The 115,343-nt window shown below is 70.0% G+C and carries 96 protein-coding genes, 3 rRNA genes, 2 pseudogenes and 1 riboswitch (1 of these 102 cut by a window edge); of the genes and pseudogenes, 61 read left to right on the top strand and 40 right to left on the bottom strand.

All coding sequences use genetic code 11. The annotated features are described in order from the left end of the window. On the top strand, positions 1 to 941 hold the 3' portion of the coding sequence (locus OHB49_RS34405) for a hemolysin family protein (protein ID WP_030968855.1). Its footprint begins 172 nt before the window's first position; the window shows 941 of its 1,113 coding nt (coding positions 173-1,113); the start codon falls outside the window, past its left edge; it ends in the stop codon at positions 939 to 941. 194 nt (positions 942 to 1,135) lie between these two features. On the opposite strand, the gene OHB49_RS34410 is transcribed toward OHB49_RS34405, so the two are convergent. Continuing rightward, positions 1,136 to 3,058, bottom strand: coding sequence for an AAA family ATPase (locus OHB49_RS34410; RefSeq protein ID WP_329166720.1), 1,923 nt, complete (start codon positions 3,056 to 3,058; stop codon positions 1,136 to 1,138). Positions 3,059 to 3,417: 359 nt separating this feature from the next. Further along, positions 3,418 to 4,047 (bottom strand): uridine kinase family protein, encoded by a 630-nt coding sequence (locus OHB49_RS34415; protein ID WP_329164816.1) that lies wholly within the window; start codon positions 4,045 to 4,047, stop codon positions 3,418 to 3,420. Positions 4,048 to 4,222: 175 nt separating this feature from the next. Here OHB49_RS34415 and OHB49_RS34420 point away from each other — a divergent pair, with 175 nt between their 5' ends. Beyond that, on the top strand, positions 4,223 to 5,593 hold the full coding sequence (locus OHB49_RS34420; protein WP_030968861.1) for a peptidase C39 family protein: 1,371 nt from the start codon (positions 4,223 to 4,225) through the stop codon (positions 5,591 to 5,593). A 116-nt stretch (positions 5,594 to 5,709) separates the two neighbouring features. Continuing rightward, positions 5,710 to 5,859 (top strand): SCO1431 family membrane protein, encoded by a 150-nt coding sequence (locus OHB49_RS34425; protein WP_107055265.1) that lies wholly within the window; start codon positions 5,710 to 5,712, stop codon positions 5,857 to 5,859. Positions 5,860 to 5,926: 67 nt separating this feature from the next. Here the strand turns inward: OHB49_RS34425 and OHB49_RS34430 are convergent, their stop codons facing one another. After that, positions 5,927 to 7,192, bottom strand: a complete 1,266-nt coding sequence (locus OHB49_RS34430; protein ID WP_329164818.1) for a glycoside hydrolase family 18 protein — start codon at positions 7,190 to 7,192, stop codon at positions 5,927 to 5,929. A gap of 385 nt (positions 7,193 to 7,577) precedes the next feature. Here OHB49_RS34430 and OHB49_RS34435 point away from each other — a divergent pair, with 385 nt between their 5' ends. Then, positions 7,578 to 8,750, top strand: a complete 1,173-nt coding sequence (locus OHB49_RS34435) for an acyl-CoA dehydrogenase family protein (protein ID WP_329164820.1) — start codon at positions 7,578 to 7,580, stop codon at positions 8,748 to 8,750. Between the two features lie 479 nt (positions 8,751 to 9,229). Here the strand turns inward: OHB49_RS34435 and OHB49_RS34440 are convergent, their stop codons facing one another. Beyond that, positions 9,230 to 9,628, bottom strand: coding sequence for a hypothetical protein (locus OHB49_RS34440; protein WP_030968868.1), 399 nt, complete (start codon positions 9,626 to 9,628; stop codon positions 9,230 to 9,232). A gap of 203 nt (positions 9,629 to 9,831) precedes the next feature. Between OHB49_RS34440 and OHB49_RS34445 the strand changes: the two genes are divergently transcribed. The 4 genes from OHB49_RS34445 to fxsA all read left to right on the top strand — a co-directional run bounded on the left by OHB49_RS34445 (position 9,832) and on the right by fxsA (position 13,918). Continuing rightward, entirely contained in the window at positions 9,832 to 10,272 is a 441-nt protein-coding gene (locus OHB49_RS34445; RefSeq protein WP_024493538.1) for an Lrp/AsnC family transcriptional regulator, read from the top strand. Positions 10,273 to 10,340: 68 nt separating this feature from the next. Then, a complete protein-coding gene (locus OHB49_RS34450) occupies positions 10,341 to 11,987 on the top strand; it encodes an amidohydrolase (RefSeq protein ID WP_329164823.1) in 1,647 nt (548 codons plus the stop codon). A gap of 528 nt (positions 11,988 to 12,515) precedes the next feature. Next, entirely contained in the window at positions 12,516 to 13,283 is a 768-nt protein-coding gene (locus OHB49_RS34455; protein ID WP_329164824.1) for a polyprenol monophosphomannose synthase, read from the top strand. Between the two features lie 56 nt (positions 13,284 to 13,339). Continuing rightward, positions 13,340 to 13,918, top strand: coding sequence for an FxsA family membrane protein (fxsA, locus tag OHB49_RS34460; protein WP_329164826.1), 579 nt, complete (start codon positions 13,340 to 13,342; stop codon positions 13,916 to 13,918). Positions 13,919 to 14,059: 141 nt separating this feature from the next. On the opposite strand, the gene OHB49_RS34465 is transcribed toward fxsA, so the two are convergent. The 4 genes from OHB49_RS34465 to yczE form a co-directional block, all read right to left on the bottom strand. Then, positions 14,060 to 14,434 carry an RNA polymerase-binding protein RbpA gene (locus OHB49_RS34465; RefSeq protein ID WP_007262928.1) on the bottom strand — a complete coding sequence of 125 codons (375 nt, stop codon included), beginning with the start codon at positions 14,432 to 14,434 and terminating at the stop codon, positions 14,060 to 14,062. Between the two features lie 265 nt (positions 14,435 to 14,699). After that, entirely contained in the window at positions 14,700 to 16,076 is a 1,377-nt protein-coding gene (locus tag OHB49_RS34470; RefSeq protein WP_030968877.1) for an MFS transporter, read from the bottom strand. Positions 16,077 to 16,122: 46 nt separating this feature from the next. Next, positions 16,123 to 16,887: a glycerophosphodiester phosphodiesterase family protein gene (locus OHB49_RS34475; RefSeq protein WP_329164827.1), complete on the bottom strand. Its 765-nt coding sequence runs from the start codon at positions 16,885 to 16,887 to the stop codon at positions 16,123 to 16,125. Beyond that, complete coding sequence (yczE, locus tag OHB49_RS34480; protein ID WP_329164828.1) at positions 16,884 to 17,585, bottom strand: membrane protein YczE; 702 nt, start codon at positions 17,583 to 17,585, stop codon at positions 16,884 to 16,886. Before yczE ends, OHB49_RS34475 begins: the two co-directional genes overlap by 4 nt. Before the next feature lie 102 nt (positions 17,586 to 17,687). Here yczE and OHB49_RS34485 point away from each other — a divergent pair, with 102 nt between their 5' ends. Continuing rightward, positions 17,688 to 19,187 (top strand): SCO1417 family MocR-like transcription factor, encoded by a 1,500-nt coding sequence (locus OHB49_RS34485; protein WP_030968883.1) that lies wholly within the window; start codon positions 17,688 to 17,690, stop codon positions 19,185 to 19,187. Between the two features lie 101 nt (positions 19,188 to 19,288). On the opposite strand, the gene OHB49_RS34490 is transcribed toward OHB49_RS34485, so the two are convergent. Together OHB49_RS34490 and OHB49_RS34495 are read right to left on the bottom strand one after the other, a co-directional pair. Continuing rightward, the gene (locus OHB49_RS34490) at positions 19,289 to 20,905 is read right to left on the bottom strand and encodes an ATP-binding protein (protein WP_329164829.1); all 1,617 of its coding nucleotides are present in this window, start codon (positions 20,903 to 20,905) and stop codon (positions 19,289 to 19,291) included. A gap of 37 nt (positions 20,906 to 20,942) precedes the next feature. Further along, the gene (locus OHB49_RS34495) at positions 20,943 to 21,137 is read right to left on the bottom strand and encodes a hypothetical protein (protein WP_030968886.1); all 195 of its coding nucleotides are present in this window, start codon (positions 21,135 to 21,137) and stop codon (positions 20,943 to 20,945) included. Between the two features lie 308 nt (positions 21,138 to 21,445). Here OHB49_RS34495 and OHB49_RS34500 point away from each other — a divergent pair, with 308 nt between their 5' ends. From OHB49_RS34500 to OHB49_RS34540, 9 genes are all read left to right on the top strand, one after another. Next, positions 21,446 to 21,838, top strand: coding sequence for an ankyrin repeat domain-containing protein (locus tag OHB49_RS34500; RefSeq protein WP_030968888.1), 393 nt, complete (start codon positions 21,446 to 21,448; stop codon positions 21,836 to 21,838). Between the two features lie 218 nt (positions 21,839 to 22,056). Beyond that, the gene (locus tag OHB49_RS34505) at positions 22,057 to 23,475 is read left to right on the top strand and encodes a HEAT repeat domain-containing protein (RefSeq protein WP_329164830.1); all 1,419 of its coding nucleotides are present in this window, start codon (positions 22,057 to 22,059) and stop codon (positions 23,473 to 23,475) included. A gap of 141 nt (positions 23,476 to 23,616) precedes the next feature. Next, positions 23,617 to 24,927, top strand: coding sequence for a glycosyltransferase family 4 protein (locus OHB49_RS34510; RefSeq protein WP_329164832.1), 1,311 nt, complete (start codon positions 23,617 to 23,619; stop codon positions 24,925 to 24,927). Then, positions 24,924 to 26,087, top strand: a complete 1,164-nt coding sequence (locus tag OHB49_RS34515) for a glycosyltransferase (protein ID WP_037851598.1) — start codon at positions 24,924 to 24,926, stop codon at positions 26,085 to 26,087. Before OHB49_RS34510 ends, OHB49_RS34515 begins: the two co-directional genes overlap by 4 nt. 239 nt (positions 26,088 to 26,326) lie before the next feature. After that, positions 26,327 to 27,274, top strand: coding sequence for an SGNH/GDSL hydrolase family protein (locus tag OHB49_RS34520; RefSeq protein WP_329164833.1), 948 nt, complete (start codon positions 26,327 to 26,329; stop codon positions 27,272 to 27,274). After that, positions 27,271 to 30,945, top strand: a complete 3,675-nt coding sequence (locus OHB49_RS34525; protein WP_329164834.1) for a hydantoinase B/oxoprolinase family protein — start codon at positions 27,271 to 27,273, stop codon at positions 30,943 to 30,945. Before OHB49_RS34520 ends, OHB49_RS34525 begins: the two co-directional genes overlap by 4 nt. A 95-nt stretch (positions 30,946 to 31,040) precedes the next feature. Beyond that, positions 31,041 to 32,567, top strand: coding sequence for a hypothetical protein (locus tag OHB49_RS34530; RefSeq protein WP_313936273.1), 1,527 nt, complete (start codon positions 31,041 to 31,043; stop codon positions 32,565 to 32,567). 229 nt (positions 32,568 to 32,796) lie between these two features. Next, positions 32,797 to 33,732, top strand: coding sequence for a hypothetical protein (locus tag OHB49_RS34535; protein ID WP_030968902.1), 936 nt, complete (start codon positions 32,797 to 32,799; stop codon positions 33,730 to 33,732). A 53-nt stretch (positions 33,733 to 33,785) separates the two neighbouring features. Beyond that, positions 33,786 to 38,636, top strand: coding sequence for a hypothetical protein (locus tag OHB49_RS34540; RefSeq protein WP_329164835.1), 4,851 nt, complete (start codon positions 33,786 to 33,788; stop codon positions 38,634 to 38,636). 2 nt (positions 38,637 to 38,638) lie between these two features. Here the strand turns inward: OHB49_RS34540 and OHB49_RS34545 are convergent, their stop codons facing one another. Next, entirely contained in the window at positions 38,639 to 39,103 is a 465-nt protein-coding gene (locus tag OHB49_RS34545) for a hypothetical protein (protein ID WP_329164836.1), read from the bottom strand. A gap of 403 nt (positions 39,104 to 39,506) precedes the next feature. Between OHB49_RS34545 and OHB49_RS34550 the strand changes: the two genes are divergently transcribed. Genes OHB49_RS34550 through OHB49_RS34565 form a run of 4 tightly spaced genes read left to right on the top strand, consistent with a single transcriptional unit; the run spans position 39,507 to position 43,931 of the window. Next, positions 39,507 to 42,458, top strand: coding sequence for a sensor histidine kinase (locus tag OHB49_RS34550; RefSeq protein ID WP_329164837.1), 2,952 nt, complete (start codon positions 39,507 to 39,509; stop codon positions 42,456 to 42,458). After that, complete coding sequence (locus OHB49_RS34555; RefSeq protein WP_329164838.1) at positions 42,455 to 42,898, top strand: roadblock/LC7 domain-containing protein; 444 nt, start codon at positions 42,455 to 42,457, stop codon at positions 42,896 to 42,898. The genes OHB49_RS34550 and OHB49_RS34555 overlap by 4 nt, the downstream gene beginning before the upstream one ends. Positions 42,899 to 42,907: 9 nt before the next feature. Next, positions 42,908 to 43,345 carry a DUF742 domain-containing protein gene (locus tag OHB49_RS34560; protein WP_030968912.1) on the top strand — a complete coding sequence of 146 codons (438 nt, stop codon included), beginning with the start codon at positions 42,908 to 42,910 and terminating at the stop codon, positions 43,343 to 43,345. Beyond that, positions 43,326 to 43,931: a GTP-binding protein gene (locus tag OHB49_RS34565; protein WP_030968914.1), complete on the top strand. Its 606-nt coding sequence runs from the start codon at positions 43,326 to 43,328 to the stop codon at positions 43,929 to 43,931. The genes OHB49_RS34560 and OHB49_RS34565 overlap by 20 nt, the downstream gene beginning before the upstream one ends. Before the next feature lie 94 nt (positions 43,932 to 44,025). Here OHB49_RS34565 and glpK read toward each other — a convergent pair whose 3' ends face one another. The 6 genes from glpK to OHB49_RS34595 all read right to left on the bottom strand — a co-directional run bounded on the left by glpK (position 44,026) and on the right by OHB49_RS34595 (position 49,618). Then, the gene (glpK, locus tag OHB49_RS34570) at positions 44,026 to 45,543 is read right to left on the bottom strand and encodes a glycerol kinase GlpK (protein WP_030968915.1); all 1,518 of its coding nucleotides are present in this window, start codon (positions 45,541 to 45,543) and stop codon (positions 44,026 to 44,028) included. An 81-nt stretch (positions 45,544 to 45,624) separates the two neighbouring features. Beyond that, on the bottom strand, positions 45,625 to 46,386 hold the full coding sequence (locus OHB49_RS34575; RefSeq protein ID WP_030968917.1) for an MIP/aquaporin family protein: 762 nt from the start codon (positions 46,384 to 46,386) through the stop codon (positions 45,625 to 45,627). Between the two features lie 221 nt (positions 46,387 to 46,607). Further along, a complete protein-coding gene (locus OHB49_RS34580; RefSeq protein WP_329164841.1) occupies positions 46,608 to 47,798 on the bottom strand; it encodes a lipid-transfer protein in 1,191 nt (396 codons plus the stop codon). Next, positions 47,795 to 48,283, bottom strand: coding sequence for a Zn-ribbon domain-containing OB-fold protein (locus tag OHB49_RS34585; RefSeq protein WP_329164842.1), 489 nt, complete (start codon positions 48,281 to 48,283; stop codon positions 47,795 to 47,797). The genes OHB49_RS34580 and OHB49_RS34585 overlap by 4 nt, the downstream gene beginning before the upstream one ends. A 49-nt stretch (positions 48,284 to 48,332) precedes the next feature. Further along, the gene (locus OHB49_RS34590) at positions 48,333 to 48,680 is read right to left on the bottom strand and encodes a DUF962 domain-containing protein (RefSeq protein ID WP_030968923.1); all 348 of its coding nucleotides are present in this window, start codon (positions 48,678 to 48,680) and stop codon (positions 48,333 to 48,335) included. A 131-nt stretch (positions 48,681 to 48,811) separates the two neighbouring features. Next, positions 48,812 to 49,618: a M15 family metallopeptidase gene (locus OHB49_RS34595; protein WP_329164843.1), complete on the bottom strand. Its 807-nt coding sequence runs from the start codon at positions 49,616 to 49,618 to the stop codon at positions 48,812 to 48,814. Positions 49,619 to 49,750: 132 nt separating this feature from the next. Here OHB49_RS34595 and OHB49_RS34600 point away from each other — a divergent pair, with 132 nt between their 5' ends. Then, positions 49,751 to 50,272 (top strand): NUDIX domain-containing protein, encoded by a 522-nt coding sequence (locus OHB49_RS34600; RefSeq protein WP_329166722.1) that lies wholly within the window; start codon positions 49,751 to 49,753, stop codon positions 50,270 to 50,272. Positions 50,273 to 50,278: 6 nt separating this feature from the next. Here the strand turns inward: OHB49_RS34600 and OHB49_RS34605 are convergent, their stop codons facing one another. Continuing rightward, positions 50,279 to 52,624, bottom strand: a complete 2,346-nt coding sequence (locus OHB49_RS34605) for a glycoside hydrolase family 31 protein (protein WP_329164844.1) — start codon at positions 52,622 to 52,624, stop codon at positions 50,279 to 50,281. Between the two features lie 223 nt (positions 52,625 to 52,847). On the opposite strand from OHB49_RS34605, the gene OHB49_RS34610 reads away from it, so the two are divergent. Continuing rightward, complete coding sequence (locus OHB49_RS34610; protein ID WP_329164845.1) at positions 52,848 to 54,824, top strand: acetoacetate--CoA ligase; 1,977 nt, start codon at positions 52,848 to 52,850, stop codon at positions 54,822 to 54,824. 112 nt (positions 54,825 to 54,936) lie between these two features. Beyond that, positions 54,937 to 55,800 (top strand): hypothetical protein, encoded by an 864-nt coding sequence (locus OHB49_RS34615; protein ID WP_329166724.1) that lies wholly within the window; start codon positions 54,937 to 54,939, stop codon positions 55,798 to 55,800. A gap of 61 nt (positions 55,801 to 55,861) precedes the next feature. On the opposite strand, the gene ptsP is transcribed toward OHB49_RS34615, so the two are convergent. Both ptsP and OHB49_RS34625 read right to left on the bottom strand, forming a co-directional pair. After that, entirely contained in the window at positions 55,862 to 57,532 is a 1,671-nt protein-coding gene (ptsP, locus tag OHB49_RS34620) for a phosphoenolpyruvate--protein phosphotransferase (protein WP_030919153.1), read from the bottom strand. Positions 57,533 to 57,608: 76 nt separating this feature from the next. After that, positions 57,609 to 58,058: a PTS sugar transporter subunit IIA gene (locus tag OHB49_RS34625; protein WP_030968934.1), complete on the bottom strand. Its 450-nt coding sequence runs from the start codon at positions 58,056 to 58,058 to the stop codon at positions 57,609 to 57,611. A gap of 676 nt (positions 58,059 to 58,734) precedes the next feature. On the opposite strand from OHB49_RS34625, the gene OHB49_RS34630 reads away from it, so the two are divergent. From OHB49_RS34630 to OHB49_RS34690, 13 genes are all read left to right on the top strand, one after another. Continuing rightward, positions 58,735 to 60,260, top strand: a 16S ribosomal RNA gene (locus OHB49_RS34630). Between the two features lie 298 nt (positions 60,261 to 60,558). Continuing rightward, positions 60,559 to 63,682, top strand: a 23S ribosomal RNA gene (locus tag OHB49_RS34635). 79 nt (positions 63,683 to 63,761) lie between these two features. Then, a 5S ribosomal RNA gene (rrf, locus tag OHB49_RS34640) occupies positions 63,762 to 63,878 on the top strand. Together the 16S, 23S and 5S rRNA genes form the textbook arrangement of a ribosomal RNA operon. A 144-nt stretch (positions 63,879 to 64,022) precedes the next feature. Continuing rightward, positions 64,023 to 64,631: a CDP-alcohol phosphatidyltransferase family protein gene (locus OHB49_RS34645; protein WP_030979521.1), complete on the top strand. Its 609-nt coding sequence runs from the start codon at positions 64,023 to 64,025 to the stop codon at positions 64,629 to 64,631. A 113-nt stretch (positions 64,632 to 64,744) separates the two neighbouring features. Further along, positions 64,745 to 67,240, top strand: a complete 2,496-nt coding sequence (locus OHB49_RS34650; protein ID WP_329164846.1) for a mannose-1-phosphate guanyltransferase — start codon at positions 64,745 to 64,747, stop codon at positions 67,238 to 67,240. A gap of 98 nt (positions 67,241 to 67,338) precedes the next feature. Continuing rightward, the gene (locus OHB49_RS34655; RefSeq protein ID WP_329164847.1) at positions 67,339 to 68,259 is read left to right on the top strand and encodes a DUF881 domain-containing protein; all 921 of its coding nucleotides are present in this window, start codon (positions 67,339 to 67,341) and stop codon (positions 68,257 to 68,259) included. Continuing rightward, positions 68,256 to 68,588, top strand: coding sequence for a small basic family protein (locus OHB49_RS34660; protein ID WP_003970459.1), 333 nt, complete (start codon positions 68,256 to 68,258; stop codon positions 68,586 to 68,588). The genes OHB49_RS34655 and OHB49_RS34660 overlap by 4 nt, the downstream gene beginning before the upstream one ends. A 5-nt stretch (positions 68,589 to 68,593) precedes the next feature. After that, the gene (locus OHB49_RS34665; RefSeq protein ID WP_329164848.1) at positions 68,594 to 69,382 is read left to right on the top strand and encodes a DUF881 domain-containing protein; all 789 of its coding nucleotides are present in this window, start codon (positions 68,594 to 68,596) and stop codon (positions 69,380 to 69,382) included. A 190-nt stretch (positions 69,383 to 69,572) separates the two neighbouring features. Next, positions 69,573 to 70,346: an FHA domain-containing protein gene (locus OHB49_RS34670; RefSeq protein WP_078853054.1), complete on the top strand. Its 774-nt coding sequence runs from the start codon at positions 69,573 to 69,575 to the stop codon at positions 70,344 to 70,346. A 17-nt stretch (positions 70,347 to 70,363) separates the two neighbouring features. Continuing rightward, positions 70,364 to 71,107 (top strand): transcriptional regulator FtsR, encoded by a 744-nt coding sequence (gene ftsR / locus OHB49_RS34675; protein WP_329164849.1) that lies wholly within the window; start codon positions 70,364 to 70,366, stop codon positions 71,105 to 71,107. A gap of 53 nt (positions 71,108 to 71,160) precedes the next feature. Continuing rightward, on the top strand, positions 71,161 to 71,634 hold the full coding sequence (locus OHB49_RS34680; RefSeq protein WP_030921587.1) for a bifunctional nuclease family protein: 474 nt from the start codon (positions 71,161 to 71,163) through the stop codon (positions 71,632 to 71,634). Positions 71,635 to 71,802: 168 nt separating this feature from the next. Next, positions 71,803 to 72,420, top strand: coding sequence for a MerR family transcriptional regulator (locus OHB49_RS34685; protein ID WP_329164850.1), 618 nt, complete (start codon positions 71,803 to 71,805; stop codon positions 72,418 to 72,420). A 57-nt stretch (positions 72,421 to 72,477) separates the two neighbouring features. Continuing rightward, entirely contained in the window at positions 72,478 to 73,932 is a 1,455-nt protein-coding gene (locus tag OHB49_RS34690; protein ID WP_329164851.1) for a DNA polymerase IV, read from the top strand. Here OHB49_RS34690 and OHB49_RS34695 read toward each other — a convergent pair. Next, on the bottom strand, positions 73,857 to 74,237 hold the full coding sequence (locus tag OHB49_RS34695) for a PRC-barrel domain-containing protein (RefSeq protein ID WP_030979528.1): 381 nt from the start codon (positions 74,235 to 74,237) through the stop codon (positions 73,857 to 73,859). The genes OHB49_RS34690 and OHB49_RS34695 overlap by 76 nt on opposite strands. Before the next feature lie 101 nt (positions 74,238 to 74,338). Continuing rightward, positions 74,339 to 74,436: riboswitch (glycine riboswitch) on the top strand. Between the two features lie 194 nt (positions 74,437 to 74,630). Here OHB49_RS34695 and gcvP point away from each other — a divergent pair. Continuing rightward, complete coding sequence (gene gcvP, locus OHB49_RS34700; protein ID WP_329164852.1) at positions 74,631 to 77,516, top strand: aminomethyl-transferring glycine dehydrogenase; 2,886 nt, start codon at positions 74,631 to 74,633, stop codon at positions 77,514 to 77,516. A gap of 85 nt (positions 77,517 to 77,601) precedes the next feature. Here the strand turns inward: gcvP and OHB49_RS34705 are convergent, their stop codons facing one another. Together OHB49_RS34705 and OHB49_RS34710 are read right to left on the bottom strand one after the other, a co-directional pair. Beyond that, complete coding sequence (locus tag OHB49_RS34705) at positions 77,602 to 77,808, bottom strand: DUF5999 family protein (RefSeq protein WP_030921602.1); 207 nt, start codon at positions 77,806 to 77,808, stop codon at positions 77,602 to 77,604. 320 nt (positions 77,809 to 78,128) lie between these two features. Further along, complete coding sequence (locus OHB49_RS34710; protein ID WP_329164853.1) at positions 78,129 to 78,722, bottom strand: hypothetical protein; 594 nt, start codon at positions 78,720 to 78,722, stop codon at positions 78,129 to 78,131. A 481-nt stretch (positions 78,723 to 79,203) separates the two neighbouring features. On the opposite strand from OHB49_RS34710, the gene OHB49_RS34715 reads away from it, so the two are divergent. Next, on the top strand, positions 79,204 to 80,712 hold the full coding sequence (locus tag OHB49_RS34715; protein ID WP_329164854.1) for a glutamate-cysteine ligase family protein: 1,509 nt from the start codon (positions 79,204 to 79,206) through the stop codon (positions 80,710 to 80,712). Positions 80,713 to 80,722: 10 nt separating this feature from the next. Here the strand turns inward: OHB49_RS34715 and OHB49_RS34720 are convergent. Further along, a pseudogene (locus tag OHB49_RS34720) lies at positions 80,723 to 81,277 on the bottom strand (hypothetical protein); the annotation flags it as partial. A 347-nt stretch (positions 81,278 to 81,624) separates the two neighbouring features. Here OHB49_RS34720 and OHB49_RS34725 point away from each other — a divergent pair. Beyond that, positions 81,625 to 82,404, top strand: a complete 780-nt coding sequence (locus tag OHB49_RS34725; protein WP_030979534.1) for a CPBP family intramembrane glutamic endopeptidase — start codon at positions 81,625 to 81,627, stop codon at positions 82,402 to 82,404. Between the two features lie 60 nt (positions 82,405 to 82,464). Here the strand turns inward: OHB49_RS34725 and OHB49_RS34730 are convergent, their stop codons facing one another. Next, positions 82,465 to 83,286 carry a PhzF family phenazine biosynthesis protein gene (locus OHB49_RS34730; protein ID WP_329164856.1) on the bottom strand — a complete coding sequence of 274 codons (822 nt, stop codon included), beginning with the start codon at positions 83,284 to 83,286 and terminating at the stop codon, positions 82,465 to 82,467. 85 nt (positions 83,287 to 83,371) lie between these two features. After that, complete coding sequence (locus OHB49_RS34735; RefSeq protein WP_030979536.1) at positions 83,372 to 84,175, bottom strand: class I SAM-dependent methyltransferase; 804 nt, start codon at positions 84,173 to 84,175, stop codon at positions 83,372 to 83,374. 130 nt (positions 84,176 to 84,305) lie between these two features. Here OHB49_RS34735 and OHB49_RS34740 point away from each other — a divergent pair, with 130 nt between their 5' ends. Then, positions 84,306 to 84,917 (top strand): PadR family transcriptional regulator, encoded by a 612-nt coding sequence (locus OHB49_RS34740; protein ID WP_313936242.1) that lies wholly within the window; start codon positions 84,306 to 84,308, stop codon positions 84,915 to 84,917. Positions 84,918 to 84,984: 67 nt separating this feature from the next. Here OHB49_RS34740 and OHB49_RS34745 read toward each other — a convergent pair whose 3' ends face one another. Together OHB49_RS34745 and OHB49_RS34750 are read right to left on the bottom strand one after the other, a co-directional pair. Beyond that, positions 84,985 to 85,416: a type II toxin-antitoxin system Rv0910 family toxin gene (locus OHB49_RS34745; RefSeq protein WP_030979538.1), complete on the bottom strand. Its 432-nt coding sequence runs from the start codon at positions 85,414 to 85,416 to the stop codon at positions 84,985 to 84,987. A gap of 78 nt (positions 85,417 to 85,494) precedes the next feature. Next, positions 85,495 to 85,689, bottom strand: a complete 195-nt coding sequence (locus OHB49_RS34750; protein WP_329164860.1) for a hypothetical protein — start codon at positions 85,687 to 85,689, stop codon at positions 85,495 to 85,497. 245 nt (positions 85,690 to 85,934) lie between these two features. Here OHB49_RS34750 and OHB49_RS34755 point away from each other — a divergent pair, with 245 nt between their 5' ends. The 3 genes from OHB49_RS34755 (at position 85,935) to OHB49_RS34765 (ending at position 88,715) form a co-directional block, all read left to right on the top strand. Next, on the top strand, positions 85,935 to 86,465 hold the full coding sequence (locus tag OHB49_RS34755) for a Clp protease N-terminal domain-containing protein (protein WP_329164861.1): 531 nt from the start codon (positions 85,935 to 85,937) through the stop codon (positions 86,463 to 86,465). 81 nt (positions 86,466 to 86,546) lie between these two features. Beyond that, positions 86,547 to 87,599, top strand: coding sequence for an EamA family transporter (locus tag OHB49_RS34760; protein ID WP_329164862.1), 1,053 nt, complete (start codon positions 86,547 to 86,549; stop codon positions 87,597 to 87,599). A 159-nt stretch (positions 87,600 to 87,758) separates the two neighbouring features. Continuing rightward, positions 87,759 to 88,715, top strand: a complete 957-nt coding sequence (locus OHB49_RS34765) for a DMT family transporter (protein ID WP_329164863.1) — start codon at positions 87,759 to 87,761, stop codon at positions 88,713 to 88,715. 103 nt (positions 88,716 to 88,818) lie between these two features. Here OHB49_RS34765 and OHB49_RS34770 read toward each other — a convergent pair whose 3' ends face one another. Next, positions 88,819 to 89,514, bottom strand: coding sequence for a pyridoxamine 5'-phosphate oxidase family protein (locus OHB49_RS34770; RefSeq protein ID WP_329164864.1), 696 nt, complete (start codon positions 89,512 to 89,514; stop codon positions 88,819 to 88,821). 340 nt (positions 89,515 to 89,854) lie between these two features. On the opposite strand from OHB49_RS34770, the pseudogene OHB49_RS45910 reads away from it, so the two are divergent. Further along, positions 89,855 to 90,136: pseudogene (locus OHB49_RS45910) on the top strand (aminotransferase class I/II-fold pyridoxal phosphate-dependent enzyme); the annotation flags it as partial. 188 nt (positions 90,137 to 90,324) lie between these two features. On the opposite strand, the gene OHB49_RS34780 reads toward OHB49_RS45910, so the two are convergent. Next, on the bottom strand, positions 90,325 to 91,338 hold the full coding sequence (locus OHB49_RS34780; protein ID WP_443079590.1) for a DMT family transporter: 1,014 nt from the start codon (positions 91,336 to 91,338) through the stop codon (positions 90,325 to 90,327). 74 nt (positions 91,339 to 91,412) lie between these two features. Here OHB49_RS34780 and OHB49_RS34785 point away from each other — a divergent pair, with 74 nt between their 5' ends. Beyond that, the gene (locus tag OHB49_RS34785) at positions 91,413 to 92,342 is read left to right on the top strand and encodes a LysR family transcriptional regulator (RefSeq protein ID WP_030979553.1); all 930 of its coding nucleotides are present in this window, start codon (positions 91,413 to 91,415) and stop codon (positions 92,340 to 92,342) included. A gap of 60 nt (positions 92,343 to 92,402) precedes the next feature. Here the strand turns inward: OHB49_RS34785 and OHB49_RS34790 are convergent, their stop codons facing one another. Next, positions 92,403 to 92,873, bottom strand: a complete 471-nt coding sequence (locus OHB49_RS34790; RefSeq protein WP_030921651.1) for a pyridoxamine 5'-phosphate oxidase family protein — start codon at positions 92,871 to 92,873, stop codon at positions 92,403 to 92,405. Positions 92,874 to 93,009: 136 nt separating this feature from the next. Between OHB49_RS34790 and OHB49_RS34795 the strand changes: the two genes are divergently transcribed. Then, on the top strand, positions 93,010 to 93,663 hold the full coding sequence (locus tag OHB49_RS34795) for a cysteine hydrolase (protein ID WP_329164867.1): 654 nt from the start codon (positions 93,010 to 93,012) through the stop codon (positions 93,661 to 93,663). Here the strand turns inward: OHB49_RS34795 and OHB49_RS34800 are convergent. Together OHB49_RS34800 and OHB49_RS34805 are read right to left on the bottom strand one after the other, a co-directional pair. Beyond that, positions 93,647 to 94,117, bottom strand: a complete 471-nt coding sequence (locus tag OHB49_RS34800) for a Rieske (2Fe-2S) protein (RefSeq protein WP_030979560.1) — start codon at positions 94,115 to 94,117, stop codon at positions 93,647 to 93,649. The two genes, OHB49_RS34795 and OHB49_RS34800, sit on opposite strands and share 17 nt — an antisense overlap. 65 nt (positions 94,118 to 94,182) lie before the next feature. Then, positions 94,183 to 96,336 carry a prolyl oligopeptidase family serine peptidase gene (locus OHB49_RS34805; protein WP_329164869.1) on the bottom strand — a complete coding sequence of 718 codons (2,154 nt, stop codon included), beginning with the start codon at positions 96,334 to 96,336 and terminating at the stop codon, positions 94,183 to 94,185. 365 nt (positions 96,337 to 96,701) lie between these two features. Between OHB49_RS34805 and OHB49_RS34810 the strand changes: the two genes are divergently transcribed. The 7 genes from OHB49_RS34810 (at position 96,702) to OHB49_RS34840 (ending at position 102,902) form a co-directional block, all read left to right on the top strand. Further along, complete coding sequence (locus OHB49_RS34810) at positions 96,702 to 97,616, top strand: HipA family kinase (RefSeq protein WP_329164870.1); 915 nt, start codon at positions 96,702 to 96,704, stop codon at positions 97,614 to 97,616. Beyond that, on the top strand, positions 97,613 to 97,996 hold the full coding sequence (locus OHB49_RS34815) for a DUF3037 domain-containing protein (protein ID WP_329164871.1): 384 nt from the start codon (positions 97,613 to 97,615) through the stop codon (positions 97,994 to 97,996). The genes OHB49_RS34810 and OHB49_RS34815 overlap by 4 nt, the downstream gene beginning before the upstream one ends. Positions 97,997 to 98,198: 202 nt before the next feature. Next, positions 98,199 to 98,960: a 3-oxoacyl-ACP reductase FabG gene (gene fabG, locus OHB49_RS34820; protein WP_030979565.1), complete on the top strand. Its 762-nt coding sequence runs from the start codon at positions 98,199 to 98,201 to the stop codon at positions 98,958 to 98,960. Between the two features lie 20 nt (positions 98,961 to 98,980). Then, positions 98,981 to 99,736 carry an SDR family oxidoreductase gene (locus OHB49_RS34825; RefSeq protein WP_030979566.1) on the top strand — a complete coding sequence of 252 codons (756 nt, stop codon included), beginning with the start codon at positions 98,981 to 98,983 and terminating at the stop codon, positions 99,734 to 99,736. A 118-nt stretch (positions 99,737 to 99,854) separates the two neighbouring features. Beyond that, positions 99,855 to 101,435, top strand: a complete 1,581-nt coding sequence (locus OHB49_RS34830) for an ABC transporter substrate-binding protein (protein WP_030979567.1) — start codon at positions 99,855 to 99,857, stop codon at positions 101,433 to 101,435. A gap of 77 nt (positions 101,436 to 101,512) precedes the next feature. Beyond that, positions 101,513 to 102,196, top strand: coding sequence for a uracil-DNA glycosylase (locus OHB49_RS34835; RefSeq protein WP_030979568.1), 684 nt, complete (start codon positions 101,513 to 101,515; stop codon positions 102,194 to 102,196). A gap of 250 nt (positions 102,197 to 102,446) precedes the next feature. After that, complete coding sequence (locus OHB49_RS34840) at positions 102,447 to 102,902, top strand: hypothetical protein (RefSeq protein ID WP_052190127.1); 456 nt, start codon at positions 102,447 to 102,449, stop codon at positions 102,900 to 102,902. On the opposite strand, the gene OHB49_RS34845 is transcribed toward OHB49_RS34840, so the two are convergent. The 3 genes from OHB49_RS34845 to OHB49_RS34855 all read right to left on the bottom strand — a co-directional run bounded on the left by OHB49_RS34845 (position 102,890) and on the right by OHB49_RS34855 (position 104,720). Further along, positions 102,890 to 103,345 carry a hypothetical protein gene (locus OHB49_RS34845; protein ID WP_329164872.1) on the bottom strand — a complete coding sequence of 152 codons (456 nt, stop codon included), beginning with the start codon at positions 103,343 to 103,345 and terminating at the stop codon, positions 102,890 to 102,892. The two genes, OHB49_RS34840 and OHB49_RS34845, sit on opposite strands and share 13 nt — an antisense overlap. A gap of 177 nt (positions 103,346 to 103,522) precedes the next feature. After that, complete coding sequence (locus OHB49_RS34850) at positions 103,523 to 104,035, bottom strand: DinB family protein (protein ID WP_329164873.1); 513 nt, start codon at positions 104,033 to 104,035, stop codon at positions 103,523 to 103,525. A gap of 40 nt (positions 104,036 to 104,075) precedes the next feature. Beyond that, entirely contained in the window at positions 104,076 to 104,720 is a 645-nt protein-coding gene (locus OHB49_RS34855; protein ID WP_329164874.1) for a TetR/AcrR family transcriptional regulator, read from the bottom strand. 76 nt (positions 104,721 to 104,796) lie between these two features. Between OHB49_RS34855 and OHB49_RS34860 the strand changes: the two genes are divergently transcribed. The 3 genes from OHB49_RS34860 to OHB49_RS34870 all read left to right on the top strand — a co-directional run bounded on the left by OHB49_RS34860 (position 104,797) and on the right by OHB49_RS34870 (position 107,436). After that, complete coding sequence (locus OHB49_RS34860) at positions 104,797 to 106,005, top strand: FAD-dependent monooxygenase (RefSeq protein ID WP_329164875.1); 1,209 nt, start codon at positions 104,797 to 104,799, stop codon at positions 106,003 to 106,005. Between the two features lie 34 nt (positions 106,006 to 106,039). Further along, positions 106,040 to 106,939, top strand: coding sequence for a Gfo/Idh/MocA family protein (locus OHB49_RS34865; RefSeq protein ID WP_329164876.1), 900 nt, complete (start codon positions 106,040 to 106,042; stop codon positions 106,937 to 106,939). Positions 106,940 to 107,088: 149 nt separating this feature from the next. Continuing rightward, on the top strand, positions 107,089 to 107,436 hold the full coding sequence (locus OHB49_RS34870; RefSeq protein WP_030979575.1) for a hypothetical protein: 348 nt from the start codon (positions 107,089 to 107,091) through the stop codon (positions 107,434 to 107,436). 13 nt (positions 107,437 to 107,449) lie between these two features. Here OHB49_RS34870 and lnt read toward each other — a convergent pair whose 3' ends face one another. The 4 genes from lnt to OHB49_RS34890 form a co-directional block, all read right to left on the bottom strand. Continuing rightward, positions 107,450 to 109,096, bottom strand: a complete 1,647-nt coding sequence (lnt, locus tag OHB49_RS34875; RefSeq protein WP_443079591.1) for an apolipoprotein N-acyltransferase — start codon at positions 109,094 to 109,096, stop codon at positions 107,450 to 107,452. Positions 109,097 to 109,200: 104 nt separating this feature from the next. Further along, a complete protein-coding gene (locus OHB49_RS34880) occupies positions 109,201 to 109,695 on the bottom strand; it encodes a nuclear transport factor 2 family protein (protein WP_030979579.1) in 495 nt (164 codons plus the stop codon). A gap of 149 nt (positions 109,696 to 109,844) precedes the next feature. Continuing rightward, positions 109,845 to 110,708: a universal stress protein gene (locus OHB49_RS34885; protein WP_329166728.1), complete on the bottom strand. Its 864-nt coding sequence runs from the start codon at positions 110,706 to 110,708 to the stop codon at positions 109,845 to 109,847. 318 nt (positions 110,709 to 111,026) lie between these two features. Then, a complete protein-coding gene (locus OHB49_RS34890; RefSeq protein ID WP_329164877.1) occupies positions 111,027 to 112,832 on the bottom strand; it encodes a pectate lyase in 1,806 nt (601 codons plus the stop codon). 434 nt (positions 112,833 to 113,266) lie between these two features. On the opposite strand from OHB49_RS34890, the gene OHB49_RS34895 reads away from it, so the two are divergent. From OHB49_RS34895 to OHB49_RS34905, 3 genes are all read left to right on the top strand, one after another. Continuing rightward, positions 113,267 to 114,091, top strand: a complete 825-nt coding sequence (locus tag OHB49_RS34895) for a hypothetical protein (RefSeq protein ID WP_329164878.1) — start codon at positions 113,267 to 113,269, stop codon at positions 114,089 to 114,091. A 179-nt stretch (positions 114,092 to 114,270) separates the two neighbouring features. Beyond that, on the top strand, positions 114,271 to 114,843 hold the full coding sequence (locus OHB49_RS34900) for an RNA ligase 1 family protein (RefSeq protein ID WP_329164880.1): 573 nt from the start codon (positions 114,271 to 114,273) through the stop codon (positions 114,841 to 114,843). 286 nt (positions 114,844 to 115,129) lie between these two features. Beyond that, on the top strand, positions 115,130 to 115,276 hold the full coding sequence (locus OHB49_RS34905; protein ID WP_158711298.1) for a hypothetical protein: 147 nt from the start codon (positions 115,130 to 115,132) through the stop codon (positions 115,274 to 115,276). Positions 115,277 to 115,343 lie beyond the last annotated feature (67 nt).

Genomic DNA, 115,343 nt, shown 5'->3' on the forward strand with positions numbered 1-115,343 from the left:
TGATGGCCGCCGCACAGTTCGGCATCACCGTCTGCTCACTGACCCTCGGCGCCGTCGCCGAACCGACCGTCGCCCATCTGCTGGAGCCGGTCTTCCACGTGGTGCACCTGCCGGAGGGCCTCGTTCACCCGCTCGGCTACGTGCTGGCGCTCGTCTTCGTGGTCTTCCTCCACCTCGTCATCGGCGAGATGGTTCCGAAGAACCTGGCCATGGCGGCCCCGGAGAAGACCTCCATGTGGCTCAGCCCCGGCCTGGTCGGCTTCGCCCGGCTCTGCCGCCCGGTCACCTCGGCACTGGGCGCCTGCGCCCGGCTGGTGCTCCGGCTGTTCCGCGTCGAACCCAAGGACGAGGTCGAGGCCGTCTTCACCAGTGAGCAGCTCAACCGGCTCGTCGAGGACTCCGGACAGGCCGGACTGCTCGAACCTGAGGCGCAGGAGCGGCTGGAGGACGCGCTGGAGCTGGGCAGCAGGCCGGTCACCGATGTACTGCTCGACCGGGCCTCCCTGGTGACCGTGGACCCCTCGGTGACCCCGCACCGGATCGAGGAACTGACCGTACGGACCGGCTACTCGCGCTTCCCGGTCTGTGCGGAGGGCGGCGGCCCGTTCATGGGCTACCTGCACGTCAAGGACGTCCTCGATCTGGAGGACGGCGAACGGGCCGTTCCGCAGCACGTCTGGCGCCCGATGGCGACGCTCCGGGCGGAGCTCCCCCTGGACGACGCGCTGACGGTGATGCGCCGCGCGGCCACCCACCTGGCCCAGGTGGCCGACGCGTCGGGCCGGGTGCTGGGGCTGGTCGCGATGGAGGACGTCCTGGAAATGCTGGTGGGCGAGGTACGCGACCCGGCGCACCGGGTCTCGGTACCCCGCCGGACGGTGGAGGTCGCACCAGCGGGCCCCGGCGTGGACGAACTCCAGCCACTGGCGGCACGAACCTGACAACGAGGCCCGGTCTCATCGCCGGACGGGAGCACATCCGAGCCCGTCCGGCGTTCGAGACGGCGACATCGAGCCCGTCCGGTGTTCGAGGACACATCCGCACGGGGGCGGCTGCGAGAACATGCCCGGCCGGCGTGCGCGGACACACCGGCCGCCGGGCGGGCCCGGTGTCTGCAACCCGCCCCACCGCGCCGTCACAGTCCCGGAGGCTCCTGCGGCCCCCGGTCCACCGGCCCCCGGCCGGACAGGACCTCGCCGTACGCCTGCATCAGATCCGGCAGCCGTAAGGTCGCCAGATCGTTGCGCGTAGGCACCGCCGCGTACCCGGACAGCCGCAGATCCCGGTACGCGCAGCTCTTCTCGTACAGCGTGCGCAGAAACCGCCCGTTGCCCAGCTCGTCGATCCAGCCCTGGTCGACGACATGGCCGCTGATCGAGCGCAGCTCCTCCAGGGACTCCTCGTCCCACACGTCGTCGTTGTCGGCGGCCAGCACCTCGCCGATCGAGGTGAGTTCCAGCGGCCGGTAGCTGGGGAAGTCCACCCGGGTGGTGAAGCGGGAGGAGAGCCCGGGGTTGGTGGCCAGCAGCCGGTCCATGCCCTCGGGATAGCCCGCGAGGATGACGACGAGGTGGTCCCGGTTGTCCTCGGCCCGCTTGAGGAGCACCTGCAGAGCCTCGTCCCCGTACGCGTCGCCCTTGCTGTAGCCGGAGTTGGAGAGGCTGTACGCCTCGTCGACGAACAGCACTCCGCCGAGCGCCGAGTCGATCAGCTCATTGGCCTTGACCGCGGTCTGGCCGAGGAACTCGCCGACCAGATCGGAACGCTGGGCCTCGACGAGGTGGTCCCCGCCCAGCAGCCCCAGCGCGTAGAAGACCCTGCCCAGGATCCGGGCCACCGTGGTCTTCCCGGTCCCGGACGGCCCCGAGAAGATGAAGTGACGCTTGGGAGGCTGGACCAGAAGCCCCTCGCCGGCCCGCAGCCGCGCCATGTTCAGCTGCGCGGACAACGCCTTGACCTGGCGCTTGACGGGTTCGAGGCCGACCATTCGCTCCAGTTCCGCCAGCGCCTCGGCGAGCAGCACCGGATCGCTGGGCCCCGCCGGGAACGGCTGCGGCGACGACTGACCGGGCACCGCCGTCTTCTCCCGTGCCCCCGCCCGGTCGGCGGGAGGCAGCCCGCCGACACCCGGCAGGTTCTGCGGTTCGCCACCGGTCCGCAGCTCCCGGCCGTCCACCAGATCGGTGCCGAGCAGCGAGTCACCGTCCTGCTGCGCCTCCGCGACCGTACCGTCCATGCCGAGCCCGGTCAGTGACACGGAGGCGAGACCTGACGCCTCGTCGGTGCCTTCGAGCCCGTCGTAGTCCGCGATGGCGGCGAGCCGCGCCGAGGTGTCCATGAACGCCGGGTCGATCCGGTGCACCGCCCGGTAGAGCGGCAGCGCGGCCGCGCTGCGGCCGGTGCCTTCGTGCGCGCGGGCCAGCCAGTAGCGCAACTCCTTGCGCTGCGGCTGTTCGCTGCGGCAGCGCATCAGTGCGGTGGAGAGCAGCGGCTCGGCCTGCCCGTACATCTCCAGCCGCACCCGCGCCATCCCGCCGAAGAGCCCTGCCTCGATGCCGAGCAGCGGATCGTCGACCAACTGCTCGGTGTTGCGTACGAGCTGTTCCCAGTCCTTCACCAGATAGGACCGGCAGGCGTGCAGGAACCGCACCTGCGGATCCGTGTCCACCGGCGGCAGTCCGGCCAACGCCCGGTCCAGCTCGGCGACATGACGCCCGTCCAGCCAGTGCGACGCGTGCGCGAGCAGCAGGTCGCGTGGGCTCTCCAGCACCGGTTGCACCCACCAGCCCAGCCAGTACCAGGAGTTGAGCGTGCGCCGATGGTGGGTGCGCTGTTCGCCGAACCGGTCGCGATGCCGGTACATCCGCAGCAGCGCGGTCGTTGTGTCGATGCGCAGGGCATGGAGTCCGAGCCAGGCGTCCGCCATGCCGGGATCCAGGCGCACCGCTGTTCTGAACTCCTCCTCGGCCTGCGGGTAGGCGCCCATCGTGTAGGCGTCCACGCCGCGCAGCCAGGCGAGGTCGGCCGGGGCCTGTGCGCCCTGCGTGCCGATGTCCATCACGTCCCCCACAAGCCGTGCCCCCAGGATGTCCCGCCGCACGACCGCCCGTCGAGGCGCGCTGAACCACTGTGCCACGGACGGGAATTGACCGCACCGAAAGGCATCGTACCTGCGCAGGGAGTGCACGACTAAGAGCGCCGCAGGCAGAACGGGGACCGTGACCGAGGGTAAGCGGAAGGTTGTGCACAGCGGCGCGAAAAGGGGTGCGAGGACAGAACGAAGCCCCCGATCACGGGGGAACAACCGGGGGCTTCGTGTCCGTGGGGGCTTCGAAAAGCCGCACATTGAGAACGTAAGACCTGTACCGCCCCCGGGTCAAGCACAGTTGGGGCAGTTCCGGGTCGATTCCCGACTGCTCAGTATGCCGCTGCAGGAGGATCACGGTGGGTGACGGAATGATTCGCTCCTGCTGTCGCGCGAGGCCCCTCCAGCCACTCGTACCCCACAGGCAACTGGCGTACCAGAGCATCCGCGTACGGACGCGAGGGATCGGCGGCGAAATGTTCTTCCTCGGCCGCGGTCCACCCGTCCCAGAACGTCGAAAGCGCGGACCCGTCCCGACGCCGGCCCCGCTCCCACGACGCCGCGGGGCCGAGCTCCATCCACCACAGTCGTGCGAGATGCGGGCGCAGCGCACGGCGACCCGCACCCACCCCCTCGATCAGCACCACCGGCGCGGGTTCCAGGGTGCGTGCGGGGCCGAAGTGCCGAGCGGTCCAGTCGTACGGCGCATAGCGCGCGTTCTCGCCGCGCGACAGCGGCCCGATCACCTGGTCGCGCAGCCGGTCCACCCAGGCGAACAGCTCCTCGTGCGTGGCCAGATCGTCCAGCCGCAGGACGGGCGCCTCGCCGAGCGCGGTCGAGAGGCGGGACGCGAGGGTGCTCTTGCCCGATCCCGCGTGGCCGTCGATGCCGATGAGTCGGACCGGCCCGCAGGACGGCGCCAGGGTGCGCAGCCGGGAAGCGTGGCGCGAGAGGTCGTTCATGTGGCCCAGCCTACGAGCCGGTCCGGAGCAACCGCAGGTCACGCCAGTGGACCAGACCAATATTGGTTCGTCGGCACACTGCGATTCGCTGGCCCAATCCGGCTGCGAACCGCAATAGTTGGCGCACTGTCGTGCACCCGCAGCCCCACTCCGCTTACGACCGGGGGTTTCGCCCATGAACCGACCGACCTCACGCAGAACTGTGCTGACCGCCGCGCTCGCGGCGGCGGCCGCCGCCGGTACGGCGTCGTCCGCCGGCTCCGCAGCCGCCGCGATCCCGGCTGCCGCCCCGCCCCACGCGGCCGCGGCGGCCGCCTCCCTCGTGGACAACCACTCCTGGAGTACGTACACCGACTGGCGCAGCGGCTGCGGCGACGGGACGCGCGCCGTCGCGGGACGCAGGCCCGGTCTGGTGATCGGCGCCCCCCGGGGGCGTACCGACTACACCGACCCGCACACCGGGAACACCGCCACCTGGGAGTACGCGACCTGGACCTCGCCCCGGCACCGGTCCGCGGTCCCGGCGACCGAGGTCATCGCGTCCTGGAACGCGGACGCGCCGGCAGGCACCTGGATCCAGATCGAGCTGAGCGGCCGCTACTCGGACGGCACCGACACCCCCTGGTACGTGATGGGCCGCTGGGCGGCGGGTGACGGCGACATCCGCCGCACCTCCGTCGACGACCAGACCGACGGCAGAAGCTCCATCTGGACCGACACCTTCTCGGTGGACGACGCGGCGAGCGGGCTGCGGCTGGTCTCGTACAAGCTGCGACTCACCCTGTACCGCACCCCGGGCAGCAACCTCACCCCGACCGTGTGGCGGCTCGGCGCGATGGCCTCGGACATCCCCGACCGCTTCACCGTGGAGCCCAGTGCCCCCGGCCTCGCCCGGGAGCTGCCGGTGCCGCGCTACTCGCAGAGCGTGCACTCGGGCCAGTACCCGGAGTACGACAACGGCGGTGAGGCGTGGTGCAGCCCCACCTCCTCGCAGATGATCATCGAGTACTGGGGGCGCAGGCCCACCGCCGAGGACCTGGCCTGGGTGGAGCCAGGCCTCGCCGACCCACAGGTCTGCCATGCGGCCCGCTTCACGTACGACTACCAGTACGAGGGCTGCGGCAACTGGCCGTTCAACGCCGCCTATGCCGCCACGTACGACGACATGAGCGCGGTCGTCACGCGGCTGCGTTCGCTGACCGACCTGGAGACGCTGATCCGGGCCGGTATCCCGGCCATAACGTCGCAGTCCTTCCTCAAGGAGGAGCTGACCGGGGCCGGGTACGGGACCTCCGGCCATCTCATGACCGTGATCGGGTTCACGGCTGACGGCGATGTGATCGCCAACGATCCGGCCTCGCCGAGCGACGAGGCCGTCCGCCGGATCTACAAGCGGCACGAGTGGGAGACGATCTGGCTCCGCACCAAGCGCTACAACGCGAGCGGCAAAGTGGTGTCCGGCACAGGAGGCGTCTGCTACCTCTACTTCCCGGCGCACCCGACGCCCGCCCAGCAGCGGGCTCTGGCGGCCGTCGGCATCCGCTGACGCGGCCCGGCGCTCCCGGGGCAGTGACCGATGTCATCTACCCCGGGGGCCCGACCGGCTGGCACTCTGGAAGGGTCACGGGGGGACTTCACTGCCGGACGACCGAGCGAGATGCCATGAGCGCGACCACCGCAACCACCGTCACTGCCCGCCGCCGCGCGCGGACCGGAGGCCCCGAGGACCGGTCCAAGCTGCTGGAGAACGTCCTGGGCTGGACGCTCGTCGTCCTCGTCGCCATGTTCGTCACCCAGGCCGGCCTCATGTGAGAAGCCGGCCGTCGGCGGAACAGGGCGGGAAGTCTCTCGGGCTCCCCGCCCCTCGGGATCGCGCGGCCTAGTTGATCGCCTTGATCAGCTCGCCGTTGGCGGTGTCACCGCTCAACTCCCAGAAGAACGTGCCACCCAGGCCCTGCTGGTTCTTGTAGTCCATCTTCGTGGCGATGGTGGCCGGGGTGTCGTAGCTCCACCAGTTGGTCCCGCAGTGCGCGTACGCCGTGCCGGCCACTGTGCCGGTCGCGGGGCAGCTGCCCTTGAGGACCTTGTAGTCCTCGATGCCCGCCTCGTACGTACCCGTGGCCGCGCCGGTCGCCGTACCGCCCGGCGCGTCCTGCGTCACGCCCGTCCAGCCGCGGCCGTAGAAGCCGATCCCGAGCAGCAGCTTCGAGGCGGGGACGCCGAGTGCCTTGAGCTTGGTGACGGCGGCGTCGCTGGTGTAGCCCTCCTTCGGAATCCCGGTGTACGAGGTCAGCGGGGAGTGCGGGGCCGTCGGGCCCTGCGCGTCCCAGGCGCCGAAGAAGTCGTACGTCATCGGGTTGTACCAGTCGACGTACTGCGCGGCGCCGCCGTAGTCGACGGCGTCGAGCTTGCCGCCGTCCGAGCCGTCGGCGGTGATGGCCGAGGTGACCAGGTTGCCCGTGCCGAACTTGGCGCGCAGCGCCGCCAGCACGTTGCCGTAGGCGTCACGGCCGCTGGTGTCGCAGGTCAGACCACAGGCGTTGGGGTACTCCCAGTCGATGTCGATGCCGTCGAAGACATCGGCCCAGCGAGGGTCCTCCACCAGGTCGTAGCAGGACTGGGCGAACGCGGCCGGGTTCTTGGCCGCCTCACCGAAGCCGCCGGACCAGGTCCAGCCGCCGAACGACCAGATGACCTTCAGATTCGGGTGCAGCTTCTTCAGCTTGCGCAGCTGGTTGAAACTGCCGCGCAGCGGCTGGTCCCAGGTGTCGGCGACGCCGTCGACCGACTGGTCGGCGGTGTACGCCTTCTCGTAGTCGGCGTAGCTGTCGCCGACCGCGCACTTGCCGCCGGTGACATTGCCGAAGGCGTAGTTGATGTGCGTCAGCTTGTCGGCCGAGCCCGAGGTCTCGATGTTCTTGACGTGGTAATTGCGCTGGTAGACGCCCCAGTCGGTGAAGTATCCGACCACCTTGCTGCCGGCCGCTGCGGTGGTGGCTTCGGTGGCCGAGGCGCGCTCGGTGGCGGTGGCCGCGCCGGCAGATGCCGGGCCTGCGGCACCGAGGAGGGTGGCGCCGAGGGCGGCGGTACAGACGGCGGCGGCGAGCGCCCGGAACCGGGCGCGGGGACGGTGAAGTCCGATCATCGTGGCTCCTCGTGGGGGAGGGGGCTTGCGAGTGGGGGGACGTACGGCCGACCCCGCGCAGAATTGGCATGAACGCGATAAGGCCGACTGGGTTGGAACCGTAGATGGACTAGACCAGTTGGGTCAATGGTTCGGACCATTCCGATGGCGATCCGGGCCCGCACGGACCACCCGGCCGCCCGCTCCGGCACCCGGTGACGGATACCGTCCGATCGGGCATACTCGACCCGCCACAGCCGCTGGCCAGCAACTCTCGTAATCCGGGAGGGCAGCATCGGCTGAGTAGTAGTGCTTGTCCGGGCCCCGGCCCGGAATATCCCGGCGGCGCCGCTCACACCCCGCGCGCGCGACCGCCGCAACGCCCGACAGGGAGGAGAGCGCCGTCATGTCCGACCGTGCCCCGCAGTTGGTGGAGCGTCGTCTGCCCACCGAGGAGTCCAGGCAGCTTGTCGCGCTGGTCCGCGACATCGTCCAGCGGGAGATCGCGCCACGGGCGGCGGAGGAGGAGGACGCCGGCCGGTTCCCGCGCGAAGTCTTCACCCTGCTCTCCGAGTCCGGACTCCTCGGCCTGCCGTACGACTCCGCCTACGGCGGCGGCGACCAGCCGTACGAGGTCTACCTCCAGGTTCTCGAAGAACTCGCGGCCGCCCGGCTCACCGTCGGCCTCGGCGTCAGTGTCCACTCGCTCGCCTGCCACGCCCTCGCCGGATACGGCACCAAGGAGCAGCGGGCGGAACATCTGCCGGCGATGCTGGGAGGCGGCCTGCTGGGCGCCTACTGTCTCTCGGAGCCCGCCTCGGGCTCCGATGCCGCCTCGCTCCGCACGAAGGCCGAACGGGACGGCGACGACTGGGTCATCACCGGCACCAAGGCGTGGATCACACACGGCGGGATCGCCGACTTCTACACGGTCCTGGCGCGTAGCGGCGTCGAGGGTGCCCGCGGCATCACCGCCTTCCTGGTCCCCGGCGACGCCGAGGGGCTGAACGCGGCCCTCCCCGAGAAGAAGATGGGCATGAAGGGCTCGCCCACCGCCCAACTGCACTTCGACGGCGTACGGGTGCCCGACGCGCGCCGGATCGGTGAGGAGGGGCAGGGCTTCGCCATCGCCCTGTCGGCACTCGACTCCGGGCGTCTCGGTATCGCCGCCTGTGCCATCGGTGTCGCGCAGGCGGCCTTGAACGAGGCCGTCGGATACGCCACCGGGCGGCAGCAGTTCGGCCGTCCCATCGCGGACTTCCAGGGACTGCGGTTCATGCTCGCCGACATGGCCACCCAGATCGAGGCGGGCCGCGCGCTCTACCTGGAGGCGGCCAGGCTGCGTGACGCCGGTAGGCCGTTCTCCCGACAGGCCGCCATGGCCAAGCTGTTCTGCACCGACGCGGCCATGCGGGTCACCGTCGACGCCGTCCAGGTCCTGGGCGGCTACGGCTACACCCTCGACTTCCCCGTCGAGCGGCTGATGCGCGAGGCGAAGGTGCTGCAGATCGTCGAGGGCACCAACCAGATTCAGCGCATGGTCATCGCGCGCCACCTCGCAGGTCCCGAGACGCGCTGAGTCGCAGCGGCCGGTCCGACCACACCGGCGTGGTCATGATCCGGTTCCACTCCTGGTCGTGGCGGCCCGGCAGGGTCCGTCCGGTGGACTCCCAATGGCTCAGCATGGCCCGGTAGATGGGCGGATCGGTCGAATGCGGCGCCGGGCGCGGCGGAGAAGGTGCGGGCGCGGACTTCGGCGCCGGCTGGGAGCCGGGCCGCGGAACCGATTCTTCGGAGGCCGGAGCGGCGAGACGGCGGCGACCAGGGCCGGCCGTTGAATGCAGCAGCGTCATGTCAGGCCAACGGCGTGGGGCGGGGCCGGGTCACTGCCGGGTGGATTCGAGCGCCCGTTCGCCAGGTTCCCCTGTCTTGCGGGCGTGGCTCGATGCTGCCCGCACCACGCCGGTCCGGCCGTCGTGGTGCAGTGCAGGTGTCTTCAGGTGCTGCCGGAGGTCTCCGGCGGCAAGGACGACCGCAATGGAGCGGCGTCGGACCGTGTCAGGCGGCGTTGCGGCGCATCTGCGGGACCCGCATCGGGCGCGAACCGGCGCCACCGGCGTGCGAGAAGGGCTGCATCCGCCAGTCGAGCCCCTGAGGGAGCGTCAACAGCAGTGCCGTCTCCTGCTCGTGGAGCTCGAGCGACTCGTCGGCGGGACGCGTCTGCGCGACGCCGCGGCCGGTTCCGGCGCACACCGTGAGCACGAACGGGTTCCACGGGGTCGGGCACAGCGCGTGTTCCGGCAGCACAACCTCGTCGGCCAGCAGTGCGATCGGCTGCGCACAGTCCGGGCAGATCACCCGGTACATCTCAAAAGTGTCGTACGCGTCGGGAGCGGAGTCCTCGACGGGTTCGACAGGCTCCGGTTCGGTACGTCCGGTGAGCTTCAGGCTCTGCATGGAGAATCTCCCCCTCGGGTGGGCCGACAAGGCGCCACGGCCTCGACCACAGCAAGCACTTCCCGTCGCGCATCGGCCGTAACCGCTGGCTCGCCGGCTACCCATCCGTAAACCTGTGGCATTCGTCACATGCCCGGTGCAGGTGCCCTGTTCGGAGCCCCTGCGACTGTGCCTGGAGGGACCCGGGGCCATAGGTTGACCGCATGGAGGAGCTGGACCGTCAGATTGTGGAGTTGCTCGTCAAGGACGGGCGGATGAGCTACACCGACCTGGGCAAGGCCACCGGCCTGTCCACCTCGGCCGTTCATCAGCGTGTCCGAAGGCTGGAGCAGCGCGGGGTGATCCGGGGCTATGCCGCGGTCGTCGACCCCGAGGCCGTCGGGCTGCCCCTCACCGCGTTCATCTCGGTGAAACCCTTCGACCCGAGCGCGCCGGACGACATCGCCGAGCGGCTCGCCGGCGTGCCCGAACTGGAGGCGTGCCACAGCGTCGCGGGCGACGAGAACTACATCCTCAAGGTGCGGGTCGCGACCCCGCTGGAGCTGGAACACCTGCTCACCCGGATCCGCTCGCTCGCCGGCGTCTCCACCCGCACCACCGTGGTCCTCTCCACCCCGTACGAGGCACGACCCCCGCAGATCTGAGACACGCCCGCCGCGGACCCGAGGGGGGTGCGGACCGCGCCGCTCCGTGCAGGCGCGAGACTGGTGTCATGACCGAGAGCACCGCCCCCCAGAGCGAACACCGCACCGTGCTGCTGCGCGGTGGAGACGTCCACAGCCCCGCCGACCCCTTCGCCACCGCCATGGTCGTCGAACGCGGCCATGTCGCCTGGGTGGGCTCCGAAGGGGCCGCCGACGCCTTCGCGAGCGGCGTCGATGAAGTGATCGACCTCGAAGGGGCGCTGGTCACTCCGGCGTTCACCGACGCGCACGTCCACACCACATCGACCGGCCTGGCCCTCACCGGTCTGGACCTCTCGGGAGCCCGCACCCTCGCCGAGGCCCTCGATCTCGTTCGTACGCACACCGCCGCGCACCCCGCCGACCGGGTCGTCCTCGGCCACGGCTGGGACGCCACGCGCTGGCCGGAGCAGCGACCCCCGTCGCGCGGCGAACTCGACGCGGCGGCCGGCGGCCGGCCCGTCTATCTGCCGCGGATCGATGTGCACTCCGCGGTCGTCACCACAGCCCTCCTCGATCTGGTGCCCGGCGTCACCGCGCTGGCCGGCTACCACCCCGACGCCCCGCTCACCGACGCCGCCCACCACGCGGTGCGCTCCGCCGCGCACGGCGCCGTCTCGCCGCGGCAGCGCGCCGACGCCCAGCGCGCCGCCCTGGACCACGCCGCCTCGCTCGGCATCGGCACCGTCCATGAGTGCGGCGGACCCGACATCTCCGACGAGGAGGACTTCACCGGGCTGCTGAAGCTCGCCGCCGGGCGGCCGGGCCCGCGGGTCTTCGGCTACTGGGCCGAGCAGGTGGGCGACGAGAAGGACGCCCGCCGGATCCGCGAACTCGGCGCGATCGGCGCCGCCGGGGATCTGTTCGTCGACGGCTCCCTCGGCTCGCACACCGCGTGCCTGCACGAGCCGTACGCCGACGGTCCGGCCGGACACACCGGTACCGCCCACCTGGACGCGGCGCAGATCGCCGCCCATGTCACCGCCTGCACCGAGGCCGGTCTGCAGGCCGGTTTCCACGCCATCGGCGACGCCGCGGTCTCCGCCGTCGTGGCCGGAGTCCGGGCCGCCTCCGAAACGCTCGGACCGGCTCGCATCCGGGCCGCCCGGCACCGTGTCGAGCACGCCGAGATGCTCACCCCCGAGACCATCGCCGCCTTCGCGGAGCTGGGTCTGACCGCCTCCGTCCAGCCCGCCTTCGACGCGGCCTGGGGCGGCGAGGACGGCATGTACGCGCAGCGGCTCGGTGCCGAGCGGGCCCGCACCCTGAACCCCTATGCGGGTCTCCTGCGGGCCGGTGTGCCCCTCGCCTTCGGCTCGGACAGCCCGGTGACCCCGCTGGACCCGTGGGGGACCGTACGGGCCGCCGCGTTCCACCGTTCGCCCGAGCACCGGATCTCCGTACGGGCGGGATTCACCGCGCACACCAGGGGCGGCTGGCGGGCCGTCGGCCGCGACGACGCGGGCACGCTGGTGCCCGGTGCACCTGCCGACTACGCCGTCTGGCGCACCGAGGAACTCGTGGTCCAGGCTCCGGACGACCGGGTCGCCCGCTGGTCGACGGACCCGCGGTCCGGGACGCCCGGACTGCCGGATCTCACCCCTGGCGGTGAACTTCCGGTCTGCCTGCGTACCGTGATCTTCGGACAAACTGTCTACGTAAGGCCGAACGGGTGACGTCCGGACATTTCGTACCGCCGATCGAAGGCGGCATCGCTTCCCCGCGACCTGGGAATCTCCGGTACTGACCAGGCGACTTCGGCAAACGTTGCAGGTCAGACGGGTATTGACAGAATGCGCCCACGGGCCGGTAGGTTCGGCCGAGTCCACCACAGGACGTCCGACCGGTTGAACCTCCACGCAGTCGTCGAACGCCGCTGGGTCATGGGGTGGTGTGCCGCACCGGTGCACCACCACTGACAGCCAGGTTCAGCGCCCGCGCCTCGGGGGCGAGGGAAGGTTCGAACCGGACGGCAGGTGCGACCCGGGTGGGGCCCGGACGTTCAGTAGACAACGGCTTTCGGTCGACCCGCAGCCAGCGGGACCCAGGTCGGCCCGAAGGACGCCGGGCCCCGATCCGCAGTTCTGTCCGTACTTCCCTCCTTCTGTCCGGCCCGGCTCCCGATACCTTCCGACCGCGTCTGTCCTCGGTCCCGGATGCGGTCGATATGGTGTGCACCTGCGTACGGACGTGAGGGGCAGTTAGTGAACGACGGCGGTCAGAGGCGATACGGCCCGCTCGGCAGAGCGTTGGTGATCATCCCGACCTACAACGAGGCCGAGAACATCAAGCCGATCGTCATCCGGGTGCGCGCCGCAGTGCCGGACGCTGACATCCTGGTCGCCGACGACAACAGCCCCGACGGCACCGGCAAGATCGCCGACGAGCTCGCCGCCGCCGACAGCCAGGTCCAGGTACTGCACCGGCAGGGCAAGGAAGGGCTCGGTGCCGCATACCTGGCGGGCTTCCGCTGGGGTATCGAGCACGGCTACGGCGTCCTTGTCGAGATGGACGCCGACGGCTCCCACCAGCCCGAGGAGCTGCCCCGGCTGCTCACCGCCCTCAAGGGCGCCGACCTGGTGCTCGGGTCCCGCTGGGTGCCGGGCGGGCGCGTGGTCAACTGGCCCAAGTCCCGCGAAATGATCTCCCGGGGCGGCAGCACGTACTCCCGGCTGCTGCTCGGACTGCAGACCCGGGACGTCACAGGCGGCTACCGGGCCTTCCGGGCGGAGACCCTGCAGGGCATCGGCCTCGACGAGGTCGCCTCCCAGGGCTACTGCTTCCAGGTCGACCTGGCCCGCCGCGCCGTCGACGCGGGATACCACGTGGTCGAGGTCCCGATCACCTTCGTGGACCGCGAGATCGGCGACTCCAAGATGAGCCGCGACATCCTCGTCGAGGCGCTGTGGCGGGTCACGGCGTGGGGCGTCACCTCCCGCGCGAACCGGGTCCTGGGCCGCAAGCCCTTCTGATCGCCCTCACATCCCGCTTATCCCGCTCGGACGTGCGTCCAGGCACACTGGGGACCATGACGACCGGCACACCGCCCCCGACCGCCCCGTGGCGCTCGCGCGCCCGCACTTTCATACCTCTCGCCGTCGCCGCCTGGGCGGTGCTGGAGATCTGGCTGCTGACCGTGGTGGCCGACGTCGCGGGCGGGTTCACCGTGCTGCTGCTCCTGATCGGGGGCGTCGTGCTCGGGGCCGTCGTGATGAAGTCGGCCGGCCGCCGGGCCTTCCGCAACCTCACCGAGACGCTCCAGCGGATGCCGGGGCAGCCGGGAGCCACCGCCGCGCCGCCCGCCGCCCCGTCGGGCAGCAAGGGCAACGGATTCCTGATGCTCGGCGGCCTGCTGATCATGATCCCGGGGTTGATCTCGGACGTGGCGGGACTTCTGCTGCTGGTGCCGCCGGTGCGGGCGATGCTCGGCAGGCGCGCGGAGAAGTCCCTGGAGCGGCGGATGCGCACCGCGACACCGGGGAGCCTCTCCGACGCGTTCCAGCAGGCCCGGATCCACCGCCCGGACGGAAAGGTCGTCCAGGGCGAGATCATCCGCGAGACCGACTCCCACCCGGACGAGAAGCCCCGCCCGCCGCTGACCCCCTGACCGAGCCGCCCCGCAGGCCGTCCGGCGCCTGAGGGCGGAGAGGCGGCGGCCTCCGCTCCGCACGACAGACAGAGCCGCGGGCCGTGGCACACACTCGGTGTGCCACGGCCCGCGGCTCTGTCTAGGTGCGGTGTTGCGCGGTCAGGCAGACTTCCTGCTGTCCCGCGGATGCACGGCAATGTTCATGGCTCCGGAGCGCAGAACCGCCAGCCTCTCGGCCAGCACCTCCTCCAGCTCCTCGCGTGTGCGCCGCTCCATGAGCATGTCCCAGTGCGTACGCGCAGGCTTGCCCTTCTTCTCCTCGGGGCCATCCCCGTCCACCAGGAGTGCCATGGCGCCGCACGCCTTGCACTCCCACTCCGGCGGAATTTCCGCCTCTACCGAGAACGGCATCTCAAATCGATGTCCGTTCTGGCATGCGTACTCCACCGCCTGGCGCGGGGCCAGATCGATGCCGCGGTCCGTCTCGTAGCTGGTAACCACGAGTCGCGTGCCGCGGAGAGCTCGCTCACTCATGAATCGTGCCTCCCGGGCTTGTCGCCCACAGGACAGGTGTCGCTGTCGTCGTCATCCGGTCAACGTCCGGTCGGCGGTAAAGATTCCCGTTGCCGGTCATGCGTCGCCCGTCGTGCCGCTGCTTTTTCAGGGTTGGGGTACCCACCAATGCCCGGTTTGTCACATCTGGCAGAAGTTGTCACCCAACGGTTTGGCTTCTTCCGCTCGCAGTAACGGTCCTCCGGGCAGGCCAAAGGCGTACACTACCGGCCTTTCACTTCAACGTCTAAATCCGTTCCGGAACAGGATTCCCTGCCGCCGCAACGGCCTGCCGTACGGGCACCCTCGCGAGCAGCACGGAACCGATCACGAAGAAGATCACCAATGAGATGATTGCATCCCGATAGCTGCCGGTCAGCTGATACGCGAGACCGAACACCAGTGGCCCCAGCCAGCTCAGTCCGCGGTCGCTCATCTCGTACGCGGAGAAGTACTCGGCCTCCTTGCCGCGCGGCACCAGATGGGAGAACAGCGAGCGCGACAGCGCCTGGCTCCCGCCGAGCACCAGACCGATCGCCGAGGCCAGTACGTAGAAGAAGACCGGGGCGTCCGAAGGCAGGAAGTAGCCGGCGACGAGGATCAGGGTCCAGACGACGAGCGAGGCCAGGATCGTGCGCTTCGCTCCGTACGCCCGTGCCAGTCGGCCCATCCCCAGCGCCCCCGCCACCGCGAGCACCTGCACCAGCAGCACGGCGGTGATCAGCGTCGTCTGGTCGAGGCCGAGTTCCTCGGAGCCGTACACCGAAGCCTGCGAGATCACCGTTTGGATGCCGTCGTTGTAGACCAGATAGGCCAGGAGGAAGGAGAGCGTGAGCGGGTGCCGGCGCATGTCGCGCAGAGTGGCGCGCAGTTGCCGCCAGCCGGAGCCGACCGCACCCTCGCCGCCGGGCGCCACCCGCCGGTCGCGCAGCCGTCGCAGCGGTACGAGGGTGAACGCGCCCCACCAGACACCCGCCGAGGCGAGACAGATCCGCACCGCGTCGGACTCGGACAGGCCGAACGAGTCGTGGCCCGTGTAGAGGACCAGGTTGAGGACGAGGACGAACGCCCCCGACGTATAGCCGAAGGCCCAGCCGCGCGAGGAGACCGCGTCGCGTTCGTCGGGCCCGGCGATCTGCGGCAGATATGCGTTGTAGAGCACCATCGACACCGAGATCGAAGCGTTCGCCACGATCAGCAGGAACGCACCCAGCAGATAGCGGTGGCCGTCCAGGAAGAACATCCCGGTCGTCGCCGCCGCTCCCACATAAGCGGCGGTCGCGAGCAGCGGCTTCTTGCGTCCCGTACGGTCGGCTGCGGCGCCCACGATCGGCATCACCACCACGGCGACGACGACGGACACCGAGACCGCGTAGGCAAAGAGCGAACCGGCGCGTACCGGGATGCCGAGCGGGTGCACGAAACCGTCGGCGTCCGCGGCGGCCTTGGCTATCGATGTCAGATAGGGGCCGAGGAACACCGTGAGGACGCTGGTCGAGTAGACCGAACACGCGAAGTCGTAGAAGTACCAGCCGCGTTGTTCGCGTCTGCGGCCCTCGGCATCGGCACCCTCGGTGGCGCGTTCCGGCGTCGGCTCAGCGGTGTCTGCGGTCTCGGCGCTCAACCCGCACCCCCTCGTATATCCCCGTGGGGACGCCGCCGGGCCGGCGTCAGGCCCAGGCCCCCCGCTCGCTCAGCACCGTACGCAGCGTCTCGATGTGATCGGTCATGATGCCATCCACACCGAGATCGAGGAGCGCTGCCATCCGCTCCGGTTCGTTCACCGTCCAGACATGGACCTGGAGTCCGCGCGCATGGGCCTCCCGGACGAAGCGCCGGTCGACCACCCTGACTCCGCTCTGGCTCTCCGGAACCTGCGCGCACACCGCTCCGGCGCGCAGCGCGGCCGGTATGCCGTACGAGCGCAGCCGCAGGCCGAGGACGCCGCGGACACCGTACGAGGTGGCGAGCCGGGGGCCCGCGAGGCGGTGCGCCCTGGCCACCCGGGTCTCCGAGAACGAGCCGACGCACACCCGGTCCCAGGCATCCGTCCGGCGGATCAGGTCGATCAGCGGGACCAGGGCCGGCTCGGCCTTGATGTCCACGTTCCAGCGGGCGTCAGGGAATTCCTCCAGCAATTCCTCGAACAACGGCAGCGGTTCGAGGCCCGCCACCCGGGCCTGCCGCACCTCGCTCCACGGCAGGTCGGCTATCCGGCCCCGGGCGTCCGTCACCCGGTCCAGGGTGGTGTCGTGGAAGGCGACCAGGCGGCCGTCCGAAGTCGTGTGCACATCGGTCTCGAAGTACCGGTAGCCGGCCTCGGCGGCCCGGCGGAATGCGGCCGTCGTGTTCTCGATCCCGTCCGCCGCTCCGCCGCGATGGGCGAACGGGATCGTCACGGGGTGGTCCAGATACGGGTGGCGTAGGGAGGTCACTGCGGAAGTATCGCCTCCTCCGGTGACGGTGCGGTGACGGCGGTGGTGCCGGACTCCGGCGCGGGGGCGACGGTCCGGCCGGCGGGAGCCGCCCCGGGGACGGCGAACACGCGCAGGAAGAGCTGGGCGAGGGGGCCGATGCCGAGTGCGTAGAGGACCGTGCCCACTCCCAGGGAGCCGCCGAGCACGAAGCCGGTCGCCACCACCGCCACCTCGATCGCCGTGCGGACCGTCCGGATGGAGCGGCCGGTGCTCCGGTGCAGTCCGGTCATCAGTCCGTCGCGTGGACCGGGGCCGAACCGCGCCGCGATGTACAGCCCCGTCGCGACACCGTTGAGCACGATCCCCGCGAGCATCACCGCGATCCGTCCGGCGAGGCCGTGCACCTGGGGGACGAGGGCGAGCGTGCCGTCCATGGCGAGGCCGATGGCGAAGACGTTGGAGACCGTCCCGAGACCGGGGCGCTGCCTCATCGGGATCCACAGCAGCAGGACCGCCGCGCCGACGATGATCGCGACGACTCCGATGGAGAGCCCGGTGCGCTCGGCGAGGCCCTGGTGCAGCACCCCCCAGGGTTCGAGGCCGAGCCCGGCGCGGACGAGAAGGGCCGAACTCACTCCGTACAGGGCCAGGCCGACGTACAGCTGAACCAGCCGCCGCGTGAGATGCGCCCCGCGTGGGACGGCGGTGTTGGACAAGATGTGCTCCCTGGTGTGGTGGCAGTGGACCGACGCATGACACTCTGGGGCGGGGTATTGGCTACCAACTATGGCCAATCCGAGGAAGGTGGACTGATTTTCATGGCGCAGTGGACTTCGGCCGTCGGTGCCGCGCAGCTGGCCCGGCAGCTCCAGGCCCAGCAGCAGAAGCCCATGGGCCCCGGCGCCCGCAGGCCGCCCGCCTACCGCGCGCTCGCCGACGGCATCCGGCTGCTCGTCCTCGAGGGACGGGTGCCGGTCGCCGCCCGGCTCCCCGCCGAGCGTGAACTGGCGCTCGGCCTGTCCGTCAGCCGTACCACCGTCGCCGCCGCCTACGAGGCGCTGCGGGCCGAGGGGTTCCTGGAGTCCCGCCGCGGCGCCGGGAGCTGGACCGCGGTACCGGCGGGCAATCCACTGCCCGCCCGCGGTCTCGAGCCGCTGCCCCCGGAGTCGCTCGGTTCGATGATCGACCTGGGCTGTGCCTCGCTGCCCGCGCCCGAACCCTGGCTGACCCGCGCCGTCCAGGGCGCCCTGGAAGAACTGCCGCCGTATGCGCACACCCACGGCGACTACCCGGCGGGGCTGCCCGCGCTGCGGCAGATGATCGCCGACCGCTACACCGAGCGCGGCATCGCGACCATGCCCGAACAGATCATGGTCACCACCGGTGCGATGGGCGCGATCGACGCCATCTGCCATCTTTTCGCGGGGCGCGGTGAGCGGATCGCGGTGGAGTCCCCGTCGTACGCCAACATCCTGCAGCTGATGCGGGAGGCCGGCGCCCGGCTGGTGCCGGTGGCGATGGAGGAGGGGATCGGCGGCTGGGACATGAACCGCTGGCGGCACGTGCTGCGGGACGCGGCCCCCCGGCTTGCCTACGTCGTGGCGGACTTCCACAACCCCACCGGTGCGCTCGCGGACGAGAACCAGCGCCGGGCACTGGTGGACGCGGCCCGCTCCGCCGGGACCGTTCTGGTCGTCGACGAGACCATGAACGAGCTCCACCTGGACGACGACGTCGAGATGCCGCGCCGGGTCTGCGCCTTCGATCCGGCGGGCAGCACCGTGCTCACCGTCGGCTCGGCCAGCAAGGCCTTCTGGGCCGGCATGCGGATCGGCTGGGTGCGGGCCGCTCCGGACGTGATCCGCAGTCTGGTGTCCGCCCGGGCCTACGCCGACATGGGCACTCCCGTGCTGGAGCAGCTCGCGATCAACTGGCTGATGCGCACCGGGGGCTGGGAGGAAGCGGTGGAGATCCGCCGCGGCCAGGCAAGGGAGAACCGGGACGCGCTGGTCGCGGCGGTGCGCCGGGAACTGCCGGAGTGGGAGTTCGAGGTGCCGCGCGGCGGGCTGACGCTCTGGGTGCGCACGGGCGGACTCTCGGGGTCGCGGCTGGCCGTGGCGGGCGAGCGCGTGGGGGTGCGGGTGCCGTCGGGCCCGCGGTTCGGTGTCGACGGCGCCTTCGAGGGGTACGTACGGCTGCCGTTCACGGTCGGCGGGCCGGTGGCGGACGAGGCGGCGGTGCGGCTCGCAGCGGCGGCGCAGCTGGTCGGGTCGGGGGCGAGCGCGGGGGCGGAGGCGCCGAGGACATTCGTCGCCTGATCGCTCACGCGGCCGGATCGCCGACGGCCCCATCGCTGTAGATGGGTGGGGCGGACGGCCGGCCGATCGCACGATCCGCCAGCCGTCCACTCCCCCCGCCCTTACTCGCTGAGCGTCAGCTGCTCCGCTGTCAGGACGTGCTCCGCCGTCAGGGCGGTCTCCGCGGGCAACGGGTCCGGACTTGTCGGTTCCGGCACCGTCGCCTCGACCGCCGTCTGTCGCGCGGGCAGCAGATCGAGCACCGCCTGCCGGTGTGCCTCGCTCGTCGCGTCGTCGTACGGGTCCGGTGTGGCCGGCACCTGGAGCCGCAGCACCGGTCCGGTGCCGAGCCGCGCGTATCCCCGGCCGGGCGGGACGTCCGGTGGCGGGGTGGTGTGCGGCTCCAGGCCGAGCACGGACTCGACCTGGTCGCGTGCGCAGGGGCCGAGGACGACCCGGGCCCGGGTGTGGGTCCGTACGGTCTCGCTGAGCGTGTCCAGGCTTTCGAACTGGTCGGTCGTCACCACGGTGACATTGGCCGCCCTGCCGTGCCGCAACGGCACCTGAAGCAGTTCCTGCGGGTCGGGCCGGCCGTCCACGGCCGCGAGATGGCCGAGGACGCTGGGCCGGTCCAGCAGGATCCAGAGTGGGCGCTTGGTGTCCTCGGGCGGGGGATGTCCCGCCTGCCGGGCCCGGTTGGCGGCGATCAGCCGCCGCTCCGTCTCATGGGCCGCCCACTCCAGGGTGGCCAGCGCACCGGCCAGTCCGCACTCGACGGCGAGCACCCCGGTGCGTCCGGTCAAGCAGCCGTACTCGCCGGTTCCGCTGCCTTCGATGATGAGGATGTCGCCGTGCTGGAGCGCCTGCAGGGCGATGGAGCGCATCAGCGTCGAGGTGCCGCTGCCCGGCTGTCCGACGATCAGCAGATGCGGCTCCGTGGAGCGGGCGCCGGTCCGCCAGACGACCGGGGGTGCGTCCCTGGTCTCCTCGCCGTCGGTGACCGGCACCTTTCGCTGCACCGCGTCGTCGTCGGTGAAGCCCAGCACCGTCTCCCCGGGTGTGGTGACGAAGCGCTGGGCGGCGATGGAGGTGGGCAGGGCGTCCAGGACGCTCATCACGAGCTGGTTGGCCTCCTCGTCCCAGGCGAAGTGGTACTCGCGGCCGCGGCCCGACTTGGTGTGCAGCAGCTGTTCGATCCGGATGCGGGAGGCGGCCTCGCCGTCGGTGAAGTACGCGGGGTACGCGACCTTGAGCCGGGTGACGCGTCCGTCGCCGTCGAACTCGTAACCGCTGAACGCCTTTCCCCAGTCGCCGCCGTGAGCGAACAGCGGACTCGGGTCGTCGGCCACCGAGAAGTACGGCACGAGCGCCTCGTACAGGGCCTGCAGCCGCCCGGTCTCGGACTTGTCGGGACCGGTCTTCACCGGCGTACGCTCGCGCCCCTTCCATGCGGCGGCGCCCATCACCGCGGCCAGGGCGAGCAGGGGCCCGTACGGGATGAGCGCCACCACGAGTACGCAGGCCGCGACGAGGAACAGCGTGGGATTACGCCGCTCCTTGGGTGTCGCGGCCCACTTCCGCCGTCCTGCGCCGGCCAGCAGCCGCAGACCACGAATGATCCTGATCAGCGGATGGAGGACGTCGGTGGCGTTGTCGGCGGCCGTGCGCGCGAGCTCGCGACCGCGAGTGATCGAAGCGCTGCCGCTGTTCAGAACGCGGGGGAGTGGTCGCCGGGCCACGTCGGTCTCCTGAAGGGTGGGAGCGGGTCGCGGGGGGTCAGAACTTGATCCCGCCCAGCAGGCCGGCCAGGCTCGCTCCGCCCGCGGTGATGCTCGGTGCGATGGCGGTGCCGGCCAGATAGAAGCCGAACAGGGCTGTGACGAGGGCGTGTGAGGCCTTCAGGCCGTCCTTCCTGAAGAACAGGAAGACGATGACGCCGAGAATGACTACGCCTGACATGGAAAGGATCATGAGTGGTTCTCCTGTTTGGGGGGACAGTCACCATGAGTCCTTCCAGTGTCACAAAAAGTATCTATAGGATAAAAGCTGCAATGGAGTGAAAGGTCGTTATTTTCACTGGAACGGCCGACGGACGAGCGCGGCTCGGGCGCAACATCCGGCACGGCGCACCGCCCTGCCTCACTCGGCGTGATCTTTGCCACGGCCGGGTCCGGCCGTGTGCGCCGCGGCGCAGTAGCCTGTCGATTCACTCGTACGGCCCCCGTGCCGTACGACCCACCCGGTCAGCAGCAGCGAGTCAGTGGAAGGCGGTCCGTCCGATGAGCGAAGTCCCAGATCCCGAGGTCGTGGAGCTGGCGACCAAGGTCTTCGACCTGGCGCGCCGCGGCGAGACCGAGAATCTCGCCGCGTATGTGGACGCGGGTGTGCCCGCGAACCTGACCAACGACCGGGGCGATTCGTTGCTGATGCTCGCCGCCTATCACGGGCACGCCGAGGCGGTCACCGCCCTTGTCGGCCGTGGCGCCGACCCGGACCGGGCCAACGACCGCGGGCAGACGCCGCTCGCCGGAGCCGTCTTCAAGGGGGAGGACGCGGTGATCGAGGCACTGCTCGCGGCAGGAGCCGACCCGGCGGCCGGGACACCGTCCGCGCTGGACACCGCGCGCATGTTCGGCAAGGCCGACCTGCTGGAACTCTTCGGCTCCCGCTGAGCGGGTACGCGGTAAATGTGGTCGCGGTGACGAAATGGCTGGGTCATCATGACGTCGCGGGCCCGATTCGGGCCACCGACGAGAGGCAGAGGAAGATGGTCTACACCAAGCAGAAGACGGCGGTCGGCCGATCATGTTGCTGCGCGGCGTAGTGCCCACCCGGCACTTGGAACTGCACAGTCCCGGTTGCGTCGACAGCTTGATGTGAGGCTTTTCCCATGTTCGATCCGTTCATAGCGCCGAGCGGCACCCTGCTCGGCCTGTTGCAGAGGGGCCGCGGCGACGGCACGCTCCACGCGCTCGCCGCACCACGCGCCGAGGCCCTCGCGGCCCTCAACCACTGCGTCCTGAGCGATCCGCGTCACGACTGGCAGGTCGAGAACCGCTCCCTCTACTACGCACGTCTGTATCTCGACCTCGACGGCGGCATCGAGGAGATCGAGCAGCACCTGAGCGACCCGGACGACCACATCGACACCGACGACTCGCGGACCGGCCTGGCCCTCGCGGTCCTCGGCCACCTCGCCTCGTACGGTCGCTCAGACGCCCTGGCCCTGCTGCGGCGGTACGCGGCGACCGGCGCCAACTGGGCGTGGGCCCTCGACGAGCTGGCCCTGCGCGACGACGACGCCGGACTCCGCACGCTCGCGGTACCCGTCCTGGCCCGGTTCCCGGACACCGAGGAGGGCACTGCCGAGCTCGCGGCCGCCGTACGGGACGCCTTCGAGCCCCGGCCCTGGCGGCTGTGGGCGGACGATCCGCGCGAAGCGGTCGGAGCCAGGGTCAGGTCCGCCTCGGAACAGGGTTCGTTCGACCGCTGGCAGCGACAGATGCGCCCCGGCGGCCCACGACCCGGCTGGAGCGTCCAGGCCGTCTTCGACTGGGCCCAGCAGGGACTGGACCGCGGCACCCCTCTTCACGTACCGGCCGCCCGCTGCCTCACCGCCGTCGCCGGACCCGACGACCGGCCGTTGATCGTCGAGGCTGCCCGCAGCGGCCCGGAAGGCGCCCGCTGCGCGGCTCTGCACTACCTGTCCGAAGCCAGGGACCCGGCCGTGCTCGACCTGATCGAAGTCGCGGCGGTCAGTCCCTCGCCCACGGTCGCCGAGGCGGCCGTCGCCGCCTTCGAGCGGATGTGCGGCGACGCGGCAGTGGCCCGGGCCCGGATCTGGGCCCGCCGGCCCGACGCGCTCGGCGCCTCCGCCGCCGGTGTGCTCGCCTGCCGGGGCGACGACCAGGACGCATCTCTCGTCCTCGCCGCTCTGCGCGACGCCGTACGGGGCGAAGGGCCGGACGCACAACGCCTGTGGACCCTTGTCGACGGCACAGGCCGGCTGGGCATCGCCTGCGCCGCGCCCGTCCTGCGCCACGTCTACCGGGAGACGTCCTCCTCGCATCTGCGCGGCCGGGCGGCGCGCGCACTCGCGGCCACCGACCCCTCATTCGCGACCGGCTTCGCCGTCGAATGCCTGTGGGACTGTGAGGAGACCACCCGGGAGGTCGCCGCACTCCACGCGGAGACCGGCGACATCAGGGTCGCCGAACGGTTGCGCCGACTGGCCGCCGACCCGGCCGAGGAGGCCGAGGTACAGACCGCGGTACGCAGCAGGATCGGACCCGACACCCCGGCTGTCTGACTCGAGGCACGCACAGAAGGGCGCAGCGCTTCGGGGGAGCGCGGCGCACCTTGCCCCCGGACGTCGAACGCTCACTGGACGTTCCCCGGGTGGAAAGATCCAAGTCGGCCCCGTCACGTCCGGTGCGACGACAACACGGGTATGCGTGTCGTCATCGTCACCGAATCCTTCCCGCCCGATGTCAACGGCGTGGCCCACTGCACCATGCAGACCGCCCGGCACCTTGCCGCGCGTGGCCACGAACCGCTCGTCATAGCCCCGGCCACGGCCGGCGCGACGGCCTCGTCCCGGTCCTCCGGCACTCCGTGGAGGCCACCCACCGGCAGTGACTCCGCGGGGCCGCCGGCTGCCTCGGCCCTGTACCCGGGTGCTTCCGGCACCCGGTGGGAGCCGCCCACCGGCAGTGACCCCGCGGGCCCCCCGCCCTCCTCGCCCCCGTACCCGGGTGCTTCCGGCACCCCGGACATCTTCGAATCGGACGCGCCCTGCCCCGTGGTGCGCGTCCCCTCCCTGCCCCTGCCCGGCTACTCCCAGGTCCGGGTGGCACTTCCGAGTCGTCGGCTGATGGCCGCCCTCACCGCCCACCGGGCCGAACTCGTCCATCTCGCCGGACCGTTCGTGCTCGGCGCACGCGGCATGGCGGCAGCCGCCCGGCTCGGGCTGCCTGCCGTGGCCGTCTACCAGACCGACCTGGCCGGCTACGCCCGTACGTACCTCGGTGCCGGCGAGAACACCGCCTGGCGCCGGATGCGCGCCGTGCACAGCGCCGCCGACCGGACCCTCGCTCCCTCCTCCGCCGCCGTCCGCGACCTCACCGAGCACGGCGTGGAGCGGGTGCGGCTGTGGCCGCGCGGCGTCGACACCGTACGGTTCCGGCCCGAACTGCGCGACGAGGCGTTGCGCCACCGCCTCGCGCCCGGTGGCGAGAAGATCATCGGATACGTCGGTCGGCTCGCCCCGGAGAAGCACGTCGAACTCCTCGCCGGGGCCTGCCGGCTGCCCGGGGTACGGGTCGTGGTCGTCGGGGACGGCCCCAGCAGCGCATCGCTGCGAGCGGCCCTGCCCGGCGCCGTCTTCCTCGGCCGCAGGACCGGGGAGGACCTCGCCCGGCTGTTCGCCTCGCTGGACATGTTCGTGCACACCGGCCCGTACGAGACGTTCTGTCAGACCGTGCAGGAGGCCATGGCCTCCGGTGTGCCCGTCATCGCCCCGGCGGCGGGCGGGCCGCTCGACCTCGTCGACCACGGGCGGACCGGCCTGCTGGTCCCGCCGCACGACGCCGACGCGGTACAGGCGGCCGTCGGCGCACTCGCCGCCGACCCGGCTCGCGCGGCGGCCTACGGGCGGGCCGGGCGGACCATGGTCGAGGGCCGGACGTGGGAAGCCGTCGGCGATCAACTGCTGGACCACTACGACGACGTGCTGCGCGGCCGGACGGCGGTGGCCGCATGACCGGGAGCGAGCAGGGAAAGACCATTGTCCGCCTGGCGAACTTCGTCACCCCGTCCTCCGGTGGACTGCGCACCGCCCTGGACGAACTCGGCCGCGGCTACCTCGCGGCCGGGCACGAGCCGGTGCTCGTCGTGCCCGGTGACAGCGCGAGCGACGTACGCACCGCGCAGGGCAGGGTGATCACCCTCCCGGGACCGGCGCTGCCGGGCAGCGGCGGCTATCGCGTACTGGCCGGCCGCCGCACTCTCCGGCACCTCCTCGAAACGCTGCGGCCCGACCGCCTGGAGGTCTCCGACCGCACCACCCTGCGTTGGACGGGCGAGTGGGCCCGCCGCGCCCGGGTGCCCGCCGTGATGGTCTCCCACGAGACGGCGGACGGGGTGCTGCGCACCTGGGGCGTCCCGGCCGGTGCGGCCGCGCGGACCGCCGACCGCCTCAACACCCTCAGCGCACACGCCTACACCCGGATCGTGTGCACCACGGAGTGGGCGGAGCGCGAGTTCGTCCGGATCGGCGCACGCAACGTGGTCCGCGCCCCCCTCGGCGTCGACCTGCGCCGCTGCCGCCCCGGCCGGCGCAGTCTGGTCCTGCGTGCCCGGCACGTCCGCGGCCGGTCCGTGCTCCTTCTGATGTGCTCCCGTCTCTCGGTGGAGAAACGGCCCGGCCGGGCCCTGGACGCGCTCGCCGTCCTCAACGGCCTGGGTGTGCGTGCGACGCTGGTGGTCGCCGGTGACGGGCCGCTGCGCGCGGGGCTGGAGAGCCGGGCGCGGGCGGAGCGGCTGCCGGTCGAATTCCTGGGGCATGTGCGGGACCGCGAACGGGTGGCGGATCTGCAGGCCGCGGCCGACCTCTGCCTGGCCCCCGGCCCCGCCGAGACGTTCGGCCTCTCGGCCCTGGAAGCACTCGCCTGCGGCACCCCGGTGGTGGCGAGCGCGAGCTCCGCGCTGCCGGAGGTGATCGGCGAAGCGGGAGTCGCCGCGGTGGACACCGGCGAGGCGTTCGCCGCGGCCGTACAGGAGTTGCTGGCGCGCCCGGAAGCGGAGCGGCGCGCTGCGGCGAGACAACGCGCCGAACTCTTCGGCTGGGACCGCTCGGTGGCGGCGTTCCTGGCCGCCCACGAGGTGCCCGACCGGGGCGGGATACCGGGGGTGCGGGCATGACGGGGGCGGTGGCGCGGGTGGCCGCGCCGGCGGCGGGGGCGATGGTTGCGCCGGTGCCAGGGGCGCCGGCGCCCGCGTCGGGCTCTGCGTCGGCTCGGGTGCCCGTGACGGGGGTTCTGCCGGTTTCGCCGGGGGCCGTGCCGACTTCTGTGTCGGCCCGCGTATCCGTGACGGAGGCTCCGCCCTTGCCGCCGGCGTCGCCCGCACCCGCCTCATCCTCCGTAGCGGCTGGCCTCCCCATGACGGCCGCTCCGCCTGTAGCGCCCGAATCACCTGCGCAGACCGGCACCCCCGGTCGCCCGATCCGGTTCGCCGCGCTCGGGGACTCGTTCACCGAAGGTATCGGTGATCCCGTCCCCGGCGGCCGTCGCGGCTGGGCCGCGTTGCTGGCGGACGGGATCGGGAACGGCCGGCGAGGCGTCGAGTTCCGCAACTTCGCCGTCAGCGGTTCGCTCTCCAGCGACGTCCGTGACCTGCAGGCCCCGGCCGCCGCCGCCTTCCGGCCCGACCTGGCCTCCATCGTCGTCGGCGTCAACGACACCCTGCGCCGGTCGTTCGACATCCGGCTCCTCGCCCAGCGGCTGGACGAGGTCTGCGCGCTCCTGACCGACGGCGGGGCCGTAATCCTCACGGCCTGTCTGCCCGATCCCGGCGCCGTCCTCGGGCTGCCCGCGCCGCTCGGCCGGCCGCTGGCCCGGCGGCAGAATGCGGTGAATGCCGTGGTGCATGCGTTGTCCGCCCGCTACGACGCCGTCCATCTGCATGCCTCGGACGGGGACTGGGTCTCCGACCGTTCGCTGTGGAGCGCCGACCGGCTCCATCCGGCCGAGCGCGGCCATCGCACGGTGGCGGCGGACTTCCACAGGCTGCTCGCCGCCCGTGGTCTGGCCCTCGGCACCCCGCCCGGGCGTGAGCCGGAGCAGCCGCCGCCGAGCCGCACCGACTCGTTGCTCTGGCTGGCCACGGCGGGCACCGGATGGCTGGTCCGCCGGAGCACCGATCTGCTGCCCCAACTGCTGTGCCTGGCAGGAGCGGAGATACGGCACTGGGCGCGCGGCACGAGCGCGCAGCTGGACCGGCGGGCCGACCAGGCACTGCAGGGCGCGCTCGCCACGGTCACGCTCAGAACTCCGCCCGCCGTGCCACCCGCCCCGTTGCCGGTGCCGCACGTCACTATGGAGGGGTGACTGGACGCTGGGAGTTCTGGATCGATCGTGGCGGAACGTTCACCGACGTGGTGGGCCGCGATCCGGACGGGCGGCTGGTCACCCGCAAGCTCCTCTCGCACGATCCGGACCGCTACCGGGACGCCGCAGTGGCCGGGATCCGTCTGCTGCTGGGCCTCGGCCCCACCGACCCGGTCCCCGCCGACCGGGTCGGCAGCGTGAAGATGGGCACGACCGTCGCGACCAACGCCCTGCTGGAGCGGCGGGGCGAGCCGACCGTCCTGGTGATCACCGAAGGGTTCCGCGACGCCCTGCGCATCGCGTACCAGAACCGGCCGCGCCTCTTCGACCGCCGCATCCTCCTGCCGGAGGCCGTGTACGAGCGGGTGATCGAGGTACCGGAGCGGATCGACGCGCACGGCCGGATCCTCGCACCCCTCGACCTGGCGGCGACGGCCGAGCAGTTGAGGGCCGCGTGGGCCGACGGATTCCGCAGCGCGGCGGTCGTCCTGATGCACGGCTACCGGCACCCCGCCCACGAGACCGCGGTCGCCGCCGCGGCCCGCGAGGCCGGCTTCACCCAGGTCAGCTGCTCCCACGAGGTGAGTCCGCTGATCAAGCTCGTACCGCGCGGTGACACCACCGTCGTCGACGCCTATCTCTCGCCGATCCTGCGGCGGTACGTCGACGAGGTCGCCGGTGAACTGGACGCCGTCCGGCTGATGTTCATGCAGTCCAACGGCGGACTGCGAGAGGCCGCGCACTTCCGTGGCAAGGACGCCGTGCTCTCCGGTCCGGCAGGCGGAGTCGTCGGCATGGCCCGTACGTCCGAACAGGCCGGATTCGACCGGGTCATCGGCTTCGACATGGGCGGTACGTCCACCGATGTGTCGCACTACGCCGGCGAGTTCGAGCGCGAGCTCGGCACCCAGGTCGCCGGCGTACGGATGCGCGCCCCCATGATGAGCATCCACACCGTCGCGGCCGGCGGCGGCTCCGTCCTGCACTTCGACGGCCGGCGCTACCGGGTGGGACCCGACTCCGCGGGCGCCGTCCCCGGCCCGGCCTGCTACCGCCGCGGCGGGCCCCTCACCGTCACCGACGCCAATGTCATGCTCGGCCGGGTCCAGCCCGCGCACTTCCCCGCCGTCTTCGGACCCGACGGGGACCTGCCGCTCGACGCCGATGTGGTGCGCGAGCGCTTCGGTGAACTCGCCGACGACGTGGCCCGGGCCACCGGAATGCGACGTACCGCCGCCGAGGTCGCCGCCGGTTTCCTGGAGATCGCCGTGCTCAACATGGCGAACGCGGTCAAGAAGATCTCCGTGGAGCGCGGCCACGACATCACCCGCTATGCCCTCACCTCCTTCGGCGGCGCCGGCGGCCAGCACGCCTGCGCCGTCGCCGACGCGCTGGGCGTCGACACGGTCCTCGTACCGCCGCTGGCCGGGGTGCTGTCGGCGTACGGCATCGGTCTCGCGGACGCGACCGCCATGCGCGAACAGTCGGTCGAGGCGGAACTTGACGACGAGGGGACCAGGACCCGGCTGGGAGAGCTCCACGACGACCTGGCCGCCCGCACCCGCGCCGAACTGCGCGCCGACGGCCTCGCGGACGATGTGATCAGCACGCACGCCCGGGTGTATCTGCGCTACGCGGGCACGGACGCGAGCCTGCCGGTCGACCTGGACACCGCGCCCGCGATGACGGAGGCGTTCGCGACCGAGCACCGCGCCCGCTACGGCTTCACCATGGACCGGCCGCTGCTCGCCGAGGCGGTATCGGTCGAGGCGACCGGCGCGGCCGGCCGGCACGTAACGCACCCGGTGGACCGGAGGGCCCGTCAGGGCGTGCCGCAACCGCATGACATGGCACGGATGTTCGCCGACGGTGGATGGCAGGACACCCCGCTCCACCGGCGCGAGGCGCTGCACCCGTCGGACACCTTCACCGGCCCCGCGGTGATCGCCGAGGCCGACGCCACCACCGTCGTCGATCCCGGCTGGCAGGCCACCATCGGCGACACCGGCCATCTGCTGCTCACCCGGGTCCGCCCGCGCCCCGGCCGGACCGCGATCGGTACGCGCGTGGACCCCGTCATGCTGGAGGTGTTCAACAATCTCTTCATGTCGATCGCCGAGCAGATGGGCGTACGCCTGGAGAACACCGCCCACTCCGTCAACATCAAGGAGCGGCTCGACTTCTCCTGCGCCCTGTTCGACGCGAACGGCAACCTGATCGCCAACGCCCCGCACATTCCGGTGCACCTCGGCTCGATGGGGGAGTCCATCAAGGAGGTGCTCCGGCGCAACGGCACCACGATGCGCCCCGGCGACGTGTACGCCATCAACGACCCGTACCACGGAGGTACGCATCTGCCCGATGTGACCGTCGTGACCCCGGTGTTCGACGGACGCGGGACATCCGGCGACGGTCGCGCCGGGCTGCGGTTCCTGGTGGCATCGCGCGGCCACCACGCCGAGATCGGCGGCATCACCCCCGGTTCCATGCCCGCCTTCAGCCGCACCATCGACGAGGAAGGGGTGCTGTTCGACAACTGGCTGCTGGTGAGGGACGGCACATTCCGTGAGGCCGAGACCCGCGAGCTGCTCACCGGCGCCGCATACCCGTCCCGCGATCCCGACACCAATCTCGCCGACCTGCGCGCCCAGATCGCCGCCAACGAGAAGGGCATCGCCGAACTGCGGCGCATGGTGGACCAGTTCGGTGCCGAGGTCGTCGACGCGTACATGGGTCATGTGCAGGACAACGCCGAGGAGTCCGTACGCCGGATCATCGCGGAGCTGCGCGACGGTTCGTACCGCTACGAGACCGACAACGGCGCCGTGATCGAGGTCGCGCTGGCCGTGGACCGTGACGCCCGCAGCGCCGTCGTCGACTTCACCGGCACCTCACCGCAGCAGCCCGGGAACTTCAACGCCCCGAAGTCCGTCGTCATGGCCGCAGTCCTGTACGTCTTCCGGACCCTGGTCGCCGACGACATCCCGCTCAACAGCGGCTGTCTCAAGCCCCTGGAGGTCAGGGTCCCGGAGGGCTCGATGCTGGCCCCCGTCCATCCGGCGGCCACCGTCGCCGGCAACGTGGAGACCTCCCAGGCCGTCACGGGCGCGCTGTACGCGGCGCTCTCCGTCCAGGCGGAGGGCTCGGGCACCATGAACAACCTGACCTTCGGCAACGACCGTGTCCAGTACTACGAGACGGTGGCCAGCGGCTCGGGCGCGGGCGACGGCTTCGACGGCACCGACGCCGTGCAGACCCATATGACCAACTCCCGTCTCACCGACCCCGAAGTCCTCGAATGGCGCTACCCGGTGCTTCTGGAGAGCTTCCGGGTACGCGACGGCAGCGGGGGAGCGGGCCGGTGGCACGGCGGCTGCGGGGTGGAGCGCAGACTCCGGTTCCTCGAACCCGTGACGGTGGCGCTGCTCTCCGGACATCGCCGCGTCCCGCCGTACGGCATGGCGGGCGGCGAACCGGGCGCGCTGGGCAGCCAGCACATCGAGCGTGCCGACGGCGCGAGGACGGTCACCCCGCTGAAGGGCTGCGATACGGCCGATCTGGCGCGCGGCGACGTGCTGGTGCTGCGCACTCCGGGCGGCGGAGGGTACGGAGCCGGGGAGCGCGGGAACCCGTCGCCGCCGGAACCGGAACGACCGTCGCAGCGTGGCTGACCGACCGTGTTGTGCGGTCCCGGCCGACGGTGGGGCAACCGGTAGCTTCTGCGCCGTTTCGACCGTTGTCAGTGTGAGGACCTAATCTGTGCAGCGTGACTTCGCCTGCCTACACGGACAACGCTGCGCCCCAGCTCAGCGCGGGGCCGCGGCCTGCCCCGGGCCCGGCCGCCGACGAGGGGCTCTCACGGCGGCTACGAGCGCTCGCCTGCACGGCGCCGCTGCACGACCTCGACGTGCGCAAGGCGAATCTGGCCGGTGAGTACACCGTCTACGCGATGGCGGAGGTCGCGCTCGCCGCGATCGACCAGGTCACGCTGCACATGGACTTCGACACGGGCGCCGACCACGATCAGATAGTGGCCAAGCTGCTCCCGCGCGTCGCCGCCCAGGCCCCGCGCCGCCCCGTGGCGGAGCACGAGCGCGTCGCCCGCTGGGTGCTGGAGAACCTGATCAATGTCGGAAGCGTGGACCGCGGCTTCCGCGCGGTGTACGGGACTTTCGGCGCCGACGGGGTATATGTCCGCAGGGACTACGACTTCAAGCTGATCGAAGAGGTCCCCGGCTACGGCGGCAGCGTCTATCTGAGGGCCACCGACGAAGCGGTCAACGTCCTGGTCGGTGCCCTCGACACGGACGTCACCAGCGCCCAGATCGCCGCCGAGGTGAAACTGGAGGTGCTGATCAGCCGGGGCCGCCTCGCCGACGCGCAGCTCGCCGCCGAACAGGCCCGCTATCGCACCGTGCAGTACGCGGAGACGCTCCGCAGGACGCTGGAAGCGACCCGGCGCAACGTCAGGGCCGTCGACTGGCTAAACGCCGTGCCCGACATGATCGCCGAGGCACTGGACCACGTCGCCGACCGCTACCGTCACGAGAATGCGATCCTCACCAACATCCGCAAGGCCAGGGACGAGGCGGAGGACCCCGAACACAAGCGCCGCGCCGCCGAACTCGTCGACATAGTCAAGGACTGCATCCGCCGCCACACCCAGCTGCAGTCCCGCCTGCTGGAGGCAGGACCGCTGTTCCGTGCCGAGCAGGACCGGCAGGCGTTCGCCACCCCGACGGCCAGGACCGGCCTCGACCTGTACGGCCAGCTGGTCGCCCCGCTGCTGCCGCTCCCCGTCGAACAGGCCACCCGCGTCACCGACGCGTTCTTCGCCCACGGCACGGGGCTGCGCACGCCCACATCCGTACGCGTGGCCGACCTGGTCGACATGCTGCTCACCCCGCCCCTGGAGCGTGAGCATCTGGGCGCCGAGATGCCCGAGCCGGACCTGATCGCCACCCCGGACGACAGCAGGTTCAGCGAGGAGCAGCTGGCGAGCGCCATGAATCTCCTCGATCTGGAGCACGACGCACCGCGCCGGCTCTCCGGGCTCCTCGCCGAGGCCCGGCGGAGCGATCCGGACCTGCCCTATCTGGTCGCTCTGCTCGCGGTCCACGCCGCATCCCCGCCGGTCGGCACGGCCTACCGGCAGGGCGAGCGGCGCCTGCTGTTCGCCGTGGACGACGGGACCGAGCTCGACGACCCGGAGTTCGGCGGCGCCGACCTGATCGTGGGCATGGCCCTGCTGGACGCGGCCGGTATGGCCGCGGACCGCTCGGAGGCGTCATGAGCGGGCCGCGGCGCCGGGGCCGCCCCCGCCCCCACCCCGGTCACCGGAGATCCGGTCCCGGCCACCGCCACGCCTGCTCCGGTCACCGGCGATCCGGAGCAGGCCACCGCCGAGCCGGAGTCGGCGCCCCCCAGCGCGCGGTCCGGCCCGCACCGTTCCCGACGGACACCGGCAGAGCCCGCGCCGTCCACCCCGTACCACCGATCTTCCGCACCGAGGAGCGACCGTCGTGAGCGACCACCGCGCAGAGCACACCGACGCGTGGAGCGAGCCGACCGCCGGGTACGCCACCGTCGGGTACGCGCCCGACGGCGATGCGGCCCACGAGACCACGGCGCCCGCCGCCGTCACACCGGCCGACGCGGCCGACGCGGCCCGGCTCGTCGCCTTCGGGCTGCAGCCCAAGCTGCTGCCCGCCCGCGACGCCGAATACGCCGAGCTGCTCCGCCGCTACCGGGAAGAGACCCCCTTCGCCCGGCTCGCGGACGCCGTGGCCACCGGACTCGGTCTCGTCGTCCTGGAGGTGTCCACCCGGGCGGGCATGGCCGTGACGGCGGGCGAGGACTCGGTCTTCGCCGTCCGCATGGGCGACTACGCCCGCCGCGCCTCGTCCGACTCCGCCGACCGCTTCCTGCACGGACTGGCCCACCTCGCGGTCGCCGCGATGGCCTTCCCGCGCCCCGAGGACCTCGCCGACGACGCGTACATCGGCCGGATCACGGTCAACGGCATCGACGCGTTCGTACGCCAGGCCTGCCACCGCCTGGAGGAGCGTGCCGAGGAACACGGCGACAACACCGACCCGGCCACCGACGCCCCCGGACTGGAAGCGGCCTGGCGGATCTACGCCCGGCGCAGCGCCACCGGTGCGACGAAGGACGCCCGGCGGCTGGCCGGCTCCACCACCGGCATCGTCGGCAAGGCCGTCGCCTTCCTCACCGACTCCGGCTTCCTCCAGCGCACCGGGGACGACGCCGGGGGCGCCTTCCGCACCACGGCCCGCTACCAGCTGCAGGTCCGCGACATGGCGGGCACCGCCGCCATGGCCGAACTGCTGGAGCTCGGCGTCGTACCCGTCACCGACGGAACGGCGACGCTGCTGCCGCCGCCCGACGGCGACGACCTGGAGCTGGCGGCCGACGCCGGTCTGCCCTTCCACGCCTGAGCACCCCCACCGCCGCCCCACTCCTGCTTTCCGAACGACGAGAGTCCGCCGCCATGTACGAGCTGTCCCGGGTCCGCCTCTACTCCATCGGGCCTGCCGGTGCGCGCTACGCCGACACCGTGCTTGACCTGCGCGGAGTGGGCGAGCCCGTGCCCCACCCCGCGCCGGCCCAGGCGGAGTTCTTCGAGGAGGAGCCGGTCGGCCCGCCGCGCCGCCCCGCGCCCGCCGGTGTGCTGTTCCTGGAGAACGGCGGCGGCAAGTCGGTCCTGCTGAAACTGATCTTCTCGGTGATGCTGCCCGGCCACCGCAACACCCTGGGCGGTGCCAGCTCCGGCGTACTGCGCAAGTTCCTGCTCGCCGACGACTGCGGCCATGTCGCCCTGGAGTGGCAGCACACCCTCACCGGTGAGTGCGTGGTCGTCGGCAAGGTCAGCGAATGGCGCGGACGGCAGGTCTCCAACGACCCCCGCAAGTTCGCCGAGGCCTGGTACTCCTTCCGCCCCGGGCCCGGACTCAGCCTCGACTCGCTGCCGGTCGCCGAGGCCACCGCCGTCGGCCGCCCCGTCGAAGGTGTCTCCGGCGCCCATGGCAGGCGCCGCACCATGAAGGGCTTCCGGGACGCCCTCACGGACGCGGGCAAGTTCTACCAGCACCTCGATGTGCACTGGGAAGAGATCCACGACCGGTGGAACGAGCACCTCGGCGACCTCGGCCTCGACCCCGAACTCTTCCGCTACCAGCGTGAGATGAACGCCGACGAGGGCGAGGCCGCAGGTCTCTTCGCGGTCAAGAAGGACTCCGACTTCACCGACCTGCTGCTGCGCGCCGTCACCGACACCCGCGACACGGACGGCCTCGCCGACCTGGTCAGCGGCTTCGGCAACAAACTGGGCCGCCGGGCCGAACTCACCGCGGAACGGGACTTCACCGCAGGCTCGGTCGATCTGCTCGGCCGGATCGTCGAGGCCGCCGACTCCCGCTCCCGCACCCGCGACATCCACGCGGGCGCCGAGCGCCGCACCCGTACCCTGGCCCGCAGGCTCTCCGCCCGGGCCGCCGAGGAGCGAGGCCGCGCCGCGGACCTCGCCCAGCAGGTGACGGGCGCCGCCCACACCGTCGGTGCCGCAGAGGAGGCGCGTAGCCGCAGCGGCCTCATCGCCGCCGAACTGGCCTACCGTCACGCGTCCCTGGCGCTGGCCGCAGCCGAGAAGGGCGCCGCCGCCCAGCGCCGAGAGCTGGTCGATGCCCGCACCCTGCACTCCGCCTGGCAGGCAGCCGAAGCCGTCCTGCGCCACCGCGCCGCCGCCGACCGGTCCGCACGCGTCGCCGTCGCCATCCGTGAGGCCGAGCGCGACGCCGCCCCCGCGCTCGCCGCCCGTGCCACGGCCGCCGCCGACCTCGTACGCGCCCTGCACACCGCCGCGGAGGCCGGCGAGCAGGTGGCCAACGAGGAGGAGGAGCGCTCCGACACCCTCCAGGCCGCGGGCGAGACCGCCCACCGGGACGCCACCACTGCCGCCACCGAGGCCCAGCGCGCCCGCAGCGAGGCCGGACATCTGCGCCAGCGCCTCGCCGAGGTCGAGCAGGAGACCGCCGAGGCCGTACAGGCGGGGTGGCTCGACAACACCGCGCCGGATGCCGACCCGGCGCGCGCCGCCCTTGCCGCGAGCGACGCCGAGCAGTCCACCGTCGCCGCCTGGAACACGGCCAGGGAAGCCGCCGGCGCCGCGGCCGACCGGGCCAGGGAAGCGGCGGCCACCGACAGCCGCGCCGAGCTCGCCGCGGCGCGCGCCGCCGACGCCGCGCAGGCGGCTGAACAGTCGTACGAAGCCGAGCTCAGGGCCGCCGAGTCGATCGCCGCCGACCACCGACTCGCCGACCTGCTGAGCCTGCCCCCGGCCTCCGGCACCGGAGTACCGCGGCCACGCCGGGGCACCGCCGGAAACGAACCGGGCGCGGCTGCGGACGCCACCGACTCGCCTGCGTCCGGAGGACATTCCGCATCCCATGGCCGACCCGGTGACGGCACGGGCACCGCGGCCGCCGGATCCGACCGGCAGACAGCCGTCGCCGATCACGCACTCGTCACCGACCACACCGTCAGCAGCGAGCAGCCGCTCACCGCCGAGGAGCTCGACCGCAACGCCGACGAGCTGCGGGACCTCCTCGACCAGGGCATCGCCGCCGCCGAACGGCGCCTCTTCGAGCTGCGCACCGCGGCCGCCGACGACTCCCGCATCCTCGGCGCGCTCGGCGACGGCGGACTGCTGCCGCCCGGGCCCGACGTCCTCGCCACGGTCGAATATCTCGGCGAGCACGGTATTCCGGCGCTGCCCGGCTGGCGCTACCTCGCCCAGGCCGTCGACCCCGCCGACCACGCGGCGGTGCTCGCCGCCCGTCCCGAGCTCGTCGACGGCGTGGTCATCACCGACGCCGATTCGCACGCCCGCGCCCGCGAAGTCCTGGGCAGCGCCGCCCTGCTGCCGCGCTCCGCCGTGGCCGTCGGCACTGCCGCCGCGCTGCTCGCCCCCGTGCCGGCCTCCGGTTCCGGCTCCGAAGCGGATGGTGTGTTCCTCGTCCCGCCGAACCCGGCCATGCACGACGAACACGCCGCCGACGAGGAACGGCAGGCGCTCAGGAGCCGGGCCGCCGCCCGGGACGAGGACATCCGTACGCTCGCGGCCCGCCTCACCGGGGACCGGTCCCTCGCCGCCCGCATCGGTTCCTGGCGCGCCGACTGCCCTCCCGGCATGCTCGCGGAGCTCGCCGAAGCCGCCCGTACCGCCCGCACGGCCGCCGAGACGGCCCAGGCCGTGCTCGCCGAGGCCCGCACGGCACGCGCGGAGGCCGACGAAGCCGCCGCCGACACCGCCCGCGTCCGCGACGAGCGACAGGAGGCCGCCCAGCGCGCCCGCCGCGTCGCCGACGTACTCGCAGGCCTGGCCCACCGGCTGCGCGAACGCGCCGGCTGGCAGGCGAAACTGCGCGAACTGGTCGAGGAGGCAGCCGAGTCCGAAGCCCGCGCCACGGTCTGCCTGGAGCGGGCCCGCGCCGCCGACGAGGACCGCAGGGCCGCCCAGCGCGCCGCCGACGACGCCCGCCGCACCGCCCGCGCCCTGCGGGCCGAGCGCGCCGAGATCGCCGGCGCCCCCGAGAACATCCCGGAGCCCGAGGGCGACGCACCGCGCCCTGCCCTCCCCGCCCTGCGCGAGGCCTACCGGGCCGCATCCCAGCTGTACGAGAAGGTCGGCGTCGGCGCCGACCTGCGCGCCGAACAGGCCCGCGCCGAGAGCGACGAGAGCGCCGCCCTCGCCGAGCTGGACCGGCTCACGAACAAGGTCCGCACCCGCGCCGCCCAGCTCCTCGAAGGCACCGACGGCGCCGACGGCCCCTCCCGGCAGGCGGCCGCCGCCCGAGCCGAGTCCCTGGTCCAGCTGCTGGAGACCCGGGCCTCCACGGCGAGCGAGCAGCTCGGCCGACTGCGCGGCGAGGCCGAGCGCCTGGCCCCGGCCGACGGCGAGGACCACCACACCGAGCTCCCCGACGACCTGGTCCCCGCCGACGCCGAGCAGGCCCAGACCCTGCTGCGTACCGCCACAGCCGAACTCGGCACCGCAACCGGTGCCCTGGACACCACCCGCGCCGCCCACGCGGAGCTGCTGTACGCCCACCGCACCGCCGAGGCCTCGGCCGGTGGCTTCGACGAGACCGCGGCCCTCCTGCGCGACCTGCTCAGGGACCACGGCGCGGACGACGACACCGAGTCCCCCGAGCCGTACCCCGGCAGCCTCGACGAGGCCCGGCAGTCCGCCGCCGAGGCCCGCCGCTCACTGCGCGGCTGCGCCGCCGACCTCTCCGCCGCCGAGAGCGCGGTGCGCGAGGCGAGCGATGTGCTCGTACGGCACGCCAACTCCACCCGCTACGAACAGGTCCGTACCCCGGCCCGCCAGCAGATCCGCGAACTCCCCGCCGCGGCCCTGCCCGAGCACGCCCAGAAGTGGGCCGCCGCCTTCGCACCCCGCCTCCGCGTGCTCACCGATGAGCTGGCCCAGCTGGAGCGCAACCGCGACTCCATCGTCGACCGGCTCCGCGGACTCGTGGAGTCCGCGCTCACCACCCTCCGCTCCGCCCAGCGGCTCTCCCAGCTCCCGGAGGGGCTGGGGGAGTGGTCCGGCCAGGAGTTCCTCCGGATCCGTTTCGAGGAGCCCGACCAGGCGACACTCACCGAGCGGCTCGGCGAGGTCATCGACGATGCCACTCGCGCCGCGCTCAAGAAGAACTCCGATCTGCGCCGCGACGGCATGTCCCTTCTGCTGCGCGGCGTACAGGCGGCGCTGGAGCCCAAGGGCATCGCCGTGGAGATCCTCAAGCCGGACGCGGTGCTCCGTGCCGAACGCGTCCCGGTCGGTCAGATGGGCGACGTCTTCTCGGGCGGCCAGCTGCTCACCGCCGCCATCGCGCTCTACTGCACGATGGCCGCACTGCGCAGCAACGACCGGGGCCGTGACCGCCACCAGCACCGCCACGCGGGCACGCTCTTCCTGGACAACCCCATCGGCCGGGCCAACGCCACGTATCTGCTGGAGCTCCAGCGAGCGGTGTCGGACGCCCTCGGCGTACAACTGCTCTACACCACCGGGCTGTTCGACACGACGGCGCTCGCCGAATTCCCGCTGGTCATTCGGTTGCGCAACGACGCGGACCTGCGGGCGGGCCTGAAGTACATCAGCGTGGAGGAACATCTGCGCCCCGGTCTGCCGAAGCAGGATCCGAACGGCGAGACGGTGCACGGCGAGATCACCGCCACCCGCATGTTCAAGCGCACACCGACGGCGCCCGATGTGTCAGCGGCGCCGGGGACCCCTCAGACCCCACGGATTCCCGACACCCCGACCGACGACTGACCTCAACTCCTCACCGGGGCGCGTGCTCCAGCCCGTGACAGGCTGCTCGTGCCCCGGCGGCGTATCCGTGTGGCCTCCCGCTCCGCCGTTCTCGCCGCCCGTCGCGCCGCGCGCCGCTCCCGGCGCAGCTTCCGGGCCGAGCTGCTGGGCACGGACACCACACCGTTGCGCTGATTCCAGACCTGCCGGGTCACCCACACATCCAGCACCGCCCAGGTCGCGACCACCGTGCTACCCACACTGCTCAGCATCATGGGGAACGCGAGCCAGGAGCCCGTCATCGTGCTCAGCAGGGCCACCATGGCCTGAATGATCGTCAGCGATATGACGAGCACCGCACGCACGGCCGCCGTACGGACCGGATCCGGCATCCGCCGCCGCACCGCGGGCTCCTCCACCCACAACGACTGCCGCGGGATCCGTGTCCCGCCCGCCGTCGGCGCACTTCGACGCTCTTCCGTGTCCAAGGACTCTCAACTCCCCACCGCTGTCCGTCTTCAGAGCTGCTGCCCGGCATGCGCCGTTTCTACGCGGGCGGGCGGAACAATCCTGTCCTGCGCGCTGCCCTGTAGTCCCTCTCCCTCGTACAGACAGACGAGTGACCGGCGGCGAAGATTCCCCCGATCCCTCGCGGAACGAAGAGTTCCAGCCAACTGCCGGGTGAGGGATTGAGGTGCTCTGTCGGGTCTCTTCTGCCGCTTTCGCGGATTTCATCTCCCGGAATGCGGCGACAGCTCATGATCGACACGCGGGGGCGCGGCCGAAAATAGTCCGGACGTGTCTTCGAGTTGCCTGTGCGGCAGTAGTAGGCTCGCGCCGTTTGTTGACGGAACACCCACCCCGCCGTGCGGGGCCGAGCTGGGGGAGGCCATGCGCTTTCGCGGAAAGTCCATCCGCAGGAAGATCGTGGCGTTGCTGCTTGTGCCGCTCGTCTCCCTCACCGCTCTCTGGGGCTTCGCCACCTTCCTGACCGGCCGAGAGGCCGGAGACCTGATGGGTGCGAGCACCATCGTGGAGAAGGTCGGCCACCCTCTTGAGGACACCGTCCGGGTCATCCAGAACGAGCGCCGCCAGACACTTGTCTTCCTCGCGGACCCCCGCGCCTCCGATGCACTTCCCCTGTTGCGCCGCCAACGGGCCGCCACCGACCGCGTCGTGGCGGACGTCAAGGAGAGCGCCCGGCAGAAGGACATTCGCGGCGCGCTGAGTCCCGATGCCGAAGCGCAGCTCAATTCGGTTCTGAGCGCCGTCGACGGCCTCGGCGCGCTCCGCGACTCCGTCGAGAAACGCACCATCGACCGCAATCAGGCGCTGGAGTTCTACAACCGTCTGGTCGACCCGTGCTACCGCTTCCTGACCGGCCTGCACACGACGGAGAACGCGTCGATGGACAAGCAGGTACGCGCTCTGATCGGCGTCTCGCGGGCTCGCGAGATGCTGTCCCGGGAAGACGCTCTGGTGGCCTCGGCGCTCATCGCCGGACGACTCGACGCCCCCGAACTCCGGCAGATCTCCGATCTCGTCGCCAACCGCAAGCTGCTTTACGAGATCAACATCGAGGTTCTCCCCTCGGCGGAGCGCCGAGGCGTGGAGCAGTACTGGGCGAGCCCGGCCAGCGAGCCGCTGCGCACCGCGGAGACCGAGCTCATCGCCGCCGGCCCCACCCGCGCCCCCCGTACGGTCGATTCCGAACGCTGGCAGGAGGTGGCCCTGCCGGTCCTGGACCGGCTGGCGAACGACTCGACCGAGATGAACAACCGCTTCCAGGACCGCGGTCGGCCCGTCGGCTACAGCGTCCTGGTCAAGGCCGGAGTCGCGGGCATCCTCGGCTTCCTCGCCCTGCTCGTCTCCGTCTTCGTGTCCGTCCGCATCGGCCGCGAACTCGTCCGCGACCTCTCCCGGCTCCGCAAGGACGCCCACGAGGTCTCCGGTGTACGACTGCCGAGCGTGATGCGCCGCCTCGCCGCGGGAGAACACGTCGACGTCGAGACCGAGGCCCCGCATCTCAGTTACGAGCGGGACGAGATCGGCCAGGTCGGCCAGGCCCTCAACACCCTGCAACGCGCCGCCGTCGAAGCCGCGGTCAAGCAGGCCGACATGCGACGCGGCGTCTCCGAAGTCTTCGTCAACCTCGCCCGCCGCAACCAGGTTCTCCTGCACCGCCAGTTGACGCTCCTGGACGCCATGGAGCGCCGCACCGAGAACACCGACGAGCTCGCCGACCTCTTCCGCCTCGACCACCTCACCACCCGCATGAGGCGGCACGCCGAGGGTCTCGTGATTCTTTCCGGCGCGGCGCCTTCCCGGCAGTGGCGCAAGCCCATCCAGCTGATGGACGTGGTGCGGGCAGCGGTCGCCGAGGTCGAGGACTACGAGCGGATCGAGGTTCGCCGCCTGCCGCGGATCGGCGTCGGAGGCCCTGCAGTCGCCGACCTCACCCACCTGATCGCCGAACTCCTGGAGAACGCCACGGTGTTCTCGCCTCCGCACACCGCGGTCCAGGTGCACGGCGACCGTGTCGCCAACGGCTTCACCCTCGAAATCCACGACCGCGGCCTCGGCATGGCTCCCGAAGTCCTGCTGGACGCCAATCTGCGGCTCGCAGAGACCCCCGAGTTCGAACTCTCCGACACCGACCGCCTCGGCCTCTTCGTGGTGAGCCGGCTGGCCCAGCGGCAGAACGTCCGCGTCTCCTTGCAGACGTCTCCGTACGGAGGAACCACCGCCGTCGTCTTCATGCCGGCGGCCCTGCTCACCGACGCCGCGGAGACGCACGGCACCGGATTCCGCCTCGACCGCCGCGCCGAGAAGGCGATCGGCAGCGGCAGGCCCAGCAATGAAGGGCCGCGCAGCGACAAGAACCGCAGGGACGGCGTGGCGGACCCGTGGACATCCGACGGTACGGGTGACGCGGGGTCCACCGGCCTCGCCCCTGTCCCCACCGGCCTCGTGGATCCGAGCGCCCTGGACGGACCCGTCGAACTCGAAGCCCCGGTCGCAGCGCTCGACTTCGGGACCGACCTCGAACCTGGGCTGGACCCCGTACTCGACCCGGTACTCGACGGAGTGTCCGACATCGACGACACCGAGAGCGAGCGCGGCGGCATCTTCCGCGCCCGCGACCTGCGCCGTGAAGGGGACAACGCCCGCCGGCGCGACGCCGACAACGGCTTCCGCCGCGATGCCGACCGCGACCAGCATCAGCAGGCCGCCGACCAGGTGGCCGAGTCCACCGCCGACGTCCGGGCCATGCGTCCGGGCGGCCCGGTGCCGCTGCCCCGCCGCAAGCCGCCCACGTTGGTCACCGACCGCGGCCGCCGGGTCGACGAGACCGGCCGCGCGCACCCCACGACCACGGACCCGGAGCCCTCGCGCACCGGGGCCGGAGCCGGGCGGTCCACCACGGGCCCCCGGCGCTCCACCGCCGACACCCGGCGGCCCGCCGACCCCCGGCAGGCCTCCGGCTTCCGGCCGCCCACCGAGTCCGCCGCATCCGCGTCGGCACCGGCTGCGGCGACGCCATCGTCCGCACCCTCCCGATCCGCCGGGCCGACCTCGTACCCGGGGACCGTGGACGGGCTGCCCCGCCGGATCCGGCAGGCCAGCCTCGTCCCGCAGCTCCGCGAGGGCTCCGGCGGCCGCGCTTCCGGTCCGGCCCCCACGGAACCGGCGGAGGACATCGAGCGGGACGCGGACGAAGTACGCAACCGTATGGCTTCGATGCAGCGCGGCTGGCAGCGCGGCCGCCGGCAGAACGCCGAGGACGGGACCGGTCTCGGTGAGACAGCACAAGGAACCACTCCGGGAGGGGACGGTCGATGACCGCACCGAACGCCGCAGCACCCGACGCCACACGCCACGGATCCGGCGCACTCAACTGGCTCCTCGACGAACTCGTCGAGCGCGTCGGCTCCATCCGCAAGGCGCTGGTGCTCTCCAGCGACGGCCTTCCCACCGGCACGTCCAAGGATCTGACCCGTGAGGACAGCGAGCACCTGGCGGCCGTCGCTTCCGGGTTCCACAGCCTCGCCAAGGGCGTCGGACGCCACTTCGACGCGGGCCGCGTGCGCCAGACCGTCGTCGAGCTCGACGAGGCGTTCCTCTTCGTCACGGCCGCCGGCGACGGCAGCTGTCTCGCCGTGCTGGCCGACGCCGACTCCGACGTGGGCCAGGTGGCGTACGAGATGACGCTGATGGTCAAGCGCGTGGGGGTCCACCTGGCCAACGCCCCACGGTCGTCCGGTCTGCATGCCGGAGGGTGAGTGGATGGCATGAGCGCTGACTCCCCCCCGGGCGCACCCCCCGGATCCCCGGCCGCCTCCGACGATCCGCAGTCGTCGCGCTGGTACGACGCCGAGGCGGGGCCGGTGGTCCGTCCGTACGCGATGACCCGGGGCCGTACCAGCAGCGCGTCCCGCCATCGTCTCGACCTGATCGCGATCGTCGTCCCGGAACCCGCGGCCGACGATCCGGGCCGGAACCAGACGCTCTCCCCGGAACACGTGGAGATCATCGAACTCTGCAATGACATGCCCCAGTCGATCGCCGAGCTGGCGTCCGGTCTGGATCTCCCCGTCGGGGTGGTCCGGGTGCTGGTAGGCGATCTCGTCGAGGACGAACTGGTGCACGTAACCCGTCCCGTTCCGCCGGCCGAGCTGCCGGATGTGAACATTCTTCGCGAGGTGATCAATGGTCTTCGGGCGCTCTAGCCGCAGCACGCGGCCCGTCGAGCCGGTCACCTTGAAAATCCTGGTGGCGGGCGGCTTCGGTGTGGGCAAGACGACGCTGGTGGGCGCGGTCAGCGAGATCAGACCGCTGCGTACGGAGGAGCGGCTCACGGAGGCGGGCCGCCCCGTGGACGACACGGCCGGAGTCGAGGCCAAGACCACCACCACGGTGGCCATGGACTTCGGGCGGATCACGCTCCGCGAGGATCTGGTGCTGTACCTGTTCGGCACGCCGGGACAGGACCGCTTCTGGTTCCTCTGGGACGAACTGGCCCAGGGCGCCCTGGGCGCGGTCGTTCTCGCGGACACCCGGCGTCTGGAGGACTGCTTCGCGGCGGTCGACTACTTCGAACGGCGCGAGATCCCGTTCGCCGTCGCCGTCAACTGCTTCGAGGGAGCCGACCGGTTCCCGGCCCGGACGGTGCAGGCCGCGCTGGACCTCGACCCCGAGGTGCCGGTGCTGATGTGCGACGCGCGCGACCGGTCCTCCGTGCGCGATGTGCTGGTCGCAGTCGTCGAACACGCGCTGGCCCGAGCGGACCGCCTCCGCGAGCCCGCCACCACCTGAGCACGCGGCGTCACACGGCCCGCACCCCCGCCGACCGGGGTACGGGCCGCGTGTCCTGAAGCCATCCGATGGGCGACCGCGTGCGGGAGGGCGGTTACCGCTCGCCGCCGCCCTCCTCCTGCCAGCCCAGGCTCCGCTCCACCGCCTTGCGCCAGTTGTGGTACTCGCGTTCACGGATCTCCGGCTCCATGCGCGGCTGCCATTCCACATCGCGCTGCCAATGCGTCTTGAGCTCGTCGAGCCCCGACCAGACGCCGGTCGCCAGCCCCGCCGCGTACGCCGCGCCCAGACACGTCGTCTCGGAGATCTTCGGCCGGATCACCGGCACGCCCAGCACATCCGCCTGGTGCTGCATGAGCAGCCGGTTGGCCGTCATGCCGCCGTCCACCTTCAGCGTCGTGATGGGCACTCCCGAGTCCTGGTACATCGCGTCGACGACCTCACGCGTCTGCCAGCTGGTCGCCTCCAGAACGGCGCGTGCCAGATGCGCCTTGGTGACATAGCCGGTGAGTCCGGTGATGACGCCCCGGGCGTCCGAGCGCCAGTACGGGGCGAAGAGCCCGGAGAAGGCGGGCACGATGTACGCCCCGCCGTTGTCGTCGACGCTCGCCGCCAGTGTTTCGATCTCCTCGGCGCTCCGGATGATCCCCAGCTGGTCGCGGAACCACTGGACCAGCGCCCCGGTGATGGCGATCGACCCCTCCAAGCAGTACACGGGTGCCTGGTCACCGATCTTGTAGCCGAGAGTGGTGATCAGCCCGCTCTTCGACGGCACGGGCCTGTTGCCGGTGTTGAGCAGCAGGAAACTCCCGGTGCCGTATGTGTTCTTGGCGGTACCCGGGTCGTAGCAGGCCTGCCCGAAGACCGCGGCCTGCTGATCGCCGAGCGCGGAGGCCACCGGCACCCCGGCGAGCGCGCCGACCGCGGTCCCGTACACCTCGGACGACGACCGGATCTCCGGAAGCACCGCCTCCGGGACATTCATCGCGGCCAGGATCGACGGATCCCACTCCAGGGTCTCCAGATTCATCAGCATGGTGCGCGAAGCGTTGGTCACATCGGTGACATGGACGCCGCCGTCCGTACCGCCGGTGAGATTCCAGATGAGCCAGGAGTCGATGGTGCCGAAGGCGATCTCACCCCGCTCGGCCCGGCTGCGCAGCCCCGGTACGTTGTCCAGCAGCCAGGCGGCCTTGGGACCGGAGAAGTAACTGGCCAGCGGAAGCCCGGTGATGTCCCGGAAGCGGTCCTGCCCGTCCGCGCCGCCGAGCTCGTGGCAGAGCGTGGACGTACGGGTGTCCTGCCAGACGATGGCGTTGTGCACGGGTTGCCCGGTCGCCCGGTCCCAGAGCACGGTCGTCTCACGCTGGTTGGTGATGCCGAGTGCGCTGAGCTGTTCCGCCCGCAGTCCGGCTTTGGCGAGCGCGCCCTCCACCACGGCCCGCACCTTGGACCAGATCTCGGTGGCGTCGTGTTCCACCCAGCCGGGTTTCGGGAAGATCTGGCGGTGCTCACGCTGGTCGACGGCGACGATCGCACCGTCCTGATCGAAGATGATGCAGCGACTGGATGTGGTGCCCTGGTCGATGGCGGCGACATACCTGTCCGTCATGACGTCCCCTTGTCACGAGGTCGAGAACTCGAATTGCCGGAGCTTGAATGAGTCGCGCCTGGATAGCCGGAGCCCGAATGGCTAGAAGGCGGCGTTGAAGACGACCCCCGCCAGCAGCCCGCCCACGAGCGGTCCTACCACCGGGATCCAGGAGTAACCCCAGTCGGAAGTACCCTTGTTCGGTATCGGCAGCAGTGCGTGCACCAGCCGCGGACCGAGGTCGCGGGCCGGATTGATGGCATATCCGGTGGGTCCGCCGAGCGAGAGTCCGATACCGACCACCAGCAGGGACACCACCAGTACGGAGATCCCGGAGCCGTAGACGCCGGCGCCCGCGCCGGCCACCGGGCCGATCCCGATCCCGGCGTTCTTCCCGAAGGCCAGGATCGGCAGCACCAGGCCGGCCGTCGCGATGATCTCGGTGACCAGGTTGGCCACCGGACTGCGGATCTCCGGTGCGGTCGAGAAGATCCCCAGCGTCGGCACGGCGGTCTCCTTGTCCGCGTTGGCGCGGAACTGCGCGTAGTACGTGAGCCAGGCCAGCAGGGCGCCGATGACCGCGCCGACCAGCTGTCCCAGGATGTAGAGGGGGACCTTGTCCCACTTCCCGGTGTCGACGGCGATGCCCACCGTGACCGCCGGGTTGAGTTGGCCACCGGAGAGGGGAGCCGCGGTGTACGCGCCGGCCAGGACACCGAAGCCCCATCCGAAGGCGATCACCACCCATCCCGCGGCTCTGGCCTTCGAATGATGGAGGGTGACGGCGGCGCACACACCCGCGCCGAACAGGATGAGGATCGCCGTTCCGATGACTTCCCCGACGAATATGTCTCCATTGCTCATGGCGCTCCTAGGGGTTGTCCGGCGGATTGCGCCGGGCGCTTCCATGGCTTCCGTGACGAGCGTGGTGACCAAGTCGCTCTGCCGCAGAGCGGGAGTGGCGGCAGTGACTGAGCAAGGAGTTTTCACGGGAGCTGATCAGCCGTCAAGAATGCTGACAACAACCCCAGTTCACAGCACACCCGGCGGACACTTCGGTACGTGTCCAAGCAGCCTGGCTGGTCTCAGCGGATCGCGACGACTGCCGAACCGTGCCCGAACAGCCCCTGATTCACGGTGATCCCGGCGCGCGCCCCCGGAATCTGCCGCTCCGCCGCGGTGCCTCGCAGCTGCCAGGTCAGCTCGCAGACCTGCGCAATGGCCTGGGCCGGCACGGCCTCCCCGAAGGAGGCGAGTCCTCCGCTCGGGTTGACCGGGATGCGTCCGCCGAGCGCCGTGGCCCCTTCGCGCACGAGCTTGGCGCCCTCGCCCGCCGCGCACAGCCCGATGTCCTCGTACCACTCCAGTTCCAGGGCGGTGGAGAGGTCGTAGACCTCGGCCAGCGACAGCTCATCGGGCCCGATGCCGGCCTCCTCGTACGCCGCCCGGGCGATCGACGCGCGAAAGGTCTCCGGTGCGGGTTCCGCCGCGATCGCCGAATCGGTTGCGATGTCCGGAAGATCGAGGACGGCCTTGGGGTAGGTGGGTGTCACGGTGGAGACGGCGCGGATGCGGACCGGATCCGCTGCCCCGTGGCGGCGCGCGAACCCCATGCTGGACAGGACGACCGCCGCCGCCCCGTCGGACGTCGCGCAGATGTCGAGCAGCCTCAGCGGATCGGCGACCACGGCGGACGCGGCGACCTGCTCGGCGGTCACCGGAGCGCGGTAGCGGGCATTGGCGTTCAGTGCGCCGGCCGCCGCGTTCTTCACCTTGACCAGTGCGAAGTCTTCCGGAGTGTCCCCGTACAGAGCCATCCGGCGGCGGGCGTACAGCGCGAAGTAGGCGGGGTTGGTCGCCCCGAGCACCCGGAAGCGCAGCCAGTCGGGATCGTCGGGCCGGTCGCCGCCCGCCGGGGCGAAGAACCCCTTGGGTGCCGCATCCGCACCCACCACGAGCACCACGTCGGCCATGCCCGCCAGGATCTGTGCCCTGGCCGTATTGATGGCCTGGGCGCCCGACGCGCAGGCGGCGTACACACTGGTGACCCGTGCGCCCTGCCAGCCCAGCGCCTGGGCGAATGTCGCACCGGACACGTAGCCCGGATAGCCGCCGCGTACGGTGTCCGCGCCGACCACCGACTGCACGTCCTGCCAGCCGATCCCGGCATCGCCGAGCGCGGCCCGCGCCGCGACCGTGCCGTACTCGACGAAGCTGCGCCCCCACTTGCCCCATGGATGCATCCCGGCTCCGAGGACGGCCACATCCCCGGTCACGCAGCACCGCCCTGGGCCGCACCCGTGGCAGTGGTCACGGGCCGCCAGTGCCAGGTGGTCCATACGGTTCCCCCGCCCTGGTGCGCACCCTCGTTCAGGACCCCCGGAACCACCTCGACGGTCATCCCGACCGCCAGATCCCCGATGCCCACCCCCGGCGCCGCCTGTCCGAGCACCACCATGCGCTCTGCCGCGAGTTCGACCGCGATCAGGACGTACGGCTCCCAGGGTGCGTCCGGGTCGGATACGTACGGGGCGGGGGGGCGGTAGCGGCCGTCCGTGTACGACCAGACGGTGCCGCGCCGGGAGAGGGGCACCTCGACCAGCTCGCCGCCCGTGCAGCCGGGATTGCGGCAGAACGTGTCCTGACGCGGGAAGAAGACCGACGAGCAGGCGCAGCAGCGTGTGCCCAGCAGCCGGAAGTCCTTCTCGACGGTCCCCTCGGTGAACCAACCGGCCACCACGGGTGTGCGCGTGCGCGACAAAGCCCCTCCCCGGCACAGGATCTGACGGAACGTCAGAAGTGTGCCACGGTCAGCCGTTCTCGGCGAGCCACTTGGCGGCGGTCTCCGCCAGCTCCCGGTCGCGGCCGGCCAGCATCATCCGGATCATCTGCACGTCTCCGCGCAGTGACCACGCGGGATGCCCGAAGGTGGCCGGGTTGTTCTTCTCGATCAGGAAGTGTGCGGGCCAGGCCGTGCCGTAGCCGATCAGGGGGAGCGCCGCCGCGTACCGCTTGCGGCCCCGGGCCAGACCGTAGGCGGTGACCGCGAGACCGGTCAGGGTCCCCGTCAGATGGACCCAGCGGGTGGCGGCCCTGGAGTGCATCGCCACGTAGTAGGGCCAGAACTCTTCGTACGAATCGAACGTCTGCTGTGACATATGGGCACCGTAACCGTTGGGAGGGCAACCGGATACGGCCGATCCGCGTCCGAGAGGAAGTACGGGCGGCCGGAGCCCACGGGGGTGGTCCCGGCCGCCGTCCGCCCCGCCTCACCGGCCGGGTGCGGACCTCAGTGCCCGGCGACGGACCTCCTGGCCACCGGGAAATCGAAGTAGGTGTCCGGGAACAGCTCGGGCTTGAAGGTGTAGTGCCACCACTCCTCGGCCAGATTCACGAAGCCGGCGTCGGTGAGGGTCGTCTTCAGGAACTGCCGGTTGGCCCGCTGTACGCCCTGGATCCGCGGGTCGTCCGTGTGCGACAGCGTGTCGAAGCAGTCGAACCCGGTGCCCATGTCCACCGAGTTGTCGGGGAAGCGCTCGCCCTGCGGCGCGTAGCAGGGCACCAGCCTCTCGCCCGGCCGGTACGGCCTGGTCGGCAGGGCGGGCAGCTTCACCAGCGTCAGGTCCACCGTGCTGCCCCGGCTGTGCCCGGACTTTTCCGCGATGTAACCGTCCGCGAACAGCCTCGTCTTGTCGACCTGGGGGTAGAACTCGCCCTTCATGGCCTCGTCGTCGAGGTCCTTCGCCCACCGTACGAAATGATCGACGGCCCGCTGCGGCCGGTAACAGTCGTACACCTTCAACGAGTACCCCTGGCGCAGCAGCCGCGTCTGCGCCGCGTGGAGCGCCTGGGCCGCGGGCCGGGTCAGGATGCAGACAGGCCGGCGGTACCCGTCGACCGGTTCACCCATGAAGTTGTGCCCGGTGGGGTAGCGCATTTCCTGGATGATCGTGGGGTCCACCGAACGAAGTGCGACGAACTCGGCAGGGGCTTTCGGCTCGGCCTGGGCCCGTGCCGGCGGGGAGGCTACGGTGGCGGCGAGCAGGACGGCGGCAGTGGCTGCCAGGGCGCGGAATGCGGAAGCGATACCTGTCATGAGCGCATCATCCATCAGTCGGGGAGGTCCTGGCAGGAAGATCGGATACAGTCCGCGCGTGCCCGCGCCCGGAGAGAGAACCGAGCGAAGGAACGAGTGCAGCAGAACGTGGAGGAAAAGGTGCGGGAACCGATGAAGGACTCCCACTGCGGCAGTTGCGGCACGCCGTACCCCCAGCCCGCGCCGGGAACCACCGGCACCTGGCCCCGCACCTGTACCGCCTGCGGTGCCACCGCCTACCGCAATCCGCTGCCGGTCGCCGTCGCCCTGGTCCCCGTCACCGACCGGGACGGCACCTCCCTCGTCGTCATCACCCGCGCCATCGAGCCCCGACGCGGCGGCCTCGCCCTGCCCGGCGGCTTCATCGACCACGCCGAGGACTGGCGGCACGCGGTCGTGCGGGAACTGCGCGAGGAGACCGGCATCGAAGCCGACCAGCAGGACGTACGTCTTGCCGACGCCCTCAGCTCGCCGGACGGCCACCTTCTCCTCTTCGGCCTGCTCCCGCCACGCCCGGCCGCCGACCTTCCTCCGTCCGTGCCCACCGAGGAGACCGCGGGCCACAGCCTGCTCCGCGCCCCCGCCGAACTGGCCTTTCCGCTGCACACCCGGGCTGCCCGCGCCTGGTTCGAAGGCCGCTACCACCACTGCTGACGGGCATCACACCCCACGCACCCGCACCGGGCACGTCACCTCACCACCCTCCAGCTCCACCACGACCTGCCCGCCCACCAGCCGCGCGGTATACCGCTCGACCTCCGGCTGCTCCCAGCCGTCGCCCGCGTCACGGACGACCAGGCCACCCCCGGTACGCCCAGCAGCCGGAGCCCACACCTCCAGTTCCAGCCCCCCGTCCGCGCCCCGCACCGGAATCACCGACCCCGCCCGCACCAGCACCGGCACCCGCGACAGCGGCGCATCGACCAATATCTGCCCCGGCCCCTCGTACGCCTCGCCGGTCGCCGTGTCGTACCACCGTCCCTGCGGCAGCCGCACCGCCCGGCGGTCCGTCCCCCGCTTCAGCACAGGCGCCACCAGCAACGCATCCCCCAGCAGGAACGCGTCCTCGCAATCCCGCAGCCCCCGGTCCCCGGGCGCCCCCCACCACAGCGGCCGCACATACGGTGCACCCGTCAGCCGGGCCAGCTGGGCCAGCGTCACAAAGTACGGATGCAGCCGCTCCCGCTCCATCAGCGCAGCCCTCGCGTGCTCCAGCACCTCGGGCCCGAACTCCCACGGCTCCCGCCGCCCCGCGTCCATCGCCGCGTGCGTGCGGAACAACGGAAGCCAGGCACCCAGCTGGAACCACCGCAGATACAGCTCGGGGGACGGCGACCCGTCGAACCCGCCCACGTCGGGACCCGAATACGGCACCCCGCACAGGCCGAGCCCCAGCACCAGCGACAGCGAGGCGCGCAACCCGGGCCAGCCCGTCGCCACATCGCCGGACCACGTGCCCCCGTACCGCTGCATCCCCGCCCAGCCGGCGCGTGAGAACAGGAAGGGCCGCTTGTCCGGACGCAGTCGGCAGAGCCCCTCGTACCCGGCCTCCGCCATCGCCAGCCCGTACACGTTGTGGGCCTCCCGGTGATCGCCCCCGCGGCCCTCCAGAGAGTGCCGGGCCGAGCGCGGCAGCGTCAGCTCGCCGAACGCCGAGAACGACACCGGTTCGTTCATGTCGTGCCACACACCGGAGAACCCCTGCGCCAGCCGTTCCTCGTACAGACCTCCCCACCATTCCCGCACTTGCGGATCGGTGAAGTCCGGATACACGCACTCACCGGGCCACACCTCCCCGCGCACCGCCCGTCCCCGCGCGTCCCGGACGAACGCCCCGGCTGCACCGACCGCCGAACCGGCGTCGAACACGGCATTCCCCGGCACCGCCTTCACCGCCGGATCGACGATCGACACAAGTCGCACCCCGTCCTCCCGCAACTCCTTCGCCAGCCGCGGCAGGTCCGGGAACCGGCCCCGGTCGACGGTGAACACCTGATGCCCGTCGTAGTGATCGATGTCCAGATGCAGGACGGACAGCGGCAGACCCCGCTCCCGGTACCCGGCGACGACCCGCCGCACCTCACGCTCACTGCCGAACCCCCACCGGGCGTGCTGCGGACCCAGCGCCCAGGACGGCGGCAGCGCCGGCGCACCCGTCAGCGCCGTCCAACCCTGCAACACCCGGGCCGGCGTACCCGCCACCACCCAGCAGCGCAGCGGCCCCCCGTCCATCCGCACCTCGCACAGCCCCGGACGGTCATGGCCGGACCCCGCGCCCTCCTCGCCCTCGCGCAGCGTCACACGCCCCGCCCAGGAGTTGTCGTGGAACGCCAGATGCGTCCCCGCGTCCGAGACCACCAGCTGCACCGGCATCGTCAGGGACAGCGGATCGTCACCGGGCACGAAGCGCCCGCCCGGATCGGTGTTCCACAGCTCGTACACGCCATCGCGCAGCCGCGGCCCCGATGCTCGCCCGCCGAGCCCGAAGAACCGCGCGTCCGCCGGTACCTCGGACCGCTGCACCCATCGCGCCGGACCACCCGCCACTGGCTCCCACCAGCGCGGCGGCAGCTCCCGCCGGAGTACAACGCCGCCCGGCGTACGCAGCTCCACCGCTCCGTGCCGCGACACCACCAGCGTCAGCCGCTCCGAGACCACCTGCCAGCCGCCGTCCTTGTCCGGCTCCAGCACAGCCCGCGGATCCGGCTCCGGCGCCGGACCCGGCAGCGCGTACGACGGCAGCGGCTCCGCCCCGTCCCACGCCCAGAACACGGCACCGCCCACCGCGACCCGGATGTACAGCTCCGAACGGGCGAATCTCACGACACCGCCACCGGGTCCGGGCTCCGCCCCCACCAGCAGACCCGGCACTCTCGCCCGCTCCGCACCACGGCGCGGCAGCGCCCGGGCATCCGCCCGCTGCCGACGCCAGGCCGAGCGCACCGTGCGCAGCCCCTGCACCGAACCCACCATCTTCACCGAACGCACCAGGTCGCGACCGTTCATGCAGCTCACCCTGCCACCTGACGGAGCGGCAGCGGGCTCCGTTCAACTTCCGTTCACCCGTGGCCGGACCACATGGCCGGACGAGCAACCATGGGCGGGGAACCCTGGTGCGGAAGACGATCACATGGCATCGTCCGTGAAAGCCGCCTCACGCGCACACCCCAGCACGTGTGCGCGCGAACCACGCCCACCCCGCGTACCCGTACAGCCAGGGAGCCGCCCCATGACCTCAGCAGCGAACGAAGCCCCCCTCTGGCAGCCCGACGCCGAGCGCATCGCCGCCGCGGCGGTCACCCGCTTCCAGAGCTGGGCGGCCGAGCGGTACGGAGCACCGGCCGACGGTGGCTACCCGGCGCTGCACCGCTGGTCCGTCGACGAACTGGACACCTTCTGGCGGGCCGTCGCCGACTGGTTCGACGTACGGTTCTCCACCCCGTACGAGGCGGTCATCGGCGACCGCACCATGCCCGGCGCCCAATGGTTCCCCGGTGCCACCCTCAACTACGCGGAACACGCCCTGCGTGCCGCCGAGGACCCGCTGCGCGCCGGTGCCCCGGCCCTCGTCCACGTCGACGAGACCCACACCCAGGCCCTGGTCAGCTGGTCCGAACTCCGCCGCCAGGTCGGCTCCCTCGCCGCCGAACTCCGCGCACTCGGGGTCCGCCCCGGCGACCGCGTCAGCGGTTACCTCCCCAACATCCCGCAGTCGGTCGTGGCGCTCCTCGCCACCGCGGCCGTCGGCGGCGTCTGGACCTCCTGCGCCCCGGACTTCGGCGCCCGCAGCGTCCTCGACCGCTTCCAGCAGGTCGAACCCGTCGTCCTCTTCACCGTCGACGGCTACCGCTACGGCGGCAAGGAACACGACCGCACCGACACGGTCGCCGAACTGCGCCGCGAACTGCCTACCCTGCGGGCCGTCGTCCACATCCCGCTGCTGGGCACCCCCGCACCCGAAGGCGCCCTCGAATGGTCCGCCCTCACCTCCGCCGACACCGAACCCGTCTTCGAACAAGTCCCCTTCGACCACCCGCTGTGGGTGCTGTACTCCTCGGGCACCACCGGACTCCCCAAGGCGATCGTCCAGTCCCAGGGCGGCATCCTCCTCGAACACTTCAAACAGCTCGGACTGCACTGCGACCTCGGACCCGACGACCGCTTCTTCTGGTACACCTCCACCGGCTGGATGATGTGGAACTTCCTCGTCTCCGGCCTGCTCACCGGCACCACGGTCGTGCTGTACGACGGAAGCCCCGGCTACCCCGACGTCAGCGCGCAGTGGCGCGTCGCCGAACAGACCGGCGCCACCCTCTTCGGTACCTCAGCCGCCTACGTCATGGCGTGCCGCAAGGCCGGCATCCACCCGGGCCGCGACTTCGACCTCTCGCGCATCCAGTGCGTGGCCACCACCGGCTCCCCGCTCCCGCCCGACGGATTCCGCTGGCTCCACGACGAAGTCGCCGACAATCTGTGGATCGCCTCCGTCAGCGGCGGCACGGACGTCTGCAGCTGCTTCGCCGGCGCGGTGCCCACCCTCCCCGTCCACATCGGCGAACTCCAGGCCCCCTGCCTCGGTACGGACCTCCAGTCCTGGGATCCGGCAGGTAAGCCGCTCATCGGCGAGGTCGGCGAACTCGTCGTCACCAACCCGCTGCCCTCCATGCCGATCCACTTCTGGAACGACCCCGACGGCAGCCGCTACCGCGACAGCTACTTCGAGATGTACCCCGGCGTCTGGCGCCACGGCGACTGGATCACCCTCACCGACCGCGGATCCGTCATCATCCACGGCCGCTCCGACTCCACCCTCAACCGCCAGGGGGTACGGATGGGCTCCGCCGACATCTACGAGGCCGTCGAACGGCTCCCCGAGATCCGCGAATCCCTGGTCATCGGCCTCGAAGAGCCCGACGGCGGCTACTGGATGCCACTCTTCGTCCACCTCGCCGACGGTGCCGCTCTCGACGACGGCCTGCGCGACCGCATCAAAGCGACCATCCGCGAGAACCTCTCGCCGCGGCACGTCCCGGACGAGATCATCGAGGTTCCCGGCATCCCGCACACCCTCACCGGCAAGCGCATCGAGGTTCCGGTCAAGCGTCTCCTCCAGGGAACAGCCCTGGCCAAGGCGGTCAATCCCGGCTCGATCGACAACCTCGAACTGCTCCACTTCTACGAGGACCTGGCCCGCACGCGCCGCTGAAAGCGGGCACTGTCAGTGCCCGTGATTACTCTGAGTGAGCAATGTTCGACAGCGCACTGGGGGAATCGTGGCGCACACCAGGAACACCGCCCATCGGCGGACCGGCACATCTATGCGACGCACGCTGCGCCGCGAAGCACCGAGCACCATCGGCCTCCTGACCGACGAGCAGGACTTCGCGGCCATGCGGCGCTACCGCACTTTCACCTTCGACGACCACACCGTCTATCTGCAGCAGGTCGAAGGCCTGCTCAAAACGCTCGCGGCCCAGGGCATGCACACCACGGTTGCCCTCTTCGACCCGGAGGAGTACGCGGAGTTCTGTGCCGAATCCGGCCTCGCCGCCGACGCCCCGGCCAGCCGCAGCCGATTCACCGCCGAAATCGCCGCGACCGGAGCCACGGTCGCGTACACCGGACAACCCATCGACACCCTGATCCCACTCCTCGTCAGCCGAGCGGTCCGGCAGGCCACGTGGGAGTACGCCACGATGCTCCTGGCCGACCTCGGCGAATGCGCCGACTGCGGGCAGGACATCGGCCGAGCCGCCTTCGACCGGGCGTCCCACCTCCTGATGCGCACGTTGGAGACGGCGGGCCCGGGCACGCACCACCTGGTCTGCAGCACCCCCACGGAGAACGAACAGCTTCTCGCCGTCCTGCACACCGAGCGCGGCACGACGGGCCCGGCCCTCCTCGATTCGGGCGAAGGAGCAGAGTTCGTCACCGTCCTGGCCGTCGGTATCGCCCTGGAAAGTCACGGCGGACTCGTGCTCCGTACCAGCAGCCCCGGGACCCCCGACCGGGTCCACGGCTGGCGGCTGACCCGCGGCAGCCTCGTACCGCTCACCGCCGGTGAGGTCTTCAGCGCCTACTGCACCGACGCGGACACCGGTGATCCCGTCTCCCCGGAGTCCGGCGTGGAGTACTGCGCGGGCTTCGACATCGGCGCGGACGAACCGGAGGAACACCGCTGACACACCGAAGGGGCTTCCCGCCATGTCCGGCGGGAAGCCCCTTCACAACCAGCTGCGCGAACTACTCGCCCGACAGCACCGCCTGAGCCGCGAGCCGCGCCTCGTCGGCGGAGTCCGCCGCACGCGCGGCGGCAGCGGCACGCTCGCACTGCGCGAGCGTGTACTTCGCCAGCGTGGCGCGGACATAAGGAAGGGACGCGGCACCCATCGACAGGGAGGTGACACCCAGACCGGTCAGCACACAGGCGAGCAGCGGATCGGCGGCAGCCTCACCACAGACACCGCAGCTCTTGCCTTCGGCCTTGGCGGCGTCAGCCGACAGCGCCACCAGATCGAGCAGCGCGGGCTGCCACGGATCCTGCAGTCGGGACACCGCACCCACCTGTCGGTCGGCGGCGAAGGTGTACTGCGCCAGGTCATTGGTGCCCAGCGACAGGAACTCCACCTCCTGCAGGATCGAGCGGGCCCGAAGAGCAGCAGACGGAATCTCCACCATCGCGCCGAACTTCGCCTGCAGCCCGGCCGCCCGGCACGCGTCGGCGAACGCCTTCGCATCCGTACGGTCCGCCACCATCGGCGCCATGACCTCGAGATAGACCGGCAGCCCCTCGGCAGCCTTCGCCAGCGCGGTCAGCTGGGTCCGCAGCACCTCGGGGTGGTCCAGCAGGGTACGAAGCCCACGCACACCCAGAGCCGGGTTCGGCTCGTCCGCGGGTGTCAGGAAGTCGAGCGGCTTGTCCGCACCGGCGTCCAGCACGCGCACCACGACGCGTCCCTCGGGGAACGCCTCCAGCACCGCCCGGTACGCCGCGACCTGCTTCTCCTCGGACGGCGCCTGCTTGCTGTCGTCCAGGAACAGGAACTCGGTGCGGAAAAGACCCACACCCTCGGCACCGGCCTCGACCGCCGCCGGCACATCGCCGGGGCCGCCCACATTGGCCAGGAGCGGCACCTTGTGACCGTCGGACGTCGCACCCGGACCGGTCGAGGCGGACAGCGCGGCCTTGCGGGCCGCGGCGGCGCTCTCCATCTCCGCGCGCTTCGCCTCGCTCGGCTCGACGAAGATCTCACCGGTGCTGCCGTCCACCGCGATGACCGTGCCCTCGGCCAGCTCGCCGGCACCGGGGAGAGCCACCACGGCCGGTACACCGAGCGCCCGCGCCAGAATCGCGCTGTGACTGGTCGGTCCGCCCTCCTCGGTGACAAATCCGAGCACCAGAGCGGGGTCGAGCAGCGCTGTGTCGGCAGGCGCCAGGTCGCGCGCGATCAGCACATACGGCTCATCGCTGTCCGGCACACCCGGCATCGGCACACCGAGCAGTCGCGCGACGATCCGGTTGCGCACATCGTCGAGGTCCGCGACCCGTCCCGCCAGATACTCCCCGGCTCCGGCCAGCAGAGCCCGGTACGCGGCAAACGCGTCGTACACCGCACGCTCGGCGCTGCTCCCGACGGCGATGCGCCGATCCACGTCGGCCATGAGCTCGGGGTCCTGGGCCATCATGGCCTGTGCCTCGAGCACCGCCTGCGCCTCGCCACCCGCCAGATGGCCTCGGGCATTGAGGTCGGCCGCAACAGCGTCCACGGCCTGGCGAGCACGCCCCTGCTCGCGCTCGGCCTCCTCCGCGGGAATCCGTTTGGCCGGCGGCTCGAGCACAGCCGTGCCCATATGCCGAACCTCGCCGATCGCCACACCGTGGCTCACGCCGACGCCTCGCAGCGTTGTCTCCATTTCACCCGTCTCAGATTGTGCGGCGATCCGTGCCACCGCGGTGGATGTCCAGTCGGCTGCTACTGCGCCGAACGTGTCACTGCCAGTCGAACAGTGTGTCGCCAACCTTGACATCGCCGTCCTCGCGGACGTCGGAGAGGGAGTCGGCCGTGGCCTCCAGCGCGACGATCGGGCAGATCGGTGACTTGCCGGCCTCCTCCACGGCGGCCGGGTTCCACCGCACGATGTTCTGGCCCCGCGTGACCGTGTCACCCTTGTTGACGAGGAGTTCGAAGCCCTCGCCATTGAGCTGAACGGTGTCGATGCCCAGGTGCACCAGCACCCCGTGTCCCTGCCCGTCCACAACGACGAAGGCGTGCGGGTGAAGGGAGACGACGACCCCGTCCACCGGCGAAACGGCCTCCGACGGCTCACGCACGGGGTCGATGGCCGTTCCGGGACCGACCATCGCACCGGAGAAGACCGGGTCGGGTACCGCAGCGAGTCCGATGGCACGTCCTTCAAGAGGGGACGTCACAGTGGTCATAGGGAGCCTCCCAGGGTGGAGCTTCAATGGGGCCGCCGCGGCTTGCAGGGGACGGCGTACTGTTCAGCAGCGTAAGTCATAAGAAGTCCCGGTTCCGCACGAGTCCAACGGGTACGCGGACCTAGGGGGGCACCGGAAACGATTTGCCTCGACTCCCAGCGGCCTGTACTGTCGTACTCCTGCCTGGCCCCAGTGCGACATTGCGTCGGGGGTCGGCGGCGACTATTAAGCCCCAACCCTAACTCGGATTGAGCTTCTGCATGCCTGCAGGGCTGGTCAAGGGAAACGGAAAAGGCCTGATAGAGTCGGACTCGCCGGAAAGGGAAACGCGAAAGCGAAAACCTGGAAAGCACAGCCCGCTTCGACCGGGAATCGGACACGAAAGAGTCTGATAGAGTCGGAAACGCAAGACCGAAGGGAAAAGCCCGGAGGAAAGCCCGAGAGGGTGAGTACGAAGGAAGCGTCCGTTCCTTGAGAACTCAACAGCGTGCCAAAAGTCAACGCCAGATATGTTGATACCCCGGCCTGTTTCGGCAGGTTGGTGGTTCCTTTGAAAGTCCTGCTGGGCCTTTGTGGTTCCGGTAGGCAATTACACAGCGAGGACGCTGTGGACGGTCGGTCTTATTCCGGCTGATCGTCCCGCTCTCGTGATGTGTCTCCCGATTACGGGAAAACATTCACGGAGAGTTTGATCCTGGCTCAGGACGAACGCTGGCGGCGTGCTTAACACATGCAAGTCGAACGATGAAGCCCTTCGGGGTGGATTAGTGGCGAACGGGTGAGTAACACGTGGGCAATCTGCCCTTCACTCTGGGACAAGCCCTGGAAACGGGGTCTAATACCGGATAACACTCTGTCCCGCATGGGACGGGGTTAAAAGCTCCGGCGGTGAAGGATGAGCCCGCGGCCTATCAGCTTGTTGGTGGGGTGATGGCCTACCAAGGCGACGACGGGTAGCCGGCCTGAGAGGGCGACCGGCCACACTGGGACTGAGACACGGCCCAGACTCCTACGGGAGGCAGCAGTGGGGAATATTGCACAATGGGCGAAAGCCTGATGCAGCGACGCCGCGTGAGGGATGACGGCCTTCGGGTTGTAAACCTCTTTCAGCAGGGAAGAAGCGAGAGTGACGGTACCTGCAGAAGAAGCGCCGGCTAACTACGTGCCAGCAGCCGCGGTAATACGTAGGGCGCAAGCGTTGTCCGGAATTATTGGGCGTAAAGAGCTCGTAGGCGGCTTGTTGCGTCGGTTGTGAAAGCCCGGGGCTTAACCCCGGGTCTGCAGTCGATACGGGCAGGCTAGAGTGTGGTAGGGGAGATCGGAATTCCTGGTGTAGCGGTGAAATGCGCAGATATCAGGAGGAACACCGGTGGCGAAGGCGGATCTCTGGGCCATTACTGACGCTGAGGAGCGAAAGCGTGGGGAGCGAACAGGATTAGATACCCTGGTAGTCCACGCCGTAAACGTTGGGAACTAGGTGTTGGCGACATTCCACGTCGTCGGTGCCGCAGCTAACGCATTAAGTTCCCCGCCTGGGGAGTACGGCCGCAAGGCTAAAACTCAAAGGAATTGACGGGGGCCCGCACAAGCAGCGGAGCATGTGGCTTAATTCGACGCAACGCGAAGAACCTTACCAAGGCTTGACATATACCGGAAAGCATCAGAGATGGTGCCCCCCTTGTGGTCGGTATACAGGTGGTGCATGGCTGTCGTCAGCTCGTGTCGTGAGATGTTGGGTTAAGTCCCGCAACGAGCGCAACCCTTGTTCTGTGTTGCCAGCATGCCCTTCGGGGTGATGGGGACTCACAGGAGACTGCCGGGGTCAACTCGGAGGAAGGTGGGGACGACGTCAAGTCATCATGCCCCTTATGTCTTGGGCTGCACACGTGCTACAATGGCCGGTACAATGAGCTGCGATGCCGCGAGGCGGAGCGAATCTCAAAAAGCCGGTCTCAGTTCGGATTGGGGTCTGCAACTCGACCCCATGAAGTCGGAGTTGCTAGTAATCGCAGATCAGCATTGCTGCGGTGAATACGTTCCCGGGCCTTGTACACACCGCCCGTCACGTCACGAAAGTCGGTAACACCCGAAGCCGGTGGCCCAACCCCTTGTGGGAGGGAGCTGTCGAAGGTGGGACTGGCGATTGGGACGAAGTCGTAACAAGGTAGCCGTACCGGAAGGTGCGGCTGGATCACCTCCTTTCTAAGGAGCACTTCTTACCAGGCTTGCTTGGTCAGAGGCCACTACGTCGGCAAATGTTCGACGGTGGTTGCTCATGGGTGGAACGTTGACTATTCGGCACGACAGGTTGTTTTTCACTAGTACTGCTTCGGCGTGGAACGTGGGGGATGGTCGGTCGTGTCGGGCACGTTGTTGGGTGTCTGAGGGTATGGCCGCAAGGTTGCCTTCAGTTGCCGGCCCCAGTGAACTCGCCTTTATGGGTGGGGTGATGGGTGGCTGGTCGTTGTTTGAGAACTGCACAGTGGACGCGAGCATCTGTGGCCAAGTTTTTAAGGGCGCACGGTGGATGCCTTGGCACCAGGAACCGATGAAGGACGTGGGAGGCCACGATAGGCCCCGGGGAGCTGTCAACCGAGCTTTGATCCGGGGGTGTCCGAATGGGGAAACCCGGCAGTCGTCATGGGCTGTCACCCGCTGCTGAACACATAGGCAGTGTGGAGGGAACGAGGGGAAGTGAAACATCTCAGTACCCTCAGGAAGAGAAAACAACCGTGATTCCGGGAGTAGTGGCGAGCGAAACTGGATGAGGCCAAACCGTATGCGTGTGATACCCGGCAGGGGTTGCGCATGCGGGGTTGTGGGATCTCTTTTTCACAGTCTGCCGGCTGTGAGGCGAGTCAGAAACCGTTGATGTAGGCGAAGGACATGCGAAAGGTCCGGCGTAGAGGGTAAGACCCCCGTAGCTGAAACATTAACGGCTCGTTTAAGAGACACCCAAGTAGCACGGGGCCCGAGAAATCCCGTGTGAATCTGGCGGGACCACCCGCTAAGCCTAAATATTCCCTGGTGACCGATAGCGGATAGTACCGTGAGGGAATGGTGAAAAGTACCGCGGGAGCGGAGTGAAATAGTACCTGAAACCGTGTGCCTACAAGCCGTGGGAGCGTCGCTGTTGTTCTTCGGAGCGACAGTCGTGACTGCGTGCCTTTTGAAGAATGAGCCTGCGAGTTTGCGGTGTGTTGCGAGGTTAACCCGTGTGGGGAAGCCGTAGCGAAAGCGAGTCCGAATAGGGCGTTTTAGTAGCACGCTCAAGACCCGAAGCGGAGTGATCTAGCCATGGGCAGGTTGAAGCGGAGGTAAGACTTCGTGGAGGACCGAACCCACCAGGGTTGAAAACCTGGGGGATGACCTGTGGTTAGGGGTGAAAGGCCAATCAAACTCCGTGATAGCTGGTTCTCCCCGAAATGCATTTAGGTGCAGCGTCGTGTGTTTCTTGCCGGAGGTAGAGCACTGGATAGGCGATGGGCCCTACCGGGTTACTGACCTTAGCCAAACTCCGAATGCCGGTAAGTGAGAGCACGGCAGTGAGACTGTGGGGGATAAGCTCCATGGTCGAGAGGGAAACAGCCCAGAGCATCGACTAAGGCCCCTAAGCGTACGCTAAGTGGGAAAGGATGTGGAGTCGCAGAGACAACCAGGAGGTTGGCTTAGAAGCAGCCACCCTTGAAAGAGTGCGTAATAGCTCACTGGTCAAGTGATTCCGCGCCGACAATGTAGCGGGGCTCAAGCGTACCGCCGAAGTCGTGTCATTCCAGCATTAAGGGCCAACGCCTGCTGGGATGGGTAGGGGAGCGTCGTGTGCCGGGTGAAGCAGCCGCGGAAGCGAGTTGTGGACGGTTCACGAGTGAGAATGCAGGCATGAGTAGCGATACACACGTGAGAAACGTGTGCGCCGATTGACTAAGGGTTCCTGGGTCAAGCTGATCTGCCCAGGGTAAGTCGGGACCTAAGGCGAGGCCGACAGGCGTAGTCGATGGACAACCGGTTGATATTCCGGTACCCGCTTTGAAACGCCCAATACTGAATCAGGCGATGCTAAGTCCGTGAAGCCGGCCCGATCTCTTCGGAGTTGAGGGTAGTGGTGGAGCCGACGAACCAGACTTGTACTAGGTAAGCGATGGGGTGACGCAGGAAGGTAGTCCAGCCCGGGCGGTGGTAGTCCCGGGGTAAGGGTGTAGGGCGTGTGGTAGGCAAATCCGTCACACATGAGCCTGAGACCTGATGCCGAGCCGATTGTGGTGAAGTGGATGATCCTATGCTGTCGAGAAAAGCCTCTAGCGAGTTTCATGGCGGCCCGTACCCTAAACCGACTCAGGTGGTCAGGTAGAGAATACCGAGGCGTTCGGGTGAACTATGGTTAAGGAACTCGGCAAAATGCCCCCGTAACTTCGGGAGAAGGGGGCCATCACTGGTGATTGGATTTACTCCATGAGCTGGGGGTGGCCGCAGAGACCAGCGAGAAGCGACTGTTTACTAAAAACACAGGTCCGTGCGAAGCCGTAAGGCGATGTATACGGACTGACGCCTGCCCGGTGCTGGAACGTTAAGGGGACCGGTTAGCTGACTTTCGGGTCGGCGAAGCTGAGAACTTAAGCGCCAGTAAACGGCGGTGGTAACTATAACCATCCTAAGGTAGCGAAATTCCTTGTCGGGTAAGTTCCGACCTGCACGAATGGCGTAACGACTTCTCGACTGTCTCAACCATAGGCCCGGTGAAATTGCACTACGAGTAAAGATGCTCGTTTCGCGCAGCAGGACGGAAAGACCCCGGGACCTTTACTACAGTTTGATATTGGTGTTCGGTTCGGCTTGTGTAGGATAGGTGGGAGACTTTGAAGCAGCCACGCCAGTGGTTGTGGAGTCGCCGTTGAAATACCACTCTGGTCGTGCTGGATGTCTAACCTGGGTCCGTGATCCGGATCAGGGACAGTGTCTGATGGGTAGTTTAACTGGGGCGGTTGCCTCCTAAAGAGTAACGGAGGCGCCCAAAGGTTCCCTCAGCCTGGTTGGCAATCAGGTGTTGAGTGTAAGTGCACAAGGGAGCTTGACTGTGAGACCGACGGGTCGAGCAGGGACGAAAGTCGGGACTAGTGATCCGGCAGTGGCTTGTGGAAGCGCTGTCGCTCAACGGATAAAAGGTACCCCGGGGATAACAGGCTGATCTTCCCCAAGAGTCCATATCGACGGGATGGTTTGGCACCTCGATGTCGGCTCGTCGCATCCTGGGGCTGGAGTCGGTCCCAAGGGTTGGGCTGTTCGCCCATTAAAGCGGTACGCGAGCTGGGTTTAGAACGTCGTGAGACAGTTCGGTCCCTATCCGCTGCGCGCGTAGGAATATTGAGAAGGGCTGTCCCTAGTACGAGAGGACCGGGACGGACGAACCTCTGGTGTGCCAGTTGTCCTGCCAAGGGCATGGCTGGTTGGCTACGTTCGGAAAGGATAACCGCTGAAAGCATCTAAGCGGGAAGCCTGCTTCGAGATGAGTGTTCCCACCCCCTTTGAGGGGTTAAGGCTCCCAGTAGACGACTGGGTTGATAGGCCAGATGTGGAAGCCCGGCAACGGGTGGAGCTGACTGGTACTAATAGGCCGAGGGCTTGTCCTCAGTTGCTCGCGTCCACTGTGTTAGTTCTGAAATAACGAACGGCCGTGTTGTTGCCCGGTGTTGGTTAATTTCATAGTGTTTCGGTGGTCATTGCGTTAGGGAAACGCCCGGTTACATTCCGAACCCGGAAGCTAAGCCTTTCAGCGCCGATGGTACTGCAGGGGGGACCCTGTGGGAGAGTAGGACGCCGCCGAACAATTATTCCGGGAAAGCCCCGCACCTCTGGTGCGGGGCTTTTCTGCGTTCACGGGCCGACCGCTACCCCCGTGCATCTGCCGGCAGCGGCTGCGGGTAAGGTCAGGGGGCAACATTGGCACGTTCTTTCACAGGAGGCCCCCGGGTGGAGGTCCAGGAGACTCGGGTTCAGACGGACCGGGTCCTCACCATCCCCAACATCCTCAGCATGGCTCGCCTTGTCGGGGTACCGCTCTTCCTGTGGCTGATTCTTCGCCCCGAGTTCGGCGGACCGAAGAGCGACGGCTGGGCGCTGCTGGTACTGATGTTGAGCGGGATCAGCGACTACCTCGACGGTAAGCTCGCCCGCCGGTGGAACCAGATCAGCAGCCTCGGGCGACTCCTGGATCCGGCTGCCGACCGGCTGTACATCCTTTCGACCCTAGTCGGACTGACGTGGCGTGAGATCCTTCCGCTCTGGCTCACCGCGGCACTCCTGGCACGTGAGCTGATGCTTCTCGTCATGGTGGGAATCCTCCGGCGCCACGGCTATCCGCCGCCCCAGGTGAACTTCCTGGGGAAGGCGGCTACCTTCAACCTGATGTACGCCTTCCCCTTGTTGCTGCTCAGTGACGCAAGTGGTTGGCTTGGATCGCTGGCCGCCATTTTCGGATGGGCGTTCGCAGGATGGGGTACAACGCTCTATTGGTGGGCAGGAATCCTCTACGTGGTTCAGGTCCGCCGGCTCGTCAAGGCGGATGTAGTAGCCGATTGAGCTCGTTTGATGCGGTGCCGCGCAGTGTGGCCGGTCCGCGGTGAAGTCTCAGGTGTTGCCCTGACGGGTGAAGTCGGCTAGACCGTCGTCTCTTCAAGGAGGACGTTTCCGACATGAAGGCCGTTGTGATGGCTGGTGGTGAAGGCACCCGCCTTCGCCCCATGACCTCGAGCATGCCCAAGCCTCTCCTGCCTGTCGCCAATCGGCCGATCATGGAGCATGTGCTGCGGCTGCTCAAGCGGCATGGGCTCAATGAGACCGTCGTGACCGTCCAGTTTCTCGCCTCTCTCGTGAAGAACTACTTCGGAGACGGCGAAGAGCTCGGGATGGAGCTCACTTATGCCAACGAGGAGAAACCTCTAGGTACCGCGGGGAGCGTGAAGAACGCCGAAGAGGCGTTGAAGGACGACACCTTCCTCGTCATTTCCGGTGATGCGCTCACCGACTTCGACCTCACCGATCTCATCGCCTTCCACAAGGAAAAGGGTGGGCTCGTCACGGTGTGCCTGACCCGGGTTCCCAATCCGCTGGAATTCGGAATCACAATTGTCGACGAGGGTGGCCAGGTCGAGCGTTTCCTGGAGAAGCCCACCTGGGGTCAGGTCTTCTCGGACACGGTCAACACCGGCATCTATGTGATGGAGCCCGAGGTCTTCGACTACGTCGAGGCCGATGTCTCGGTGGACTGGTCCGGTGATGTCTTCCCTCAGCTCATGAAGGAAGGCAAGCCGATCTACGGCTATGTCGCCGAGGGCTACTGGGAGGACGTGGGCACGCACGAGAGCTATGTGAAGGCCCAGGCCGACGTTCTTGAGCGCAAGGTCGACGTCGAGATCGACGGTTTCGAGATCTCGCCCGGTGTATGGGTCGCGGAAGGCGCCGAGGTACATCCCGACGCGGTTCTGCGGGGCCCCGTGTACATCGGGGACTACGCAAAGATCGAGGCCGGGGCCGAGCTGCGTGAGCACACGGTCGTCGGTTCGAACGTCGTCGTCAAGACGGGTGCCTTCCTGCACCGAGCAGTGATTCACGACAACGTCTACATCGGTCAGCACTGCAATCTTCGCGGATGCGTGGTCGGCAAGAACACCGACATCATGCGGGCGGCCCGCATCGAGGACGGTGCGGTCATCGGGGACGAGTGCCTGGTCGGTGAGGAATCGATCATTCAGGGCAATGTCCGGGTCTACCCCTTCAAGACCATCGAGGCCGGCGCCTTTGTCAATACGTCGGTGATCTGGGAGTCGCGCGGGCAGGCGCATCTCTTTGGCGCCCGCGGTGTCTCGGGAATTCTGAACGTGGAAATCACGCCGGAACTCGCTGTGCGGCTGGCCGGTGCGTACGCCACCACCCTCAAGAAGGGTTCGACCGTCACCACCGCCCGTGACCACTCCCGAGGCGCCCGTGCGCTGAAGCGTGCGGTCATCTCGGCGTTGCAGGCCAGCGCCATCGACGTACGGGACCTGGAGAACGTACCGCTGCCGGTCGCGCGTCAGCAGACCGCCCGGGGCAGCGCCGGTGGGATCATGATCCGTACCTCGCCCGGAGTGCCCGACTCGGTGGACATCATGTTCTTCGACGAGCGGGGAGCGGACCTGTCCCAGGCGCGCCAGCGCAAGCTGGACCGGGTCTACGCACGTCAGGAGTACCGGCGGGCCTTCCCGGGAGAGATCGGCGACCTGCACTTCCCGTCCAGCGTCTTCGACTCGTACACCGGATCGCTGCTGCGCAACGTGGACACCACCGGGATCGCCGCCGCAGGGCTCAAGGTCGTGGTGGACGCGTCCAACGGCAGTGCGGGGCTGGTACTGCCCAGTCTGCTCGGGCGGCTCGGCGTGGACGCGCTGACGATCAACCCCGGTCTGGACGAATCACGGCCCACCGAGTCCGCCGACACCCGGCGGTCCGGGCTGGTGCGGCTCGGCGAGATCGTGTCCTCGGCGCGGGCCGCGTTCGGCGTGCGTTTCGACCCGGTCGGCGAGCGGCTCTCCCTGGTCGACGAGCGCGGCCGGATCGTGGAGGACGACCGGGCACTGCTGGTGTTGCTCGACCTGGTGGCCGCCGAGCGGCGCAGCGGGCGTGTGGCGCTGCCGGTGACGACGACGCGAGTCGCCGAACAGGTGGCCGCCTACCACGGCACGCAGGTGGAGTGGACGACGACGTCGCCCGACGATCTGACGCGCGTGGGACGGCAGGAAGGCACCATCTTCGGTGGAGACGGGCGCGGCGGCTTCATCGTTCCCGAATTCAGCAGCGTCTTCGACGGCTCCGCCGCCTTCGTACGGCTCATCGGGCTCGTCGCGAGGACGCAGCTCACGCTCAGCCAGATCGACGCCCGCATCCCCCGCGCGCATGTCCTGCGCCGCGATCTGGCCACGCCGTGGGCCGTCAAGGGGCTGGTCATGCGTCGAGTGGTGGAGGCCGCCGGCGACCGGGACGTCGACACCACCGACGGTGTGCGGGTCGTCGAGGCGGACGGTCGTTGGGTGATGGTGCTTCCGGACCCGGCCGAGGCCGTCACCCATTTGTGGGCGGAGGGCCCCGACGACGCATCGGCACAGGCGCTGCTCGACGAATGGGCGACGGTCGTGGACAGCGCAGGTCACTGACGTTTTCTCGGATGCGTCGGGAGGTGCCGTGCCGCGCCTCCCGACGCATCGGTGGGGCCATTCGGCGGCAGCTGTTGCGACGTGCGACGATGTGCGGCATGTCGCAGCAGCCCCCCGATCGGAGTACGGCCCCACCCTCCGCGCGTCCTGACGCGTCCATGTCGCTGCTGACCAATGTGATGGACCACAGCCTGGACGACGGTTACGCCGAGGCCACCGCGCGCCGCAAGGCCGACGGGAGCGCGGGCATGCCCCGCACGCTGAAGGCGAAGCTGGCGCTTGCGGCGGGCCTTGTGCTCGCTGCTCTGGTGGTCACCCTCGGCGCCGCGGAGGCGCGCGTCTCGGCGCCCGTCCTCGCCAAGGAGCGCGAGGAGCTCATCGACCGTATCGATGCCGAGACATCTGCGGCCGACAGTCTCGAGTCCCAGGTGGACAAGTTGCGGGGCGACGTGAGCGAGCGTCAACGTAAAGCGTTGGAAAAGCATGGCGGGGACCAGGGCGAGCTGGTGGCGCTGCTCTCCGGGGCGACCGCGGTGCGGGGGCCCGGTGTGAAGCTCGTCGTCGACGACGCGAAGGACACCGATCAGGGTGGTGGCGGACCGCGGGAGACCAGCGGTTTCGCCGATACGGGGCGGGTGCGCGACCGGGACCTGCAGCGGGTCGTCAACGGTCTGTGGCAGTCCGGGGCGGAAGCGATCGCCATCAACGGGCAGCGGCTGACAGCCCTGTCGGCCATCCGTGCTGCGGGCGACGCCATACTGGTCGACAACAGACCGCTCGTGCCGCCGTACACGGTGCTTGCGGTGGGGGACGGGAAGCGGCTCAGTACCGCGTTCCAGGACAGTGCCGACGGTCAGTATCTGCAGGCGCTGAAGGACACGTTCTCCATCCGGACCAGCATCTCCGTCCAGGAGCAGGTGCGCCTCCCGGCCGCTCCGAGCCTGATCGTACGAACAGCAGAGCCGAAGGCCGCAGACACCGGCAGTGGTGCGGCAGACACAGGGAAGGGCACATCGTGATCGCCGTACTGGGCCTCGTCGTGGGAGTCGTGGTCGGACTGTTGGTCCGGCCCGAGGTGCCGGCGGTGGTCGAGCCCTATCTTCCGATCGCTGTCGTGGCCGCGCTGGACGCGGTCTTCGGCGGTCTGCGGGCCATGCTCGACGGCATCTTCGTCGACAAGGTCTTCGTGGTGTCGTTCCTCTCGAACGTCGTCGTGGCCGCCCTGATCGTGTTCCTGGGCGACAAGCTGGGCGTGGGGGCCCAGCTCTCCACCGGTGTGGTGGTCGTGCTCGGCATCCGGATCTTCTCCAACGCCGCGGCGATCCGTCGGCACGTCTTCCGGGCCTGAAGCCGATGAACGACGAAGAATTTCCCCGTGACACCGAGCGCACCGGCGAGCCGCCGGTCGGCGCCCCCGAGGAGCTCACCGGGCGGCGGCGGCTGATCGCCGCCGTGTGGCCGCCCCGGGTGACCCGGGCTCAACTCATCGTGGCGCTGCTGCTGTTCGTCCTCGGCCTGGGGCTGGCGATCCAGGTGCGGTCGAACAGCGACAACAGCGCACTGCGCGGCGCGCGCCAGGAGGACCTGGTTCGCATCCTCGATGAACTCGACGACCGTACGCAGCGTCTTGAAGACGAGAAGCAGCGTCTGGACGATCAGCGAACGGAGCTCGAGAACAGCTCGGACCAGGCCGAGGAAGCGCGTAAGCAGACAGTGGAAAAAGAGCGGCAACTCGGTATCCTCGCGGGCACCGTGGCGGCGCACGGGCCCGGGATCACGCTGACCATCAACGACCCGGGCGGCGCGGTGGAGCCGGACATGCTGCTCGACGCACTCCAGGAGCTGCGTGCGGCCGGTGCCGAGGCGATCGAGGTCAACGGGGTGAGGGTGGTTGCCAATACGTACTTCTCCGGTGACGGCGGTGACATCAAGGTCGACGACCGGCACATCTCCGCGCCGTATGTCTTCCAGGTCATCGGCAAGCCGCAGGACCTGGAGCCGGCGCTGAACATTCCCGGCGGCGTCGTGCAGACGCTGGAAAAGGAGCAGGCCACCGTGCATGTGGCACAGGCTGACGACATCGTGGTGGATGCCTTGCGACCGGCGAAGCGGCCTGACTACGCTCGGTCGTCCTCCCAGTGATGCCGGCGGGTGCGTGGGTCGAAGGACACAGGCGCGAGGTTGCGGGGGGTCGCCGCATCGTAATGGTGACGCGTGGTGGAAACTGTCGAGTGACTACGGACGTTGTGAAGATGTCCGGGTCGGCAGGTGTGTTCATTCAGGGTTCGTCCTGCCCCACGGGCGGGTCTATTTCGGTCAAGGGGAATCGCCCGTGAAGTTGTTTGGGAAGTTGTTCGGCAAGAGCGCACGCGATGAAGCTGCCCGCCATCGCGCACCGCGCCATGGCCAAACCGATGAGCAGGGCACGGAGCGCCCGCTCTTCCGTGACGAGGTGGCGGGTGCGGGCGGTGACATTTCGGGTGGTTCCGGCGCGTCGTCTGTTGACCCTGCCGGTGCGGGCCGCATAGGTTTCGGAGATCCATCGACCTCAAGTGCGGGTGGAGGGTTTGCGTCCATGCCGGTCTGTACGAGGTGCGGTCATCGCAACGCCGAGGCCAGTCGTTTCTGCTCCAACTGTGGTGCGCCGCTGAGGGGTGGTGCTCCGTCCGAGCGCCCCTCGGAGACGACCTCGACCATCTCCATCTCCGGTCTCGAGGCGTACGAGGCGGAGGCCACGGGTCAGACGTCCGTGCCGTCGCTCTCGCCCGAGGCGCAGGCAGCCGTCGACGCCCTGCCGCTCGGCTCGGCGCTCCTGGTGGTGCGCCGCGGTCCGAACTCCGGCAGCCGCTTCCTGCTGGACAGCGAGCTGACCACGGCCGGCCGTCACCCGCAGAGCGACATCTTCCTCGACGACGTGACGGTCTCGCGCCGCCATGTGGAGTTCCGCCGGAGCCCCGACGGAAGCTTCACGGTCGAGGACGTCGGCAGTCTCAACGGCACGTACGTCAATCGTGAGCGCATCGACTCCGTCGCGCTGTCCAACGGCGACGAGGTGCAGATCGGGAAGTACCGGCTGGTCTTCTACGCGAGCCAGCGGGGCATCTGACCCGTCAGGGAAGGTCCATGCTGAGAACACCGACGGGCGGTGCCGGTCACGGCACCGTCACCGCCGACGACCGTGCGATGAGTATCGGCGCGGTGCTCCTGCAGCTGCGGGACGAATTTCCCGAAGTCACCATCTCCAAGATTCGCTTTCTGGAGGCCGAGGGGCTCGTCGAGCCGCAGCGGACGCCTTCCGGTTACCGGAAGTTCCGGCCCGACGACGTCGAGCGGCTGGCGCAGGTGCTGCGGATGCAGCGGGACCACTATCTCCCGCTGAAGGTCATCCGGGAGCACCTGGACGCCCTCGCCCGCGGTGAACAGGCGTCGCTGCCGTCCGCGGGCGGGCAGCGGGACCTGACCGACGGTTCCATCGACGCCGGGTCCGGGCAGGCGACCGCGGCACGGATCGGGCGCGCGGAGCTGCTGGCAGCCGCCGAGGTCACCGAGAGCGAGGTCGAGGAGTGGGAGTCGTACGGCCTTGTCGCTCCGACGGCCGAAGGCGGTTACGACGCCGAGACGGTGACCGTGGCCAAACTTGTGGCGGATCTGGGTCGATTCGGTCTCGAACCGCGTCATCTGCGGGCCATGCGGGGGGCTGCGGAGCGTGAGGCCGGGCTGATCGAGCAGGTGGTCGCTCCCCTGCGCCGGCACCGGAATCCGCAGACCAGAGCACATGCGGAGGCCACGGCGAAGGAGCTCGCGGAGCTGTCCGTACGGCTTCATTCGGCCTTTGTGCAGACCGCTCTGCGGATCCGACTCCACTGATCACGGGGGAGCCCGACTACCCAAACCTGCCGAGCACGTCCTAGGGTTGCTGTGTGAACGAGCTCGACGTTGTGGGTGTCCGGGTGGAAATGCCCTCCAACCAACCGATCGTGCTCCTGCGTGAAGTGGGAGGCGACCGGTACCTCCCCATTTGGATCGGTCCTGGTGAGGCGACCGCGATCGCCTTCGCCCAGCAGGGCATGGCTCCTGCCAGGCCGCTGACCCATGATCTCTTCAAGGATGTGCTCGAGGCCCTCGGCCAGGAGCTCACCGAGGTCCGCATCACGGACCTCCGGGAAGGGGTCTTCTACGCGGAGCTGGTCTTCGCCGGCGGGGTCGAGGTGAGCGCGCGTCCGTCCGACGCCATAGCGCTCGCGCTGCGCACCGGCACGCCGATCTACGGCAGTGACGGGGTGCTCGACGACGCGGGTATCGCCATCCCGGACGAGCAGGAGGACGAGGTCGAGAAGTTCCGGGAGTTCCTCGACCAGATCTCACCGGAGGACTTCGGTACCAACAGTCAGTGACCGTCCTGCGGAGGTGCCGTCAGCGCATCCGGCAAGCCATTCCCGGGAATGGGGCACGGGAAACCACCCTCAGGGTGATTATCACCCGGCGTGCCGAGTGTGGCGATCGTTGACGCACCCCGAGTGACTGCCTACCTTCGAGATGGCAGGTCAAGGACGGAGGTCGGCGTGAGAAACAGCGGCGACGGTACGGCAGCGGGTGGGCCGTATCTGCAGCATGGAAGTACAGTCGGCCACTCCATCAGGCAACCGGCTCAACCGGCGGCGATGGCAGGGGACGGTACGGCAGCGGCCGACGACATCGGATATCGCGGGCCGACGGCGTGCGCGGCGGCGGGGATCACCTATCGGCAGCTCGACTACTGGGCGCGCACGGGGCTCGTCGAGCCGAGCGTGCGTCCCGCCTACGGATCGGGCACACAGCGCCTCTACAGCTTCAGGGACGTCGTCCTGCTGAAGATCGTGAAGCGCTTCCTGGACACCGGTGTGGCGCTGCAGAACATCCGCACCACGGTCCAGCATCTGCGCGCCCGGGGGTTCCAGGACCTGGAGCGGATGACGCTCATGAGCGACGGCGCGACGGTCTACGAGTGCTCCTCGCCCGACGAGGTCGTGGATCTGCTCCAGGGGGGCCAAGGGGTCTTCGGCATCGCCGTCGGCGTGGTGTGGCGGGACGTCGACGCCGCACTGTCGCAGCTGCACGGCGAGCGGGTGGACACCGGCGAGACGTTGGTCGGCAACAACCCCACCGACGAGCTTGCCCGGCGGCGCAACCGCGCTGTCTGACCGCGTGCGGATCCGGGGTGCGGCGATTGTCAGTGCCGTAGGGCAGCATCGATTGATGTGAGAGCCGCGCCCACCATCCTCCATCTCGACATGGATGCCTTCTACGCCTCTGCGGAGCAGGCGGCGAAGCCCAGCCTGCGCGGCAAGCCGGTCGTGGTGGGTGGGCTGGGGCCGCGCGGGGTCGTCGCCACCGCGTCGTACGAGGCCCGGCGGTTCGGGGTGCACTCGGCGATGCCGACGGCGCAGGCCCGGCGCCTGGCCCCCAACGCCGCCTACCTGGTGCCACGCTTCATGCTGTACCGGACGGTGAGCGACCAGGTGATGGAGCTGCTCGGGCGGCTCTCACCGCTGGTGGAGCCGCTCAGCCTGGACGAGGCCTTCGTCGATCTGGAGGCCGGCGGGGTGGCCGACGACTCGGCCTCGGCACGGGCCGTCGGTGAACAGTTGCGGGACGCCATCAGAGCCGTCACCGGCCTCACCGGCTCGGTGGGCCTCGCGGGCTCGAAGATGCTGGCCAAGATCGCCTCGGAGGAGGCCAAACCGAACGGGCTGCTGCTCATCGAGCCGGGCACTGAGCGCGAGCTGCTCGCGCCCATGTCCGTGCGGATCCTGCCCGGCGTCGGACCGGCCACCGGGGACCACCTGCGACGCGCCGGGATGACCACGGTCGACGACCTGGCCGAGGCGGGGGAGGCGGAGCTCGTACGGCTGCTCGGCAAGGCCCACGGCGTCTCCCTGCACCGCATGGCCCTCGGGTACGACAACCGCCCCGTCGTCGCGGAGCGCGACGCCAAGTCGGTCTCGGTCGAGGACACCTTCGACATGGACCTGCACGACCGGGTCCGGGTCAGGACGGAGGTCGACCGGCTGGCCGACCGGTGTGTCCAGCGGCTGCGGGCAGCGGAGCGGTCCGGACGGACCGTGGTGCTGAAGGTCCGCAGGTACGACTTCTCGACGCTCACGCGGTCCGAGACGCTGCGGGGGCCCACGGACGACCCCGGGGTGGTCAGAGAGGCGGCCGCACGGCTCCTGGAGGCCGTGGACACCACCGGAGGCGTACGGCTCCTCGGAGTGGGTGTCACGGGGCTCGCCGACTACACCCAGGAAGATCTCTTCGCCCAGGCGGCCGGTGAGCGGGCCGCGCCCGACGACCCGGCCGCCGAGGACCCGGGCCCCGGCGAGCACGGGGACGAGCCGGCGGCCGGTGCACCGGAGCAGGAGACCCCCGAGCAGCTCGCGGCCCGGCGCTGGCCCGCCGGGCAGGACGTACGCCATGACGCCTATGGCCACGGGTGGGTCCAGGGCAGTGGGGTGGGACGGGTGACGGTGCGGTTCGAGGAACCCGAGTCGCCGCCCGGGCGGGTGCGCACGTTCCGTATCGACGATCCGGAGCTGTGGCCCGCGGATCCGCTGCCACTGGTGCGCGACCCCGTGGACTACTCGTCCTGGCCGGCCAGCCTGCCGAAGTCGCGGTCCGGTCCAGGCTCCTCGGGCGGCGAGTCCAGACCGTAGTGCCGGTAGAGCTGAAGCTCCTGTTCCGGCGAGAGATGGCGGCCCACGCCGAAGTCGGGTGCGTCCTTGATCAGTGCACGGTCGAACGGGATGCGGAGCGAATCGTCGACGAATTCGCTGGGCTCCAGCGGGACGAAGGCGTCTCTGCTGAACAGTCCGGTGCGGACGGCTGCCCACTCGGGGACACCGGTCGCGTCGTCGAGATACACCTCGTCGATGGTGCCTATCTTGGTGCCCTTGCGGTCGAACGCCTTGCGGCCGATCAGGCTCCGCGGATCGATGTCGGTCTGCACGGTCCCTCCCATTGGTCGCGGCTACTCCACAGGCACTACGAAAGTGCAGATCCGGGGCTTCGGCCACTCGAGACTTCCGAGACGAACCCCGCTGGTAGGCTGGCTGTGGCTGCTGACCCCGTGCGGGAGAGTCCTCCGGAGCAAATCCGGCAGGCGCCGAAGGAGCAAATCCTCCCCGGAATCTCTCAGGCCCCCGTACCGCACGGACGAGGTCACTCTGGAAAGCAGGGCGGGTTTCGTGGCGGCAGACGCCGGGACGGATCCCTTCCTCACCGACGGTGAAAGTCGGTACGCCGCAGGGCGGACCGGTGAAGCTCTCAGGTTGAGATGACAGAGGGGGAGGCCGTCCGGGCACCCGCGCCGCGGTGCCCCTCGCAGGTCGTGACAGACCAGGAGGCCTCCACCATGACCCCCCGTCGCACTCCGCTCTCCCAGCTGGAGCAGGGCATCCCCTTCGAACAGCGCCACATCGGACCCGATGCCGAGGCGCAGGCGAAGATGCTCGCCCAGGTCGGTTACGGCTCGCTCGACGACCTGACCGCGGCCGCGGTGCCCGATGTCATCAAGAACGCGGAGGCGCTGCAGCTGCCGACGGCCCGCACCGAGGCCGAGGTCCTGGCCGAGCTGCGCACCCTCGCCGACCGTAACCAGGTCCTCGCCCCGATGATCGGGCTCGGCTACTACGGCACCTTCACCCCGCCGGTGATCCTTCGCAACGTCATGGAGAATCCCGCCTGGTACACGGCCTACACCCCGTACCAGCCGGAGATCTCGCAGGGTCGGCTCGAGGCCCTCCTCAACTTCCAGACGATGGTCGCCGAGCTGACCGGGCTGCCCACCTCCGGCGCCTCGCTGCTCGACGAGGGCACTGCGGCAGCCGAGGCCATGGCGCTCGCACGGCGCGTCGGCAAGGTCAAGAACGGCGTCTTCCTGGTCGACGCGGACACCCTGCCGCAGACCATCGCGGTGATAGAGACCCGCGCAGAGCCGACCGGTGTCGAGGTGGTCGTCGCCGACCTCAGCGAGGGCATCCCCGCCGACATCGCCGAGCGCGGTGTGTTCGGCGTGCTGCTCCAGTACCCGGGAGCCTCCGGCGCCGTCCGGGAGATCAAGCCCGTCATCGAGCAGGCCCACGAGCTCGGCGCCGTCGTCACCGTCGCCGCCGACCTGCTGGCCCTGACCCTCCTCACCTCGCCCGGCGACCTCGGCGCGGACATCGCCGTCGGCACCACGCAGCGCTTCGGTGTGCCGATGGGCTTCGGCGGACCGCACGCGGGCTTCATGGCCGTGCGCGAGAAGTTCGCCCGCAGCCTGCCCGGCCGCCTCGTCGGTGTCTCCGTCGACGCGGACGGCAACAAGGCGTACCGCCTCGCCCTGCAGACCCGCGAGCAGCACATCCGCCGCGAGAAGGCCACCAGCAACATCTGTACCGCTCAGGTGCTGCTCGCCGTCATGGCCGGGATGTACGCCGTGTACCACGGCCCCGACGGACTGCGGACGATCGCGCGGCGCACGCACCGCTACGCCGCGATCCTGGCCGAGGGCCTGCGGGCTGCCTCCATCGACGTCGAGACCGACGCCTACTTCGACACGCTCACGGTGCGCGTCCCGGGCAGGGCCGCCGACGTCGTCTCCGACGCCCGTGAACGCGGTGTCAACCTGCGGTTCGTCGACGCCGACCTGGTCTCCCTCGCCTGCGACGAGACCACCACCCGTGCCCAGATCGCCGCGGTGTGGGCCGCCTTCGGTACCGACGGCGACATCGAGGCGCTGGACGGCGTGGCCGTCGACGCGCTGCCCGAGTCCCTGCTGCGCACCGACGCATTCCTCACCCACCCGGTCTTCCACCAGCACCGTTCCGAGACCGCGATGCTTCGCTACCTGCGCAAGCTCGCCGACCGCGACTACGCGCTGGACCGCGGCATGATTCCGCTCGGCTCCTGCACCATGAAGCTGAACGCGACCGCCGAGATGGAGTCCATCACCTGGCCGGAATTCGGTGCGCTCCACCCGTTCGCGCCGGCCGGGCAGGCGGAGGGCTTCCTCACGCTCATCCGTGAGCTGGAGGAGCGTCTCGCCGAGGTCACCGGATACGACGCCGTCTCCATTCAGCCCAACGCCGGCTCGCAGGGCGAGTTCGCGGGCCTGCTGGCCGTGCGCGCGTACCACCGGGCCAACGGCGACGACCAGCGGACCGTCTGCCTCATCCCGTCCTCCGCGCACGGCACCAACGCCGCGAGCGCCGTGATGGCGGGCATGAAGGTCGTCGTGGTGAAGACCGCCGACGACGGCGAGATCGACGTCGCGGACCTCCGCGCCAAGATCCAGCAGTACCGCGACGAGCTGGCCGTGCTCATGATCACGTACCCGTCGACGCACGGTGTGTTCGAGGAGCACGTCGCCGACATCTGCGCCGAGGTGCACGACGCGGGCGGTCAGGTGTACGTCGACGGCGCCAACCTCAACGCGCTCGTCGGCCTCGCCAAGCCGGGCCGGTTCGGCGGCGATGTCTCGCACCTGAACCTGCACAAGACCTTCTGCATCCCGCACGGCGGCGGCGGCCCCGGCGTCGGCCCGGTCGGCGTCCGCGCGCACCTCGCGCCGTACCTCCCGAACCACCCGCTGCAGCCCGCCGCGGGTCCCGAGACCGGCGTCGGACCGATCTCGGCCGCTCCGTGGGGCTCGGCCGGCATTCTGCCGATCTCGTGGGCGTACGTACGCCTGATGGGCGGCGAGGGTCTGAAGCGTGCGACGCAGGTCGCCGTACTCGCCGCCAACTACATCGCCAAGCGTCTGGAACCGCACTACCCGATCCTGTACACCGGCCCGGCCGGACTCGTCGCGCACGAGTGCATCGTGGATCTGCGGCCGATCTCCAAGGCGACCGGCGTCAGTGTCGACGACATCGCCAAGCGCCTGGTCGACTACGGGTTCCACGCGCCGACCATGTCCTTCCCGGTGGCCGGGACGCTGATGATCGAGCCGACCGAGAGCGAGGACCTTGCCGAGCTCGACCGGTTCTGCGACACGATGATCGCCATTCGCCACGAGGTCGAGAAGGTCGCCTCCGGCGAGTGGAGCGCGGACGACAACCCGCTCACCAACGCCCCGCACACGGCCGCCATGCTCGGCGGGGAGTGGAAGCACGGCTACAGCCGCGAGGAGGCCGTCTTCCCGGCCGGAGTCTCGGCCGCCGACAAGTACTGGCCGCCGGTGCGCCGGATCGACGGTGCGTTCGGTGACCGTAACCTCGTCTGCTCCTGCCCGCCGCTGGACGAGTACGACAACTGACCCACCCGTCGGGTGTGACGCGGACATGCGTCGGGGCCGGTGCGGAGATCTTCTCCGGGCCGGCCCCCGTTCGTACGGGCCGCGGTCAGGCGGCCTTCATCACCTGGCCGGTTCCCAGCGGCCGGTGCGGGGCGATGATCTGCCCGTCCGGGAGCAGCTCACCGGTGTCCTCGAAGAGCAGGACGCCGTTGCACAGCAGGCTCCAGCCCTGTTCCGGGTGGTGAGCCATCAGACGGGCGGCCTCCCGGTCGGCTGAGTCGGCGGTCGGGCAGGGTGGCTGGTGCTGGCACATGGGTGGGTTCTTTCGCTGCGTTGTAGTGAGTGTCCTGCGGCTTGATGAGGTGTTCATGGCCGCCCCCCGTATCAATCGGTCCGGTCCCAGTGTTGCCCCACGGGCGTCAATCCGCAGGGATTTCGCGGCAGCACTTCTCCTACTCCCATGACGCATCACCCGGCCGGACGGTTCAACACAACTGCACTGTCCCTTCGGGTGGTTCGGGGTGGCCGGACCGGACTAGTCCGGATGGCCTCCGAGTGCGTACGAGCAGTACTGTGCCCCGCCACCGGAAACGGCGACGGGGCAGAACACGGCAAACCGGCGGCGGGCTGTGGTCAGGCCGGTGAACCGAGCAGGGGACCAGGGCCAGGGGTGATACGCAGCGTCATCACGGGCAGCAGATCGGCGACCCGGTGCGGGCGGTGTGCCGCGATGCCGGGTGGGGCGGGAGCCAGCGGTACCAGAAGGTCGGTGGGGGCGAGGGATCCGCCGGACGCGTCGGCCTCGATGTCCTCGTGCAGCCACAGTGTCAGCATGTAGAGCTCGGGGATGGAGAGCAGGCGTGGCTGATAGTGCGGTGTCAGCGTCTCCGCCTGGCGCAGGGCGAGTTCGGTCGAGGCGATGTACGGACCCTCGAAGAAGTGGGAGAAGGTCCACCCGTCCGGGGTGAGCATGGTGTCCGCCGCAGCGACGGCCCGCTCCGAACTGCGGATCAGGAAGCGCCACGCGGCCAGGCGGGTGCGTGGTGCGAGCCCGCTCAGGCCGATCCGGTCCAGCACATGGACGGGGAGCGGGAGTTCGGGGCTCAGCGGTCCCTGGACGGACCGGAGAGCCGGGGTGCGGGCCTCGCGAACTGCGGTGGGTGAACCGAGTGCCGCGAGGACGCTGCGCAGGGCGGGCGCGGGAGCCGGAGGTACGTGCAGCGGCATAGTGGGTCGCCTCTCACTTCGGAGACACGGTGATGCGTGGGCGGGGGCAGACGGCGCTGTCGGCGTGCGGGGCCAGAGGAGGCCGGTGACTGGGCCGGTGCGTCAACTCTCTGCCTCGTCCGCGGAGTTTATACGACAGGTGTTCACACGGTGTTTCCGCTAGCCGCCTCAGGTATTGCCGGCAAGGCGGTATCCGGACTTTATTATGCGGAGAACCTGCTGATTCGGTGTGTGTGGCGCAGCTGCTGCCTGGTGTTTTTTCCCGGCCGCGGTCGGCCGAAACACGTCGACGATTTCGCCACCACCGCACGGTCGGAACGGCGCAGTGCTTCATGCCGACGGAATGTGCCCCCGGCCGCCGCACTGAGATTAGTGGGTCCGCGCTGTCCGTGGGGGCGTTATCGATCACCTGCCTGGGCATTATCGACCGTGACGCGAGCGGCCTGGGCCGCGGGCTGCCCACTCGAGGAGGGACGCTTCGATGGGGGAGAAGGTCGTGGCGGGCGCCTTTGACCTGTCCGATCGGCAGAGGTACCGGAGGAAACTCCACCTGTGCCTGGAGGGGTTGGGGAGGCTCCTGGCGGAGCAGAGGTTCGACCGCCCGCGCAACCTGATGGGCATGGAGATCGAGCTGAATCTGGCAGGTGCGGACGGCCTGCCGAGGATGATGAATGCGGAGGTGCTGGAGCGGATCGCGAGCCGTGATTTCCAGACCGAACTCGGGATGTTCAATTTGGAAGTAAACATAGTCCCGCACCGCCTGGACGGACGCGTATTCGATCAACTGGCCGAGGAGCTCAGGACCGGCCTCGGATATGCCCACCGGAAGGCCGGAGAGGTCGACGCCGGCATCATGATGATCGGAATACTGCCGACCCTCGACCACCGGGACCTGGTCTCGGCGAATCTCTCGGACGGGGACCGCTACGCGTTGCTGAACGATCAAATGGTGGCGGCGCGCGGCGAGGATTTCGCGCTCGATATCGAAGGCGTGGAACGATTGGTCTGTACCTCCACCTCGATTACGCCCGAAGCGGCCTGCACCTCGGTCCAGCTGCATCTGCAGGTGACCCCTGCGCGGTTCGCGGACGTGTGGAACGCGGCGCAGGCCGTCGCCGCCGTTCAGATCGCCCTGGGGGCCAACTCGCCCTTCCTGTTCGGCAGGGAGCTGTGGCGGGAGTCCCGCCCGCCGCTCTTCCAACAGGCCACCGACACCAGGCCGCCCGAACTGCAGAACCAGGGAGTGCGCCCGCGAACCTGGTTCGGCGAGCGGTGGATCAGTTCCGCGTACGAGCTCTTCGAGGAGAATCTGCGCTACTTCCCGCCGTTGCTGCCGATCTGTGACGAGGAGGACCCGCTCCAGGTTCTCGACGAGGGCGGGATGCCGGCGCTCCAGGAACTCGTACTGCACAACGGTACGGTCTACCGCTGGAACCGGCCGGTGTACGGGCTGGCCGACGGCGTACCTCATCTCCGCGTCGAGAACCGCGTCCTGCCCGCCGGGCCCACCGTCACCGATGTGATGGCCAACGCCGCGCTCTACTACGGCCTGGTGCGGGCGCTCGCCGAGGAGTCCCGCCCGGTGTGGACCAGACTGCCGTTCGCCGCCGCGGCCGAGAACTTCGACACCGCCTGCCGCAGGGGCATCGACGCCGAGCTGATCTGGCCGAGGCCCGGCCGGTCGGGCGGGCTGACCCGGGTGCCGGCCGTCAAGCTCGTACGGGACGAACTGCTGCCGCTCGCCGCGGCGGGGCTCGATGCCTGGAACATCGAGCCCGCGGACCGCGACCACTACCTCGGGGTCATCGAGGAGCGCTGCAAGCGGCGGGTGAACGGGGCGTCCTGGCAGGCGGACACGTACCACCGGGGGCTGGAGGCCGGGCTCGCACGGGACGCGGCGCTCGGGGCGACGACGCGCCGGTATGCCGAGCTGATGCACAGCGGCGAACCCGTGCACACCTGGCCGGTCGGTTTCCCGGACAGTCCGTAGACCGGCGTGGCTCGCCGCTGTGTCCGGTGAGCCACGTGCGCGCTGTTCGACTTCCCCTCACCTGGGCGGACTGCGCTCCCCTGGAGTCAGCCGGCGTGGTGTCGTACAGACCCGTCGAACCGTTCGGCATCGGCTGGAGTGCGGAGAAGGCCGCGGCGAGCTTCAAGCGGTGGGTGCCGCCGCCCTTCACGGGGTCGCCGAGCCGGGCGGTCGGCACCAGTCGGCGGTGGTCCTTGGCGCCGTCGAGCGTGGCGGCGAACTCCCACAGACCGATCTCGTCGTTCGGCGTGAACCGGCCGAGGGCCTGGATCAACGACGCCTTGGTGACATCCATCCGGGACCGATTGCGTACCGGAACGATCGTGGCCATGGAACCGGAGGCATCGACGACCGCGGTCAGCCGCGGGCCCTGCACAGTGATCGTCCACATGCCGAGCGTCTCCTGGACGTCCTCGGTGGACGGCGCGATGGCGGATGAAGTGGCGTAGGGCTGGGGTGTTTTGCCGCCGGCCGATGTGACCAGCGCCTGCCCGGCCGTCCCGTCGGTCGGCCTGAAGCCGTGTTTCCTTTACTTGGAGAACGGCAACAGGCCGGCCTGCGCAGCAATTGCCGTACCCGCCGCCACAGCGAGGACGAGCATGGTGGCGACGACAACGGTGCGGCGGCGTGGCGGAGAAGTGTCCCGGTCGGTCGCGTCGCGTAGTCATCGGGCAAGCTGTGGCGTCGCATGTCGGTGGTGCCGCTCCTTGAGGATGAACAAGGAGAAGGGGGGCCGCACCATCACCAGTGGTGGTCGCCCCCGGCCGATCGAGCATGATCTTCGTACCTGCATTCGAGGCCCTCGTGGGACGGGGAGCAGGATGAGACGCGAATGCACAACGGAAGGCGGGTGTACAGGTGGAGGAGGGGCGCGTGGCTGATTCTTTCCCTCAGGAGGACGTGTCGCGACGGATCCTGCGGTCCGAAACGGTGCTGGTGCTGGCTCTGTCGCTGGGTGCCAGCGCGGTGTCCGCCCTGATCAGTTTTGTCGGATCACTGACGAAACCGGGGGCTTTGAAGGAGCAGGCGGCGACGCTCAACAGCTCCTACGCGCCAGGACGCCCTTGGCTGGATCTCGCCTGGCAACTCTTCGGTATCGCCACGGCGCTGGTCCCCGTCGCGCTGGTGGCGCATCTGCTGATCAGGGAGGGGGCGAGCCTGCGCGTCATCGGTTTCGACCGGACCAGGCCCAGGTCGGACCTGGGGCGCGGCGTGTTGATCGCGGCGGGGATCGGCAGCGCCGGCCTCGCCTTCTATCTGCTGGCGCGGGCCGCCGGGTTCAACCTCACGGTGGTTCCGGAGTCGCTTCCCGGCGTGTGGTGGAAGTATCCGGTCCTGATCCTGTCCGCGCTGCAGAACTCCGTGGTCGAGGAAGTGATCGTCGTCGGGTATCTGCTGCGCAGACTCGGGCAGTTGGGGTGGACGCCGATGGCCGCCCTGGTGGCGAGTTCGGTGCTGCGCGGCTCGTACCACCTCTACCAGGGGATCGGCGGGTTCATCGGCAACATGGTGATGGGCGTCGTCTTCGTGCTGCTCTACCGGCGATGGGGGCGCGTGGGCCCGCTGGTCGTGGCACATGCGCTGCTCGACATCGGGGCGTTCGTCGGGTACGCGCTGCTGGCCGGGAAGGTGGGGTGGCTGCCGACGCCGTGAGTGGGTCGCGCGGAAAGAGGGGGGCATACGGGCCATTGCGTACGCCCCCTCTCCCGTCGGTCAGAAGGTGGTCAGCAGTTCTCCGTCGACGACTGTCACCGCGCTGCCCGTGAGCAGTGTGCGGTCGCCGCGCAGCGAGGTGCGGACCAGGCCGGAACGGGCAGAAGCCTGCAGACCGGTCAGCTCGTCACGGCCGAACCGGGCCGACCAGAAGGGCGCCAGGGCGGTGTGGGCGCTCCCGGTCACCGGGTCCTCGTCGATACCGACCCGGGGGAAGAAGCCGCGGGAGACGTAGTCGTAGCCACGGGACGGGTCCTCGGCGGCGGCCGTGGCGATGATGCCGCGCCGTGAGCAGGAGGCCAGCCCGGCGAAGTCCGGGGTCAGTCCGCGCACGGACTCCTCGTCGGCCAGTTCGACGAGCAGGTCGCCGATGTGGGCGCCGGTGTCGTGGACGGTCAGCGGTTCCGCGCCCAGGGCGACGGCCAGTCCGGCCGGGGTGGAGGCCGGGGTGAGCGGGGCCGTGGGGAAGTCGAGTGTGAGTGAGCCGTCCGGGTGGGCGGTGGAGGTGAGGATGCCGCAGCGGGCGGCGAAGCGCACCGTTCCGCCGGCCGTTCCGGTCGTGTGCAGGACGTGGGCTGTGGCGAGGGTGGCGTGCCCGCACATGTCCACCTCGGTGGCAGGGGTGAACCAGCGCAGCGCCCAGTCCGCCTCTCCGCCCGGAGGCAGGGGGTGTGCGAAGGCGGTCTCGGAGAGGTTCATCTCCAGGGCGACCTGCTGGAGCCGGTCGGCTTCGGGGAAGACGTCGGAATCCAGGAGCAGGACGGCCGCAGGGTTGCCGGTGAAGGGGCGGTCGGTGAACGCGTCGACGATTCGGATCCTCATGGGACGACCGTAGAGGCCCTGGGCCGCGGCTGACCAAGGCCAATTCCGGGCCGCCGGCACGGGATGCCGGGAGCCACCCCGGGCGTTACGGCCGGCGTCCCCACGCGGAGACGAGCGGGGCGGTGGCCAGATCGAGGCGTCCGGTGGCGACGTTCGTCAGATGCCGGTCGATCTCCTCGTCGGTGGCGAGACCGGACGTCACGAGCCGGTCGCGGATCTGGCGCACGGTGGCGGCCTCGAGGACGGTGCACGCCGGTGAGGTGATCGGGAAGTACGCGTCGGCCTGCACATCGGCCAGACCCGCCTCGCGCAGCAGCCGGGGCAAGGTCCGGCCGTAGGCGAGGTCTGCACCGCGGGTCGCCATGAGTTCACGGAAGCCTGACCGGAGGCGATTGGCGAGGCGCTGTTCGGGGCCCGACTCGTCGGGGCACAGCAGCGGCTGCAACCCGGGGTCGGCGTCCTCCAGAAGGAGTACGCCACCGGGGCGCAGCGCCTGAATCATGCGGCGCAGTGCCTCGGCACGGTCGGTGACGTGCACCAGGACCAGCCGGGCATGGACCAGGTCGAAGCCTCCGGGAGGCGGGGGATCGGTGGCGACATCGTGGTGCAGTACCTCGACGACTTCGTCCGCGGCGCCCTGCGCCCACGACACATCGATGTCCGTCGCGACCACCGCGCCGGTCGGACCGACCCGTGCGGCCAGCCCTGCGGGAACGGAGGGGCCACCGGCTCCGACCTCCCAGCACCGCATGCCCGCGGTGATCCCGAGCCGGTCGACATGCCGGAAGGTCACCGGGTCGAAGAGTTCGGCGAGCGCGCCGAAGCGGATGCCCGCCTCGGACTGCCGGTTGTCGAGCAGGTAGCCGTGCTCCGGGTCAGGTGCAGTCATGTCGCATCGCCTTCGTCCTGTGCCGTCTCCGGGGCAAGTATGCAAGGCCCTTCCGAAGCGATTGCCGTACGACCGGTTCCGATATATCGTTGACGCATCGCGACAGATCAACGATGGAAGGAGCGTAGCGATGCGTTCACATGGACACGAGCACGGACATGGGCACTGCGGGCCCGGTCATCAAGGTCGGGGCGACTTCGAGGGGCGTCGCGCCTTCGGGCAGTTCGGCCCGCCCTTCGGTGGCGGTCCGTTCGGTGGGGGCCCCTTCGGTGGGGGGCGCGGTCGTGGAGGCGGCCGGGGCAGGGCGCGTCGCGGTGACGTCCGCGCTTCGATCCTGGCGCTGTTGAAGGACCGTCCGATGCACGGTTACGAGATGATCCAGGAGATCGGCGAGCGCAGCGGCGGGGCCTGGCGTCCCAGCCCCGGCTCGGTCTATCCGACCCTTCAGCTGCTGGAGGACGAGGGGCTGATCGTCAGTGCGAGCGAGGGCGGCAAGAAGCTGTTCACGCTCACCGACAGCGGCCGCACCGAGGCGGAGTCCGGGCCCGAGGCGCCCTGGGAGGAGGCCGGCCGCGGGGTCGACTGGGAGAGCGTGAACGAGATCCGGCAGGCCGGCTTCGGTCTGATGGAGGCGTTCGGCCAGGTCTGGAAGACCGGCTCGGCCGACCAGCGCCAGAAGGCGCTGTCGGTGATCAACGACGCCCGTAAGAAGCTCTATCTCATCCTTGCCGACGAGCACTGACCCGGCGGGCGCTGTGCGAGGGGCCCCGCGGCTTTGGCCGCGGGGCCCCTCGTCGGTCCGGAAGCGGTCAGGCGGCGACGAGCCCGCTCAGCTTCCGGAGCGACTCGGCGAGTGCGGCGGTCGCCGAGTCCTTGAGCTTGCCTGCCATGAGGGAGACCGCGGCGCCGGTGAACTCCCCGTCGATGCGGACCGTGGTGGCATCGCCGTCGGGTGTCAGTGAGTAGCGCATGGCCAGATTGACCCCCATGGGGCCCTTGCCCTTGGTGGTCAGCAGCCGGGCGGTCTCGAGCTCCTCCACCGTCCAGGTCACTTCGGCGGGGAAGCCCATGAGCTTCATGTTCTCCTCGTAGGTGGCCGCGAGTTCGAGCGTGGCGGGACCGCCCTTGGGGAAGCTGGTGTGGGTGGCATTCCACTGGCCGTACGCGGTGAAGTCCGTCAGCTGGGCCCAGACCTTCTCGGCCGGCGCTTCGATACGCGCTTCGGCACTGACTTCGGCCATGCGACCACCCCTTCTCGTCGGGTTACGGTGTCGCGGAACGTAGCCGCAGTAGCGAGAACATTCAATACTGATGAACCGTCAGATATGTTGAGGTCGGCTCGCCCGCCAGATCAGCGCCGCGTCGAAGCGATCGAGCGCGCGCGGGTGCGGGCCGTCGTCATGGCAGTGGAACGCAGCCCACAACAGGTCGGCGGCCATGGCGCCGCAGGGTGCCTGGACCCGGTAGACGTACTCCCGGCCGTCGATCGCCGGCAGAGCGACCATCCATGACACTCCGGCGCTCCCATCCGGCGGCCGCGAAAGTGGTGACGCGTGAGGGACGTCTATGGGGCGGCTCAGGGTTGCTCCGGGAGTGCAAGGCAAGGCGGCGCGCGCCGTCTCCCGGGATCGCATCCGTCAATGGCGCGATCTCATCCGTAAGGAGGAGGAACCGCTCTGATGTGCCCAACTTCGGTGGGATACGTAAATGGGCCCCTCCGGGGATGCTCGCGCACCACCGGACTGATGGGGTGAGAGGTGTGCAAAACCGGACGCCGCGGATCCCTCAGCAGCCCGCATCGAACCGTGCTGAGCTCGACGCCATCCTCACTGTGGAGCTGGCCTCGGTGGTGACAGGTGCGCGCAGGCGCGCACTGCGTGACGGCGACCGGCAGATCGACACGGCCCATCTGCTGCACTCCCTCATCGAGTCGGACCCGGAGGTCCGTGCGGCCTTCGCCGGCGGGCCGCAGCTCGCCAAGGTGCTCGGCTATCTCGTACAACGCTCCATCGGTTACGGGCTCCGCTGGCAGGGCGCGGTGGAGGACTCCGGTGCGCTGCCCACGGTTACGGAGCCGGGGGTGGACGGCTGGTCGCCCTCGGCCGTCTCGGCGATGGAAGGTGCGCGCGGGCGGGCGGAACGGCGCGGTGACCCGCGGGCCGGGGGCCTTGATCTGCTCGCGGCTCTGGCGGCGGACCAGGAGTGCCGGGCCGTCGAGGTGCTGGAACGGGCCGGTGTCGACGCGGCGCTGCTCGCGGACCGGATCGCGAACGCCTCCCGGCAGAGCTGACGTCGGGGGCGCCATCCGTTTGACCCGCATGACAGTGGTGACCATGGTGACGGTCCTGACGGCAGCTGTCATGATGTCCCGATGCACGCGTCTCAGGGGAGAAGCGCCGGCCTGGGACTAGCCCTCGCCTCGGCGTTCGCATTCGGTGGTTCCGGGGTGGCGGCCAAGCCGCTGATCGAGGCGGGGCTCGACCCGCTTCATGTGGTGTGGCTACGGGTGGCCGGCGCCGCTCTCGTCATGCTGCCCGTGGCCTGGCGCCACCGAGATCTCGTACGCGGTCGGCCGGTACTGCTGCTGGGCTTCGGACTGCTCGCCGTCGCGGGCGTCCAGGCCTGCTACTTCGCCGCGATCTCCCGAATCCCCGTCGGGGTGGCGCTGCTCGTCGAGTACCTGGCGCCCGCGCTCGTCCTCGGCTGGGTCCGGTTCGTCCAGCGCCGTCCGGTCACCCGGGCCGCCGCCGTCGGCGTGGTCCTCGCCGTCGGGGGCCTCGCCTGTGTGGTCGAGGTGTGGTCCGGGCTGAGCTTCGACGCCGTCGGCCTGCTGCTCGCCCTCGGCGCCGCGTGTTGCCAGGTCGGCTACTTCGTCCTCTCCGACCAGGGGAGCCAGGACAGCGCGGCGGGCGCGGAGCCTCCGCATCCGGTGGGCGTCATCGCCTACGGACTGCTGATCGGCGCGGTCGTCCTCACCGTGATCGCACGGCCCTGGGGCATGGACTGGTCCCTGCTCGGCGACAGCGCGGCCATGAACGGGACGGATGTGCCCGCGTGGCTGCTGCTCGTGTGGATCGTGCTGCTCGCCACCGTGATCGCCTACGTCACCGGCGTGATCTCGGTGCGGTTGCTCTCCCCGGCGGTGGCGGGTGTCGTCGCCTGCCTGGAGGCGGTCATCGCGACCGTACTCGCCTGGGTCCTGCTCGGCGAACATCTCTCCGCGCCCCAGCTCTTCGGCGGTTCCTTGGTGCTGATCGGTGCGTTCATCGCCCAGTCGTCGACGCCGAAGACGGCTTCCGGGCCCGTGGCATCGGGGCCGGGTGAGGCGCAGGGCCAAGGGGAGCATGAGGACCGTGATGCGGCGCGGGGTGGGGGCCGTACGGCGGCCGAGGAGAAGTTGTCCGCCGAGCGTGCCGCCACGTAATGTGCCGATCATGCACTTGACCGTACTTCCGCCGCCTGCCGCCTAGCGCGGGCGGCCACTCCTGACGAAGACCGGGCTCGGGCAGTCCCCGAGCGGATCGTCGCTGCCCGCGTGCGGAGCCGAGCGACCGTCGTCCTGTCTTTCTTGTGGAGAAGTCACGTGTCAAATCCTGCTGCCGGCCTGCCCGTCGGGCGGAGCCTGTTCTATCTGATCGTTGCCGGAGTGGCCTGGGGTACCGCGGGAGCTGCCGCATCGCTGATCTTCCGGGTCAGCGATCTCGGCCCTCTCGCCCTGTCGTTCTGGCGCTGCGTAGGCGGCCTGGTGCTGCTTCTTGCCGCGCTCGTCCTGCGGCCCCGGCGCACCGCCGCCCCCGCCGAGTCACGGCGGCGCCGGCTGCTGCGCATCCTCGGGACCGGCGTCGGCCTCACCGTGTTCCAGAGCGCGTACTTTGCGGCCGTGGAGGCGACCGGCCTCGCGGTCGGGACCGTGGTCACGCTGGGTGCGGGGCCCGTGCTCATCGCGGTCGGTGCGCGGCTGACCATGGGGGAGCGGCTGGGCGGCGGCGGACTCGCCGCAGTGGTCGGCGCGCTCGCCGGGCTCGCCGTGCTGGTGCTCGGCGGCGACGGCGGTACGGTCCGTCCCGCCGGGGTCGCGCTGGCGTTGCTCTCCGCTGCCGGTTACGCCGGCATCACCCTGCTGACCCGGTGGCTCGGCCGCGACGGCGGTGGCTCCGACGCGCTCGCCACCAGTGCCTGGGCGTTCGGGATCGGGGCACTCGGGCTGCTGCCGATGGCGGCGGCCGAAGGGCTCGTGCCGCACACCGCGGACGCCGCCCAGGTGGTGTGGCTGCTGGTGTACGTGGCAGCCGTCCCGACCGCGCTCGCCTACGCGCTCTACTTCGCGGGCGCGGCGGTGGTGCGGGCCGCGACCGTGTCCGTGATCATGCTGCTCGAACCGGTGAGTGCCGCGGTGATCGCCGTTGCCGTGCTCCGTGAGCAGCTCACCGCGGCCACGGTTGTCGGCACACTGCTGCTCCTCACAGCGGTGGCGGGGCTCGCCGTCGCCGAGACGCGCAGTGCGTCGAACGCCCGCCGCCGGGCGGCCGTTCCGGCCTGACGCCGACCGCCTGACCGCGGACCGCTGATCGGCCGTCAGGTCGTCCGGGCGTCCGGGAGCGCGGGCCCGCCCCTCGTAGGCGGCCTGCGCTCCCGGACGTCGGTCAGAGAACAGTCAGATAGTCGGGCACGGCGATGGCCGGATCGAGATCGTCCGACGGCTGCGGCGCACGGTAGCCGTGGGCCAGCGGTACGACGCCCGCCCAGTACGGCAGCGCGAGATCGTCCGGCTCGTCGTTCGGACCGCCGGTCCGCACCTTCGCGGAGACCTCGTCGAGATCGAGCCTGATCACGGCCGTCGCGGCGAGCTCCTTCTCGTTGGCCGGACGGGAGTCGGCGGTCCTGCCCGAAACGACATGGTCGACGATCGCTTCGAGCGCGGTGCGCCGCTCCTGCGGGTCGGTGACCGTACGGGCTACGCCATGGACCACCACGGAGCGGTAGTTGATGGAGTGGTGGAAGGCGGAGCGGGCCAGCACCAGACCGTCGACATGCGTCACCGTGAGACAGACGGGCAGGCCGGGGTCCGCCTGGCCGGCCGCCCGGAGCGGCCGGGAGCCGGTCGAACCGTGTACGTACAGCCGCTCACCGATCCGGCCGAAGAGCGTCGGCAGGACGACCGGCGCGCCGTCGCGGACGAAGCCGAGATGGCAGAGATATGCCTCGTCGAGTATCGAATGGACCAGCTCCCGGTCGTACGAGGCACGCTCCCGGGAGCGGGTCGGGACGGTCCGCTCGGTCGGTTCGTACGGGGCTGTTGCCTCCGGGCCCGTGGTGTGCGGCGGTGCGGTGTCCGGCATTGCCAACTCCATTGCACTAGTGCATAATCTTGTTTGCGCTAGAAGAGTATCGGATCGTCGGGCGACGTGCATCGGAAGTTGCCGCGACTGTGGAGCGTGCTGCCGTCCATGCGGGAGTTGGCGGCATGCTTGGAGGTCAATCCCAATGCGGTGGCGGCCGCGTACCGCACCCTGCGCGAGCGCGGGGTGATCGAGACGGCCGGGTGCAGGGTGCGCCTGCGCGCCGCCAGTACGGTGCGCAGCTCGCTCAGGGTCGAGGCGCCGCCCGGCGTGCGGGATCTGGGGACCTGGACCCGGCGCTGGACGAGGCGCTCGCGGCGGCAGCGTCGCCCGGGCGTGAGGGGCTCGACGCGACGCGCTCGTCCAGGCGCTGATGGAGCGTGGCGTCGAGGCGCACGGCCGCAGCGGCATGAAGGTGTGGGCGCCCGTGAGTGACGAGACCGGAGTCGTGGCCCGGCTACTGAACGCCGGCTGGGCGGTGGCGCCCGGCGCGCGGTTCCGGGTCGTCGCGCCGCAGGGGATCCGGCTCACCGTGTCACCGCTCGCCGCGGCCGACGTCGCGCCGCTGGCCGACGCGGTGGCGGTGGCGGCGGAACCGCCCCGGTCGATGAGCTACGGCTGAGGCGGCCCTGACGGGTGGCCGGCCTCAAGGGCTGTCCCGTGGTGCTTGGCAGGCGCACGGCGAAAGCAACGGTACCTCGCTGTGTTGTCGGAGCGCCCGACTGCACCCAGTGCGAGGACACCCCTGCGCCCCGCGATGCACCGCATCTGACGCCGCGCGCTGACCGACCAGGAATTACGGGACAGCGCTCAGGGGCGTGGTGTGGGCCTGGGTGTGCGGGCCCGGCTCTGGGTGAGGGCGGCTCCTGCCAGCACGATCAGCGCGCCGACCGGGGTGTTCCAGCTCAGCTGCTCGCCGAGCACGGCGACCCCGGCCGCGGTGGCGATGACCGGAATGAAGTACGTGACCATCTGCGCGGTCGTCGGGCCGACCTCCTGGACCAGCCCGTACTGCAGCAGCACCGCAAGTCCCGTACCGAGCGCCCCCAGGGCGACGACGGCGAGCGTCGGCAGCAGCGGGAAGCCGTCGGGCGCCGACGTGAACAGCGGGGTGACCAGCGCGATCTGCACCGTGCCGAGGAAGAGCTGGCTGCCGGTCAGGGCAAGGGTGGACGAGCCGCTGCCCGCCAGTGTCCGGCGGACATAGATCCAGCCGATCGGATAGCTGAGGGAGGCGAGGAGTGCCATCGCCGTACCGCTGAAGTCCAGTCCGGAGAAGCCCTGCCAGGCACCCAGCACGGTCAGCACGCCGAGGAAGCCGAGACCGAGGCCGGCCACGCGGCGACGGGTCGGCCGGTCCTCGGAGAGCGCGACGAGCGACAGCGCCATGCCCCACAGCGGCGAGGTGGCGTTGCAGATGCCCGCCAGCGTCGACGGGATGGTCAGTTCGGAGTAGGCGAAGAGCGAGAACGGAAGCGCGTTGAGGAAGAACGCCGCGACGGCGAGATGGCCCCAGGTGCGGGCGGTTCGCGGCAGCCGCTCGCGGCGCACCACCATGGCGACGGCGAGCACCGCCGTACCCGAGAGCAGGCGGCCGAGGGTGACCTGGAACGGGGCATACCCCTCGGTGCCGACCTTGATCAGGAGAAAGCTGAAGCCCCAGATGAGCGAGAGCGCCCCGAAACGGATCCGCCAGTCCAGTGCGGGGCGGCGGGTGGCCGCAGGAACGGAGGCCGCAGTGGTGGCTGTCCGGGTCGGGGTGGGTGGCACGGTGGCAGTGCCCGGCACGGGATCGGGATCGGTGGTCACGGCAGCGGCGGTCATGACAGTAACAATGACGAATTCAACCGCGTAGGACAAGTGAGACTTTGTGAGCGCCGTCGCGTAGCATTGCTTACATGTTGAACTTGGAGCGCTTGCGGACCCTGGACGCCCTCGCCCGGTTCGGTTCAGTGAGTGGCGCGGCCGACGGCCTGCATGTCACCACGTCAGCGGTCTCCCAGCAGCTGGCGAAGCTGGAGCGGGAGGTGGGGCAGCAGCTCCTCGCCAAGAACGGCCGCGGGGTCCGGCTCACCGACGCGGGAAAGCTGCTCGCCGACCATGCCGCGAAGATCCTTTCCCAGGTGGAACTGGCCCAGGCCGACATCGAGGCCCAGCGCGGCGAGGTGGTGGGTGAGGTCCGACTGGCGGCCTTTCCGACCGCGGCGCGCGGACTGTTCCCCACGACGCTCACCTCACTGCACGCGGACCACCCCGAACTGAGGGTACGTACAGCGGAATTGGAACCCGAGGCCGGAATCCGAGCCGTGCTGCGGGGAGATTTCGACCTGGCGGTGGTGCTCGACTGGAGCAACAAGAGGCTGCCGGTGCCCGGCGGTCTCACCATGGCCGAACTGCTCGACGACGCGCCGGACATAGCGATGCCGGCCGACCACCCGCTCGCGGACCGGGCGGAGGTCGATCTGGAGGACTTCGCCGACGACGACTGGATCTCCTGGCCGGAAGGCGAGTTCTGCCATGACTGGCTGATGTTCACTCTGCGTTCGAAGGGCATCGAACCGCGTATCGCCCATCTCGCCGGGGAGCACCACACCCAGCTCGCACTGATCGCCGCCGGGGTGGGCGTCTGTGTGGCGCCCCGGCTGGGCCGGGGGGTGGTACCGGACGGGGTACGGCTCGTGCCCGTACGGCAGAAGATGCGGCGTCATGTGCACGCCGTGTGGCGGACGGACGCGGACCGCCGCCCGTCGATCAGGGCGGCGGTCATGGCGTTGCGGGCGGCGGGCCGGGACCTGGACGCACCGGTTGACGGCGACGGCGGGGACTGATCCGCGCGGGAGGCACTCCGCCCACGTCAGGGAGACGGGGGCAGCGGTGGCGCCGGCACCTCAGCCCAGGTCCGCCAGCTTCCGGAAGTCCCACGACGTGACGGTCTGCGGGGTCAGCCGCAGCCACGCGTGTCGTCCGTCGTGCGGCATGACGTCCATTCCGAAGTACTTCGCCGCGAACAGCCTCTCCGGCCCCACCAATTCGGGGCAGTCCTCGCCCGTGCGCGGGGCCTCGCCGACGAAGACCGCCTCGCCGGACAGTTCGACGCCGCGCAGCTCGCCGTACTCGGCGCCGTCGTCGACGACCACAGCCATCCTCGGGTCGTGGCGCAGCTGGGACGAGCGCAGGCTCCGGGTGATCGAGTACAGCCACAGCGACGCGCCGTCCCAGACGAACCAGAGTGCGCCGATGTGCGGGCGGCCGTCCGCGGAGACGGTGGCTACCCGGCAGGTGCGCTGCTCCGCGAGGTAGGTGTCGCGTTCTGCCTCCGTCATCATGATCCGACGGCCCCGTCGCTGGATGACGGTCATGGGACGCCTCCTTCGGCTGGCTGACCAGGTGTCAGAAATCATGGAGCTTCTTCCCTCCTGGCGCAATGGCCGTTAGCCTCGCGCGCCCGGTCCGTCAGGAGAGGTCCGTCACCTCGAATTACCGAGAGGGGCAGCCGTGCCGCCCAAGGAACAGCTTGCCGAGCAGCTCGATCCTGCCACCACCGTCCTGCTGACGGTCGAGTGTCAGCAGGGTGTCGTGGGACCGGACAGCGCACTGCCCGAACTCGCCGAGGAAGCCCTGACCTCCGGCGCCCTGCACAACGTCGCCCGACTGGTGGCCGCCGCCCACGAGGCCGGAGTCCAGGTGCTGCACGCGGTCGCCGAACGACGTCCCGACGGGCGCGGCGCCAACAGCAACGCCCGCCTCTTCCGGGCTGCCGGCCGACTGCCGGTCCAACAGCACTCCGGTACCACGGCGGTCAGGATCGCCGCACCCATCGAGGTGGCGGACGAGGACATCGTCGTACGCCGACTCCACGGCCTGTCACCCATCGCCGGTACGGACGTGGACGCCTTGCTCCGCAATCTCGGCTGCCGCACCCTCGTCGTCGTCGGGGTCTCCGCCAACGTCGCCATCCCCAATGCCGTCTTCGACGCGGTGAATCTCGGCTACACAGCGGTCGTGCCGTCCGATGCCATCGCGGGGGTGCCATCCGACTACACCCCCGCGATGATCCGCAACACGCTCGCGCTCGTTGCCACCGTCACCACCACGCGGGAGGCGCTGGGCTGCTGGCAGAGCCCCCGAAGGACTACGACGCGAGCATGATCGAGTCGCCCTTGACCGTGATCGTCGCGGCGGGCAGCGGCTCGGTGGCGGGACCGCCCGACACGTCGCCCGTCGCCGCGTCGAACTTGCTGCCGTGACAGGGGCAGTTGATGGTGCCGTCCGAGATGCTCGTCACCGCGCATCCCCTGTGGGTGCACTTCGACGAGAACGCCTTGAACTCCCCGGCCTTCGGCTGTGTCACCACCACTCCTTGGTCGGCGAAGATCTTCCCGCCGCCCTCCGGGATGTCCGCCGTCTTCGCGAGAACGTTCCCGCCGTCGCTGTTGTCATCGCCATCGCCGGTCGCACCCTTGGCCGGCTCGACGGTACCCGAGCCGCCCGAGTCCTTCGAGCTCCCGCACGCGGTGAGTACGGCAGCCACCCCGACCGCACCGACGCCTGCGACAACGGTCCGACGCCCGAGACGGACCTCGTGCTCCTGCGATGCGCTCATGCTGGCTTTCCCTTCCGCGGTGTTCATGACTTCGACCAGGGGTACGCGCCGCCGGGACCTCGTGTTCAACGGCTCAGGGACTTCTTGAGGAAGTCCTGCTCCAGCAGCAACAGGTTGCTCGCCGTCTCCTCCTGCGTGACCCGGTGACTCGTTCCGGAGAGCGGCAGCACGGTGTGCGGGCGCCCCGCGGCCAGCAGGGCTGCGGAGAACCGCAGCATGTGGGCGACGGCGACATTGTCATCGGCACATCCATGCACCAGCATGAGCGGCCGCGTCAGCCGGTGCGCCTCGGAGAGCAGGGAATTGCGCTCGTACGTCTCCGGCTCCACATCCGGATGGCCGAGAAACCGTTCCTCCCAATGGGTGTCGTACAGCCGCCGGTCGGTCGGCGCCGCACCCGCGACGGACGCATGGAAGACCTCCGGGTGACGCAGCACGGCCGCGGCCGCGAGGTAACCGCCGAACGACCATCCGCGTATCGCCACCCGCCCGAGGTCCAGCTGCGGGTACCGTGCCGCCGCCGCGTGCAGCGCGTCGATCTGATCCTCCAGAACAGCCGTCAGCCGGTCGCCCCGCACCGACTTCTCCCAGGCCTCACCCCGCCCCGGAGTACCACGACCGTCCGTCACCAGCACCGCGAACCCCTGCTCGGCGAACCACTGGGCGGTCGCGGCCCACCAGCTGCGCACCGGCAGGACCAGCTGCAGGCCGTGGCCCGCGTAGGGGCTGAGCAACACGGGCAGCGGGCCGTCACCCGGTCGGTGCCACGACGGCAGAAACAGGCTGCTGCGGAGCTCCCGCACCCCGAGCTTCAGCGCGAGAGGCCGCGGGGTGACCACGGGAGCCTCGGCGAGCACCGCGATCCGTCCCACGCGTGCGCCGTCGCGCAGCACGGTCACCGTCTGTCCCTCCGGGGTCCGGCTGTCGAGCACGACCGTGGGGCCGCCCACCGCGGCCGTGTGCACGCCGGGCAGCCGGGTCAGGCGCTGCGGAGCGTCCCCGGGCGCCCCGGCCGCGCACGACCAGACATGGATCTCCGTCGGCTCCTCGCTCGCCGTGAAGAACACCCGCTCGCCGATGGCGCCGAGGACCTCACGGACCTCCAACCCCGGCGGTGTCGTACGGCCACCGATTTCCAGCCCCTGGGTGTCGCCGCCCGGCTGCGCGGGAACCACGAGCGCCCCGGATGGAAGGCGCAGCGGCGTTCCCGTCCTGAGTGCGACCCATGCGCGGTCATGGGCGCGGTGCAGGGGCAGGGTCTCTCCCGTGGCCGGATCCACCGCCAGGACGTAGACCGAACGCTGGTCGCGCGTCTGCACCGAGACCATGGGCCCGCGCATGTCCCAGTCGGCCGTCGCGACGTACTCGAACGCCGGGTCCGTCCATGCCCCTCCGGGGTGGTCCGGTCCGGCCGCCGCGGGCAGCCGGACCGCGACCCGCTCGCCCGACACCCGCACGAGGTGCAGCGACACCTCCGCGTTCGCCGTGCCGGCCGCCGGGTATGCGATCACCCGCGGCGGCCGCTCCGGATCGGCCGGATCACTGACGTACCTGCGCTGCACCATGGACGTGTCGACGCGCGCCACCAGCAGCGCATCACCGGACGGCGACCACCAGTAGCCGCGCTGTCGTCCGAGCGACTCGGCCGACACGTGGTCGGAGAGCCCATACGTGACATGCTCCGGCTGCTCCGGGGTGGCCGCCGAGCGGTCGTCCGCCCCGTCGCTCCGTACGAGCCGCAGCGCACCCCCGGATACGTACGCGATCAAGGAGCCGTCGGGCGAGGGGCGCGGATCGACCACCTGCCCTGCGGTGGCGATCCGGCGCGGGGCTGTGCCGTCCGTCCGCACCACCCACAACTCACCCCGGAGTGCGAAGGAAGCGATCCGGACGTTCGCGTCCGTCGCGTACGACACCACCCCCGACGACATCTCGCGGGCCCGCTCCCGGCGCGTCAGCTCCTCCTGAGGCACCGCGCCCCCGTCACCGTCGTCGCGCCGCACGGCCGTCGGGTCGGCGAGCATCCGCTCCGCGCCGTCCTCGTACAGCCACAACCGGCTCACCGGGTCGGTGCCGCCCGTGGTCCTTATGAACAGCACCCGTTCGCCGTCGGGTGAGACAGTGAACTGCCGGGGCACTCCGAGCGAGAAGCGCCTGGTGCGGGCGGACTGCAGCGGCAGACGGACGGAGTTGGTCCCGGCGGTTTCGTTCATCGTCATTACGGTGTTCCTCCTGGTGGTGATCGGCTGCTCTCGGCAGCTGCTTCGATCGGCTGCGAAATCCGTTCAGGCATGGGTGTGACGTTCGGTGCCGTGGGAGACGGCACCGGCCGACCGTCTTGTCGGCGGATCGGGCTCGGTGACGGTCACCCCTGCCTGCGGCGGGGCCACCATCACGTCCTGCGTGATCACCGAGGGGCGCGGCCGAGGGCGCCGGCCGAAGGCCCGCCGGGCAGCAGGAGAGGCGAAGTCCGGGCCGGAACCGCAGGTTCTCCCCACGACTTGTGCCAGGTTCTGGCTGAAGGGGGCTTCGGTCCGCACCGTTACTTGTGAAGACCGGATGTCGGGCCCGATAGCCTGGGAAAATGCTCACAGAAGTCACCGCGACCCGCTACGTCACACCCCTGAGGGAAGGCGGATCCCTGCCGGGGCTCGTCGAGGCCGACGATCTCGGCACCTACGTCATGAAGTTCACCGGCGCAGGACAGGGCCGCAAGACCCTCGTCGCGGAGGTCATCTGCGGGGAGCTCGGCCGACGGCTGGGACTGCGGGTGCCGGAACTCGTCACGATCCAGCTCGACCCGGTCATCGGGCTCGCGGAGCCGGATCAGGAGGTGCAGGAGCTGCTCAAGGCGAGCGGCGGGCTGAATCTCGGTATGGACTATCTGCCCGGTTCGATCGGGTTCGATCCGCTCGCCTACCAGGTGGACCCGGCAGAGGCCGGGAAGATCGTCTGGTTCGATGCGTTGATCAACAATGTCGACCGATCGTGGCGGAACCCTAACATGCTGGTCTGGCACGGCGATGTCTGGCTCATCGACCACGGCGCCACGATGATCTGGCACCACAACTGGCCGGGTGTGCAGGCATCGGCCGCCAAGCCGTACAACGCCTCCGACCATGTGCTCGCGCCCTTCGGCCCGGACATCGCGGCCGCCGCCGCCGAGCTCGCCCCGCTCGTCACCGAACGACTGCTGGCCGAGGTGACCGCCGAGGTGCCCGACGAGTGGCTGGTCGACGAACCCGGCTTCGATACGACCGACGCGCTGCGCCGCGCCTATGCAGCGCCGCTGCTGGCACGCGCCGCCACCATTCATGAGCGGATCTCGATGGACGCGCCCACGAAGACCAAGCCGTCCCAGGCGCCGGGGTGGCTCACCGAGCACCTGGCACCGTGGCCCCACCCGACCAAGAAGGATCGGGCCGAGAAGGCTGCGGCCGAGCAGGCCGGTTCGGACCTGGCCGGTACGGCGCAGAGCAGCAAGGACGGCGGCCGGTGAGCGAGCGCGACGTCTTCGAGTACGCGCTGCTGCGCGTCGTGCCCCGGGTCGAGCGCGGCGAGTGCTTCAACGCGGGTGTGCTGGTGTACTGCCGCGCGAAGTCCTTCGTGGCAGCCCGGACCCATCTCGACGAGAACAAGCTGAAGGCCCTGGACCCGCAGGCCGACGTGGTCGGTGTGCGGGCGGCGCTGCGGGCCGTCGAGGGCGTCTGCGACGGTGGCGACGCGGCCGGCCAGGCGGGCTGTGACGATGCGGGCCGGCGCTTTCGCTGGCTGATCGCCCCGCGCTCCACGGTCGTTCAGCCGAGTGCGGTGCACAGCGGTCTCACCACCGATCCGGAGGCCGAGGTCGAGCGGCTGCTCGACCTGCTGGTGCGCTGATCCGGCACCCGTCGGCGCCGCCCCGCCCACCTGGGGCCGCGGCGCCGACAGGTGTGACATGCGCTGCTGTCCCCGTGGGCCGTTGACACCGAGTGCCAGGGCTTCTAGCGTCTCGTCTGCTGAAGGTACTAAGCGGTTGCTCAGTTATCGGGAACTTCCTGACGTCCGCTGAGCCGCGATCCAAGGGCGAGGAGAACCAAGCATGTCCACCACCGAGCAGCGCGTCGCCATCGTGACGGGAGCGGCGCGGGGCATTGGCGCCGCCACCGCGGTACGCCTGGCGGCCGAGGGCCGCGCCGTCGCCGTACTCGACCTCGACGAGGCGGCCTGCAAGGACACCGTCGAGAAGATCACCGCCGCCGGGGGCACCGCCCTCGCCGTCGGCTGCGACGTGTCGGACAGTGCCCAGGTGGAGGCCGCCGTGACGCGTGTCGCCGCCGAGCTCGGCGCCCCGACGATCCTCGTCAACAACGCGGGCGTGCTCCGCGACAACCTGCTCTTCAAGATGAGCGAGTCCGACTGGGACACCGTGATGAACGTGCACCTCAAGGGCGCGTTCCTGATGGCCAAGGCCGTCCAGAAGTACATGGTGGACGCCAAGTTCGGCCGTATCGTCTCGCTGTCCTCCTCCTCGGCGCTCGGCAACCGCGGCCAGGCCAACTACTCCGCGGTCAAGGCCGGTCTGCAGGGCTTCACCAAGACCCTCGCCAAGGAGCTCGGCAAGTTCGGCATCACCGCCAACGCTGTCGCGCCCGGCTTCATCGTCACCGAGATGACAGCGCAGACCGCGGCCCGGGTCGGCATGGGCTTCGAGGAGTTCCAGGCCGCCGCGGCCACTCAGATCCCTGTGCAGCGCGTCGGCCGCCCCGAGGACATCGCCAACGCCATCGCCTTCTTCACGGGCGAGGAGGCAGGCTTCGTCTCCGGTCAGGTCATGTACGTCGCCGGCGGACCGCTCAACTGACCCGAAGGGCAACGGAGATCATGACTGTGCAGGACAGTGGGAAGGTCGCGCTGATCACGGGCGCGAGCCGGGGGATCGGCTACGGGATCGCCGAGGCGCTCGTCGCCCGCGGCGACCGGGTGTGCATCACCGGGCGCGGCGAGGACGCGCTCAAGGAGGCCGTCGAGAAGCTCGGCTCCGACCGGGTCATCGGCATCGCCGGCAAGGCGCACGACGAGGCGCACCAGGCAGCGGCTGTCGAACGCACCATGGAGGCGTTCGGACGCGTCGACTTCCTGGTCAACAACGCCGGTACGAACCCGGTCTTCGGCCCGATCGCGGAGCTCGACCTGGCCGTTGCCCGCAAGGTCTACGAGACCAATGTGATCTCGGCGCTCGGCTTCGCCCAGCAGACCTGGAAGGCCTGGCAGAAGGAGAACGGCGGGGCGATCGTCAATATCGCCTCGGTCGCCGGTGTCTCCGCCTCGCCGTTCATCGGCGCGTACGGCATGAGCAAGGCCGCCATGGTCAATCTGACCCTGCAGCTGGCGCACGAGTTCGCACCGGTCGTGCGGGTCAACGCCATCGCCCCCGCGGTCGTGAAGACCAGGTTCGCCATGGCGCTGTACGAGGGCCGTGAGGCGGAGGCCGCCGCGGCCTATCCGCTCGGCCGGCTCGGCGTCCCCGAGGACATCGGTGGCGCGGCCGCGTTCCTCACGTCGAACCAGTCCGACTGGATCACGGGACAGACGCTGGTGGTCGACGGAGGTATCTTCCTGAACGCGGGCGTGGGCTGAGCACAGCCTGAGCCGGTTTGGCCCTGATTGCCTCAAGTGCCCCGTCGGGCCTAGGGATTGACCCGACGGGGCGCTGCGGTATGGTCTGCCGACCCATGGCTGATCGAGGAGCGTGCACGTGTTCTACCGGGCCAGGCTGCAGGCCGCTGCAGCCCTTGCTTCCCTTTCTCTGCTGGCCGGCTGCGGTCTCTTGTCCGACAGCGGCTCGGAAGCGGATCAGAAGATAGTCGTCGGTACCACGAGTGAGCCCTCCACTCTCGATCCGGCGGCGGCGTGGGACAACTCCTGGGAGCTGATGCGCAATGTCTTCCAGACCCTGGTGAGTTTCCCCACCGGCAGTACGAGCCCCGAGCCCGACGCCGCGGAGTCCTGCACCTTCACCGACCGGACCAGCACGGCCTACCGCTGCACCATCAAGAAGGGGCTGAAGTTCTCCAACGGGGACCAGCTCGACGCCGAGGCCGTGAAGTACTCCATCGACCGGATCCTGACCATCAAGGTCAAGGGCGGCCCTGTCGGCCTGCTCGGCTCGCTCGACCGGGTGGAGACCGTGGGTGACGACAAGGTCGTCTTCCACCTCAACAAGCCGGATGCCACCTTCCCCTTCGTCCTGGCCACCCCCGCGATGTCGCTGGTGGCGCCCAGCGACTATCCGAAGGACCAGGTCCGCACGGACGGCAAGGTCACCGGATCCGGCCCCTACATCCTGGACTCATACGTGCCGGGGGACAGGGCCGAGCTGGTGAAGAACCCGGACTACAAGGGCTTCGCCAACCGCAAGAACAGTGCCGTGACCATCCGGTACTTCAAGGGGTCCGCCCCCATGGTCGGCGCGCTGCAGAAGAACGAGATCGACGCCACCTACCGCGGCCTCACCGCCGAGGAGGTCGTCAGACTCGAGGACAACAAGGACGAGAACAGCAAGCTGCAGCTCATCGAGACCGTCGGCGCCGACATCCGCTTCCTGGTCTTCAACCCCGAGGACCCGGCAGCCGGGAACCCGGCCGTCCGGCGGGCCATCGCCCAGCTCGTGGACCGGGACGCCTTGGTGGCCAAGGTGTACCAGGGCACTGCCGAACCGCTGTACTCCATGGTGCCCAAGGGCATCGCAGGCCACACCACCAGCTTCTTCGACAGCTTCGGTGACCCGGACAAGGAGAAGGCCAAGCAGATCCTCGTCAAGGCCGGCATCACCGAGCCCGTCGCGATGACGTTCTGGTTCACCACCGACCGGTACGGCTCCTCGACGGCCCCCGAGTTCGATGAGCTGAAGCGGCAGCTGGAGGCCTCCGGGCTGTTCAAAATCACCCTGAAGAGCGCTCCGTGGAAGACGTTCCAGGCGGGCTACACCAAGGGCGACTACCCCGTCTTCGGACGCGGCTGGTTCCCGGACTTCCCGGACCCGGACAACTTCATCGCCCCCTTCGTGGGCAAGGACACCGTCACCGGTATGCCGTACGTGAAGGACGAGATCACCCAGCATCTGCTGCCGCAGAGCCGCCGGGAGAGCGACCGGGGCGCGGTCAGCAAGCAGTTCGAGCGGGCCCAGAAGATCCTGGTCGACGACGTCCGGCTGCTGCCGCTGTGGCAGGGCAAGCTGTACGTGGCTGCGGGCGAGGACATCGGCGGCGGCGAGCGCGCCCTGGACCCGCAGACGGTCATGCAGATGTGGGAGTTGTACCGCAAGGCCAGCTGGTAGGGCTTGCCCGGTCGGTTGTCAGTGGCCCCCGGTAGGTTCTCGGACAAGAACCGATTTGCGTACCGGAGGTTGTTGAAGTGACCGACACCGACCTGCTGCCCGAGTCCTGGCGCGGCGTCCTCGGCGAAGAGCTGCAGAAGCCGTACTTCAAGGAGCTCACCGAGTTCGTCGAGGAGGAGCGGGCCAAGGGGCCGGTCTATCCGCCGCGTGAGCAGGTCTTCGCCGCACTGGAAGCCACTCCGTACGACAAGGTGAAGGTCCTGGTACTCGGCCAGGACCCGTACCACGGCGAGGGGCAGGGGCACGGGCTGTGCTTCTCCGTGCGGCCCGGCGTCAGGACGCCGCCCTCCTTGCGGAACATCTACAAGGAGATGCAGGAGGAGCTCGGCCTGCCGGTCCCGGACAACGGGTATCTGATGCCGTGGGCCGAGCAGGGTGTCCTGCTGCTCAACGCCGTGCTGACGGTCCGGGCCGGCGAGGCCAACTCGCACAAGGGCAAGGGCTGGGAGAAGGTCACGGACGCGGTGATCCGCGCGGTGGCCTCGCGGCCCGATCCGGCGGTCTTCGTCCTCTGGGGCAACTACGCGCAGAAAAAGCTCCCGCTGATCGACGAGGAGCGCCATGTGGTGGTCAAGGGCGCGCACCCGTCGCCGCTGTCCGCGAAGAAGTTCTTCGGCTCCCGTCCGTTCACGCAGATCAACGACGCCGTTGCGGCACAGGGGCACCACCCCATCGACTGGCGCATCCCCGACCTGGGCTGACCGCAGGCACCTGCCCGACAGGCGCGGGCGCTTTGCCCGAGCCTGAGCTGGTTTGCCCGCATCAGCGGCTAGCGTCGAGCCGACCGGATTCGAACGGACTTTATCGGGCGTGACGCAGCGACCGGACGCTATGCAGCGACCGGACGCGACGCGGCGGCCGGTGCGGTCGGATCCGACCGGGATCGGCTGGGCAGGCGCGAGGGAGACCGCGGTGACGGAGCAGCAGCAGGAGGCGTCGAGGGACGCCGTCATGACCAGGATCGGCCAGGCGATCATGCTGCTGCACGGTGGCGACCGGGAAGAGGCCCGGAACCGATTCGGCGCACTCTGGTCGGAGATCGGCGAGGACGGCGACGCCCTTCACCGCTGCACCCTCGCGCACTACATGGCGGACACCCAGGACGATCCCGGTGATGAACTGGCCTGGGACCTGAGGGCGTTGACTGCCGCAGAGGGGCTGACCGACGAGCGGGCGGCGGAGCACCGGGACGCGCTCGCGGTCCGGGCCTTCTATCCCGCGCTCCATCTCAGCCTCGCGGCGGACTATGTGAAGCTCCAGCGCCCGGAAGCTGCCTGGATCCATCTGAACCGGGCCCGGAAGGCCTCCGACGTGCTCGCGGACGACGGGATGGACGACGGGTACGGGGGTGGGGTCCGAGCGGCGATCGGGCGGCTGGAGCGGCGGCTGTGGGATCAGTGGCCGTAGGCGTCGTCGCAGATCCGGGACTGGGGGCTGCCCGTCGGCCAGCCGCCGTATCCCCGCCCGAGGGCGCAGACGTCCGTACCGGTGGCGGGCGAGGGTGGCAGGGGAGGGACCGGTGCGGGCACCGGGCGCGGGGCGCGGGCCGGCCATGGCACGGTCACGCCCGGATGCCGCCTTTGCTGCGGAGTGCGCGGCGCGCTGCGGCGGGTCTCCGAGGGGGCCCCGGCGGCCGGGCCGGACGCCGCCTCGGAGGGCTTCGGGTCCGGCAGAGCCTCCAGCGTGTCCCGGACCGGTGGCCGGACGATCTGGGGGGCCAGGTCCTGGACGGGCCTGCTGGTCTGAGGCCGGGGCGCAAGGCCCGGCTGGGGCTCCACGGACACGCAGCCGGACACGGCAGTGACTGCCACCCCGACCAGGAGCTGCACGGCGATTCTGGTTCGTTGCACCTGGGCAACTCTGCTGTGCGGGCAGCACATCGCGGGAGCGGGGAAGTCATGATTGGCCCGCACGAGTGACCCCCGGTCGGCGCAACGCCCGGCCGCTTGCTGCTCCCCGGGCGAGGGACAGGCGCGGGCCGGGCCGGGTCGGCTCCCCGTCGGCTCCGGGGCGGGTCCTGGGCCGGATCAGTCGCCGGTCGAGCCGTCGATCTTCTCCCGGACCAGATCGGCGTGGCCGTTGTGCCGCGCGTACTCCTCGATCATGTGGGTGTAGATCCACCGCAGATTGAACTGCTCACCCTTGCGGCTCAGGCCGACCGACAGGTCGTCGAGGCCGACGTTCGCGGTGATCTCCCGGGCCCGCGCGATCTCCGCCTGCCAGATCGCCGCGTCCTGCTCCCAGGTGTCCGCCTCGGTGAGATGGAATTCGCCGTCCGGGTCCTCGTCGGTCCCGTAGATCGGCTTCACGTCCTCACCGGCAAGGACCTCGCGGAACCAGCCGCGTTCCACCTCCGCCATGTGCCGTACGAGCCCGAGCAGGCTGAGCTCCGACGGCGGCACGGAGGCCTCGCGCAGCTGGGCGTCGGTGAGGCCCGCACACTTCAGCGCAAGGGTGTCGCGGTGATAGTCGAGCCACCCCTCGAGCATCGGGCGTTCGGCGGCGTTGATGGCGGGTTCGGAGCGTTCGCGCGTCGTCATGCCGGCCATTCTTTACCGGTGATCATGTTCGGGCCAGGTGTTATTGCCGGCGGGACCCCAGCATTCCGCGCAACAGCTCGGTGAAGCCGGTGCGCAGCTCTGCCGCGGTCGGTACGGAGCGGTGGTACGACCCCGCGGCGCAGGAGAACATCAGCCCTTCGCACCAGGCCACCAGGGACAGAGCATGCCGCTCCGGTTCGGCCGAACCGGCCGCCGTCATCAGCGCCACCAGGGGTTCGCGGAACTGGCGGCCCGTCGCGTCGAAGAACTCCCGCAGCTCCGGCCGCCGGGTGGCTTCCAGGGCGAGTTCGTACCGGCAGATCAGCAACTCGGGGTGGCAGGTCAGATACCGGTGCAGCGCCAGTGCGAGACCGGCGACCAGTGCGTCCGGGCCATCGGTGGCTTCCCCCTGCCTCCGGCCCTCCGGCTCGCCGCCCGGCATCGGGAGTTCGCCCGGGGCGAGCACCTGCGCCTCGCGCTCCGCCAGTCGCCGCACCGTCGCCTCCAGCAGGGCCTGCCGGGTGCGGGCGTAGTTGGACGTCGAGCCCTGGGGGAGCCCGGCGCGCTCGTCGACGGCGCGATGGGTGAGCCCCCGCATTCCGCGCTCGGCGAGCAGCGCCAGGGCGGCATCGGTGATCAGCTCGGTCCGGGAGTTGCCGGGGGCGCGCGTGGTGCTTGTGGCCATGGAGCCAACCTACCGTCGCGACTACACCTGTAGTACGGTGACTCTGTCACTACACCTGTAGTTCCGAGGGGGAGTCATGGCCGAACCGCATGCGGTCGTCATCGGCAGCGGGATCGGCGGTCTGACCGCCGCCGTGGCCCTGCACCGGCGTGGCTGGCAGGTCACCGTCCTGGAGCGGGCCGCCTCCCTGGAGCCCGTCGGCGCCGGTATCGGCCTCGCGCCCAACTCCCAGCGCGCCCTGGACGTGATCGGCCTCGGTGACCGGATCAGGTCCCTGGCCGCCTGGCAGGGCGACGGCGGTATGCGCAGACCGGACGGCCGCTGGCTCGCCCGGACCGACAGCGCAGCCGCGACCGAGCGGTTCGGCGGCCCGATCGTCCTGGTGCACCGCGCCACCCTGATCGATGTCCTCGCCGCCGAACTGCCCGCATCCGCCATCCGTACCGGGACGGCGGCGGAACTCCTGGACCCGGGCACCGTGGGCGGCGCCCGGGCCGTCGTCGCGACGCCGGCCGGGAACATCGAGGCCGACCTCGTCGTCGGCGCCGACGGCATCAACTCGGCCGTACGCTCCCTGCTCTTCCCCGCGCACCCCGGACCGTCGTACGCCGGTTTCACCACTTGGCGGGTCGTCGTCCCCGCGCGCGGGAAGCCCTTCGCCCCGCACGAGACCTGGGGCCGCGGCGCCCTCTGGGGTACCCAGCCGCTCAAGGACGGCCGGGTCTACGCGTACGCGGCCGCGGTCGCACCCGCCGGAGAGCGGGCCGACGACGAGAAGACCGAGCTGCTGCACCGGTTCGGCGGCTGGCACGACCCGATCCCCGGAATCATCGCCGCCGTCGAACCCGACCGGATTCTCCGCAACGACGTGCACCATCTGATCGACCCTCTGCCGGCGTTCCACCGAGGCCGTACCGTCCTGGTCGGCGACTGCGCCCACGCCATGGCGCCCACACTCGGTCAGGGCGGCAACCAGGCCATCGAGGACGGCATCGTGCTCGCCCATCACGCGGCGCCCGAAGGCGATCTGGCGGCGGCCCTCGCCGCGTACAGCGTGGACCGGGTCCCGCGGACGGGCGGCATCGTCCGCAAGGCCGCCCAGGCGACCCGGTTGATGCGCCTGACCAGCCCTCCAGCCGTCGTGCTGCGCGACACCCTGATGTCCGCCGTCTCCCGCTTCGGGCCCGGCCTCGTCCTGCGTACCTTCGACGGCATCGCCGACTGGCGGCCTCCGCAGCACACGTATGCTGCCGGGACGAAGGACACGCCCATGTCGCAGTGGTAGCCACGGGCGGGTCATGGGCTAGAGGGAGACCCCTGTGAAGATCGGCTGCATCGGGCTCGGCGACATCGCGCAGAAGGCGTATCTGCCGGTACTCACCACCCTGCCCGGGGTCGAACTGCATCTGCAGACCCGTTCCCCCGCCACCCTGGCCGCCGTCGCCGAGACCCACCGGATCCCGTCGGAGCAGCGCCACACCGACCTCGACTCGCTGATCGCCGTGGGCCTGGACGCCGCGTTCGTGCACGCCCCGACCTCCGTGCACCCGGAGATCGCCGGCCGGCTTCTCGACGCGGGTGTGCCCACGTACATCGACAAGCCGCTCGCCTACGAACTCGCCGATTCCGAGCGGCTGGTGCACCTCGCCGAGGAGCGCGGTGTCAGCCTGGCCGTCGGCTTCAACCGGCGGCTGGCGCCCGGCTACGCGCAGTGCATCGAGCACCCCCGCGAACTGATCCTGATGCAGAAGAACCGGGTGGGTCTGCCCGAGGAGCCGCGGGCGATGGTGCTCGACGACTTCATCCATGTCGTCGACACCCTGCGCTTCCTGGTGCCGGGCCCGGTCGAGCACACCGTCGTACGGGCCAGGATCCGCGACGGGCTGATGCACCACGTCGTGCTGCAGCTGTCCGGCGACGGGTTCACCGCCATCGGCGCGATGAACCGGCTCAGCGGCTCGACGGAGGAGCGGCTCGAGGTCTCCGGGCAGGACTCCAAACGCGAGGTGGTGAACCTCGCAGAGGTGATCGACCACAAGGGGCAGCCGAGCGTCCGGCGACGTGGCGACTGGGTGCCGGTCGCCCGCCAGCGCGGCATCGAACAGGGCGTGCTGACCTTCCTGGACGCCGTGCGGGCCGGAAAGCTGCTGAGCGCCCGGGACGCTCTTGAGACCCACGAGTTGTGCGAGCGCATCCTGCGTGACCTGGACTGCGCCTAGAGGTCGGGGCCCCCGGCGCACTGCGTCGCAGCGGACCGCCCACAGTGGAATCCGCAGGTCAGGGCGGGTTTCGTTCCGCTCCGGATGCGTCCCGCTCGGCCCCGGGGCAGGCTGAGGGCAATGGACCGCCGGCCCGTGGAGGTGACCTCGTGAAGCCTCACGACGAGCCACAGGGATGGGGTGCCCTTCAGCCACCGCCCGGCTACTACGCGGCGGACGAGCGGCCCCCCGACGCGACACAGCGAAGCCTGATCCTCGACTGGGCGGTCAATCAGCGGATCGCGACCGGCTGGCGTGTGGAGTCCCGGGCCGAGACACAGGTCGTGATGGTCAGGGGGCAGCCGCTCAACCATGTGCTGCACGCACTCCTGATGGTGTTCAGCTGCTTCCTGTGGGGGGCCGTGTGGATGGTGCTCGCCGTGAGGAACAAGGTCGAGCGGGTCGCGCTCACCGTCGACGCGCAGGGGCACATCGTCTCCGTGAACGGCCCGTCATAGCGTGGGTGCCCGGTCAGGGACCGCGCACCCCGGCCTTCGGACCCACGGCACCGACCCGCTCCACCGGGTTGCGCCGCCGCAGTGACCGGCTGCCCTCATAGGCGCAGAATGCCGCCAGCACGGCAAGCGCGCCGTACACCGGCCAGTCGCCCAGCCGCACATAGAGGGTGCTGCCACTGGCCAGCGGTACGTCGAAGACGGCGGCCCCGCTCGTATCCGTGCCCAGCGGCGTGCCGACGCGCCTGCCCTGCGGGCCGTACGCCGTGCTGATGCCGGTGAGCGTGGCATGCACCATCGGGCGGCCGTTCTCGGCGGCCCGCAGCGCGCCGAGCGAGGCGTGCTGCTCCGGTGCCCAGGTGTGCTGGAACGTAGCGGTCGACGACTGGGCGATCAGCAACTGTGCCCCGTCTCGGGTCAGCCGCCTGCTCATGTCGGGGAACGCGGACTCGAAGCAGACCAGCGGCCCGATCCGCAGAGTGTGCTCCGGGGAGCGGACCTCGGTGGGGGACCCGGTGAAGCCGTCCGTGCGCGGCGGCTCGGGAACGGACATCACCACCTGCCGGGTGCCGCGCAGCCGGTCCTCGCCCGCAGCCTTGCCCACCGACGTCACCCAGCCGAGCACCGAACGGGCCGGGATGTACTCACCGAACGGCACCAGACGCATCTTGTCGTAGCGGTCCCCGGTCGGGCCGTCCGGCCCCACCAGCACCGCGCTCTTGAATATCCCCGTCCGGCCCGACGTGCCGGTGTGCCGGGCATCCTCGTTCACCAGCACATCCGCGCCGACCTCGCGCGAGAGTTTCGCGATCCGCGCGGTCAGGTCCGTCCGACGGGACAGATCCTGGCCGACACTGCTCTCGCCCCACACCACCAGATCGACGTCGCGGCCCGCCAGTGTGCGGGTCAGCTGCTCGCTGCGCGCGAAGCGGAGCGCCACGCTGTTCGGCCCCGAAACGACCCCCGGTTGCACGACGCCGATCCGGGCCACGCCCGACTGCTCCGGCTGCGGCGCCCACGTCCATATCGCGCCCACGGCCAGCGCGCACACCACGATGGCGACCGCCGCGGCCGCCCGTGCGCCGGGTGTCAGGAGCAGCAGGGTGACCGCGGTGTTCACCGCCACCACCAGAAGACTCACCAGCCACACGGCGCCGACCGATGCCACCCGGAGCGCCGCGGGCACCTGCCACTGGCTCGCACCGAGGAGTCCCCAGGGACCGCCGAGACCCTCCCAGGAGCGGGCCAGTTCGATGATCAGCCAGCCGGAAGGCACCACCATCACGGCAGCCGCGGCCGTCGCGACGGACGGGGCGCCACCGAGCATCCTTGACACCAGCAGGCCCCAGGGCGCCCACAGCAGACCTAGCAGCGCGGCGAGAACGACGATGAACACATGCAGGCTCGGCATCAGCCATTGGTGCACGGCGAGCAGGTAGCCCGTCCCGCCGAGCCAGCCGTCGAGCGCCGCCCGGCGCGCGGTACCGGCCGAGCGGATCAGCAGCAGCCAGGGCACCAGCGCGACATACGCGAACCACCACAGCGACGGGGCCGGGAAGGCGAGCGCGGGCAGTGCCCCGGCGAGCAGCGCTCCACCGCCGCGCCACCAGGGTGACCGGAGCATCCGCTCCCGCTGCTCACGCCGACCGACCGGAATCCGCATACCGCGCCTCCTCGACCTGACCGGTGAGCAGTGGTGCCCTTCTCCTTACCCAGTGTGGGGGGAGCGGAACGGGTGCGGCCAGGGCGGATGTGAGCCTGCGCGGCTCAGCTCGGGGCAAGGGAGCCGGAGAGGCTGCGCCACTTCTCGTGGACGGTCACGGTACGGATCCGCCAGCCGACGTCCGTACGCAGAAGTCCGAAGGCGTACCGGCCGCCGGAGGCGAAGTTCGGTGCGGTGGTGTCGGGGGCTGCGGCGCCGCCGTCCTGCGCACCCTCCAGCCGCATGGGGTTCAGGTAGTCGGCCCGTACGTCGGCGCGGTCACCGGGGTAGCCGCCCAGGTCCTGGAGGTCGAGCCGGCGGTTGACGATCAGGTGCTGGCGCACGGGGAAGAGCCGCATAGTCTCCGCGAGCCAGTGCGCGACCTCGGCGGCGGGCCCCTCGACACCTCCCGCGCTGCGATAGTCGGCGCGGCCGTCCGGGGTGAACAGGTCCCGGTAGTCCTGCCAGGAGCCGTCGTCCACCGCCACCGCATAGCCGGTGATCACTGCGTCGATGGACAGCTGGTCCATCACGGTCGCGAGAGCCACGCGCTGCGTCATCCGGCCAGTGTGTGCCCGCCGACCGCAGACGCCAAGGGCTGTGCACGCGCGGCGCCATGTCCGACCATGATTCGGTCCCCCGGAACCCCGGACCGGGAGCTCGGACGAGAAGAACGCCACGGCCGGAACCCGGACCGCCCGTGCCCGTCTCAGCAGGGGACCACGGCCACCGGTCCGAGCGCATGAGTGAGTGTCGTCTGCGCCACCGGCGACAGCCCGAATCCAAGCTCCTCGCCGCCCTTGCGCCGTCCGATCACCGTGAGGGCGGCGGTCGCCGACGCCGTGACCAGGGTGTGGGACGCGGATCCGTGGACCGGCTCCTGCACAACCTCGACCTGCGGATACTTCTCCGGCAGCCCGGCGGTGAGCTCCGCGAGGGTCCGCTCGGCCGCGCCTGCCGCCGCATCCCGGTCGAAGACGGGGCCACCGGAGAGCATCGACGAGAACATCGTCCAGCCGTGCACGATCCGCAGGCGCGCTCCGGGCCGGGTCATGGCGGCCTCGAACGCGAAGTCCAGCACCGCCTCACTGCTTTCGTCGGCGGCCACCCCCGCGACGATGTCCGAGAATGTCTCCGCCGCCTCCGCCCCCTCCTCGTCCGCCCGGCCGGTGTGAACGACGACGACGGGACACCTGGCCATCGAGGCGGTCGTCAGACTGTTCGAGCCGATCAGCAGTGACCGGAACCCGCCCAGCCCGCGCGAGCCCAGTACCAGCAACGACGCGTGCTCACTCAGCGCGGTCAGCGCCGCCGCCGGGAAGTCCATCGGGGCGAGGGTCGATGTGTGCAGGGTCGGAGCGACCTGCGCCACCCGGCCCACGGACTCCGCGAGCAGTTCCTCGGCCTCGCGCCGCTGCGCCTCCTGGCTGGTACGCCGATTGAGCGGCCTGACATGCACGATCGTCAGCGGAAGCCCTCGCCGGACGGCGTCGCGCGCGGCCCACTCGAGCGCCGCGTAGCTACGCCATGAACCGTCGACGGCGGCGATCACAGGAAGCTCGGCGGTGGTCATGGAGTCCTCCAGGGTCCAGCGGTACACGTCCCAGGCTGTACGTGTACGGGGCATACGGCAGGGACTTTCGGCCGTGTCCGCCCCGTATCACCCCGGTCGTGTTCCGTACGCTACGGCCGGTCGGCGTCCGGCGCAGGAGCAGCCGGAGTGTGAACTGCGAAGCGGTGCGAAGCGCTGAAGCGCGTCGCGGAAGGGCACGAGCAGACAGGTTTCCGGTCTCTCCGGTCTCTCTGGACTGTCGGCTTCGGGACTTCTGCGACGCGCTTCGATTGAGGGCGATCGGGCAACGGCCGCCCTCATGGAGGAGCGGCGGGCGTATCAGCTGCCGGCGATGTACGCCGTGAGGGTGCCCAGATTCTCGATGAAGTCCGACGTGGTGATGCCCAGCGGACTGTCCTGCGGCGTATAGGGGGATTCCAACGGCGGCTTGAGCGGGTCGTAGGGCGAGGTGTCGTAGACGTCGCCCACATTGCGGCTCATATAGGCCTTGCCGTCGTACGGCGTCGCGGGTGCCGGACCCTGGTAGGGGTTGGTGATCGAACCGATCGGTGTCAGCCAGTGATCGCGGCCGCCGAGTCCCTCGACGACGGCATCGGCCTCTGCCCGGGTCACGGTCGGCAGCGACAGATCGGCGTCCCGGAACAGGTCGTCGAGACTGAGGTCGCTCATCGAGAAGTAGTCCGGCAGCTCACGCCTGCCGTGGGCGGAGAGGGGCGAGCGGGCCTTGAGGTCGGCGACCTCGGACCGGCTCATCCCCATGAGCTCCTCGTACGTCGCGTGCAGCGCGGCGGTGTCGACCTTGCGGCCGCCGCCGTAGTGGCTCGGGGTGTCCCGGTGGTCGTAGTCGTTGTAATAGGCGCCGTTGCGGATGTTGGAGCCGAAGCGGTGTACGAAGCGGGCGCGGTTGGTGCCCAGTTCGACGAAGGTCGGGTGTGTACTGGAGGCCAGCAGCGGGTTCTCCGCCTTCTGCTGGTCCGTGAGCCGGCAGCTCTCCAGCCAGGCTATGGCGTCCGGGACGCGGCGCAGGAACTCATGGTCACCGGTGAGCCGGAAGTAGGCGAAGAGCTGCGACACGTTGGTCTGAGTGGTGTGGGTGACCAGTGACCGCGGCTCGTAGGACCGGGCGCCGGCGGGAGCGCCGGCCGGTCGGCCGCCTGCTGCGCGGGCGAGGTGCTGGAGCCCCCAGCCGGCCTGCGGACCAGGCTGCTGCATGCGGTGGAGACAGGCCATGGCCCGCCTGACGTTGGGGATCAGGTCCCGGCGTCCAAGGGCGGTGATGCACATCAGCAGGAACTTGATGTTCTCGCCGAGCACGTTGTCGTTGAAGGTCACATGTCCGGTGTAGTCGCCGTCCTCCATGCCGTGCCGGATGCCGGACGGCAGCCACGACGGCAGCTCGTCCGGCCAGGGCGTCTGCTTGACGGAGCCGGAGAAGGCCGGGAAACGCTGTGGCCAGCCGCCGTCGGCGACACCGCCGCGGTACTGCGCCGCGACGACGAAGCGGATCGCACGGTCCAGGGAGGCCTCGAACTTGGGGTGCGGCCGCTCCAGTTGGAGCCGGAGGATCAGCTGAGCGGCGGTCGAGGTCGCCGCGTCGTCGAACGTGGCGTTGCCGTAGAAGTGCTGGAACTCCTCGAGACGCCACCCGTTGGCGCCGATGGTCTCGTACCACTTCCGCAGCGACCCCTGGCCCGCCGTGTCGTGGATGTAGTTCCAGCCGCCGCACGCCAGTTGGGCGTCGACAAGGGCCAGCCCGGTGCGCTTGGCCGCTCGGTAGCAGGCCTCCGATCCGGTGGCGTGGTAGGCGTCGAGCAGGCTGTGGCCGACGGACGGGGTGCCGGGCGGCTGGATCCAGCACATGGTGCGCCGGGCTTCCATCTCGCCCCAGGTGGTCGAGAGGTCCGGCAGGTAGCTCCAGACGTAGCCGCCGCCGTAGGAGACGTGCTCGTCCATGAACGTGGTGACGCGGCCGACCGCTGCAGCGACCTCGCCGCGCGTCCGTGGGGTGGCGGGAGCGGGAGCGGTGCGGGGCGTGGTGCCGGCGGCCGAGGCGCGCCCGGCCGACCCGATCACAAGTGCCGCTGCCGGTGCGACAGCGAGGCGGGAGAAATTGCGGCGGCTCACTGGCAAATGCATCGAACGACTGCCTCCACTCTGGTGGCGAAACGCGAATGAAGGGCCGCGGGGAGGCGGTCCTGGGCATGACGCAGCGTGATCCGAGGATCTCGCTCTCCATGCGAAAGGAGTTCTAGCACCATGTGATGGCGGAGCCAAGAGGTCACACACAACAACAGCGTTCATGTATGTGGAGCACGGGGGTAGTCAATCGGTCATATGCGACGCATTAGTTCGGCTATCTGGACACCACGAGTCAAGTTGAGCGTCCGGGCGGAGCCCGCTGGTCGTCACGCAGAGATATGCGCAGCCCCCTTGAGTGACGCGGTGGCCACGGCTTAAGGTCGTCCGGCGAGGGGTGATCGCGGTACTCCGGAGGGCGTACGGCGACTGCCTCCGGACGTACGACGACGGCCGCACACCCCCCGAGGGATGCTCCGGACATGGAGAACGAGCCCGCCGCATCCACCAGGACGGAACCGGTCCGCAGCAGCACGCCCGACACGCCGCCTACCGCGCCCACGGGGCGGAAGTCGAGCCCGGTGGAGCGCCTGTGTCACGCGACCGGCGCGGCGCTCGTCGTCTCCGGGCTGCTGCATCTGATCGTCTTCGCCGTCGACGGCGGCCCCTGGGACGGCCCGGTCTCCTGGCGCAAGCCCGTCACTTTCGGGCTCTCCTTCGGCCTGACGCTCATCGCGATCTGCTGGGTGGCCTCGTACGTACGCCTACGCGCCCGCACCCGTACCGTGCTGCTCGCGGTGTTCGCCGCCGACTGCGTGCTGGAGGTCGTCGGCATCACACTCCAGGCCTGGCGCGGCGTACCGTCCCACTTCAACATGGAGACCCCCTTCGACACGGCGGTCTCGATGTCGCTGGCCGTCGGCGGGGCAGTGCTGGTCGTCATTCTTACCGTCCTGGCGGTGGCCTCGTTCGTCCGGCGCCCCGAAGGTCCGACCGGTATGGCGCTCGCGCTGCGCGCCGGTTTCGCGATCCTTGTCGTCGGGCTGCTGGCGGGCGCTGCGATGATCGCCCGCGGTGTCTATCTGACGCGTACCGGGCACCAGTTGGCCGGCTACGCCTCCACGGCATCACTCAAACCGCTGCACGGAGTCAGCCTGCACGCGATCCTTGTGCTGCCCATGCTGGCCAGGGTGCTGGCCGGCACACCGTGGAGCGAATCCACCCGGCGCACCCTCGTCCGCGCCGCTGTCGGGTGCTACGCGGTGGCCGTCGTCGGGGCGCTGACATGGGCTGTCGTGGCGTACTGACGTGTCGCCCACGGAGGGTCGGCCTGATCTTCGACCCGTGTGGTGGCCGTCCGCCGGTTGGTGGTGGTGAACCGATGAGCAGGGTCACCGAAGCGGGACAACTGCCCGTCCGTAGGCGTGGATCGCCGCGTGAGCGGAATGCCCGTGCGGGCCGGCCGGTCATCCGGGAGACTTCCGGCATGAACAAGATTCCCACTATGTTCGTCCGCGACTTCGCCACTCGCCCCGCGCGCGTGCTGCCGGAGGTGACGCTCGGCTGCGAGTGGGTGCTCGCCGGGGAGGGGCGCGCGACCCGCAAGTACGACGGCACGTGCGTGATGCTCGACGAAGCAGGCGATTGGTGGGCACGGCGCGAGGTGAGACCCGGCAAGCCACCGCCGCCGAACTACGTGGTCATCTCCACCGACGACGCAACCGGAAAGACGGTCGGCTGGGAACCGATCGGTCAGTCTTCATTCGCGAAGTTCCACGCAGAGGCGGTCCGGAACATCGGACCCTGCGAGGGGATCACCGGGACCTTCGAACTGGTCGGCCCGAAGATCAACGGAAACCCGGAACGCAGTGACCTCCATCGCCTTGTCGAGCATGCCCTCGCGCGGGACGTCGCCGTGCCGGAGCTGACCTTCGAGGGCATCCGGAGCGCCGCGCTGGCCCTGGCCACGGCCGACGGGTGCGAGGGAATCGTCTGGCACCACCCCGACGGGCGGATGGCGAAGATCAAGGCGCGTGACTTCACCCCGGACCGGCCATGAGGCCGGTGCCGACCCGGCCCACGGGCCCGTATCCCCTTTCGGTGCACGCTATCGGCAGCTCCTCAGCCGCCCGGCGGTGACGGCAGGGACGGTACGGACGGGCGGGGCGGCAGGCCCGGTGCTGTCGGCCGGACGTGTCCTGGTGGATACTCCCTGCAGGCCCCGCCGGATGTTCCGGACGCCCTGGTGTGCCGCCGGAGTGATGCAGAGGCACCGTCGCCGGACACCAGCCGCAGCCTTCTCGGGCTCGGCGCCCTCACAACGACCGCTATGCACAGGAGACTTGATGGCTGACGCTTCACCGCGCCGCGCGGACGACAGCGCCGAGGACATAGGCACGACGGTTGCCCTCGACCCTGTCGAGCGGCCGCGGCCGCAGTACGCGGGCCTGTTCGTCGCGCCCCCCGACCTGCCGGCAGCCGACACCGACTGACGCATCCCCCTCCCGCACGGGCGTCAGCGGTCACGAGGAGATGGATTCGTCCTCACGGCCCCACATG

This window comes from Streptomyces sp. NBC_01717 (genome assembly GCF_036248255.1).
GTDB lineage: Bacteria > Actinomycetota > Actinomycetes > Streptomycetales > Streptomycetaceae > Streptomyces.

Coding starts and splice junctions, on each gene's coding strand:
- OHB49_RS34410 (WP_329166720.1), bottom strand. CDS start 3,058: ATGGACATCGGCACGCAGGGCGCACAGGCCCCGGCCGACCTCGCCTGG.
- OHB49_RS34415 (WP_329164816.1), bottom strand. CDS start 4,047: ATGAACGACCTCTCGCGCCACGCTTCCCGGCTGCGCACCCTGGCGCCG.
- OHB49_RS34420 (WP_030968861.1), top strand. CDS start 4,223: ATGAACCGACCGACCTCACGCAGAACTGTGCTGACCGCCGCGCTCGCG.
- OHB49_RS34425 (WP_107055265.1), top strand. CDS start 5,710: ATGAGCGCGACCACCGCAACCACCGTCACTGCCCGCCGCCGCGCGCGG.
- OHB49_RS34430 (WP_329164818.1), bottom strand. CDS start 7,192: ATGATCGGACTTCACCGTCCCCGCGCCCGGTTCCGGGCGCTCGCCGCC.
- OHB49_RS34435 (WP_329164820.1), top strand. CDS start 7,578: ATGTCCGACCGTGCCCCGCAGTTGGTGGAGCGTCGTCTGCCCACCGAG.
- OHB49_RS34440 (WP_030968868.1), bottom strand. CDS start 9,628: ATGCAGAGCCTGAAGCTCACCGGACGTACCGAACCGGAGCCTGTCGAA.
- OHB49_RS34445 (WP_024493538.1), top strand. CDS start 9,832: ATGGAGGAGCTGGACCGTCAGATTGTGGAGTTGCTCGTCAAGGACGGG.
- OHB49_RS34450 (WP_329164823.1), top strand. CDS start 10,341: ATGACCGAGAGCACCGCCCCCCAGAGCGAACACCGCACCGTGCTGCTG.
- fxsA (WP_329164826.1), top strand. CDS start 13,340: ATGACGACCGGCACACCGCCCCCGACCGCCCCGTGGCGCTCGCGCGCC.
- OHB49_RS34465 (WP_007262928.1), bottom strand. CDS start 14,434: ATGAGTGAGCGAGCTCTCCGCGGCACGCGACTCGTGGTTACCAGCTAC.
- OHB49_RS34485 (WP_030968883.1), top strand. CDS start 17,688: ATGGCGCAGTGGACTTCGGCCGTCGGTGCCGCGCAGCTGGCCCGGCAG.
- OHB49_RS34495 (WP_030968886.1), bottom strand. CDS start 21,137: ATGATCCTTTCCATGTCAGGCGTAGTCATTCTCGGCGTCATCGTCTTC.
- OHB49_RS34500 (WP_030968888.1), top strand. CDS start 21,446: ATGAGCGAAGTCCCAGATCCCGAGGTCGTGGAGCTGGCGACCAAGGTC.
- OHB49_RS34505 (WP_329164830.1), top strand. CDS start 22,057: ATGTTCGATCCGTTCATAGCGCCGAGCGGCACCCTGCTCGGCCTGTTG.
- OHB49_RS34510 (WP_329164832.1), top strand. CDS start 23,617: ATGCGTGTCGTCATCGTCACCGAATCCTTCCCGCCCGATGTCAACGGC.
- OHB49_RS34515 (WP_037851598.1), top strand. CDS start 24,924: ATGACCGGGAGCGAGCAGGGAAAGACCATTGTCCGCCTGGCGAACTTC.
- OHB49_RS34520 (WP_329164833.1), top strand. CDS start 26,327: ATGACGGCCGCTCCGCCTGTAGCGCCCGAATCACCTGCGCAGACCGGC.
- OHB49_RS34540 (WP_329164835.1), top strand. CDS start 33,786: ATGTACGAGCTGTCCCGGGTCCGCCTCTACTCCATCGGGCCTGCCGGT.
- OHB49_RS34550 (WP_329164837.1), top strand. CDS start 39,507: ATGCGCTTTCGCGGAAAGTCCATCCGCAGGAAGATCGTGGCGTTGCTG.
- OHB49_RS34555 (WP_329164838.1), top strand. CDS start 42,455: ATGACCGCACCGAACGCCGCAGCACCCGACGCCACACGCCACGGATCC.
- OHB49_RS34560 (WP_030968912.1), top strand. CDS start 42,908: ATGAGCGCTGACTCCCCCCCGGGCGCACCCCCCGGATCCCCGGCCGCC.
- OHB49_RS34565 (WP_030968914.1), top strand. CDS start 43,326: ATGGTCTTCGGGCGCTCTAGCCGCAGCACGCGGCCCGTCGAGCCGGTC.
- glpK (WP_030968915.1), bottom strand. CDS start 45,543: ATGACGGACAGGTATGTCGCCGCCATCGACCAGGGCACCACATCCAGT.
- OHB49_RS34575 (WP_030968917.1), bottom strand. CDS start 46,386: ATGAGCAATGGAGACATATTCGTCGGGGAAGTCATCGGAACGGCGATC.
- OHB49_RS34590 (WP_030968923.1), bottom strand. CDS start 48,680: ATGTCACAGCAGACGTTCGATTCGTACGAAGAGTTCTGGCCCTACTAC.
- OHB49_RS34595 (WP_329164843.1), bottom strand. CDS start 49,618: ATGACAGGTATCGCTTCCGCATTCCGCGCCCTGGCAGCCACTGCCGCC.
- OHB49_RS34600 (WP_329166722.1), top strand. CDS start 49,751: ATGAAGGACTCCCACTGCGGCAGTTGCGGCACGCCGTACCCCCAGCCC.
- OHB49_RS34605 (WP_329164844.1), bottom strand. CDS start 52,624: ATGAACGGTCGCGACCTGGTGCGTTCGGTGAAGATGGTGGGTTCGGTG.
- OHB49_RS34610 (WP_329164845.1), top strand. CDS start 52,848: ATGACCTCAGCAGCGAACGAAGCCCCCCTCTGGCAGCCCGACGCCGAG.
- OHB49_RS34615 (WP_329166724.1), top strand. CDS start 54,937: ATGCGACGCACGCTGCGCCGCGAAGCACCGAGCACCATCGGCCTCCTG.
- ptsP (WP_030919153.1), bottom strand. CDS start 57,532: ATGGAGACAACGCTGCGAGGCGTCGGCGTGAGCCACGGTGTGGCGATC.
- OHB49_RS34625 (WP_030968934.1), bottom strand. CDS start 58,058: ATGACCACTGTGACGTCCCCTCTTGAAGGACGTGCCATCGGACTCGCT.
- OHB49_RS34650 (WP_329164846.1), top strand. CDS start 64,745: ATGAAGGCCGTTGTGATGGCTGGTGGTGAAGGCACCCGCCTTCGCCCC.
- OHB49_RS34655 (WP_329164847.1), top strand. CDS start 67,339: ATGTCGCAGCAGCCCCCCGATCGGAGTACGGCCCCACCCTCCGCGCGT.
- OHB49_RS34665 (WP_329164848.1), top strand. CDS start 68,594: ATGAACGACGAAGAATTTCCCCGTGACACCGAGCGCACCGGCGAGCCG.
- ftsR (WP_329164849.1), top strand. CDS start 70,364: ATGCTGAGAACACCGACGGGCGGTGCCGGTCACGGCACCGTCACCGCC.
- OHB49_RS34695 (WP_030979528.1), bottom strand. CDS start 74,237: ATGGGAGGGACCGTGCAGACCGACATCGATCCGCGGAGCCTGATCGGC.
- gcvP (WP_329164852.1), top strand. CDS start 74,631: ATGACCCCCCGTCGCACTCCGCTCTCCCAGCTGGAGCAGGGCATCCCC.
- OHB49_RS34705 (WP_030921602.1), bottom strand. CDS start 77,808: ATGTGCCAGCACCAGCCACCCTGCCCGACCGCCGACTCAGCCGACCGG.
- OHB49_RS34710 (WP_329164853.1), bottom strand. CDS start 78,722: ATGCCGCTGCACGTACCTCCGGCTCCCGCGCCCGCCCTGCGCAGCGTC.
- OHB49_RS34715 (WP_329164854.1), top strand. CDS start 79,204: ATGGGGGAGAAGGTCGTGGCGGGCGCCTTTGACCTGTCCGATCGGCAG.
- OHB49_RS34730 (WP_329164856.1), bottom strand. CDS start 83,286: ATGAGGATCCGAATCGTCGACGCGTTCACCGACCGCCCCTTCACCGGC.
- OHB49_RS34735 (WP_030979536.1), bottom strand. CDS start 84,175: ATGACTGCACCTGACCCGGAGCACGGCTACCTGCTCGACAACCGGCAG.
- OHB49_RS34740 (WP_313936242.1), top strand. CDS start 84,306: ATGCGTTCACATGGACACGAGCACGGACATGGGCACTGCGGGCCCGGT.
- OHB49_RS34745 (WP_030979538.1), bottom strand. CDS start 85,416: ATGGCCGAAGTCAGTGCCGAAGCGCGTATCGAAGCGCCGGCCGAGAAG.
- OHB49_RS34760 (WP_329164862.1), top strand. CDS start 86,547: ATGCACGCGTCTCAGGGGAGAAGCGCCGGCCTGGGACTAGCCCTCGCC.
- OHB49_RS34770 (WP_329164864.1), bottom strand. CDS start 89,514: ATGCCGGACACCGCACCGCCGCACACCACGGGCCCGGAGGCAACAGCC.
- OHB49_RS34780 (WP_443079590.1), bottom strand. CDS start 91,338: ATGACCGCCGCTGCCGTGACCACCGATCCCGATCCCGTGCCGGGCACT.
- OHB49_RS34785 (WP_030979553.1), top strand. CDS start 91,413: ATGTTGAACTTGGAGCGCTTGCGGACCCTGGACGCCCTCGCCCGGTTC.
- OHB49_RS34790 (WP_030921651.1), bottom strand. CDS start 92,873: ATGACCGTCATCCAGCGACGGGGCCGTCGGATCATGATGACGGAGGCA.
- OHB49_RS34800 (WP_030979560.1), bottom strand. CDS start 94,117: ATGAGCGCATCGCAGGAGCACGAGGTCCGTCTCGGGCGTCGGACCGTT.
- OHB49_RS34805 (WP_329164869.1), bottom strand. CDS start 96,336: ATGACGATGAACGAAACCGCCGGGACCAACTCCGTCCGTCTGCCGCTG.
- OHB49_RS34810 (WP_329164870.1), top strand. CDS start 96,702: ATGCTCACAGAAGTCACCGCGACCCGCTACGTCACACCCCTGAGGGAA.
- fabG (WP_030979565.1), top strand. CDS start 98,199: ATGTCCACCACCGAGCAGCGCGTCGCCATCGTGACGGGAGCGGCGCGG.
- OHB49_RS34825 (WP_030979566.1), top strand. CDS start 98,981: ATGACTGTGCAGGACAGTGGGAAGGTCGCGCTGATCACGGGCGCGAGC.
- OHB49_RS34840 (WP_052190127.1), top strand. CDS start 102,447: ATGACCAGGATCGGCCAGGCGATCATGCTGCTGCACGGTGGCGACCGG.
- OHB49_RS34850 (WP_329164873.1), bottom strand. CDS start 104,035: ATGACGACGCGCGAACGCTCCGAACCCGCCATCAACGCCGCCGAACGC.
- OHB49_RS34855 (WP_329164874.1), bottom strand. CDS start 104,720: ATGGCCACAAGCACCACGCGCGCCCCCGGCAACTCCCGGACCGAGCTG.
- OHB49_RS34860 (WP_329164875.1), top strand. CDS start 104,797: ATGGCCGAACCGCATGCGGTCGTCATCGGCAGCGGGATCGGCGGTCTG.
- lnt (WP_443079591.1), bottom strand. CDS start 109,096: ATGCGGATTCCGGTCGGTCGGCGTGAGCAGCGGGAGCGGATGCTCCGG.
- OHB49_RS34880 (WP_030979579.1), bottom strand. CDS start 109,695: ATGACGCAGCGCGTGGCTCTCGCGACCGTGATGGACCAGCTGTCCATC.
- OHB49_RS34885 (WP_329166728.1), bottom strand. CDS start 110,708: ATGACCACCGCCGAGCTTCCTGTGATCGCCGCCGTCGACGGTTCATGG.
- OHB49_RS34895 (WP_329164878.1), top strand. CDS start 113,267: ATGGAGAACGAGCCCGCCGCATCCACCAGGACGGAACCGGTCCGCAGC.
- OHB49_RS34900 (WP_329164880.1), top strand. CDS start 114,271: ATGAACAAGATTCCCACTATGTTCGTCCGCGACTTCGCCACTCGCCCC.
- OHB49_RS34905 (WP_158711298.1), top strand. CDS start 115,130: ATGGCTGACGCTTCACCGCGCCGCGCGGACGACAGCGCCGAGGACATA.